Here is a 96048-nt window from a genome sequence, read left to right as displayed (position 1 = left end):
CTTGGCAGAACCAAGTGAATGAGGGGAAACTGTCTTTTTTTGCAGTCGCTCGGCTCTGCCAAACGACTGCAAAATAGATTTTCTCTTCTCTGGCATCTCGAACGAAGAGAGAGAACTTACTGGGCGTTTGGAATTTGCTTGATGAAAAACCGAACCTTTTTTGAACTCTAAGCAAGGTCCTTCGCTTCAATCTGGATGACAGTTGGATAGTTAGCTATTGATTATTGAAAATGAATTTAGTTCAGCAGGTTATTTTGACTTTTCAACTTTGCTCCCTTCATAGCAGGTTTCTCCACCAGCCATTTGCATTCAAAAGCGGTCCATATAATGAGTCAACATTCCCCAACGATCTATTCCTTTTTCATAGTAATTAGCTGAAGACCAGCTATACTCCTCTGGATGCTTCGAGAGGTTCCAATGTGCTTGTAAGGGATTTAAATGAATATACTGAAGCTTTTGTTCACATACAGTCCTACTATACATATTTACAGCTAAAGGATCTCTCTGCCAAAATTGATAACATCTATCTTTTTTTCGACAGAAAATCTTTCTAAAACTAATGGATGATTAATCCTTAGATCTGCCTGAAGTTGATGGGCAGTCCATTTCATAAAACTAGTGTTGGGTAATTCTTTCCCATTCATATCTAACATTTCCCATACTAGATGCACATGATTAGGCATGATTACAAATCCATAAACTTTGATTTTTCTGCGAAGAATTAAATTTGTTAAACTACTAATTATTAATTCTTTATACTTATCTGGCTTTAGAAGATGCTTCCATCCTACAATACTTGCTGTCCAGAAATATACCTCATTTAAGTACATTTTTGATATTCTCTTCTCTGTGACTGAACTGCTACTATTTATGGTCATAATAAGGTTGCACTGATTAACTTCTCAATATATTGACATTATCTATTAGTACTTTTCTCTCAATCTGATAGTTATCAAACGGTACTTACATAAAAATGGCTGGTGAGGACACCAGCCATGGTAAACACGTTAACCTGCCGCCATGGTTGGTGTCCTCACCAACCATCATTCCTTCTCATAACAAGCCTTATTTAACTTCCACTAAAATGGCTGGTGGGGACACCAGCATGGGAAAATACGTTAATCTACCGCCATGGTTGGTGTCCTCACCAACCATCATTCCTTCTCATGAAAAACCCTACCTAACTTCCACAAAAAATGGCTGGTGAGACACCAGCCATGGGAAAAAAGTGAGCTTTCTAACAACTCGTATCCATTAACTCACAACCAACCGCCGTTCCAACTCCTCCAAGTGATCATCATGCAAATCCAAGTGAGTAACCATGCGAACTTTATCTTTTCCGAATACTGCACAGCGAATGCCTTTTTCGTTCAGTTTCTGCACGTAATCAGTGGCCAGTAAACCTTCGGCCAACTGGAAGATAACGATGTTGGTATGAACGGGTAATACCTCAACTACCTCGGGTACGCGGCGGACGATTCCTTCAATAACCTTGGCCCGCTGATGATCTTCTTTCAGTCTACCCACGTGATGATCCAAAGCGTAGATTCCGGCGGCGGCGAGGTAACCTGCCTGTCGCCAGCCACCGCCAAAGCGTTTCCGCACCCGACGAGACTTCTTAATAAACTCTTTGGTTCCCAGTAATAGCGAACCTACCGGACAACCCAGGCCTTTGGACAGACAAACCGAAATCGAATCAAATACTTCACCATACTGAGCCGGACTCTCCCCCGTTTCTACCAAGGCGTTAAAAAGACGAGCACCGTCTAAATGCAGGCTTAAGCCATTTTCTTCACAAACCGTCTTAATCCGCTGAATTTCGGTAAGGTCGTAAAAACATCCTCCACCTTTATTCACCGTATTTTCCAACGAAACTAACCGGGAAATGGGAGCGTGAATATCATCCGCTTTGATACTATCGCGGACTTGTTCGGCATTAATTCTGCCGTAATCGCCCGTCAGTAAAGTTGCCGAAACCAACGAATTACTCATCATTCCACCCCCTTCGTACAGGTAAATGTGCGACAGAGCATCACAGATCACTTCGTCACCCGGCGTGGTATGTACTTTAATAGCAATCTGGTTGGTCATGGTGCCGGAAGGACAGAACAAAGCCGCCTCGTAACCAAAAAGTCGGGCTGCTTTTTCTTCCAAAGCATTCACCGTTGGGTCATCCTGAAAAACATCATCCCCTACCAGAGCCGCAAACATGGCTTCCAGCATCTCTTTCGTAGGACGGGTAAGGGTATCGGAACGCAAATCAATCGTCATGGGAAGTCCTTATTCAAATACAACTGTCTTATTATTCTTCACAAAAACCCGATCCTCGAAGACGAGCTTAAGGGCTTTTGCCAACGCCATTTTCTCCACATCACGGCCCGCTGCGGCCAGTTCCTGCCAGGTTTTGGTGTGATTAACTGGAATCACTTCCTGAGTAATGATGGGGCCTTCATCCAAATGCTCATTAACAAAGTGTGCGGTGGCTCCAATGATTTTAACGCCCCGCTCAAAAGCCTGCCGGTATGGATTGGCTCCTACAAACGCGGGCAAAAACGAATGGTGAATATTAACCATCCGATTCGCAAAGTGCTGCTGGAATTCAGGGGAAAGAATTCGCATGTATTTTGCTAATATCACATAATCAGCCGGATAGGTTCCCAGCACGGATAAGACGGCGGCTTCGTGCTCTTCCCGCGAGAGGCCTTCGTGCGAAATCAGATGGAAAGGTAGGTTGAATTTCTCGACCAGCGGTCGCAACACATCGTGATTGGCCACTACCGCCAGAATGTTGAAATTCAAATCTTTATACGCATTCCGTATTAACAAATCACTTAGACAGTGGTGCTCCTTAGTAGCGAGTATAACCACGTCTTTCGGACGATTGGTATTCAGAGAAATGGTTACCGAATCAGGCAAAATGCCTCCTAAGGCATTCATAATTTTCTCTTCCTGGCACTCACCAGAGAATTCCGTACGCATGTAAAAATGGCCGTGCGTACGATCTACGAATTCGTCGTTACGAATCAAATTCAGCTCGTGGTGGTACAACACCCCGGAAACTTTATGAACCAGTCCTTTTTCGTCAGGACAATCAATGCGAAGAATATACAAGGAACCGTCTTTTTAATAATGACAACTTCTTACAAAAAACGTCAATCCTGACGGTGTGTACAAGTAGTTTGGTCTGAGTAAGTTTGATTTGTTTGAGAAGGATAAGCCTAGTTTGAGCGGTTGGATACAGATTGAATTGTTCGATAGGTAGGACTTATCCAACCTATTCCTTACCTCTCCTGTAGATATGGCTGGCAGCGAAACTTAACGGCATTCCTGAAATCAATGGGTTGCCAAACTTTCTCTACTCCGCTGCCAGCACTACCCTTTTGATAACCTACATGCCCACTAAACACTGCTGCCAGCGAAAAAAGCTGGCAGCGAAACTTAACAGCATTCCTGAGATTAATGGGTTGTCAAACTTTCTCTGCTCCGCTGCCAGCTTTTCCGCTGGCTGCACTACCCTTCTTCAAACCCCAAATCAACTAAACATAACTGGCAGCGGAACAGCGAAAAGATGGCCAAACGTTACGACTCGCTACATGCCTTCACAGTAAGCCCTTAACTCTTTCTGATCTGAATCGAAGGAGAACTGATCGTAAATAATTTCGAAATTAGAACGATCAACTACTGAATCCCAGCCCAGTTTAGCTACTTCCAGCCTCTCTTTTGGAGTATCAAACTGCTTAATGATCTCGGTTAACTGCTGCACATTGAATACCTGTTTTGCCAGCGTTTGCTTCATAAAATCCAGCCGCTTTTCCTTCGCAGTTCGCTGGATCGCTTTGAGGTATTGCTCCAGTTGATCGGCAGTCATTACCTCGTCAGACTTAGCCGGCATTTCCTGGGAACGATTCGGCTTCATAGTTTCTTCCATAGGCTTACTTCCTGGCATTAACCGATTCGCGTTTGGATTCACATTTTCATCCGGTAGCTGCCGCATCTGATCCGGCTCCTGTTGAGGCTGATACTGGTAAGGACGGTTCATTTCACCCGTATGAACGGGTATCGTTTTCTGAATTCGAAAGCCGTACTGCGGGTGTAAAATTGCCATCGTCCGGGTTTCGGGATTCAGCATTATGACCTGCCGAAACATCACGTTTCGGCCCTGATAAACCGTAACCTGAGCTCGTCCGGGATCCAGATCAAAAAAGCGATAGCGTCCCGTTGCGTTGGTAATGGACTGATCATTAACCACAACGGTTAGCCGCCCCCCGATGGGCGTTTCCAGAAAAAATTCCACATCCGCAAAGGCATTGCTGCAACTGAGCATTGCCAGCAAGGCAGAAAACACAATTAATTTCTTCGTTCTCATGGCTGTAAAGGCTTCTTTTCATTTTGACCAAAACTACCCCATTTCGTTCAACCTCTCCCGTTAAAATGACTTAAAATCGATGGGGCTATGCCGTGCCGGGACTCTCCTTACCAGACCCATTCCCGCAACTACGCAAATTTGACTACAGCGAAATTGTAGAATCAATCTGCATTTCATTGATGAAAAAAAGGTCGTGAGAAATGATGAGCATGGCTCCTTTGAAACTCTTTAACGATTCCGTCAGTACTTTCTGACTTTGCACATCCAGATTGTTTGTCGGTTCATCCAGAATTAAAAGATCTGTCGCGTCTGTACTAACCGACAAACAACACAGGCTCAGTTTCATCTTTTCTCCACCGCTTAGGCCCTCACATTTCCGATCCCATGCTTCTTTTGGAAATTGATGTTGGTGCAATAGCATCTTCAGTTCATGCTCGGGTACATGGCGACTGTTATATTTTTCTATTTGTTCAATAATCGTCAAGCCGTTGTCAATCATAGCATATTCCTGATCAAGGTAAAGAAACTTAGAATCGACTTTAAAAATTTCACCTTCACCAGGTACTAAATCACCCATCAACAGCTTCAGTAAAGTAGTCTTGCCAGAACCATTGTTCCCCGAAATTCGAATTCGTTCCCCCGAACGAATCTGAATAGTTAAAGGCTTCTGCCAAAGCATTTGATCCTGATAACTGAAATTGATACTTTTGGCCTCAATCAGTAGCTTACCCGGGTGCAAATCGGAACTTCCCAAATCTATCCTTAAGGTTTGGTAATGCTGAATTTGAGTTCTGATCGTTCTCAGATGATCCGTCAATTCATTCATTTTCTCCTGATGTACTTCCTTCAGTTTAGCCGTACTTTGTTCCGCCTGACTTTTTCTTCTATTTGCAAGTATTTTAGGCAAGGCTAGTTTTTGTCCGTGAGCTTTCCCACGGGCTTCTTTTTTATTGCGTTGTTCGGCTACTTCGCGGGCTTTTTGCTGGGTTTGTTTTAGCGTTTTTTCATTTTCTTCTAACTTCGATTGAAGAGCATTTAATTTCCCTTCTTTCTGAGCTTCATAAAAAGCATAGTTCCCTCCATACACTTCGATTCCGTTTGCACTTAATTCTAGCGTCTGATCGAGCAGATTTAACAACGTTCGATCGTGACTAACTACCAGCATAGTGGATTTACTCTGGTTAACAAACTCATAAAGCAGCTCCCGGCTTTGTGAATCCAGATGGTTAGTGGGCTCATCAAGTAGCATAACTTTGGGGCTAGCCAGAGAAGCTCCCGCAAGAAAAACCTTGGTTTTCTCACCTCCACTCAGGTTTTTAACTTTCTCAGAAAGAGCCAGATACTCTATCTGCCAATACGCCATTGCTTCCTGAACCCGTTCTTCGATCTCCCAGTCATCTCCTAACTCCGTGAAATTTTCTGCTTCGACATTGCCTGCTAAAATCGCGTAAAGAGCCTTTAATTTTTGGTCAATGCCTAATAATTCCGCAACGGTATATGCATCGTACTGCCCTAGTTGCTGTGGTACGTAATAGGGTTTTTCCAGAAAAATGCTTTCGCCTGCCGAAGCCTTTAAATAGCCCGCAATGGTTTGTAATAAAGTAGATTTTCCCGACCCATTATTCCCTACTAAAGCGGCTTTTTCTCCCGTTTGCAGCGAGAAATGAAGGTTATGAAATAGAGGTTGGTAATCGGGATGTATATAGGAAAGAGCATTCACGATCATACTCATGATGTGAGAAATTTAAAGCCTGAACAATAAAGAAAGTATATTGATTAATTCTCAGGAATTAACCTAGAAACGACACCAAGGGGTGTTTCGAAAAGGAGGAATATCACATGGATCTAAGTATTAGCCACGCCAGATTAAGAGGCGTCGGCGAATTGGTATTGTTACCAAAACATTCTGTTCTTCAGAATTAAAGACGGCAGGCACCATCTATTTACTTAGATCTCACATACAAAAAGAAAAGTTGGATATAATGCTGCAAAAGTAATACAAAAGGCCTTCTATTAAAATAACAGAGCCAAATTTCATTTATAATGGGCTCATGCTCAGGGCAAGACTAATTAAACTACCTTTACTTCAAACGAAAGGAATAGTTTGAATCCATTTTTATGATATTTTTGCCTGTACCCTTATTGTAAAACAAATTACGGTTAGTCCACCGAGTTGAACCCTTTTGAGAGTCTTAAACCATTCTCAAAAAACCACCTAATTTAATCTCTTTCATGAAAAAATTTCTAGTACCTCTTCTAGTGCTCAGCATTAGCCTAACCAACTGTACTACAATTATCAATGGATCCAAGCAATCCGTTAGCGTTCTTAGTCGCCCTACGGGTGCAGACGTGTATGTAGATGGGCAACTGGCCGGGAAAACGCCCATGTATGCGAATGTGAAACGGAAAAATGGTCATGCAATCCGAGTAGTGATGGATGGTTATGAGCCTTACGAAGTGGGCCTTACCCGTAAACTGGATGGTTGGGTGTTTGGTAACATCATTTTCGGAGGAATTATTGGCTTAATTATCGATGCTTCTACGGGTTCCATGTATAAGCTTACGCCAAATGAAATCAAAGCCCGATTAGCAGGAGGAGATACGCAAACTACTTCGGTTGAGCACCAAAAAGACGGCGTTTATATTCTGGTAACTATGAATCCCGATCCTTCCTGGGAAAAAATTGGAACGCTGGAAAAAGCGAAGTAACTCATCCGTATTTTCGTTAGTGCAGGTCATTAACTAAAAATGAGCGGGGTATGACCCCGCTCATTCACTGAAAGCTGTAAACCCACAACGAAAAACTAATTTACGTCAAACCAAAGTTTGGTCGTCAGTAGATCCGTTCCCTGATTGGCTACAGCGGCTTTATAACTGGCATTATTCAAGGCCTGTTCTCCCGTCGGATACGTTAGACGAACGGGCATCTTTCCATTCAGAACACCCGCATACGCTGGTGTTAACTGCGGATAATCCAGACGACGCCATTCCGCAAAAGCTTCCTGACTTTCGCCGAACAAAGCCAGCCATTTCTGCTCGCCAATTGACTTCTTATAATTTGCCGCATTATACGCCACCGAAGGCTGAGCCAGATACGTAGTAATAGCCGTAGAAGCTACATTGTATTGCTGCAAAGATGCTGTAACAGCCTGCTGGTATAAAGTTGCCGCGTTGTCCTGAATGAGGCCACGCTGGGCGGCTTCGGCCAGGTTAAATAATACTTCGGCATAATTCAGAAATACCGCCGGAGCCGAAGGAGCTGTGAAGTAATCGCCCAGCTTTGACGTTCGGGTAAAGCCTAATCGGGCGGCTGAGTCAGCGGGTAAGCCGTTCGTTACGCCTACATAACCTAGTGGTGTAGCATCTACCGTGCGGTTTACGTAAATGCTCAATCGAGGGTCATTCAACTGCAATAGCTTATCAACGATGCTTTTACTCACCCGGTAATCATCCCGCGTTTCCCGATCCCGGCTCACGGGGTTTTGGTTCGGAGAAGTCAGATACGTGAACTTCGCGTTTTCGTCATTACTGGCAATCAAGTCACTTTTCGCTAAGCCTGCAATAACCGTCCGGGCTGCCGTAGCATCCCGATCCGCCAGACGCAGGGCAATCCGCAGACGCAGGGAATTTGCAAATTTCTTCCAGCGAGTCATGTTACCATTATACACCACATCCCCCGAAATCGTATTCGCTCCGCTAACGTCAATCAACGAAATGGCTTTCTGTAAATCATTCAATAAGCCAGCATACACGTCTTTTTGAGCATCGTATTTCGGCGTCAGGTAGTCGTTTATATTCAAAGCCTGGCTGTAAGGAATATCTCCGTATAAATCCGTTAGCATCTGAAATGACCATGACTTCATGATGATACCAACGGCCTGATAATTCGGATTATTTGCCCGTTCTCCCAGCTTGATGACCTCCGCAAAGTCATTGATCCCCTGGGTATACGTATTCGTCCAGATGTTCTGAATATTTGTTGGACTCGTCGTATATTTATCTACGTCAGTATACTGAATCTTCGCCCAATATTGTACAAACAGCGTCGTCGTTTCCATCGAAGCATCCGAACCCATTACTAAATCGGCACTGGATTTCAGAGCATTCGTTAATAGGTAATCGGGCTGAGCCACCGTGGCTTCGTTGGGATTTCGATTAATATCTTCCAGTTCCTTCTGGCAGGCCGTTAACCCGGCTACCAGCGTCAGCGGAAGGATCAGTTTCGTGAAACTCTTGATTTTCATAACAATGAATATGTTGAAGTAAGGCTGAGCTTACGTATGATTTTCCCTAGAAATTGATGTTCAGATTAACGCCGTAACTTCTCGTTGAAGGCAACTGTAATGATTCCAGCCCCTGAGCATTGCCCGTATTGAAAGCTGTTTCAGGGTCGATGTTGGGAGCATTCTTCTGGAGGAAAGCCAGGTTACGACCAATCAGCGATACCGAAGCTCCCTGCAAATGCAGACGACGCACAAAATCCTGAGGAATGGCGTACGTCAGGCGTACTTCGCGAAGCTTAATGAATGAAGCATCGAACACACTGGCCTCATTTACCCCAGCACTGTTGCTGTACAGATATTTGTAATAACGCTCGGCGGGAACGATCACTTTGTTAGCCGAACCATCGGCCGCTACGCCATTGAAAATAATTCCGTCTGAATACACGCGTTCGCCACCCGGAGCCGTCGAACCCGTCACTGGAATCGGCGTAGAGGAGGTGTTATTTCCGGCGTAGTAATACGAAAGTCCACCGTGCTCAGCATCCCGACCGGGTAAGGTCGATTCCAACACACCCGTATAACGTCCGGTAGCATTGGTGGCCGAGTAAATCTGACCGCCCTGTTTGGTATCAATCAGAACACTTAGATTCCAACCTTTGTAGCTGAATGCATTAGTAATACCGCCAATCCACTTCGGCGTGAAATATCCCAGCGTTTTCTGGTTTGGATCTTTCTGAGGTAACCCATTCGCTCCTACGACCACTTCACCGCGTTCGTTACGTTGATAGGCGGTACCATATAAAGCTCCGTAACGCTGACCCACGCTGGCTAATACCCGCGTAGTACCGTTGCTACCCAATACATATTGCTTCAGTAAACCCGCTTTATCCAGCTCCACCACTTTACTTACGTTCCGTGAAAAGTTAACCGTCACATTCCATTTAAAGCCACCAGAAGTTTGTACGGGCGTGCCACTTAACTGCACTTCAAAGCCACGGTTATTGATCTTACCCGCATTGATTAACTGTTGCTTGAAACCCGTGGCCGGGCTAATATCGGCCTGCAAAATCTGATTGAAACTGTCCGTATTGTAGTAACTTACATCAAAACGAGCCCGATTTTTCAGAAACGCCATTTCCAGACCAATTTCGCTCGACTGCGTAATCTCTGGTTTCAGGTTTGGATTCAGGAATACGTCCGATACCGTCAGTAACGGATTACTTCCAAAAGGCTGATTGAAAGGATAGGTATTCACGATTTGATAAGGATCGGTATCCTTACCTACCTGGGCCCAACCTCCGCGAATTTTCGCAAATGACAGCCAATTAGTTCTGATGTTCAGGGCTTCCGTTAAGACCACACTCGCATTTACCGAAGGATAGAAATACGAGTTATTGGCCGCAGGTAACGTCGATGACCAGTCATTCCGGGCCGTTAAGTTTAAGAAGGCATAATTACGGAAACCGAGCTGAGCCGAAGCGTATAAACTATACACCCGACGACGCGTAAACTGGTTGCTGGAAACCAGCGGATCGCGTGAGTTCATCAGCGTATACAAATCGCTAACCGCCAGACGTGGAGCCTGCTGATAGTTTCGCTCGAAGAAATTACTGCGAACGTTACCCCCCACCAGACCTTCCAGATCAAAATCATCGCTGAGTTTACGATTAAAATTCAGTGCAAAATCTGTGTTATTCTCGTTTACGATGTAGGCATCTTCCGCATAAGAGCCGAAAGGCGTACCATTCGTGCCATAGGAAATTTTGGATTTACGTTTATCAACGTAAAAATCATTACCCGTCCGCACCAGTGCTGAAAGCCAGTCGTTGATTTTATAAGTAACGTTCACATTTCCGAAGAAACGGTCCCGACGCTGTCCGTTGGTGTTTTCGTAAAGTAACAAATACGGGTTACTGTAATAACTGTGGTTCCAGTTAAAATCACGCTCTCCATTGGCCCGGTAATCTTTGAGTAACTCTGTATCAACCTGACGACCGAACCACAGGAATTGCAGCATTACGCTGGAGCCACGTCCACCCAAAGCCGAAAGGTTATCCGATTCTGAGCGAATGAAGTTCGCACTGGTATTAATGGTAAGTCGATCATTTAACCGATAGGACGCATTAACCGCGAAGTTATTCTTGGTAATATCCGTGTTTGGAATCACCCCGGTTTGACGGGTATTATTGAACGAAAAGCGGTAATCAAACTTCTCATCAGATCCCGCTACGGATACGCCTAAGTTCGTCGTATGCCCTTTCACGAAGAAGTTCTTTACGTTATCGGGTTGAGCGACGAAGGGTACTGCCTGCCCTTTCGAAAAGAACTGCGGTAATAAACGACCATCCATTTTGGGCCCCCAGCTTTCGTCGGTACCGTCATTCAGCCCGCCGCCTTTTCCGTCTTTATAAGAGAACAAACCGCCCGTTCCCTGTCCGTATACGTTCTGGTAATCAGGCAATACTAATAAACTTTCTACCGTATGACCAGCGTTCAGGGTAACTCCTAAGCCTTTTTGCTGACCACTGCGACCGATTTTAGTTTTGATCAGAATCACACCGTTAGCCGCCCGCGAACCATACAGAGCCGCCGCGTTGGGGCCTTTCAGTACGCTGATGCTTTCAATGTTATCAGGGTTAATATCCGCGATAGCGTTGGCATAATCGCGGTTCGTGCCAGTGCTTCCAAACTGTGAGTTATCAACCGGAATTCCATCGACAATGAACAGGGGCTGGTTATTGCCTGCAATAGACGTTTCTCCACGAATGACGATCCGGGAAGAACCCATGTTACCCTGGCTATTGGTGATGTTAACCCCGGCAATTTTACCAGATAAAGCATTGACCAGGTTAGGTTCGCGAGCCTGAGCTACGTCGTTACTTTTTAATTCCTGAACGGAATAACCCAGTGATTTTTTCTCTTTGGCAATCCCCAAAGCGGTAACCACGACTTCTTTCAAGGCCGATTCTTCTGCGTCCAGCGTAACGTTCAATACACCAGAAGCCGGTACCGCCAGTTCGACGGCTTTATAGCCAATAAATGAAAAACGAAGGGTTTCTCCCGATTGAGCAGTAACGGTATAGTTTCCTTCTTCGTTGGAAACTGTTCCGCGGGTTGTGCCTTTCACCTGCACAGTGACTCCCGTTAAAGGCTGATTATCAGCTTGCGACCGTATTGTGCCCGTTATTTGTTGGGCTAAAGCAGCCTGTACCTGTACCCATAAGAGTACTGGCAACAGCACTTTTAAAAGTTGTTGCATAAAAAGTAATAAAGTATAGAATGAAGAAAGGAGTTAATAAACGCGAAAGCTCAAAAGGCCAGTCAATTAACTAACGGTTAGTCAGACTTTTAATAACAAAGTCCCCTAACACCAGTACGAAAGAATTACTTTTTTTAGTAGACTCGATCGGGATACGGAAAGCAAAAAAGGTACACAGTAATTCATGGCTTCAAATAGACTATTATTTCTATAGACAAAATAAATATTTATTAATCTATCAAACAAGTAGATCAATAAATATTTATAAAAATTTACGATTACCTACGCAATCCATAATCATTAAGTATCTGTAAATCAATACTCTATGATTAGTTCAGATTAATTACTGTGCAATTTTCAAAGTAATAAGCGGTAATCTATACGTATGATTTTAAGGATAAGTAATCATTCCATTTTATATTTGATTATTCTTATTTAGAAAGAGTTTAGTTTCCAGTCAGGATTGTTGTTGAAAAACGGGCCGTTTGCTGCGGCGAAGCTTCAATTAAAATTCCTGACACCCAACTCATCTCAACTTTCATTCTACTGAAATCATAATCGTTTATGAGAAGACTTTTCTCTATTTCGTACACACTCTCTTCCATCAACTGGGCTACGCTGATTCTTCGCATAGGATTTTCTCTGGCCATGCTACCGCACGGGTATCAAAAGCTGTCGAATTATGACCAGATGAGCCAAAAATTTATGAATTTCCTGGGTCTTGGAGCTCCTACGTCAGCAGCTCTGGCCATTTTTGCTGAATTTTTCTGCTCGATCTTGCTTGCTCTGGGCCTTTTTACTCGGATAGCTACTATTCCTCTGATTATTACCATGCTGGTAGCAGCTTTCATGGTCCACGGGGGTGATATTTTCGGTGAAGCAGAGATGGCCTTTCATTACCTGATTGCCTATGTTGTCATCCTGATTCTTGGTCCTGGCGATTTTAGCCTGGATAAAGTACTGAATAAGAAAATCTAGGAATTACCCGCAAAAAGCCCCTGAGTAATCATGCACTCAGGGGCTTTTTGTTTGCAATGGTCGGTCATTTAAATCACAAGAAAAGTCACCTCTGCTCAAGAAAAACAGCCTCTTACCCAGACGCGACTTTATCGCGTCTCTACTGGATCGTTGGATTGCTAGGCTTTTTCGGATTGGCAATCTTCCGCCGAGGGGGGTGTCCTTACCGACCACTAGGCTTTTTTCTCAGGATCAGACCATGTCAATCCGTAGGTAACCCCGGATTGTCATCCGGGGCTATTCATGTTGAGCCCCTCTGGGGTTAGGGTTCCCTTTTCAATCAACTCCCCTACCTCCACCGTGGCTGGTGAGGACACTAGCCACGGTGGGAGATTGGCGTACGGGCCCTTCCAACGTTTACCCCGGATTACATCCGGGGCTATTCAGGTTAAACCCCTCCGGGGTTATGATTCTCATTTACAAACCTCTTCCCTAGCTTTACAGATTTTTCTTCCCAAACTGAAAACTCAAAACTCAAAACTGAAAACCGTAGCGACGGTCGCTCAAAACTCAAAACGCTAAACTTCGAACCCTCTAAATTCCCGATTCATCCGACTCAACTCGTCATTCGTCGGTTATGATTTTCAAATACATCTGCTGTATCTGATTTTTGTAGGGGAGTAAGGTCGGGCTTCCTCTGATCTCCCAAAACTTTGAAAGCAACCCCATGGCGAATCGTTTGACATCCATCCAAAAGTGGCAGCTATCGCTGAGTCTCGCGTTAATCTATACCTTAACCGTGATTTACGCGACTACGACCGACCCGCTGTTAACCATGGATCGGTTCTATCATGAACTACGGTTCGCTCTTCCTTTTTTCACGATCTCTTTCGGTCTCTTCTATATTTGGCTGAGCATTACCGATTGGCTTCAGCTCAAATTTTTTAATTATTTTGGTGAAAATTATCTGCTGGAATTTAAGCTTCAGCCCCAAATCATTTCGCTGCTGGTGTCGCTGGTGCTAGCCTTCCTTTTTAATTTTTTCCTCCATAAAAGTCTTCGCATCGCGATGGAAGCCATTTTTCATGTCTTCCCTCCACAAAACACACCCATGCCCAAACGTTCTGCCGAAATGTGGGCCTTGGTAGTTCGGGCAAACAACGGGCTTTCGGTGATGATTATGCTTACTGCTTTTTACCTTATCGCGGCAGTGCGGGCTACTCAGCGGGTGCAGGAAATACAGCTTCGTTCCGAGAGATTGGAAAAAGAACACGTGCAGGCTCAGTTTGCAGCTCTGAAAAATCAGGTTAATCCTCACTTTCTCTTCAATAGCCTGAGTATTCTGTCTTCAGTGGTACACATTGATGCCAACTTATCGGAGAAATTCATCGCCCAGCTCTCCAAATCGTACCGTTATATTCTGGAGCAGAAGGATAACGATCTGGTGTCTTTGAAGACCGAACTTGAGTTCATTCAGTCGTATGCTTTCTTACTGGAAATCCGTTTTCGGGAGAAGTTTAGCGTCCAGATTGACGTGCCGGAATCCGCTCAGCAACTCTATAAAATTGCTCCCTTGACCTTGCAATTACTGATTGAAAATGCCGTCAAGCATACTCGCATGTCCAGCAAAGAGCCGTTAACGGTTTCTATCAAAATTGAAAATCAGGAGTTGATCGTTGAAAATGGCTATCGCCCTCGCCTACAGCCGGAAGTATCTACCGGGTTAGGGCTAAAAAACATTACGGCTCGTTATAGCCTGCTAACAACCCACGCGGTCTGGTACGGACATATTGGAGATTCATTTGTCGTTAAAATTCCCTTATTAGCATGAACGTAGTCATTATTGAAGACGAGTATCTGACCGCTGATCGGCTGGAAAATCTCATCCATAAATACGATTCGTCGATTCAAATTATCACGAAACTTCCTTCGGTTTCAGAGGCGGTAGAGTGGTTTAGTGAAAACCCTGCTCCCGATCTGGCTTTCATGGATATTCACCTAGAAGATGGGCTAGCTTTTGCCATTTTTGATCAGATTTCGCTGAAAGTCCCGGTCATTTTTACCACGGCTTACGACGAATATACCATTCAGGCTTTTAAGGTAAACAGTGTAGATTATTTATTAAAACCTATTGATTTTGAGGAGCTAAGAGCGGCTTTGGATAAGTTTAAATCGCTACGCCAGCCCGCCCCCGATCTGAAGAACATTCTCCAACTGATTCAGAAACCCCAGGAAACGGAATATAAAACCCGCTTCATGGTGTCCATCGGTACGAAAATTCATAGTATTGAGATCAATCAGATTGCTTACTTTTTTTCAGAAGAAAAAATCACGTTTCTGGTTACCCACGACGGACAAAAGTTACCGCTGGAACTGAGTCTCGACAAACTGACACAGGTAACGGACCCGTCTCGTTTTTTTCGGGTGAATCGGCAGTTTTTGGTAGCCTTTCAATCCATTGACTCCATTCATACCTACTCAGCGGGCAAACTAAAACTGGAGTTAAAACCCGAAGCACGGGCGGAAGTATTTGTGAGCGGTGACCGCATTACTGATTTTAAGAATTGGCTGGGGCGATAAAACACCTCCATTCAAGTAATTAATCAGGCACGTCCTATCAGACAGAATAGTGTACAACAGCTATGTATGTTATAAAAGATCACTTATCAATCCATTCATAATCTGTTGATTACTTAGCAGACAAGGCCAGAAAACAGTAGATTTTGCTAGTAATCATTCGTAACACGAAAGCTTTTACAGCAAAGCAATTTTTCAAATTTGAAATCCCCTTACCTAATTTTTCATTCAAATTTAGGATTGGTCCACCCCATTACGATGTCACATTCAAAAGTATTAGTGTCTATCCTTATTCTGTTTCTCAAACGTCCTTCCCTGACAAACCCTATTTTCGTATAGATATCAATAGCTTTCGAGTTAGACTCTCTGGCAAATAGTTCTACTCTTAGTATATCTCGTTTATAGTTAGATACAAACTCCAATAAGGTTTCAAATAGCTTTTTACCTAACCCCATACCCTGATAATCAGGATCTATCGCAATTGTGAGATCACTTAAAATGTGTTTAAATACCTTAGGTTCTGGCTTGTAACAATGAATTTCTCCAACCACCCGGTTTTCTTTCGATTGGTCTATCACCACAAATTGTAACCCATCTTCAATCGATTTCCTCGTAAAATTTTCTACGTAAGCTTGCGTTATTTCATCTTCTTCTCGAGCTAATCCTCCTTTATTTCGTGCTACATTTTTGTATAGGCTTACTATTTCCATACTATCCTCCAGACATGATTTCCTTATGATAAAGGTTAATTTTTGATCTGTCTTTGCCATAATCTGCTACGTCTTATTCGTTCAATAGACAAACACCTTTTACCGTATTTGATACTTAACAAGTATAGCGATTACTTCCAATATTTGTTACATTGAGACGTTATCGTAACTTTTTATTTTACATTCTTTTTTCATTTTTGAAAACACTATCGATGATTCTTCAAATTAATCAAGACCTTACCCTTGAGTCACTCGATAGGGTTCATAGCTCATCTATTTTTCAACTGGTAACGGAAAACAAAAACTATCTCAGTCCCTGGTTACCCTGGGTCGGCTTGGTCCGGGCTCCTTCCTTTTTTGATAACTACGCAGACGCTTCCCAGCTACGAAGCAAACACGGAGGAGAATTTGCCTTTGTTATTAAAGAAAACGATACAGTAGTCGGAAGAATCGGGATTTATAAGATTGATACACAAAACCATAGTGGAGAAATCGGGTACTGGATTGCCCCCTCCAGCCAGGGTAAGGGCCTCATTACTCAGGCTACCCAACGTTTGTTGAAGTTCGGTTTTGAGGAGTTACCATTAAATAGAATCGAGATTAAGTGTGCGATAGGGAACACTAAAAGTCAGGCCGTTCCTGAGCGTTTAGGGTTCACCAAAGAAGGCATTTCCCGACAAGCAGAATTTCTCCACGGGCAATACGTGGATATTGTGGTTTACTCGAAGCTGAAAAGTGAATGGGTTTAACCGTAGGATGCTGGAGACGTCGCAGACGCTTTTCTCAGGATCCGCGTTGGAAACGTGGACTAACTAATCACGAACTGCCCATAATTAGCAAAACTGTTTGCTGCCCAGACGCGATGAATCGCATCTCTACCTTATTGTTATTAGGCCTTTTCAACAAAAAAGTCCGGCGGAAAACCACCAGACTTTTTAACTATACACCTATAAAACTAATAGTTCTATTTCCAGCCACCGCCCAGTGCCCGATATAGTGACACTACTGATTGCAATTGCTGTAGCCGATCACTGACGCTACTCAATTCTGCCGACAGCAGGCTTTGCTGAGCTACCAGAACTTCGGTATAGTTGGCTGAGCTGTATTTTAATAACTCTTTCGTATAATCCACCGACTTTTGCAGGGAGTTCAACTGACGACCGCGAATCATGGCACGCTCCGTAGCCGTTTGATAGGCAAATAATGCATTAGATACTTCCTGACCTGCGGTTAATAAGGTTCCCTGAAAGTTGAGCAAAGCGTTTTCCTGATCGGCCTTGGCTGTACGTAAACGCACTTTGTTGGTTCCCCGGGCAAAAATAGGCTGAGCTATACCCGCCGCGAGGTTACCAAAGATGGATGTCGTTGAAAATAAACCGCCCAGTGAAAGAGCCGAAAGACCTCCGTTGGCTGTCAGGGTTAATGATGGATAGAAGTATGTCCGGGCTACGTTCGTTATTTCAAAGGCACTCCGATACGAATATTCCGCCGCCTGTACATCCGGACGATTACCCAGCAACTGAGCCGAAACGCCCGTATTTAACGTTTCCATGGGTACCTGAGCTTCCAGCGTGGTGCGGGTAATGGCACCGGGAGCACGAGCCAGCAATACGCTCAATGCATTTTCAGTTTCCCGAATGGTTTGCTTCAGGGTAGGAATCGTTACTTCCGCCGCATATTGACTGGCTTCACTCTGCACGACGGCTGCTCCGGTTACTACGGCGGCCTCTTTCAAATCCTTCATCGTCTCTACGTTCGATACCCAGATGTCCACGTTTCTCTGCGTAATGGCGAGCTGGGCATCCAGGGCCAAAAGCGAATAATAGGCGTTGGCAATGTCTGCAATTAACTGTGTCTGCACCGCACGTTTCGTAGCCTCGCTTTGCAGTAATAAAGCCAGGTTTGAACGTTTGGCACTTCTCAATTTACCCCAGGCGTCTGCTTCCCAACTAGCGTTGGTATACAACTGAAACTGGCGTCTGGCAAAACCCGTCGCTGCACTGGGTACGTTAGGTACCTTGGCAAAAACCCCCGTTCCATTCCCCGTCACGTTCGGGAAAAAATTCATCCGGCTTTGGTACAGGTTTGCTTCCGCTACTTCAATCCGGGTAATTGCTGACTTTAAGTTCAGGTTATTATTCAAACCTTCCTGAATCAGGTTTTGTAACGTAGTATCGGAAAACATGTTTCGCCAGGGCATATTTGCCATACTGGTGGTATCCGTGCCCCCGTCCCGATACAGGCCCTCTGTACTTACATTAGGCCGGTTATAATTCTGCGTTATTTTGCAGGCAGCAAGTCCTTGCAGAAGAATGAACACCGCGAACGACTGCCACAAAAGTTTCCTATTCATATCTATTAAAATGTCAATGGTTGACCGAAAAAGCAGGTTACTTTTTCACGTATCGCCTCGCCTGCTTTTTCATTCCTATTAACGTCCCTGACCGGCCATCAGATCCGCGTGTGATTTTTCCTCGGTTTGCAGCTGCTTGGGAGAACCGCTGATTTTCTCCTGCAAGGTCTGGAAGATGATAAACAGCACCGGGATAATAAATACCCCGAGCAAGGTACCAATTAACATCCCGCCAACGGCTCCTGTACCAATGGAACGGTTCCCCAGGGCACCCGCACCAGACGCCAGCATCAACGGCACCAGACCCAGAATAAAGGCAAACGAAGTCATCAAAATAGGTCGGAGACGAGCTTCGGCCCCATCCACGGCGGCCTTCACAATGTCCATCCCGTGTCGTCGGCGTTCAACGGCGTATTCTACGATCAGAATGGCATTTTTCGCCAGCAGACCAATCAACATGATGATTGTAATCTGAAGGTAAATGTTGTTATCAATGCCAAAAATGCGGGCAAAGATGAACGTTCCGGCCAGACCGACGGGCAGTGAAAGCAATACCGCCCAGGGCAGAATATAACTCTCGTACTGAGCACTCAACAGGAAGTAAACGAAGGCCAGACAAAGCATAAAGATGTAAATTGTCTGTCCGCCACTCTGAATTTCTTCCCGCGTCATACCCGAGAATTCGTAGCCATAACCGGCGGGTAACTTCTCAGCCGCCACTTCCTGAATGGCTTTAATCGCATCCCCGGAACTGAAACCAGCTTTGGGCGTACCCGTGATGGAAACCGAAGTAAAGAGGTTAAATCGCGTAATTGTTTCTGGACCATAAACCCGATCCATCGTTACGAATTCCGAGATGGGAGCCATCGTTCCATTCGCATTCCGAATGTAAACGGAGTTCAGACTGGACGGGCTAGCCCGGTACGCAGGATCGGCCTGAATCATGACCCGATATTGCTTGCCAAACTGGTTAAAGTTAGACGCATACACCCCACCGAAATATCCCTGCAAGGCACTCAATACTGCGTTCACCGTCAGTCCGGCTTCTTTCGTCCGGGCCACGTTTACATTCACCATGTATTGCGGGAATGTTGGGTTGAAAGTCGTGGTAGCAAACTGAATTTCAGGGCGTTTCAAGAGGGCCGCCATGAAGTCTTTTTCCACTTCAAAAAGTCGGTCAATGGTTCCACCGGCCCGATCCTGTAACTGTAACTCAAAACCGTTACTGGTACCAAAACCCTGAATGGTTGGGGGCGAGAAGAATACGATTTCGGCCCCACGGATATGGCTGGTTTTGGCAAAAAGATCCCGGATTACGGCGTTAATATCCTGATCGGGACGTTCTTTCCAGTCCTTCAAACCGATGATTACCATCCCGTACGAACTCCCGTTACCACTGATGATACTCCGACCAGCCAGACGCGTCGTGAATCGAACGGCGGGCATTTCCCGGGCAATCTTATCTACTTCATTAGCAATGGCCGTTGTCCGTTCTACGGAAGAAGCAGGGGGTAAAGTGATGTTAGCAAAGATGGTTCCCTGATCTTCGTTCGGAACGAAACCGGAAGGCGTGGTGCGAAGTAACCAGAAGAAAATTCCGGCAAACACTGCAATAGCACCCAGAGCCACCCATTTCTTACCGGAAAGGAAAGTGACCGAACGGGCATATTTTGTAGTTACAGCATCAAAACCCGTGTTGAAGGCCGTATAAAACCGCTGCATGAATCCTTTTTTGTGCTCCTTATCGTGCGGTTTGAGGAACATAGCACAAAGAGCCGGACTCAGCGTCAGGGCGTTAATGGCCGAAAGGATGATGGAAATTGCCAGCGTCAGACCAAACTGTTTATAAAACACCCCGGTTGAACCACTGATGAAACTTACCGGAACGAATACTGCCGCCATTACCAACGTAATCGAAACGATGGCACCACTGATTTCACTCATCGCATCAATGGATGCTTTGCGAGCGGAAGTATAACCCTCATCCAGCTTGGCGTGCACCGCCTCTACTACTACGATGGCATCATCCACTACGATACCAATCGCTAATACTAATGCGAATAGCGTCAGCAGGTTAATTGTAAATCCGAACAGGTTCAGGAAGAAAAATGTACCGACAATCGCTACCGGCACCGCAATAGCGGGAATCAGCGTCGAACGGAAGTCCTGAAGGAAGATAAATACGACAATAAATACCAGAATAAAGGCTTCGATCAGCGTGTGAATTACTTTCTCAATCGAGGCATCCAGGAAGTTATTGGCATTCAGCAGCTCGGCGTAATGTACCCCGGGAGGAAATGACTTTTCTGCTTCCTTGATTACTTTCAGTGAGTTTTCGATTACCTCCTGAGCATTTGAACCCGCCGTTTGGTTAATCGCCAACGCTACCGATGGATACCCCTGTGACGTTGAAATACTGGCGTAACTCTGAGCACCGAGTTCAACCCGGGCGATGTCCCGTAAACGCAAGACCTGGCCGCCGGGCGTTGAACGGATAATCATATTCTCAAACTGAGCCGGATCTTTCAAACGACCGGGATATTTGATAATATACTGGAAAGACTGATCGCTGCTTTCGCCAAACTGCCCCGGAGCTGCTTCCACGTTTTGTTCCGCCAGAGCCGCCGAAACGTCGTCAGGAATCAGACCATACGTTGCCATCACATCAGGTTTCAGCCAGATCCGCATGGCGTAATCGCGTAAACCAAATGCACTGGCATCCCCTACCCCGGTTACCCGTTTGAGTTGAGGCACAATGTTAATGTTGGCGTAGTTTTGCAGGAACGTCTGTTCGTAGGCTTTGTTCTCGCTGTAAAGTGTAAAAATCAACACGTTACTACTTTGACGCTTACTGGTGATAACCCCCGCCCGGGTTACTTCCTGAGGTAGCAAACTCGTTGCCCGCGACACCCGGTTCTGCACGTTTACTGCCGCCAGGTCAGGGTTCGTTCCTAGTTTGAAGAAGATGGTAATCGTAGCGGTACCGTCGTTGGCAGCCGTAGAAGTCATGTAAGTCATGTCTTCTACCCCGTTGATCTGCTCTTCGAGCGGTACAATCACACTACTTAATACTACACTCGCGTTAGCCCCAGTGTAGGTTGCCTGCACCTGAACCGTTGGGGGAGCAATTTCAGGATATTGAGAAACGGGTAAGGTTACCAGCCCCAATATCCCCAGCATGACAATAATGATGGATATAACGGTGGATAATACCGGCCGTTCAATAAATCTCTTAAGCATAAAAATGTTGATTTTGGGCTTGTTAGCCAGGGAATCCCTTTACCTCCTAACCTACTGAGCGTTGGCAGTGGTGTCTGCCTTCACTGCTCCCGGCTTAATTTCCATGTCATCCCGGAGAGCCGTAATTCCTTCTACTACGATCTTGTCGCCCGCTTTCACTCCTTGCGTAACAATGAATGACTTCCCGTCGGTGGTTGGTTTCACCTGAACCTCCACGCTCTTCACTTTGTTACCCTCCGCTACCAGATAGGCCAGACGTTTACCCTGTAACTCGTAGGTAGCCTTCTGAGGAATAATCAAGGCGTTTTCAATGTGGGAAGTAACCCGAACCTGACCCGTGCTCCCACTCCGTAGAAAACCATCTGTATTAGGGAACGTTGCCCGGAAATTGGCCGAACCCGTTTCAGTACTGATCAAACCACTGGCCGTTTCTACGCGACCTGGCTTTGAGTATACCGAACCATCGGAAAGCACGAGTGACACACTAGGTAAAGTCGCCAGTTTCTGCTGAAGCGTGTTGCCTTTGGTATCCCGGAAAAAGTCAAGTAATTGTTTTTCGTTAAGCGAGAAATAAGCGTAAACGTTACCAATGTTGGCTACAGTCGTTAAGGGCGTTGTGGTAGACTGGCTTACCAAACTTCCTAACTTCAGGGGTAACAGACCAATTACGCCATTGACAGGGCTGGTTACCCGCGTGTAGCCAAGGTTAATTCTAGCATTAGCGAGTGTAGCTTTTGCCTGAGCCAGTGCAGCCTGTCTGGATTGAAGGGTATACTCCGCCGATTCCAGTTCGTAATGGCTGATGATGTCTTTTTCTACCAGCGGCTTTACTTTATTTACCTGCATCTGAGCGGCGTTTACGTCAGCTTCGGCAATTTTGATGCTGGCCTGAGCCGTACGCAAATCTTGTTCATATTGGGGAGCACTGATCTGAAACAGCACCTGACCTTTTCGAACTAATGCTCCTTCATCTACGAAAATACGTTCAATATATCCGTCAATTCTGGGACGAATTTCTACGTTCTCCTGGCCTTGCAAGGTGGCCGGATAATCTGTATAAATATCCGTGGCACGAGCCTCAATGGTCATGACCGGGTATTCTTTAGGAGCGGCTGGCTGTTGAGCCGCTTGCTGTTTTTCATCTTTTTTCCCACAGGAAAAAGCAAAAATCAACATAAACAGACCCATGCCTGCGGCAATCCTACGGTTTGCAAATGGCGATCGAAATGGGATAAAATGCATTACTCTTCGGCTATTAAACTTGTATTATTCTGTGACTTACAACCGAGCGTCTTTAAAATTTGTTTCGTCAGGTCGGCTAAAACTAGTTTTCACTGATTTCAGCGTTCAAATAAAAAAACAAAATCTGTCGAGATTCTGACGGATTTTGCCGCTTCTCGACAGATTTTGCTTACTTATTAATTTTCAGGAGACTATAATTTTATTATCCCCAACTAATACGGATGCAATGCTGCAAATGCCGATATTCATAAACACAGGAAAACTCCAGTGTTTCGCAAATGGCCTCGACAATAGCCAGTCCCAGACCCAGTCGGCCATCATCGGTAGATTTTGTATGATATCTGGAAAAAATGTCTTCCCCCATAGGTTGGTTGACTACGCCTGTATTACTGATTTCGAAGCCCTGTTTCTGATGGGTAATTGAAATTTTCCCTTCATTCACATTATGCTGAATGGCATTTCGGATCAGGTTATCAACCATGATTCGCACCAGTTCTTCATTGGAGGAAATTCGGTTTTGGATGCCGTTGTTGTGCTGGACTTCGAGGTTTCTGTATTCAATTAACTCTTCGTAAGTTTCCAGACTCTCGCTGATGATGTCATTGACCTCCAGGTCCGTTTTGGCAATTTTTCCGGCATACTGAATGCTGCGAATGCGGGAAAGCAGGTTCAATCCTTTATGAATGCCCGAAAGCCGGACGATGGTTTTCTTAATGTCCAGTAACTCTTTTCTTTCTTCGGATTTCAGCTCGGTTTGCTTCAAAATCAATTCTACCTTAGCCAGCAATATGCTTAACGGCGTTTGCAGTTCGTGGGCCGTATTTTCGGTAAATTCCCGTAGCTGATTATAAGCAGATTGCGTTTTATTCGTAAAATCAAGCACGGCCTGATTGAATAATTCAAACTCGCGAACGCTGGTTTTTTGTAAAAGCAGAGGTTCTTTATTACGAATATTGTAGGACTTGATCCGGCGTAAATTATTATAAAACGGTCGCCAGAGGTTATACGAAACGCGATTCAGGTTGATCTGAAAAAAGGCCCAGTTCAGAATAAAAAACAGCACTAAGCTAAAGACCACCGCAAAAATTACGGCCTCACTCTCTGGCCCTCCCGGCTCATTCATGGTTACTTCCGTAACCGTTACTTCATACAGTCGGTTTTTGACCGGAACAGTGCGGATGTATTCTTTTATCCGTTTATTATTCAGGTGTTGATTCAGCGAAAAAATCGTCCAGAAATTAAACGAACTGTTTACGTCTTCCAGGTCGTAAAACTGATAGGTAAAGTAGGAATACGGCTTGGCATCCGGGGGTAATAACTGATACGCAACGCCATCCCGAATGGGTAGTTCCCGGTTTTCTTAACCGCAGAAGCAATTTCTTCGACCTGATTTTTAAACCGAATTCGATAAAAAACCCGGTAATAAACATCGATAACGTAGTTGTTAAACAAGATGGTTAATACCAGCAGAATGGGTAAGGCTACGATGTAAACCTTTTTGATTTTCGTGATAAAACGCTTGCTATACTGACTGGTTGCCATCTGCTTTCTTTAAGGTATAACCCATTCCGTACATTGTGACGATACTGACTTCGCAGCCTTCTTTCTTCAGTTTTTGCCGGAGATTTTTAATGTGGGTATAAATGAAATCGAAGGAATCAACCATGTCGATATTATCCTTTAATACATAGTCAGACAGCGATTCTTTGGAAACCGTGCGGTTTTTGTTCATCAGTAAGTAATACAGAATCCGAAGCTGGCTGTGGGTTAATTTCAATTCCTGCCCATTGACTTTCACCTGGTTATTCATCAGATCGTAGGACAGGTTGTAGTACATCATTTCCTCTTCTTCCTGCGGATGCCGACGACGAATGATGCTTCGAATTCGGGCGATTAATTCATCCAGATGAAAGGGTTTCACGAGGTAATCATCCGCCCCCAGATTGAGTCCTTTGAGTTTATCATCAAGACTGTTACGCACCGAAATAATGAGCACGCCGGGGTGCGAATCCATGCTCTGAATATCGGCGAAGAGGTCGAAGCCCAGGCCACCGGGCAGGTTGATATCCAGGACGACTACGTCATAAATCTTATCCGTGAGTTTTTCACGGGCCTCCAAGAAGGACAAAGCCGTTTCGCAGGAAAAACCTTCCTGAACCAAAGCCGAGCGAATGCTGTCGGAAAGCAACTTTTCGTCCTCAACCAGTAGAATTTTCATAATCATTCAATTTCTAAAGGACGAAGTAAAAAAACAATTCTGTCTAAATTCTGTCAGTTTGATTTTCGGTTTTTAGTTGGCTGTTTTCAATGATTCTGTAAAGCCGCTTCCGCCGTGGTCGGTGTTTTCATGCAACACATTCTTTTACAATCGGCTGGTGAGACACCAGCCAGGGAGTGGCTACACCCAGAGGGGTTATTGTTTTCTTTTCAAACTACGCTCTTTCGGATTTGTAATCCGAAAGCCGTCTGTAAGGGATTTATAATCCCTAAAGCAACGCTAACCGCCTATTACCCAGACGCGATGAAGTCGCGTCTCTACTTCATAGTTGACCCCGGATTTTTCCACCGTGTTGGTGAAGACCCCAACCACATTCTTTTACAATCAGCTGGTGAGACACTAGCCGGGGCGGAGGTCTTCACCAACCTACGCTCTTTCGGATTTACAATCCCTAGTTTCAGCCATCTCCGATTTTCCGCCGTGGATGGACGTCTTCACTCCCTGGCTGGTGAAGACACCAGCCAGGGAGTGAAGACGTCCATCCATTCAGATCAGAGTGAATGGTAAACCATTCGGGTAGCTAAAGGTAAAAAGGATAGAATGGTAACCTTATCAGAAGGCCTTTTAGGCTTCTTCGAAAGTATTACTGCACCTATCAACCCAAAGAATGGCTTTTGAAGGACAATATGGGAACCAACCCTATAGTACTCGAAGTTTGCAACAGATTTTTCATCGAGCGAAGACAATAGCTGCAATTCGACAAGGGGTCACCTTTCACAGTCTTAAGCATAGTTATGCGACCCATCTACACGAAAGAGAAACTGATATTAAGCTCATTCAGGAGTTATTGGGTCACAACAACTTAAAGACAACCCTACCATATACCGACGTGAGCCGTCGCTCTTTAGAATAAGTCAAAAGCCCTTTTAATGATTTAAGCATAAAACAGATCAAGGAATAATATGCATATAAGACTGCCCCCTAAGGATAGTAATTATCTATATTGGAATAAAAAAATCAAGACAAAACTTGCGTATATTTGGGAGTTAGCAGTAACTGTAAAACGACCCGATGACGAAAGAAGGTTTTCAAAAATTATGGACTTTAAATTACCCAGACACTGTACCGATTTCGTATCTGTTTAAACACGACTATTCTGAAAGATGGTTTAGAATTCATAGTTTGCCCAATTCTAAACGTTATGCAGAAGACGAAAGCGAATGGCAAATTCTACTTTCACGACAAAACGAAATAATTACAGATTTCTTTGGTCTTGAAACGCCATTTTTAATTGTAGCAGAAGAATATAATTGGGGCGACAACAGACAAATACACATTACTGACGAAGAAGACATATTCAAACCGTTTTCTTTTGTACGGCTTGACAATATTGAATTGAATAAAATCGACTCTGAAGAATATAACGAGCCAGACATTTACAGACCTGCCTTTGCACTGACAATTTGGAAACCAAAGTATCATGACAACCTTTTAAGAGAAATCGCCAATGACAATATCAGGGCGTACTTCATTTCGTTTGACAAGAATGTAATTGTTGCACCGTATGATGGTGGCGTTGACTTTATCCTTAAAGATATTACAACAAAAGAGAATTATAAGAACAAGTATAGACAATGGCTATCAGAACGAGAAGATGGACTTTAAAAATGAAATAGAAATAACTACTCTACTGCCAACAAGGTATGGTCAAAAGCGAGGCTGAACGGCTTCGATTGGGCATTTGTACCAAGTTCAACATTCGTTCTTCGATTCTACTTTTGTACTAAAAATCCCCGCCTTCGGGAATATTTAAACCGTTACCTACTATTATAGAGCGACATATTTCAAATGACAATGGGATTATTTGACATAAATATTTAAACGAAAAACAAATACCAAAATGAATGAAGAAAATTTGCCTTCATTTTGGGAAGACGATTATTGTCAAATTGAAATAGTTCCAAGAAAGAATATTGAAAATATTATAAGCTCAATTAAACAAATAGGCAATTTCACTGAAAAGGCAAGAACTGAATATGGATTTACTGACATTTTTATAAGAGAAGACTTACCTTTTCCAACGATAAATGAAGAATTAAGAATTGACTTTTTTGAAAATTTTCTAACGGAAAAAAGATTTGAAAAAGCTAAACAAATTTATTATGATGGATATACGATAATTAGCTGTTCTTCTACTACTTTTAATGCGTTCAGTTTGCCTTGCTTCAATTTTTTTTACGACTGCAAAGACGAGTTTGTAAAAAATATTTGGATTTCTACTTCTCTAATTACTTCAGCAGATTGGTTTAGCAAAATTGAAGAAGCACTTTACGAATTAGGTGAAAGTTGTGAAATGGTTCTGATTAATTGGAACAGTTCTGAATTAATAGACTTAACAGACAAAACCCAAATTAAAGACTATTTAATGAACTATTGGAAATAATAATTAGCGATAAACAACTACGCTCTTTCGGATTTATAATCTCTAAAGCAACGCTAACCGCCTCTTACCCAGACGCGATGAAGTCGCGTCTCTACCTGAATGCTTTATTGCTATGCTTTTTCGGATTGACAATCATTCGCCCAGGTTGGTGTCCTCTCCAACCACTATGCTTTATATGAATGGCTGGTGAAGACACCAGCCAGGGCAGGAGATTAGCATATGGGCCCGTCCAACGTTTACCCCGGATTAGCATCCAGGGCTATCCAGCCTGGGGCTATTCAGGTTCAGCCCCTCCGGGGTTATATCTTCCATTTCAAAACGTCTTCTCTATCTTTACGGGTTTTCTCTTTTCCAAACTCCAAACTCCAAACTCCAAACTCCAAACTCCAAACTCCAAACTCCAAACTCCAAACTCCAAACTCCAAACTCCAAACTCCAAACCGTAGCGACGGTCGCTCCAAACTCCAAACCGCAGCGGCGGCCGCTCCAAACCCAAAACCCGTCATTCGTCGCTAGTTATTGGGCACTCGGTAAGTTTCATTTCGTCAGTATCCGGCTTCGTGGCACCTTTGTATCGTTCTATTTCCCGTACGACAAAAGCGATGAAACGATACTATATTTCTTCAATCTTACTTTCGGCTCTGCTTGGACTTGCCAGTTTCAGTCAGAGTTCCGCTCAGGTGGTGACCCCAGCCCCTGATTCGTTGAAAACCACTGCTCAGGATTCGGCACAAACGGCAACACCCGCTCCACTAGTTACGACAAACCCTACGGTAACGGGTTCTCTCGTAGATTCTACTTCTGGCAAACCCGTTGAATTCGCCAGCATAGCTCTGTATAACAGACAAACCAATCAACTTATTACCGGAACTGTAGCCGATGGCAAAGGCCAGTTTGCCATTGGTAACGTTACTCCCGGACGGTATCGCTTAGAAGTAACCTTTGTAGGATACGAAAGCAGACGGATTGACCCAGTTACCGTAAGCGGTCCACTGGCACTGGGAGTTATCAGGTTAAAATCTGATTCGAAGACTTTACAGGAAGTAACCGTTACCGGGCAAAAAGCTCTGATTGAAGAGAAGGTAGACCGTCTCGTTTATAACGCTGAAAAAGATATTACTTCCAAAGGTGGCGATGCTTCCGACATTCTGCGGAAAGTCCCTATGCTATCCGTCGATCTGGATGGGAATGTTTCAATGCGTGGAAGTAGTAACATTCGGGTGTTGATTAACAATAAGCCTTCCACCATCGTGGCTGGTAGCGTAGCCGACGCTCTCAAGCAAATTCCTTCCGACGAAATTGCTACGGTGGAAGTGATTACTTCTCCCTCCGCCAAATACGATGCCGAAGGTTCTGGCGGGATTATTAACATCATTACCAAGAAAAATAACCTTCAGGGCTTTAACCTGAACCTCGATACGGGCGTGGGTAACCGGGGCTCCATGCTGGGTTTACGCGGAAATTATCGAACGGGCAAAATGGGCTTTACACTCGGTGGTTTTGGTCGGGCAGAATATAATGTAAAAACCCGCTCTTCGTTGGATCAGACTAGCATCATTGATAATAATTCAATCCTTACCCGTCAGACGGGTGATGGTATGAACCGGGGGTTAATGGGCCGTTATAGTCTGGGCTGGGATTTTGATATCTCGAAAAACCAGAGCCTTTCGGCGGGCATTAATTACGGCGTTCGCAACCGGACGACTGACCAGGATTATATGACTCAAATCTTTACCAACGGTGTAGCTGGAACCGTAAAGAATCGAGACGTAACTTCTAAAAATAACTCCGGCACGATTGATATGAACCTGGATTACATCCATACGTTCAAGCCTCAACAGGAATGGAGTATTTCTGCTCTGTATAGCCGTAATGACCTGATTAATAACTTCGATGCTAATTTATTAAATGTCAATGAATTAACGGGTCGTCAACGAAACCTGAACGATAACCTGAACCAGGAGTTTACTCTGCAAACGGATTACCAGACGCCAATTAAGAAAAATCAGATGCTGGAATTTGGGTTGAAAGGCATCATGCGGAAGGTGAACAGTAACTATGAATACCTCCTGGCGGGCCCAACGGGTGGTTATTATCAACAGGAAAATAATCCCTCTGGCTTCCTTGATTATAGTCAGAATATCGCTGCTGGTTACGCCTCTTACACGTATACGACAAAGAATAAAATCACGATTAAAGCGGGTACCCGTTTCGAGCATACCGTCATTGACGCTCAGTCGAATACCAGTTCCAGCATTGCTATTCCCAACTACAGTAACTTCGTACCGAGTTTGAATCTTTCGAAAATGCTGAAAGATAACTCGATGATTAAACTGGCTTACAACCGCCGGATTCAGCGTCCAGGTATTCAGCAGCTGAACCCTAACTTCAACGCAGCAAACCCCCAGAATATCACGATGGGTAACCCTTTGCTCCGTCCTGAATTAACGGATAACGTGGAGTTAGCTTTAAGTAAAACCATTCACAAAGCTTACATTAATGCAGCCCTGTTTGGACGGATAACGAACAACTCCATTACCCAGGTTCGGACGCCACTGGATACACTTGCCGGTGCCATCCTGACGACGTATCAGAATATTGGTTCGGAACACGCTGCCGGAATCAACCTTTTCGCCAAATACGACGTGAGCTCCAGCTTCAGCTTTGACTTATTCACTAATACGTTCTATACTCAACTGAAAGGTACTACCACAGGCGTAGACGGATTATCCCTTGACGTGAAGAATTCAGGAGTTAACTTCGACGTGGGAGGTCGTATTCAGAGTACCTTCAAAAATGGCTGGGGCCTACAGGCCTTCGGGATGATGAAAGGTCCTCAGGTACAGCTACAAGGTCGAATGGCTGGTTTTGGATTTTACTCTTTAGGTGTGAAAAAAGACTTCGCGAACAAGAAAGGAAGTATTGGTATTGCAGCCGAGAACTTCCTGACCTCCAACATTCGGATGCGTACGGAACTTACATCGCCTCAGTTTACTCAGGTTAGCGATATGTACATGTACAATCGTGGCGTTCGCTTAACCTTCAGTTATAAAATTGGAAAAATGAATATCCAGGCTCCCCGTAAGAAAACGAAGTCGATTCAAAACGATGACATTAAAAGTGACGGCGGTGGTGCCGACATGAACAATACTCAGGGCTCAGGCAGTAGCGGAGCAGCTTCTGCGGGCGGTGCTCCCGCGGGTAACAAACCTCCCGTTTCTACCCCTAAACAATAGTCGTTTTTTTATACATAGAGTTTGACGTCAAACGCCTCCGGCTGTGCTGGGGGCGTTTACTGTTGGTACTAAGTTCTGGAAAAGTAATACCTTATCTACCTGGCATTTAGTAGGCCAGAGCGTTTTTTTTCTTGCTACTATTCTGCCATTCAGAGCGAACGAAGAATTTCATACGACTTTGCGAACTTCTAGCGGTCATAAGGAAAATTTACTAACCTTGGCACTATCTCATTCGACAGAAGCTCTCTCCCTTCGGTCGAGATGACAGGCCAGGGGGTGTTACTTTCCTTTTTACCTGTCCATTGATTCTTCCACTATCATTCAACCCTGCCAAAGACTGTTCTCTGAGTTTAATCTGATAGCTTCCTAAATTCATAGATTACCAATCTATACATAAAAACCTCCCCAAAGTTATTAACTTTGGGGAAGCTAACGGAGATGAAAACATCAGTTCTGATGGTCATCACTCACTACTTCATAATCTTCAATCGACTCTGTACCGAAACATTCCAGACGTCAAGTTCACCTTCCAGTTTTCGGACTAACTCTTCGGGAAATTTATTTTCTTTGATTAACTCGACCATTTGATTTCGCTGGAAGTTGATCACCTCCAGTTCTCCAAAAATATACTTTTTGAATTTCTCCCGTTTTTCTTTCAGCGAAGGTTCTACGCCATCCGTCGGAATGGACCCGTATAAATAACGAATCTGCTGTTCAAAACGATTCCGTAGTCCAGCACCAATTTCCTCCTGATCAATGAGTTTTGGCAGCTCCTGCTCAATAAATTGGATGGACGAGCGAGCCATATACAGACGAAGTTTTCGCTCCAGAGCAGCTTCCTTATCAGGGTCTTCACTGACTTTCAGTCGCTTCACAAAATAAGGCAAGGTAAGTCCCTGTAAAACGAGCGTTACCAGAATTACGATGAAGGTAATGAAGAGAATAATATTACGATTGGGAAAGGGCTCCCCATTTGCCAGGGTTAACGGCAAAGCCAGGGCCGTTGCTAAAGAAACCACGCCCCGCATGCCAGCCCAGCCAATGATGAATAACTCGCCCTTGCTTTGCTTGGCTCCGTTTCGATAACCAAACTCAAAGGGAAATTTGGCGATAACAAACAGCCAGGCCATACGAATAAAAATGGCCGCAGCACTTACTAATAAGCCATAAAGAATCAGGGTACCTAGCGATTGATTGGGAATATCTTGTAAAATCCAGGGGAGCTGTAGCCCAATTAAAATGAAAACGAATCCATTGAGCAGAAAGCCCAGCAATTCCCAGAAGTTATTACTCAGAATACGTCCCTGAAAAGAGAACACTTCCGACGAACGCCAGGAAACAAACAAGCCCGTCGCCACAACAGATAATACGCCTGATACCTTAATGTGTTCGGCAAAAAGGTAGGATACAAAGGGAATCATGATGTTCAGGCTGGCCTCAACTGTGGCGTTGCCCTGTACTTTCCGAAAAACCCAGACGAAGGCGTAACCAATGGCCAAACCGGCCAGAACGCCACCAATGGCTAGTATAAAAAACTGAATACTGGCCTGCCAGAGCACGAAGGTTCCACTAGCAACAGCCACTACGGCATACCTATACGCAATTAGGGCAGACGCGTCGTTCACCAGACTTTCGCCTTCCAGAATTGTTGTAGTTCGGCGGGGTAATCCTAATCCCTTGGTGGCACTGGTAGCGGCTACCGCATCGGGTGGCGAGACGATGGCTCCGAGCACAAAAGCCAGCGGCCAGCTAAAGCCGGGAATGCAGTAATGAGCCACAACGGCAATAACCGAGGTTGTTAAAAAAACTAACCCGATGGCTAATCTGGAAACGGGTTTTCGGTGGGTTTTCAGTTCCTGCCAGGAAATTTTCCAGCTGGCTTCGTATAGTAAAGGTGGCAGGAAGATTAGAAAGACGACGTCCGGCTCGAGGCGAACGTTAGGTAAACTAGGCGTAATTCCGACTAATAGTCCACCAATAACCAGCACAATTGGGTAAGGGACTTTCAGTTTGGGAGCCAGAGCTGACAGACCTGCCAGGATAGCCATTAAGATTAAGATAGGTTCAAGTATCTCCATGGAAACAAAAGGTAATCTGAAGGTATAAACTATTGGAAGGGTATTTATACAAGACCTGTCGTCACCTGAAAGTTCCGCATGTTTTTTACTTTACTACTTTTTATTGTGGTCTAAAGAAACAGACCTAAATGCTGGCAGAGTAACCTTAGTATAAATTGATACAATTATCAAAGCTGGCCTGCATTGTTAATGTAAACTGGTGAGAATAATTGGGTTGATGAGGTATGCTTTTCAGATTGATAACCTCCATTTGCAGATTATAGAGAAATGTAAGTAGGCATATTGTTGAAAAGGAAGCCTTACCCCTAAAGAGGTCTACGCTCTTTCGGATTTGTAATCCGAAAGCCCTCTGTAAGGGATTTATAATCCCTACGGTAACACTAACCGTCTCTTAACCCAGATGCGACTTCATCGCATCTCTACATGAATAATCGCCTGTTATTGGGGATTGTAAACTCAAAAACTTCGTCATGGTTGGTGTCTTCACCAACTACCAGGCTTTTAGTAATGGCTGGTGAGGACACCAGCCAAGGCGGAAGATTGGCGTATGGGCCCTTCCAACGTTTACCCCGGGTTTTACCCGGGGCTACCCCTATTGAACCCCTCCGGGGTTAGGGTCTCGATATCCAAACGTCTTGCCTACCTTTATAAGTTTTTCCTTCCCAAACTGAAAACTGAAAACTGAAAACTGAAAACTGAAAACTGAAAACTGAAAACTCAAAACTCAAAACTCAAAACTGAAAACCGTAGCGACGGTCGCTCAAAACTCTAAAGCGTAACCGTTCCAGCCACTACCTGATGATACGGCAGGCTCATTTTCCAGGTTTTGTTTTTATAACGACACAGGATGTTCTGGACTTTCCCTTCTTCCAGACCAGGACGATGGGCGGCTACTACTACTAACTTATTATCCAGCACTGCGGCTCGAACACCCATCGGATTGGGATCTTTATACATATAATCAAACCAACTGATGCCTAGTTTCTGAGCTTTCGCCTGCCAGTTTTCAATATCGTTGGTCCAGGTTTCGCCGTTGTCCAGTGAAAATTCGATGTGTAGGTTATACTCTGTTTTCGGATTTTCCCAGAACTTGTTAAACTGCGAAGCCCGCCACTTTCCTGCTTCCAGAGCATAATCAGCAGCATTTAAGTCTACGCCCGGATTCCAGTTACATAGCCCTCCACCCGAGCGGGCAGCTCCGCTTACTAGCATCAATAATGGTAAAGATTCACAGATGTGGGGAGCAATCATTTCCAATCCTCCCCCTTCGTAACGCGTCATTACCCAGCTGAAACCCCGGTAATTTTTATCAGCAGCATAAGGAGCTCTGGGATCAAGCCATTCCAGACATTTCTTTATGTGCAAACTGCTGCGTTTAGCGTAATCCTGAAAATTAGCATAGGGTTTTCCCTGCCCAATTAATACTTCCTCGTAATGGGCATAAGGCATCATCTCGAAGTAGGTAAATCCATTTTGCTTATACAGATTATAACGGGAAGTGCCGCCGATCTGGCCGTAAGGATTAGCAGGGTCGCCATTCCCTTCCGGGTACAGATTACCCATCCCTGAAGCATACATTCCAAATTCAACGTTAGGATGTTCCTGACGTAATAGCTTCACTCCTTCCGCCAAAACCTGATTGTTTTTCCAGGCTGCTGGAAAACCCTCTAAATCAAGATCGAACATGATTCTGGCGTTTCCCCACCCATAATTTTCCGCCCTTGAATACCACCAGCCCATGAGGTAGTTTTTCACATCAACGGGCGTCACCGTTACTGGATTCGTCCATAACCCGTGTAAGGCCCCCTGGCTTTTGCATAAATCATCATCACCTAGCATTTCATACAATCCAGTTCCCGGTGGGAGGGTCTTCAGAAACGCTCTGCCCTGAGCATTCGTAATCTGCTGATACGCCTCTTTTTCAACCAGTGTCCGAATGGGAAAAAAGGTATTTCCTTTTAATACAAACGCCCTTTGTTGGTCGATTTTATCCGGCGAGAGTTTCATGGCAGCCCAGAAAGAACCTTTGGGCATTTCGAAATCAGGAATTTCGGACAAACTTAGTTTCGTCAACCGCAGGGCATTGACGGGCTGAAAAGTAGCCGCTGTATACTGCGTAGTTTGCTCGGAAGAATTCGTACAGGTATCAACGCGGGGAGTTACTCCTAATAAAATAAATAAGGCTAATGAATGTATTTTCATGTAGTCAAGGAAGGTATGTTCGGTATAAGTTCAACGTACGAAACTTGCGATTTGTTGGTTCAACTCGCTTTTTCTGAATTTCCTTATCCGTTTTCATGCCAGACGACATCTTTAACCAGTGGAGAGGTCTGAATCTGACGAATCAACCCAAACATTTCCTGACCGGAAGCCAAGGTTTTGATTTTCAAATAAATAATTACCTCTTTCGACTTTCTCTCAGTGCTTAGGTAAGAAATCGTAACTCCCTGATCCGTTAGAACCTGTTGCAGTTGATCTAGTACTGCTGGCCCAGCTTCTGCTTTTATTTTGATCACCTGCTGGTGATGTTTGGTGAAGAATAGTTTTTGCAGAGGCTTTAATCCCAATAAAATAAACAGTATGGTAATAGTAGTTAGAAAAGCCGCGAAATACATGCCTCCTCCCGCAGCTAACCCTACCGCCGAAACGGTCCATAAGCCAGCCGCAGTAGTTAGCCCCCGTATAATTTCGTTTCTTAAAAACAGAATTGTACCTGCCCCAATGAAGCCAATCCCACTCACGACCTGAGCCGCCACCCGCGAAGGGTCCAGCGAAACGTGTTCAACACCCCGAACATCCTCAAAACCATACGTAGATACCATCATCGCCAGACAGGAACCTACGCAAACCATCATATGGGTGCGTAGGCCAGCAGTCCATTCTTTGCGTTCGCGTTCCATTCCTACCAATCCACCACACAAAGCTGCCACGGCAATGCGTGTAACTACGGTTGTCCATTCGATCATAATAGCTCTGATTTTACAGAAAGAACGGAAAAGATCAGACCAGTAATGGCTTAGCTTTACTGGATTATCCCAATTGAGTAAAAAAGGTTCATGTTTCCCAGACGCTAGTGCTGCCAGTGAAAAAACTGGCCGGGCTACGCTTGTCTTTTTAATGTAACCCCACTTAAGATACCTATGACAATGAATGAAATGTTAACCAAGTTCAACTCCCTTAGAAACTAGTGCTGCCAGCGAAAAAGCTGGCAGTGGGCATAGGGAAACTATTAACCTTAAGATTACTTTCTGACTTCAAAAAAGTCGCCCTTATTCCAGGTTGGTCGGACTGGGTTTTGAGCAATTTGGTAACTAACCAGAAAATTAACCTGCACGTATGTAACTCCGGCTGACCATACAAACGAATCGTTTAGATTGTCAGAAACTTTGTGGTAATGGGCATCCCGCCAGATTCTCACCTTCTCAGCCAGATTCAAAGCCGGATTTGCTTTCGCATAACCGTATTTAATGTGTAAAGCCGGAATACCTGCTTTCACGAAATTATACTGATCACTCCGCACAAAGCGACCCTCGCTGGGATCAGGATCGGTTTCTACCTGTAAATGCAGAGCCTGGGCGGCGTTTTCTACAGTTGTTAACAGGCTACTATGTTCAGCTCCCAACGGAGCAACCGATTCCAGTGGAGCTAATAGCGTAGGCATATCGGTGTTAATATCTGCTACGATTTGTTTTTGGGGAACAGTTGGAAAAGCCGTAAAATACCCCGAGCCCAGCAAGCCCATTTCTTCGGCGGTTACCATCAAAAACAACAATGAACGCTTGGGCTTTTCCTTCAGATTCGCATACATTCGGGCAATTTCCAGGGCACAGGCTACGCCCGAAGCATTGTCGTGAGCCCCATTGTAAATGGAATCGCCGTTAACGGGTTTTCCTACCCCAAGGTGATCCAGGTGGGCAGAATGAATGACATATTCTTTCTTCAACTTCGCGTCAGAACCTTCAATTTTCCCGATGACATTGTAACTCAGCAGATTAGTAAATTTGCTCTCATAATGCCCTTTCACTTTACTTTTTAGCGGTCGACTTACGTATTCGCCCCGTTCCAATTTTAGCCAGAGTTCATCCAGAGCAATGTTTTCGGCCTGCATGAGTTGCTGCAAAGCCTGCACGGAAAGGCCCCCTGCTACCTGAATTTTTCCTCCCAAAGCAGCCGCCGAACTTACCCGTTCGCCGGATTTTGAAACCGATGCATTGATGCCATTCAGGCTATAATTCGTTGCTGACGTTTTAAAAACGACCGGGTTGTTCGTGTAGTTACAAACCAGCACACCAATAGCTCCGTGTTTGGCTGCAAAGGCCTGAGCCGTAGCCGGATAATTCAGGTGAAGTTTCACGTTGGCCGCCGCATCTTCCGGAATTTTACGCAAAACGACGACGATTTTTCCTTTCACATCAATATTCCGGTAATCTTCAAAATTGATTTGTGGTGTATCAAAACCCGCCCCAACGAAAACCAGTGGAGCATTGAAGTCTACGGATTCTTTTTCGGGATGTGGCGTGAACACATAATCAACGCCCCATTGCCATTGTTTCTCCTCGCCCGAAGGCAAAGTCAGGGTTAAGGCCGCCGTGGCAGGGTTAATTTTTGAGTTTCGCAGGTACACTTCCTGAAGATATCCGCCTTTCTCTCCAGCGGGCTGTAAACCCATCTTTTTATACTGCTCTACGACATAATCAACGGCCATTTTATACCCAGGCGAACCGGCCTTCCGGCCCAGCAATTGATCGTCAGCTAAGTAGGCGACATGAGCTTTAATCCGGTTGGAATCAACACTGGAAAGATCATTTAAAATAGGTTCAGGAATCTGGGCGGAAGCCGTCAGCGAAAGAACGCAGCTGAACAGCCCAACGATTTTTTTAATCATGCGTGATAAAGTGCTTGAGTGGAAATCTAAACAAAGCGGAAAAGGCAAGATACAAAAAGCCCCGCATATAGCCGAAGCACTGGGTTTGGGGCATAAAAAAGCCGCCCGTCGTTCGTGACGACGGGCGGCTTTGCCTGTATAGGAGATCAACCCTTCTTTCTAGTTCATCAACTCCGTATAGAGTGAATAAAACTTGTCTGACATTTCTTCCTGTTCTTCGGGTAACTCTACCTTCTTCTCAGGATTATCGTTCAGGATTTGATTAACGCTTTCGCTGTAATCTTCAACGGCTTTAATTACTACATCAGCGTATTGAACTCCGATTTTAATAAAGCCATCGTAATCTAAAGAACTAAGACTTAAAAGCATGTCGTCATTAATGTCGAGTGCTTTTACTTTGTCGAGTAATTCTTCGGTAAATTTATAATTGAATGAATTATTATAAACCGAGAACACTGACTTGGTATCTTTGAACATCGGATCTTTCCGATACGTTGTTTTCAGATACAGGGGAATCAGAGCCGTCATCCAGTCATTACAGTGAACAATATCGGGTGACCAGCCTAATTTACGAACCGTTTCAATGACGCCTTTGCAAAAGAAAATGGCACGTTCGTCGTTATCTTCGTAGAATTTCTCATCTTTATCGAAGAACACTGATTTCCGGTGGAAATAGTCTTCGTTATCAATAAAGTAGACCTGCAACTTGGCACTTGGTACGGACGCTACTTTGATCACCAGTGGTTTTTCATCGTCGCCTACCGAAATATTGATCCCGGAGAGACGAACGACTTCATGAAGGCGATTTTTACGCTCATTGATCAGTCCAAAACGAGGAACCAGTATTCGGATTTCCATGCCCCGCTCCTGCATAGCCTGGGGAAGTTTTCGCACGTATTCGGCAACGTCTGTGATTTGAAGAAAGGGATTGATCTCACTGGCAACGTACAAAATCCGGAGTTTACTCATGGGGCTTCAAGAGTTTACGAAATGGGTAAGGATATTCCAAATTCGCTTGCAAAAATATAAAAAAAACGCCTAAAATCCATGAATTAATTTATAAAAAACTATACTTGCAAGTTTTTGACGAGCTGAACTTTTGTACCCTGTTCATGAGTTCACTTCTTCATTAAACCTGACTCTCAGGACTTCAGGCATACGCACTTTTGAAATTTATTGCAGTCCATGCATCTTTTTACTACTATTGCCGAGTTACGTTCCTTTCTCGCCCAGCAGCCCCAATCCATCGGATTTGTGCCCACCATGGGAGCTCTACACGAAGGACATTTACAATTAATCCGAAAAGCCCGAGCGGAAAATGAACGGGTGGTTTGTAGCATTTTTGTAAACCCCATTCAGTTTAATAACGCTGACGATTTAGCCCGTTACCCCCGCACTCTGGAGCAGGATTCTGCCTTGCTGGAAGCCGCCGGATGCGATGTCATTTTCGCTCCCTCAGCCGAGGAAATGTATCCCTCCGCTCCAGTTATGACTTTTGACTTTGGTCCGCTGGAACGAGTGCTGGAAGGGGCCTTTCGCCCCGGTCACTTCAATGGCGTAGGCATTGTGGTTTCCAAACTTTTCCACCTGGTGCAACCTACGCGGGCGTATTTTGGGCAGAAGGATTTGCAGCAATGTCTCATCGTTCGTCGGCTGATTAATGACCTGAGTTTCCCGATTGAGTTAATCATTGCTCCTACCGTTCGGGAAGCTGACGGATTGGCCATGTCTTCCCGCAACCGCAACTTAACGCAAGAAGAAAGGGCTTTGGCTCCGTTCATTCAGGCGGAATTACAAAACGCCAAACGTGCCCTGGAGGCCGGACTGAGCGTATCCCAGGTAAAAGCAGCCTTACTTCACGCTTTTACCGAGCAGCCCGCATTTAGTCTGGAATATTTTGAAGTAGCCAATATCGAAAACTTACTTCCGCTGGAAGTTTATACTCCTGGACAACCCGCTGCGTTGTGTCTGGCAGCACACTTGGGGAAAGTTCGACTGATTGATAATGTATTAGTAAATGCCTAATACGAAGTAAGCCCGGCACTTTTGTGGAGTGCCGGGCTTTGATTTTTAAACAGAACTCTTTTTAAAATTACTTCGCAAACCAGAGTTTAAGTTGCATGGTATTACCTCCTCCCATGCTAGCTAAAGCCGCTTTCATATTGGCACCGTTTAGGTTCTCTTCCGAAGAAGGATAAGGTAAACGTGTAGGGATCATGTTGCTGTTGTAATTAATGGCAGGAGCCTTGAGAGCTGGAACGCCCGTTCGACGAAATTCCGTCCAGGCTTCTATACCCTGACCGAACAAAGCAATCCACTTTTGCTCTAAAACCTGATTGATTGCCTGATTAGTATCAGAGCTCAAGGTAGTAGTATAGGTGGAAGGGATGCTCAACCCATACTGATCCATAGAGGCTTTGATTCCCGCCGCATAGTTTGTTTCAGCAGTTCCGGCAGCCGTCACACCCCGTAGAGCTGCTTCGGCCTTAATGAAATTCAATTCAGCAAAGGTCATGAGAACCGAAGGCGAAGTGGCCGCTACAAAATAATCCCCTACTTTAGAAGTCTTGGCTAACCCAAGTGCCCCGGCTTCCGTATTAGATAAGCCATTGGGAACGCCCACATAAGCTCCGTTGACTTTATTGGCGTAAACCGCCAGACGAGGATCATTCAGAGCTTGCAGTTTATCCGTGAGTGTTTTCGAAACCCGATGATCATCTCTGGTTTTACGGTTCTGATTGATCGGGTTGTTGTTGGGAGCATCCGTTAGATACACCAGTTTCGCATTATCACTCACCGCAGTCATCACCGGATACTTCGTGGGGTCACTCAAGATGCGGGTCATTTCAGCTTTTACATCAATAGGAGCATCCGACTTGGCAAGCATCCGGTTCAATAAACGCAAGCTCAGGGAGTTGGCAAATTTTTTCCATTTGGTCATGTCTCCTCCGTAGATTAAATCTGCGGCGGTGTTCACCGTTTTGGTATTAATTAACTCACTGGCGGTTTTTAAATCTTTCACTAATCCCGCGTAGACATCTTTCTGAGCGTCGTATTTAGGGTAAGTGGTACCCTTGGTGCCTTTCAATGCTTCCGAGTAAGGAATGTCGCCGTAAATATCCGTTAACTGGGAAAAGAAATATGACCGCATGATTAAACCAATGGCCTGATAATTTTCATTCCCACCCGCTTTACCCAAGTCAATAATCTTCTCGAAATCAGCATTCGCTTCAATATACAGGTTTTGCCAGGGCGTGTCTTGTACATCCGTAGTGAAGTTGTACTGATCAATTTCCGTATACTGAATACGAGCCCAGTGCTGAGACCATCCCGATCCTACGTCCTGTCCGAGTGATCCACCCCAAATCGTATTCACGCCTACGCGAATCCCGTGTGGCATCAACAATTCGGGTGGTAAAGAAGTAGGATCATTAGGGTTGGTATTGATTAGATCAAAGTTTTTTTCGCAACCGCTTGCCAGAAATAACCCTGCTATTAAGGCCGCTGAGTACGAAAGTCTATGGAAAAATTTCATATAAATACGATGTTTCGAGTACTGTTAATTCGAATAAGTTCCCAGTATTTCCTGATTTTGAAATACGTTTTCTCCCTTTTACAAACCGAATCCGACATTGAATCCAATGCTCCGGGCTGAAGGCAGGTTACCATTCTCGAAGCCCTGAACGTTTCCGTCTCCGTAATAGCTGGTTTCAGGATCAATGTGTGGTACGTTACTGTACAACAGAGCGAGATTTCGTCCTACTGCCGATACTGTAATGTTACGGAAGGGTGTTTTGCTAACCCAACGGCTAGGAATGGTGTAGCTTATCCGCAGTTCACGCCACTTTACGTAACTGGCGTCAAACATGTAGTTCTCGTTATTATTGCGATTATAGAAATTGTGGTAATAGTTTTCGGGAAGTACGACTGCCTTCGTATTCTTGGTATAAGTGGTTGAGCCGTCTGCATTCTTGGTTTCAGTAACCCCAGGAGCTACGATATTACCTGTTTCTCTGCCGGGTAAGGTTTCTTTCAGCACACCTGTGTAACGACCAATGTTAATCCCCTGCGAGAAAATCTGACCGCCGAAACGCATGTCGAACAGGGTGCTAACCGAGAAGTTTTTGTAAGTAATGGCCGTTTGAAGACCTCCCGTCCATTTAGGCATAATGTTGCCAATTACTTTGCGGTCGGAAGACATAACAGGATAACCACTAGCATCGATAATGGCCTGTCCGTCAGGAGCACGACGTGTATAGGTACCGTAGAAATTTCCGTATGCATACCCAGGACGAGCTTCCAGAATGACATTACGCAACAAAGATCCGGTGTTGATTTGGTAGCTGCTAAGCCCCCCTAAATCCACTACTTCAGAGCGGTTACGGGCATAGTTCACGGTTACATCCCAGCGAAAACCGTTGTCCAGCTTAATCGGTGAAGCAGAGAGTTCAACTTCAATACCTGAGTTACGAATCTTTCCACCGTTAATTACCGTGTTGTAGTAGCCAGAGCTTTGAGGAACGTTCGCCCGTAAAATCTGGTCAGACGTAGACTTATCGTAATAGGTAATTTCTAGGTTGATTAAGTTCTTAAACAAACGGGTTTCAATCCCAGCCTCAAAAGCCTTCGTCATTTCTGGCTTAAGATTACTGTTATAGATTAAGTTGTTTTCTGAGAAAGTAGTAACTGAACCCCAGGCGTCTTCAGCCTGGTATACCTGCTGGGTTGCATAAGGATCCGTGTCGTTTCCTACTTGAGCCCAACCGGCACGAGCCTTCAGATAAGACAACACTGGAGACTGCAAATTGAGAGCATCCGTCAGGACCGCACTTCCAGAAATGGAAGGATAGAAATAGCTAGGATTGGCGGGTAATGTGGAAGACCAGTCATTACGGGCCGTCAGATCCATAAACAGGTAATCGCGGAAGGAGAAACTAGCTTGTCCGTAGACAGAGTTAACCACTTTCTTCGTGTTACGATTGTAAACGTTTGGACGTACCGCAGAGTTGGCAATGTTGTACAGGTTAGGAATTCTTAACTCAGGAGCCTGTAAATAATCCCGCTGGAAATAATTGTAACGATGGTTCCCTCCGACACTGACCGTAGCCTGAAAATCACCGAATTTACGATCACCCGTCACTAAGAAATCCGTGTTCGTTTCCTGAACGTATACATTATCCTCCGCAAATTCACCGTTAACCAGTCCTACTCCCTTCGCACGTTTAGTGATGCGTCGATCCATCCCGAAATCAGTACCCGAACGACCCATTACTTTAAGCCAGGGTAATAACTGATACGTTAACTGCACGTTCCCTACCACTCGATCCTTATCGTTGGCATACGTCTGACGATTTAAAACGTAATAGGGGTTATTCCAGTAATTGGAGTTCCAGTTTCGTTGTACAGGCCATTGGCTGGGATCTGTTCCCGGCACCACATCCTGCTTCAGGTCTTCCAGATCTACCTGACGGCCAAACCAGATCCAGTAGAGATTGAGGTTCTGACGGTTATCCGACCCGTCTTTGATGTAGTTTACGGCAGCTCTGGCGTGTAGTTTCGGAGTCAGATTATAGCCCGCGTTAAATGACAGGTTTTTCCGCTTGTAATTGGTGTTGGGGTACATCCCCTTTTGATACAAATTGGTAAAAGATAAGCGAAAATCCCCTTTATCACTGCCACCTGTGATGGCTACGTTATTGGTTGTGGTTAAACCCGTTTCATGGAAATTCTTTACGTTATCAGGATGAGCTACCCAGGGAGTTGGAATACGTTTACCCGTTGCCGGATCAATAGGTGAATTAAACTGAGCAATGAGTCGCCCGTCCATTTTAGGACCCCAGCTTTCATCTACGCCATCATTTATTCCACCACCTTTGCCGTCTACATATTCAAAAACGCCGCCGCCGTAGGTTCCATCGGAATTTAATTTACCAAATCCCTGTCCATACTCATTTTGCCAGTCCGGGAGGCGAAACGGACGATCAAATGTCACGTTGGAATTTACTGAGATACCAATTCCTTTGGAGCCTTTTCCTGATTTGGTAGTAATCAAAATAACTCCATTCGCAGCCCGCGATCCATACAAAGCCGCCGCATTTGCTCCTTTCAGTACAGAAATATTATCAATGTCATCAGGGTTAATGGCAGAAGCTCCGTTTCCGTAGTCTACCGTTACGTTATTCGTATTAGTAGCTGAAGCATTAGCGGCTGTATTGTAGCTTCCATTATCAATGGGAATACCATCCACCACAAACAAAGGCTGGTTATTACCACCAATGGAGTTCGCTCCGCGTATCATAATCCGGGAAGAGGCTCCAGGCTGGCCATTCGAGTTTGTAACCTGAATACCCGCAATTTTCCCCGAAAGAGCATTGACCAGGTTGGTAGGCCGGGCCTGCGTAATTTCTGAGTTCTTTAAATCCTGAACATTATAGCCTAAGGCCTTTTTATCTCGCTCAATACCCAAAGCGGTTACCACTACCTCGCTTAAACTGCTGGCACTCATTTGCAGCGAGACATTTAGCTCACTTTCGTTACCCAGATTAACTTCTTTCGTAACAAAACCTACATAACTAAAAACTAGAACACTACCAGATCCCACGTTGAGCTGATAGGCCCCGTTTCCATTGGTCGTGGTGCCTTTGTTCGTTCCTTTCACCGAGATGGAAACTCCGGGCAACGGCTGACCATCTTCTATCGAAGTAACCAGCCCGGTCAGTTGCCGATCCTGAGCGGATACTTGCAACCAGAGATTAGTCAGCAGAAATAATAAAAAAGATAAACGTTTCTTCATAAGTATATGCTACTCGTTTATAAGTGGAAAATAAGGAGTCAGCCCACTTCTCACCTGAGAAGCAGAATCAGAAAATCAAAGCAGAAAAAGAGAAGAAGCCTAACTTAGAAGAGGCAGAGAATTAATATAAAATTGTTGCATAATTTTGGTTAAAACTAAATGGAAGAAAGACGTTGCGACTACAAACACATCCGAATGCAAGTCAATATTACAACAACATCATCTATTTTCAAATAATATTTCAGTAAATATTGATTTTCATTACATATAACACAGAATAAATACGTTTACACAGAATAAAAATCTAAAATGAACATATATAGTTACACATTATTCTAATCCATTAATTTATATTTTTAAACCTCTTTTTAGAATAATTGTATAATTATTTAAACATATGCATCATTTAAAAACCAATCTAAAGGCATTTTTTAAATTAAAAGCAATAATACAGACCTATAGAAACCTAACAACCAAAACGCATAAACAACAAAAAAAGCCTTTCTGGCTTAGAAAGGCTTTCCACTTAGTAAATAGTTATTGTATCATACAGTTAATTCACGGAACAGTGCTTCCAGCGATTTTCCCGTTTGTTTCAACGATTCAATGGTATCGTTCGCCACTAGTTTTCCGCGTTTCAGGATAATGGCCCGGTCACAGATGGCTTCTACTTCCTGCATGATATGCGTTGAAAATAATACCGTTTTTTCCTGACCAATAGCCTTGATAACCGACCTGATCTCCACGAGCTGATTCGGGTCTAGCCCCGTCGTGGGCTCATCCAGAATCAATACCTGCGGATTGTGTACCAGAGCCTGAGCCAGCCCTACCCGTTGTCGATAGCCTTTCGAGAGCTGCCCGATGCGTTTATGCTGCTCCTGCCCCAGGCCTACCTGCTCAATTACGTCTTTTACCCGGTGCGTCAGTACCTCCCCTTTCAATCCGTACATTTCGCCAACAAATCGCAGAAACTCTTTTACGTACATGTCCAGGTACAGCGGATTATGCTCGGGCAGGTATCCCAAATGCTTCCGAACGTCCATTGAATGCTGCGTAACGTCATAGCCCGCCACTTCCACCGTTCCACTGGTAGGGTGCAGATAACCCGTAGCAATTTTCATAGTTGTGGATTTTCCAGCTCCGTTAGGGCCCAGAAAACCGACGATTTCGCCCGGCTTCACTTCAAAACTGAGCTGATCCACTGCTTTTTGCGGACCGTATATTTTGGTTAGATCTTTGACAAGAATAGACACGCGAGAAGGCTCTAGTAAATGGAATGTTCTCTAAATCAATTAAGGATGCAAAGTAAAACGCGAAGCCTGGAAAAACTGATATATCTTTCCACAATTCCCAGAATCTCGGCATTTCGTCGACCTCCAGTCTTGAATGCTTAACGGGATTACCTATTTTTACCTGAATATTCACTTCGTCGCGAGCAATTTTCTACTTTTTCTGGAAAGAATAGGTTCATTTTCAGACCCTAAGGCATTGAAACAGTCGAGTGCTCCCATATACCTTATCACGAAACACCTTTAGCAGCCGTGGCCAACGACTCCCTTTTTCGTAAAAAATCAATTCAACAAGTTCTGAACAACGACGCCACGGGCGAGTCACACGGCTTGACCAAAATCCTCGGTGTTCGGGATTTAACCTCGCTGGGAATTGCGGCTATTATCGGAGCCGGGATTTTCAGTACCATCGGTCGAGCCAGTTTTGACGGCGGCCCTGCCGTTTCCTTACTTTTCGTCTTTACCGCGATTGCCTGCGTTTTTACGGCTTTAAGTTACGCTCAGTTTGCCTCGACCGTTCCGGTTTCGGGCAGTGCTTATACGTACGCTTATGTGTCTTTCGGTGAAATTTTCGCCTGGATTATCGGCTGGGCGTTGATTCTGGAATACGCCGTTTCCAACATGGTAGTTGCCATTTCCTGGTCGGAATATTTTACTTCCATGCTGGCGGGCTTCGGTCTTCATCTTCCTGACTGGTTGACCTCCAATCCCTTCTCGGCCAGCGAGGCAGCTCAGGCTTCGGCCCCTACCCTGGGCGGCATAAAGCTGATTCTGGACCTTCCCGCTGGTCTGATTACCGTCTTGGTTACCGCTCTGGTTTACATCGGTATTAAGGAATCCAAGAACGTGAGTAATATGCTTGTAGCTCTGAAAATGGCGGTTATTCTACTGGTCATCGGAGCCGGAGCTTTTTATGTAAAACCCGAAAACTGGTCGCCCTTTGCCCCGAACGGCGTGGGTGGTGTGCTTAGCGGAGTAGCCGCCGTTTTCTTCGCTTTCATCGGATTTGACTCGATCTCAACCACCGCCGAAGAATGTAAAAATCCCCAACGCGACATGCCGCGGGCGATGATCTACTGTCTGATTATCTGTACGATTATGTACGTCTTGATCACGCTGGTGTTAACGGGAATGGTGCATTATAAAGAATTGAACGTTGACGATCCACTGGCGTATGTTTTCCATAAAGTAGGTTTTGATTTCATCGCCGGGGTTATCTCCGTATCAGCAGTAATTGCCATTACCAGTGCATTATTAGTGTATCAGTTAGGTCAGCCCCGTATCTGGATGACGATGAGCCGCGATGGACTGTTATGGCCCATGTTCTCCAGAATTCACCCCAAATTTCATACGCCTTCGTTTGCTACGATTGTAACCGGTTTTGTGGTTGCCATTCCTTCCATGTTTTTCGACATGGGTTTCTTCATTGACCTGACCAGCGTGGGTACGTTCTTCGCGTTTATCCTGGTTTGTGGCGGGGTATTGTACATGGATTATCAGGGCTTAAGCACATATTCCAAGTTTCGAGTGCCTTACGTGAACGGGAAATTTATCGTAGGAATTGGCTTTGTAATTGCCCTGGCCTTTGCCATTTACTCGGGTCATTTTGTACTGGCGATGGAAGAGAAACCGCTGTTATTCGTATTCTGGCTGGTTTTTGCTACGCTTTCGGTGATGAGTTACCGTTATAACTTTTCATTACTTCCCGTTTTAGGCATTCTTACCAACCTCTACCTGATGACCGAACTCGGCATTCTGAACTGGGGGGCGTTTGTGGCCTGGCTTATTATTGGTCTGGTGATTTACTTTAGTTATGGCCGTCAGCATTCAAAACTGGCGAAGTAATTTTTATTCTTTCCCTATAACGCTGAACGTATGATTCGTCGCTTGCTTCTGATTACGTCTATTCTTGGGTATTCCAGCTTTGCCTGGGCTCAAAAGAAAATTCATCATTCAGAAATGGCCCCTGCCCCCATCGGTCCTTACAGCCAGGCTGTGGAAGCCAATGGTCTAGTGTTCGTTGCCGGACAAATCGGAATTCACCCGAACACTAAAAAGCTGGTAACGGGTGGCGTAGAAGCCGAAGTTCCTCAGATTATGGAGAACATTTTAGCCATTCTCAAAGCCGCCCACCTGGATTATACAACATTGTTAATACGACCATCTACGTCAAGGATTTGTCCGATTTTCAACGAATCAACACACTTTACGGAAAGTACTTCCAAAGTAATTATCCCGCTCGTACCACCGTCGGTGTGTCTGATTTACCTGCCGGAGCAAATGTAGAAATTACGGTTATCGCTGCCCGAATGAAATAAAAGAGGTCACAAAAAAAGACGGCTGGGATCTAGCCAGTCGTCTTTTTTATAATTTATAAGTTTCTTTCTTTCGGCTAAGGCCAAAAGCCTTTCCTAACCGTTAAGAAGTTTCCAATCGTTAAAGAACTTATCTCCCGAAACACTCATCGGTAAGCTAGGCTTACGAAGAACTTTGGTGTTTCGAACTGGTTTAAAAACTAAACCAAGTTTGATAAATAAGCGACGAGTAGCGAAGGAATAATTCATGGCTTTTACGGTATTGAATGGTTATAATATCAATGAACGTCTTTAGCTCGTCTGATAGTATTCTTCACATAACTAAAATACTATGCCAAAGCTCTTTTTATCGACGAAAAACCATAAAAAAAGTCTGACCCTCACGAGTCAGACTTTTTTATGGTAGCTCCCTCAGGGATTAATCATTACGGCGACCACCCATTAACAAGCTAACATAGTACAGTAAAGTGGCCAAAGAACCAATGGCAGCTACTACATAGGTGCGAGCCGCCCATTTCAGGGCATCCGCCGCCATCGTGTGTTCCCGAGGAGTTACTGTCCCGGTGCGTTCAATCCAGGCCAAAGCCCGGTTCGATGCATCGTACTCAACGGGAAGAGTAATGAAGCTAAACAGCGTGGTGGCTGCGAATAAAGCTACCCCAATAGCTAACGGAATGGGTGTGGTATTGAGTAAAAAAATACCCGCCAAAATGATCCATTGCATCCAACTGGAAGCAATACTCAGGAAAGGTACCATTGAACTTCGGAATTGAAGCCAACTATAAGCCGTTGCGTGCTGTACAGCGTGACCGCATTCGTGAGCAGCTACGGCGGCGGCAGAAACGCTTCTTCCGTAATAAACGTCATTACTCAAATTTACCGTTTTATCGGCGGGGTTGTAGTGATCCGTCAACTGTCCTTCTACGGATAACACCCGAACATCGTAAATGCCGTTATCATGCAGCATTTTTTCAGCAATTTCTTTTCCTGAAAGGCCATTAGCCAATCCTACCTGAGAGTATTCCGTGAATTTACTTCGCAGTCGCCAACTCACTAACGAACTGACAATCATCACGACTATACCAATTAAATATGCTCCTGCCATAGTTATAGTGATTTATTAACTTGCTTTGCTTGAGTTTGAGGGTTTGATTTTGGTTGAAGTTTGAGTGGTTTGATTCTAATGTAACAACGTTTGAATCAATCACAGAAAGTTAGCCAACTAGATTATACTTTCTCCAACTATATCCAACCCGGGATTCTATCAAACTTCTTCAAACTCATCAAAAGTTATTCTTGATTTTCTCAATTAACGAAGAAGTCGAAAAACCTTGTACTAGGGGTATCGTTTTCACTTCTCCTCCATTACTTAACACAAAATCCGAACCAACGATAGTTTCTACGCTGTAATCGTCGCCTTTGACCAAAATGTCAGGATTAATGGCCTCAATCAGCTCTTTTGGCGTGGGTTCATCAAACAAAATGACAGTATCCACAAAAGCCAGAGAAGCAATCAACCGGGCACGGGCATACTCATTAACTACTGGACGAAGTGGTCCCTTGATTCGGGAAACCGATGCATCGGTGTTTAATCCCAGTACCAGACGATCCCCCAGATTGCGGGCTTTTTCCAGGTAATCCACATGGCCCAAATGAACGATATCGAAGCAACCGTTAGTAAAGACAATTTTCTGGCCGCTCGTTTTCCACTCTACTAACTGGGGAATGGCTTCGGCAACGGTTTTAATCTTGGAAGCGGTATTCATAAGGCTTGCTTTCTATGGACAATACTCGTGGATTAAATCACGATTCTGATTCCTTAATTAACTCTATAATAACTATTCCTCAGCAATTGTTTTCGGGCTAGACCGCGTTAAAAGCGATACAACCAGGAACACTAAGCCAATCGCCAGGGTGCTGATCATTTGCGAACTTTGGATAAAGGTAGCCAGAGTACCGCTGTCAGCTTCGGGTATTTGATAGATGGAATGCAAGGCAAAAGCTACAAACGCATTAAACGAACCCACGCCGCCGGGTGTAGGCAAAATCATGGCTAAGGCTCCGGTCGTTAACGTAGTTAGGGCGACCAGCGGCGACAGATCAGCAAACTTGGGAATGGCGAAAAACAAAACGTAACCCATCAGCCAGTACATGCCCCAGATCATGCAGGTATAAAACAGAAACCAGCCCGGCTGACGGAGATTGCGGATGCTTAATAACCCCGATAACAGCCCTTGGCCTGCCTTGGCAAGTTTCTGAACAACAGCCAGTTGAAGCAGACGTTCCCAAAGAAAGAAGACGGCTATTCCTCCCATCACAACGATTCCTAATACAATCCAGATCAACACCGGCACGCCCGAATCCGATTCTGGAGTAGACGAAGTTGCCCCCTGAATGAATGTCAGTAATCGGTTAAAGTCCAGCAGGAGATTCAGGCCTAGTAATAAAAAGAGAGAAACCACGTCGAAAATCCGTTCGGTAACGACCGTTCCCAAAGACTTTTCAATGGGAATACCATCGCTTTTGTAGAGCGAACTGCAACGGGTTACTTCACCCAGACGAGGGACGAGGTTATTCGCAAAATACCCCAGCCAGACAGCCGTATTGGTGTGAAAGAACGAAGGTGTATACCCCATGGGTTCCAGCAGAATACGCCAACGGGCAGCCCGGCTACCGTGGGCCACAAAGGTTAGTAGAATCATTAATCCAACCCAGCGAAAATCGGCCTGCGAAACATCCGCCCAAAGCTGCTGCGGGTTAATGGTGCCGGAGTGAATGGCAAACCAGATCAAGCCCACAGCCAGGCCTACAAATACTAAATATTGAAGTGCTTTCTTCATTGTTCTTAATTACTATCGACAGGTTCCGGCAAAAATAAACGAGGTGACCCGTTTCCGAATCACCTCGCCCTAAAACTCTTGCGGTCTTTTCATGATCAGAAGAAAAGATTCTTCGCTGAAAAGCTCCTTTTTATTTAACCAAACGATTGTTAGCATCTGGGAATACCACCGTTGGCTTATGCACTTTTGCTTCTTCGGGCGTCATCAGAGCATAAGCCATGATGATAATAATATCTCCCACCTGGGCCCGTCGAGCAGCGGCTCCGTTGAGACAAATGGTCCCACTTCCTCGTTCGCCAACAATGACGTATGTCTCAAAACGCTCGCCATTGTTGTTATTAACAATCTGTACTTTTTCGTTTTCCAGCAGGTTAGCAGCCTCCATTAAATCCTGGTCAATGGTAATGCTACCTACGTAATTCAGCTCCGCCTGCGTTACCCGAACGCGGTGAAGCTTTGATTTCATAATAGTCAGGAACATTCGTGTGTATTGTTTCCAAACCCCCAAACGCGTCAGGGGCCGGCAAAGTTCGGTAAAGTTTTTCAGGAATAGTCATTCGCCTAAAGAAAAGACCTTATCCACTTTGATTCAGTCAAATTAATATCAAATAGAACCTATTTATAAAAAGTCCATTCATTAACCCTTCTAAAACCTATTTTAAATCACTGATACCAAATATTATTCTGCATTATCTTCTTAAAACAGATCTATTATTTCAGGAAGTTCTTAAACAGCCAGATTATAACCAAATCCTACTTCGTACTTAGCGTAGGCATAGAAAAATTATTATTATTTGTGCAAACGGTTGTTCATCCCATAACAAACGTTTGCACATTCATAGAAGCTGCTTTTCGCCGTTTCTGAGCTCTCAGAGCCTATTGCATTCCGTCTTTTGCTTCGTAATTTCATAGCAGAAACACCTGACAATTGCCATTCATTTGCTTTGTTATTAATAAAACTAATGCGGGAAATTACTCTACTCTAAACCTTATTTAATTAGTACCGGAGATACACATAGAACTTTGCTCTGATGGGTATCTCCGCTTTCACCCTGGTGCTGACTGTCTGCAGCATTCACGCCTCCGTACTTGAAATGTACCATTACCAAGCCCATCCAGAAGTGTGCTTAAGGGGAAGATTATATCCCAATTTTTCTGATTGTTCTATTCACTGATCTACTTAAAACCATGAAACAATTCTCCCTTGTTTTACTTGGGCTGATGATAAGTCTGTGCAGTTACGCTCAGCAGTTATCACTCTCAGGAACCGTTCGTGACGATACCGGACAGCCTTTACCGGGTGTAAATATTCTGGTTCGGGGCACCACGCAGGGTACAACGACTAACGCCAACGGTCAGTTTACGCTTCAGGTCAGTTCGGCAGCTACGCTGGAATTCAGCTCGGTGGGTTACCAGACGTTGTCTGTAGCAGTCGAAAATCGCACTTCGCTGGACATTTCCCTGCAAAAATCAGATACGCAACTGAATGAAGTTGTGGTAATGGGGTATAGCTCCACGACGCAGAAAAACATGACGGGTTCGGCTCAGGCGATCACGCCCAAGAACCTGAAAGATGTAACGGCCAACAGCGTTTCACAGATGCTACAGGGAAAAGCCGCGGGAGTGCAGGTGGGAACTAACTCGGGGGATCCACGAAGTGCTCCCAAGATCATCATCCGCGGGGTGGGGACGCTTACGGCCAGCTCTGACCCCTTATACGTGGTAGACGGCGTTATCGGTGGCATTCCGAACCCGAGTGATATTGAATCCATTACGGTCCTGAAAGATGCTTCCGCCACCGCTTTGTACGGAGCAAGAGCTTCCAATGGCGTCATTGTTGTAACTACCCGTCGCGGGGCAGCGGGAAAAACAAAAGTAACCGCCCGCTTCAATAAAGGCGTGGGTCAGTTGAGTCTGGGAAATTTCCGGTTGATGAATGGCCCGGAATTATATGCTCTGCAAAAACAGGCTTTTGAACGCGACCGCCCCGGTCAGAATGTGAATGACTTCTTGCCTACTCCCGAAGCCAATGCGAATACCAACTGGTTTGATCAGGCTTTTCGGACGGCTTCTAATACGTTAGCCGAACTCAACGCCTCGGGCGGATCAGAAAAGAGTCGATTTTTTGTGAGTGGTAACTATTATCAGGAAGAAGGTATTCTGAAAGAAACGGGTCTGGATCGTTTCGGAGCACGGCTGAACTTCAACCATGACGTAACCCATAAACTGCATTTCACCGTTAATGCCGCCGGAACGTATACCCGTGGGTACGACAACAGCGGTGGTTCGCTGTACGGAGCATACACGTATTTGCCTTACGACGATCCTTATTACGAAGGTCAGCCTTATAATCCTATAACCGGGGCCAAACGCTGGTACGGACGCGACAACGCTAACTTCATTTATAACCAGCAGTTTGAAAAATTCAATGAAAACACCCTGGCAGGCGATCTGCTTTTCAAAGCTGAATATGAATTATTACCCTGGCTAACGCTTTCTACAACCAATCGGGCCCAGACCAGCATTTATTACAGTGAAAGTAGCCAGGATGCCCGTGGCAATAGTGCTGCCGACGTGCAGGGCCGTCTGAGTCAGTTCAATAGTCGGAATTACACGTTATTAACCTCCAATTTATTACGCTTCAAACATGAGTTTGCGGGTGGTCACAGCCTCGACGGACTGGCGGGTTATGAATACCAAACCTATTATTACCAATCGCTCGGAGCAACGGGTAAGGGTATTTACTCGGGTCTCGACATTCTGGATGCGACCTCCCAGCCCGAAAGCATCGAAGGAACTAAGACCGATAACGCCTTTTCCTCCTATCTTTTTCAGGCTAATTACGGGTACAACGACAAATATATCGTAACGACCTCTTTCCGGCGGGACGGTTCTTCCAAGTTTGGCCGAAGTAAGAAATTCGGGAATTTCTACGCCGTCGGCTTAACCTGGAACGCCAGTAACGAGGCTTTTCTAAGTAATAATCAAACCATTAGCTTACTGAAATTTCGGGCAAGTTATGGAACCACGGGTAACGCCGACGGTATCAGTGACTATGCCGCTCAGGGTTTATATGATCTGACGGATCAATACGCGGGCGTTCCTTCAGCTTATCCTATTCGCATCGAAAATCCGAATCTTTCCTGGGAAGTCTCCAATAACGCTAACCTGGGGGTAGATCTAACGCTATGGAAACTCCTTTCGATCACCGCCGATGTCTATAACCGACTGACCAATAATCTTTTATTTAATCGGCCTTTGCAGGGAACCAGTGGTTATGCCTACATCACCGAAAACATCGGAGCCGTTCGTAACCGGGGTCTGGAGCTCGTTCTTTCGGGCGACATTATCCAGAAAAAGGATTTTAAATGGCTCATGGAAGTAAACGCAGGCATGAATCGCAATGAGTTAACAGAGCTTTACGGCGATCGCACGTTCGTTGCGAATGGCTTACGCCCCTTTGCTCTGCATCAGCCGCTGAATAGCTGGTACACCCGTCGCTGGCTCGGCGTGGATTCACAAACGGGTAGCCCCACCTGGGAAAAACGAAATACGGACGGTAGTACCAGCTCTACCACAAACTATAACGAAGCCACCCTGCAATTCATCGGCACGAATGCGAACCCCAAACTATTTGGCGGGATTCGGGAAGTTCTTACCTGGAAAAATCTGGAGCTGAACGTCTTCTTTACTTACTCAACCGGAGCCATGATTTACAACGGCGACCGCCAGTTATTCGACAGTGACGGAGCTTATGATCGGTACAGCCTGATGGCTTTATCGAACGGATGGTCCCGCTGGCAACAACCGGGCGATGTCGCTACGCATCCTAAATACGTGCTGGGTGGTAATAATAACTCGCAGCGACCTTCTTCGCGGTTTATTGAAAGTGGTAATTACCTGCGGTTACGTAACATTAGCCTGAGTTACGATTTCCCGTCAGAACTCATGCAGAAGGCCAAACTGGCGGGTCTTCGCCTGACGGCCTCGGCGGATAACTTATTTACCCTCACGAAATTTTCAGGAATTGATCCTGACGTTCCCGGCATGGGCGAAGTAGGGACGAAATATCCCTTCAGCAAAAAGTTTGTCTTTGGTGTTCAACTTAGTTTCTAATTCAGCGATGAAGACTTTTCATACCTTACGAATCTTCCCTCTTTGTCTGGTCCTGCTGAGTTCGTGCAGCATTGACAAAAAGCCTTACGACGGCCTTTCAGAGTCGGAGTTATTAACCAACACCCAAGGCTTGCGGGCCGCTACGGATGGTAACTATTCCATCATCAAGCAACAGGACTATACCCGAAACCTGTACATTATGAATGAGTATCAGGGGGATAATATTACGCTCAGCGGAACAACGACGGATCCTTTATTTCTGACTTACACGTATCGGCATACTTCTGATCAGGCGAATGCCTTACAAATTTACCGGAAAGCCTATGCCGCCATTATTGGCTGCAATAAAGTTATCACAGCGGTTCGCGAAGGGCAATCGACGGAAACGGATCAAATTCTTGGGGAGAATCTTTTTCTGCGGGCCATGATTCATTTCGACCTGGTACGGCTTTTCGGAAGACCTTATACCCAAAGTCCCGAAAGTAATCCCGGAGTTATTATTAAAACGGATTTAACGCCGGATGATAACGCCAGCCGGGCTACGGTAAAGGAAGTATACGACTTCATTGTAACGGACCTCAAGAAAGCGGCAACGCTAATGACGGTTGATAAAACCAGTAGTTATGCTTCGGCAGCAGTAGCTCACGCCTTATTATCAAGGGTTTATTTGTATCAAAACCAAAACGATCTGGCTATTCAGGAAGCGGATTTAGTCATTAACAGCGGACGATATACCTTGGCTACGCCCACGCAGGTTCCTGATTATTATACCCTTGAAAATCAGCAAAATCCAGAAACTATTTTTGCGATTACGCATACGCTGAAGGATGATCGAACCTGGAGTGCCATCGGTTCGATGTATTATACCTCCCCGGGCGGCGTAGGCTGGGGAGAGGTATATGCCTCACAGGCGTATCAGGATTTGATTAATCAATTTTCTAATGATAAACGTCGTTCGTTTCTGGTTCGGAAGTTAACTTCTACGGGTGCTCAGGAAAAGCGAAATGGGATTGATAAGGTTTACATTACCAAGTTTTCCAATCAGGGCGGCATTCCGACTTTAAGTTCTCCCGTAGTGTTACGTTTATCGGAAATGTATCTCAATCGAGCCGAAGCGTACGCAAAAAAGGGCAGAATGAACAGGCCATTGCAGACGTTAATAAAATCCGCACGCGGGCGGGGCTGACGGGTAATGAGCTTTTTACGACTGGTAATCTGAAAGGCTTAGCTACCGTTCTGGACGTCGTATTGCAGGAACGTCGGTTAGAACTTGCTTTTGAAGGACATCGGGCTTTTGATTTGTATCGCAATAACCGAAGTTTGGTGCGGAATTATCCAGGGTATCACAACACCCAAACCGGCCAGCAAACGATTCCTCCCACGGATAAACAGGTAGTGCATTTAATTCCTGAATCAGAAATCGTATTGAACCCGAATCTGAAGCAAAATCCATTATAGTTGTTAGTCTTCGGTTGTTAGTTTTCCGTTTTCTTTACCCTTAACAATCGACCTGGCCGCTGGCAGTATAAGCAGGATGACACTAAGTAACTGCTGCCAGCAAAAAAAGCTGGCAGCGGCAGCGAAGAGATAGACTTGATTTTAAGATCATTTTCTACTGTTCTCTATTTCTTTGCCATAAACTCTCGGTCTATCCGCTGCCAACGTGGCCCGGCCAGCTTTTCGCTGGCAGCATAAGCTGGAAGGTAAGCAAGTCATTGCTGCCAGCAAAAAAGCTGGCAGCGGCAGCGAAGAGAAAGAGACTTGATGTTAAGCTCGTTTCCTGTTTGTCTGTTCTCGATTTCTTTGCTATAACCTCTCGGCCTAGCCGCTGCCAACGTGGCCGCTGCCAGCTTTTCGCTGGCAGCATAAGCTAGAAGGTAACCAAGTCATTGCTGCCAGCAAAAAGGCTGCCAGCGGCATTAAAGAGAGAGGCTCGGTTCAAGAACCGAGCCTCTCTCTTATTCAACTCAAAGCAAAAACTCAAAACATTAACACTCTATTACCATACTTTAAACACTACGCCTGATAAAGGAGGGATGTTGATACCGATGGAATAAGCTTTACCCTGCCAAGCGATTTCTTCGGCCATATACGTTCCATTTTCATACTGACCCGTACCCCAGAAACGAACTGAATCTGAGTTGAAGATTTCGGTATACATTCCTTGCATGGGTACACCCACCCGATAGTTCGTACGCGGAACGGGCGTCATGTTGAGGGCTATTACCAGCGTTTCTTTCGGGCTATTCCCTTTACGCGAATAGACTACTACTGTGTTTTCTTTATCCTGCGTATCTATCCATTCGAAGCCGTCGGCAGTAAAGCTTTTTTCGTATAAGGCTGGCTCTTTTTTGTAGAGAGCATTAATTTCCGAAATCAGGTTTTTCATGCCCTGATGCGGAGCATATTGCAATAAATGCCAGTCAAGCGATTGCGTGAAATTCCATTCGCTGGTTTGCCCGAATTCACCACCCATGAAAATCAGCTTCGTGCCAGAGTGCGTGAACATGTACGTATACAGCAACCGAAGGTTTGCAAAACGCTGCCATTCATCGCCGGGCATTTTAGAAACCAGGGCTTTTTTCCCATACACCACTTCATCGTGCGAAAGCGGTAACATGAAGTTTTCTGTAAAGCCATACACCGTGCTGAACGTAAACTGATCCTGGTGGTACTTCCGGTAAGCGGGATCTTTTTCGAAGTACTTGAGGGTATCGTTCATCCAGCCCATCATCCATTTCATTCCAAAACCTAACCCGCCGGTATACGTGGGACGTGAAACCCCAGGGAAAGCAGTTGATTCTTCAGCAATGGTTTGAGTGTCAGGATACTCCCGGTAGATGATAGTATTTAGTTCCTTGAATAACGAAATCGCTTCCAGGTTTTCTCTTCCACCAAAGACATTGGGAATCCACTCGCCCGCATTCCGTGAGTAATCCAGGTATAACATCGAAGCTACTGCATCAACCCGCAAGCCATCGACATGGTAACGGTCCAGCCAGAAAATAGCGTTTGAAAGCAGGAAACTTCGAATTTCGTTTCTTCCATAGTTGAAAATATACGATTTCCAGTCGGGATGATACCCCTGACGAGGATCTGCGTGCTCGTACAAGTGTGACCCATCAAATCGATAAAGACCCGTCAAATCGCCGGGGAAGTGACTCGGTACCCAGTCAAGCAATACGCCGATTCCGTTCTGATGCAGTTTTTCAATCAGCATCATGATTTCCTGCGGAGAACCGTATTTGGTATTTGCTGCGTAATACCCCGTAATCTGGTAACCCCACGAAGGTTCGTAGGGGTGTTGCATGATGGGCATGAACTCCACGTGCGTGAATCCACATTCCTTGACATGCTCCACCAGACGATCGGCAAATTCAGGAATGCGTAAACGGCGATCGGGTTCATTCGGGTCCCGAAGCCAGGAACCTAAATGCACCTCATACACGGACATCGGGGCATTCAGTTTATTCTTTTCTCCCCGTTCTTCCAGCCATTGGTAGTCCTTCCATTCATACCAGGTATCCCAAACCACACTGGCAGTAGAGGGTGGCTCTTCCCAACGCAGGGCGTAGGGATCGCCTTTTTCCATTTCTTCGCCCGAGTTGGCTACAATGAAATACTTATATACTTCGCCATTGCCTACGTTTGGAATCCATCCCTCCCAAATTCCTGAGCTATCAAGACGAACATATAACCGATGCGTTCCGCGATCCCAGTAATTGAAATTCCCAATGACTGATACGTAACGGGCGTTGGGTGCCCAAACGGCGAAATACGTTCCCGTTACGCCCTCATGCTCCATTACGTGTGAGCCGAATTTTTCGTAGAGTTTAAAGTGTTTGCCTGAAGCAAACAGGTGAATATCAAATTCCGTAAACCGACTGATGGGTTCTACTGGTTTGAAAGTTACAGGTATTTCTGCCGAAACTTCGGGAATAATCTCCTGAGGTTGAGGTTTAGTGTTTGACTTCGCCATAAGGATGGGCTGCAAATGAATAAACGAATCTTTGGGATGAAAAAGATAGCATTACCGACCGGCGTAGGTTCTACTTCCAGTGTAAGTAACTAAAATGAATCGCTTTGGTTAAAAATGCATCATTCTCTTTGTATGATCGTCTGGTTACTTAAAAACGCTGAACCAGTATTTCCACTTGTAAAGCTGCAAAATAGCACTTTCCTGTGAATCTTCTGGGTTGTGCCAAATAAAAGGGGGCGAAGTTATTTCTGAGTCGAAATAACCCCGCCCTCTCTTAAACAAGTGGCCCTAGTTTTACCCAGAGTTGGCTAACCAGTTAACTGCTTCGAGGTGGTTAGCCAAACAAGCCTGCGTAACTATTGTCATTACAATTTTGTCCTTGTAATGACCTTCTTACTTCATTTCAACAATGGTAACCCCTGCTCCACCCCGATCCGGGTGCTCGTCGGTCATGCGGCCTACCTGCGAATACGTACGCAAGTGATTGCGGATGAGCTGGCGTAAAATACCATCTCCTTTTCCGTGAACGATTCGTAACTCAGGATAACCCAGCATGATGGCATCATCCATGAAATTATCAACTTCAACCATGGCCTCTTCGCCACGTCGTCCGCGAATGTCCAGATTAAACGAGAAGTTTACTGCTTTTTCATTAAGGTCAACGCCGGTCAGCTTGGCCCGGGGTTTTTCCTCACCCGTAGCGGCCTTAAATTCTTTACGACTCACTTTTTCGAGGCGATTAACCTTGAGCGTAGTTCGTAAATCACCAATCGCTACGACGGCATCTTTGCCTTTCAGCTCCAGTACTTCACCCACGGTATTCTGGCCTTTCACTCGAACCAGCGAACCCGTCGTAATGACTCCGCCCACTACTTCCACTTCATTCACCGGAGCCGCTTTCGGGGGAACGATCACTTCTTCCTTGAGCTGTTTGCTGGAGAAATCCGTTAACTGCTGACGAATTTCTTTCGTAGCCAGTTTTTCGGCTCCCTGTTCCCGAATTTCACGAATCGTGTTTTCGATCTTCGCATTAGCTTCCCGCAGCAACTCCTTCGCCTGAGCCTTAGCCTCGTTGAGTAAACGTTTTTTCTCGGTATCGAGGTAATTTTTCAGCGTCTGGTATTGTTCGGTTAACTTATCCAGTTCGTTTTGCCGCTGTAAATTCTGAGCATTTCGATCCTGAAATACCTTTTTCTCGATCTCCAGCTCTTTCGAAAGTTTTTCGAAATTAACCTGATGCCGATCCAGCTTCTGGCGGGCCGCATCAAGTACAGGCTTGGGTAATCCAATTTTCCGACCAATTTCAAAGGCAAACGAACTGCCGGGCTTGCCCGTCTCCAGTTGATAAAGAGGTTCCAGGTGTTCGGCATCAAAACGCATGGCTCCATTCACTAGGCCATCCGTCCGGTCTGCGAAGGTTTTCAGGTTGGAATAGTGCGTGTTAATCACGCCATAGGCTCCCGAACGATTGATTTCGTTTAGAATACTTTCAGCAATGGCTCCGCCCAGGCTCGGCTCGGTTCCCGTTCCAAATTCATCGATCAGGAACAACGTTTTCTTATCCGAATGAAGCAGAAAATGCTTCATATTGGTTAAGTGTGACGAATACGTCGAGAGGTCATTTTCCAGACTCTGCTCATCACCGATGTCCATGAATAGATTGCGGAAGAGTCCAATCGTAGAGAAATCATCTACGGGAACCAATAATCCGCATTGGAACATGTATTGAATCAGACCGATGGTTTTCAGCATTACTGATTTACCCCCGGCATTGGGGCCGGAAACCAGCAAAATCCGTTCTTCGTGATCCAGTTTTACGTGCAAAGGCACTACGTTCCGGCCCTGTTTCTGATAACTCATCAGTAGCAAAGGATGCCGGGCTCCGTGCCAGTCAACCAGCGGTTTCTGCACGAAATGCGGGGCATTCGCGTCCATTTCCAAAGCCAGTTTTGCTTTGGCCCGTATAAAATCAACAATCCCAAGGAAGGTGTAGGCTCGCTTGAGTTCTTCGGTATAGGGCCGGACTTTAGAAGTTAACTCCATTAAAATCCGCACAATTTCCCGACGCTCCCGCGATTCCAGTTCCCGGATTTCGTTATTCGATTCTAAGGCATCGGCAGGTTCCAGAAAGACCGTTTTTCCTGAATCGGATTCATCCTGCACGAAACCACGAATTTTGCGTTTATGCTCCGCCACCAGTGGAATTACCATCCGGCCATTCCGCACCGTCATAGTAGCCCCTTCGGGCACCCAGCCGTTTTGCTGAGCTGTCCGAAGCATGGAGTCGAGCGTTCGCCGCAGACGGCTCTGTTCGGCAATTAACTCCCGGCGAATGTGCTGCAACTCCGCCGAAGCATTATCCCGCAGCGACCGCGATCATCGATAATCCGGTCAATCTCTTTCAGTAACTGCGACAATTCATCGCTTTTGCTGCGACGGGGTTTGTCGTCATCGTCTGTTTTACGCTCCTGAAAAGCCTGCGTGGTCAGCTCCCGTAAGTGCGGAAAACTGGGTTCTTCTTTAGTCTCAAAAAATCGCTGAATGCTCTGAATCGTTCGCAGCGATAATTTAAGATCAAAGAATTCTTCTTCGGTTAAAAAAGCCCCTTCAATACGAGCTTTGGCAATTTGCTGGTTAACATCAATGTAATTTGACTGCGGAAAATCGGGCTCGTGAGCCACGACTTCCTTCATTTCTGCTACCTGCCCGACCATCTTCTGAATCTGGTCAAAGCGGTCAGAAAAGCGTATTTTCTCCACAAACGACCGCCCCAGCGAAGACAGACAAGCCTCGCTAAGCATCTGACGAATCCGGTCGAATCCGAGTTTTTCTTCTATGTTTTTAGGATAAAGCAACGTAGTTGAGTTGTTTGTTACTGGTTGTTTGTTGTTGGATTAAAAAGGGCGTTTAGCCAGGTTACAAAACGAATGGCTAATTCGTGGTTGTGATTCAGATACGATTTGGTAATAGCCAAACCCATTGGCGTTCCGGGATCTTCCTGCCAGGCTAACCAGGTATGTATTAAAGCCTTTGCTTTGTGAACATCTTTATAGATAGCTTTTCGGGGAATTGCTTCTATTTCAGATAATACTCTTTCTACTTCCACTAATAATTGATCCTGTTCAGGTATTAATACTTTAGCGAAATCTTCCAGCATCCCCGAACTTTGTAAGTTATCAGGCATCAGCCATATACCTAAACGTGGATAGTAACTGGAAGATTCAATGATAGTACCTTCACTATTAGGTTTCTCAGGCAAATCATAATCTAATTTTTTCAGTTGATCTTGTAAACTTCTCCAACGCCCAGTCAAATCAGTATCCGCATCAAGAATTATCCCTACTATTAAGTTTGATTCAAATCGTAAACGTGTAGGAAGTTGATCTTGCAATTTCTCAATACCTTCACAATCTATTACTTCAAATGTTTTAGCAACAGAATGCTTTTTACAAAGCGTCCAAACTACATGTTGATCATCATTACCCTCTACCAATAATTTTGCCTTGAGCTCTTCTTTTATCTTCATTAGCGTGGGTCAATATCATTTTCAACAATTATTTCCAAATCTTCTGCATCGGCGGTTTCCTGTTTGATATCTCCATCTACATTTATTAGCTTAATCAACTGGCTGTCTTTATAGCTTTCATTACTGTTTACAATAGATTCAAATGCTTTAATTGTATCATTACTATGCGTAGTAGCAAAAACCTGAATATTTAATTTATCGGCTAATTGAAAAATAATCTCCCACAGTTTTTCCTGAACGGAATAATGTAAACCATTTTCAAATTCGTCGATTATAAATGTTCCATTCTCACAGACGACCATTGAAAGAATGATTTTCAATACTCTATTAATACCATCTCCCATACTCCGAAGTGGTACTGGCATTGATTCATTTTTTAATCTAACATAGGGTTTTCCAAGATTGTCACCTGCATATGATAGTTGTTCTATTCTTGGTTCTACTATTTTTAATGCATCAATTACATACTTCTCTTTTTCAGTTAAAACAATTGCTCCCCAATGTATTCTGTCTGAAGACTCAGATAACGGATTAAAACTGGATGACACAAACCCGCATGTATTATTTAACTTTTTATTAATTTCTGATCTTTGCCCATAATTAGTATTACCACTGATAGGTAGAGCCATATAATCTATATCTTTCCCTACTCTCAATCCAGCAAATACCTCAGTTGAAAATGATAGTCCTGGAATTTCGTCTTTTTTTGAGGCTATTTTAAATTCATTATTTTCGTTAAAATACGATTCAACTATATGTAATTCAAAAATACCTCTATTTGAACTAATAAATATACTTTTCCCATCTTTCAAATATTTATCTATTTCTCTGTTATAAAACAAAGACAAAAAATGAATTTCATTAAGTTTGTTAAATACTATTTGAGGATTGTTACTAGCTTCATTAATAATTTTCAAATCAGAAGAAAAATCAATTTCTCCTCTAATCATTTGGAAATTAATAAGTCTAATAAAAAAATTATTACTTCCGAAAATAATATATATCGCTACCGCCTCCAACAAACTACTCTTCCCCGTATTATTCTTTCCAATCACCAGATTAACCCGACCTAATTTCGGGATAACCAGATGACGTAGGTTTCGGTAGTTTTTAATTTCTAAGGAATGAAGCATCGCTTAAGTAGTTATTTTATTCAATCATTCTCTCACTCAATTATTCAAAACTGAATCAGCAATTTGCTGTACCAGCACTTCGTTGATTCTCACGTAACTTTCATGTGTCCATCCGGCTACGTGGGGGGTAAAAATAACGTTGGGTAACTGGACTAAGGTATCAAAAACTTCATCCGGTCCGGCAGGTAACTGGTGCAGTTTTTCATTTTCCAGCACATCCAGACACGCCCCTAACACCGCTCCTGATTGTAAACCTTTCAAAACCGCCGCCAGTTTCACAATTTCGCCCCGCGAGCAGTTGATCAAGTAAAATGGCTTTTTGAATTGAGCAATGAATTCTTCCTTCACCAGATAATTCGTCTCTTCCGTCAGCGGGATGTGCAGACTCAATACGTCGGCTTCTTCAAAAATCTGCTCCATCGTAGCCTGCTCGGCGTAGGCATCGGAATAGTTGTCGCGGTATTTGTCATACGCCAGCACCTTCACATTAAAGCTACTCAGGCGTTTGGCAAAGGCCGAACCGTTATGTCCATAGCCAATCAATCCCACCGTTTTACCGCCCAGCTCGGTCCCACGATTGGCTTCACGTAACCAGATTTTCTGACGTACTTCCCGGTCAGCCGTGTGAATGTGGTTCATCAGAGCCAGTAACATGCCCATGGCATGCTCGCCAACAGCATCCATATTACCCGCATTGGCAGCAAAGAGACGAACCTGATGCCGGTCACACGCTTCTTTGTCAATCAAATCCAGCCCAGCTCCGGCTCTGCCAATGAATTCCAGTCTGGAAGCAGCCTGCAAAAAGGCTTCGTCCACCCGCGTTTTATTACGGATCATCAGTCCTTCGTAGGAGCCAATCTGCTCCAGAATCTCTTCGCGTTTGGCTTTAGGTTGATAGCTATAGTCAAACCCCGCCGTTTCGAGCATTTCAAACAGACTGGGGTGCATTTCATCACAAATGAAAATTTTCTTCATGGTAAAGGGGGCTCAGTCGTTGAGCTGAGCTTTCATAACATTCAAAAAGTAACGGTGCCTGCTTAGGATAACCTCAATAGCAATCTCCAAAGTTCGCTCGATTTTATAAAAAAACCAGCAATCGGGGTTGGGTTTGAATGGTTTGATCTAGTTTGAAGGTTTGAGTATTGTTTGAGGTGGTTTGATCTAGTTTTGAGTAAAGTTTGAATGTTTGATCATTGTTTGAGTGATTTGATTGGCTTTTGAACGTCAGATAAGTGAGCGTTGTGTCCTCTAGCTATTGATTGGATACTCAGTGAAACCTGGTCCTCAGTAGCTTTCAAACCTTTTCAATCAGTTATCAAACGCTCAGTCAAACTTCCTCAAACTTTCAAACTACCTCAAACGTTTAAACCTTTTCAAACTACATCAATCTCCCTTTATTCGGCTTAGAATTTCCGAAAAATCCGCGAACTGGTCTAATTCTTAGGTGGATGGTGTAACTTCGCTTTACGAACTGCTTATTTACGTCAGAAAATGGAATAATCTGACCGGATGAAATGATATGAGCGAGCAAGCACAAAAGCCGATAATCGGCATCAGTATGGGTGATTATAACGGCATTGGCCCCGAGGTAATTCTCAAGGCCTTGCATGGAAACCACCTTAATAAACACTTCACGCCCGTGATTTACGGATCGATGCGGGTTCTGAATCGTTACAAGCACTTGTACGATATGAAAGACTGGCAACTGAACCCGGCTCCTACAGCCGATCAGTTGAATCATAAAATGGTAAACGTGATTACCTGCTTTGATGACAGTCAGACCAATGTCGAACCGGGTAAAGTGCAGCCGGAGGCCGGACAGGCAGCCTTTCAAAGTTTGTCCAAAGCGGTAGAAGACCTCAAAGCTGGTCTGATTTCGGCTCTGGTCACGGCTCCGATCAACAAGTATAACATTCAGTCTGAGGAGTTTAAGTTCCCCGGCCATACGGAGTATCTGGCGGAAGCTTTTCAGTCCTCTGAATACCTGATGTTCATGGTTTCAGAACGTCTGAAAATTGGTGTAGTTACGGGTCACGTTCCACTGGGACGGGTTCGTTCCAACATTAGTCAGGAGGCCGTTTCCAAGAAACTCAATCAGATTATCAAGTCTTTACATAAAGATTTTGGAATCAACAAACCTCGTATTGCCGTCCTGGGCCTGAACCCACACGCAGGAGAAGACGGACTGCTGGGGAATGAAGAAAAAGAAGTCATTATTCCGGTTATTGAACAATACCGTAAAAATAACCATCTGGTGTACGGACCTTTCCCCGCCGATGGCTTCTTTGGAGCGAGTAACTGGAAGAAATTCGATGCCATTCTGGCCATGTATCACGATCAGGGGCTCATGCCTTTCAAGATGCTGGCCTTTGAAGATGGCGTTAACTTTACTTCGGGTTTATCCATCGTTCGCACCAGCCCTGACCACGGCACGGCTTATGACATTGCCGGAAAAAATCTGGCGGATCACAGCTCGATGTTACATGCCATTTATACGGCCCTTGACATCGTGCGTAACCGGAAACAGTGGGATGAAATTGAAGCAGATAAGGCCGAACGGGCTAATGCGACTCCTCCCCTAATCGAAATCCCGACCCAAGAAGAACGCGATCCCAAATTGGACGATGAGATCCCTCGCGAGCGTCCGCAAAGTCGGGAAGAGCGTCCGCAGCGGGAGGAGCGGAAACGAGATAATCGCCCTGCCCGCGAAGAGCGTCAAAAACGGGAAGATCGTCAGCCTCGCGAAGAACAGGTAATCGTTGCTTCAGAAGAAGTGATTATCGAAGTAACTCAGCCTACCACTGATGAGGTAATCGAAACTACCTTACCTACCCTAGCGGAAACGCCCGTTACGGAACAACCTTCGCAGGCTCAACAGCCGCGTCGGGAGGAACGTCAGAATGATCGCCCCCGCCGGGAAGATCGTCAGAACCGTAACAATCGTTTCCAGCGTAATACGAATCAGGAACGGCAAAACGATCGTCAGAATCGTTCGGAGCAACCCACGCCACCAGCGGCTACGAATTCGGAAGATTCTCAACAACCCCGCGAGCGTCCCCGTCGGGAAGATCGTCAGAACCAGAACCGTGCAAATCGCTTCCAGCGTAATACGAATAACCAGGAAAAACGGGAAGAACCGCAAAACCGTCAGGAACGCCGGGAAACTCCTCGTCAACCCAAACCGGGTTACCAGCGAAATCAGGAAACACCCGAAGAAACCCAGCGAAAACTGCTGGAAATCTCGCAGTCGTTACTATTTGCAAAAACGCCCTCTAAACCTAAAACAGACGAGAACCCTGAAGCATAAGCCGTTCCCGTTATTATCCGTTTTGTTATGTTAAAATCCATGACCGGCTTTGGTCGGGGCGTGCTTGAAGCAGATGGCTTACAGGTTACTGCCGAAATTAAAACTCTAAATTCCAAAGGTTTAGATATTTTTTGTCGATTACCCCGTAGCTTATCCAGTCGGGAAATTGAATTACGTAACCTGTTATCTACGGAACTGGAACGCGGTAAAATTGAACTTTCCGTACAGGTCGTCAAGACGGCTCAGGCAGAAGCTTCGGTTTCGGTGAACCGCCCTCTGGTCAAGACTTACTTTCAGGATTTGCGAGAAAGTTTTTACCACGTAACGGAGTCGTTCGATGATCTGGAAATGTTCAAAATTGCCATGACCTGGCCCAATGCGTTAAATACGGAAACCGTGACGGAATCCTCTGATGACGAGTGGCAGACGGTTTTACAGGCCGTTCGCGTTGCTCTGACTGAATGCCAGGAATTTAGAAACCGGGAAGGTCAGGTATTAACAACCATTTTTGGAGATTGCATCAACGGCATTGAAAATGGTTTGAAGCAGGTAGCTGAGCAGGATAGCCTGCGAATTCCGGCTGTTCGGGAGCGGTTACTTAAGAGTATTACCGACTTGCTCGGCGAAGATGGTTTCGATAAAAATCGCTTTGAACAGGAATTGGTGTATTACGTTGAAAAATACGACATCGCCGAAGAAAAAGTTCGCCTTCAGACCCACCTCAATTACTTCCGGGAAGTACTGAAAGAAGGTAACGGTAAAAAGCTTGGCTTCATGGCTCAGGAGATTGGCCGGGAGATTAATACCATCGGTTCAAAGGCCAACGACGCTACGATTCAGCATTTAGTAGTGGGGATGAAAGATGATCTCGAAAAGATAAAAGAACAGACGGCAAACGTATTATAAGCCGATTTACCGAAACGCGGGGTACGGAATTTTATTCCTTACTCCGCGTTTTCTTTTAGCCTTTTTAAAGTACTTCTTATGCCTCTGTCAACCGAATTTTATGAACAACCCTCGCTGGATTTAGCCCGAAATTTATTGGGATGTGTGCTGGTCCATGAAAGTCCAGAGGGCCGTACGGCGGGTATTATTGTTGAAACAGAAGCTTATCTTACGGGTGATCCAGCCTGCCACGCCTATCGTAACAAAACCACCCGGAATGCTCCTATGTTTGGTCCCGTGGGCATGATTTACGTTTATCAGATTTACGGTCAGTATTATTGCGTAAATATTTCCAGTGGTGGAGAAGGCATAGGCGAAGCGGTATTGATTCGGGCTTTGCAACCTACCGAAGGACTGGAGTTGATGGCTCATCGCCGCATTGCTGCCCAGCAGCGTATTCAACAATTTTTCGGAAAAACTTACGCCGAACGAACGTTGAAACCCACGCAGTTATGCAAAGGCCCGGCCAGTCTGGTACACGCCATGGGCATACATAAAGAAATGAATTACTGGATGATTCAGGACAGTCCACTTCGTATCGAACCAGCGATTCTTCATGATTTTGAAGTCGTGCAAACGACCCGTATCGGTATTAAGGTTGGCGTAGAGTTGCCCTATCGGTTTTACATCAGAAATAATGCTTTCGTTAGTAAAAAAGGATAGCTTGTTTTTATCTTGCTACCATGAATTCCACCTACTCCATTCATGTATATCCATTTCCAGAAACCGTTTCGCAACCACTCTTCGAACGATTTCTTTTTAACGAAACATCCCACCTGAAAACTCAGGCCCAACCCGGCGATCAGGTGCTTACTTTTTTATTAGAAGGAGACGGCTTTACACACGCCCGACTAGTCATTTTCATAGTTAATGACAAGGGCATGAGCCCCCGACGAGCTACTTTCGGCGGGATTGAAAGTTACCCGGAAATTCCTTCGGAAACGCTTCTATTTTTTATTCAGGGAGTTCTCGATCATTTAAAAAAACAAGGCCTTACTCGTCTATTGATCAGGTCTTTACCCGATGGATTAAATCCTGAATTAGCCGCTCTCTTACACCGTAACTACCTTCAGGCGGGTTTTACGGTCATCACAACTGAGCTAAATCAGCATCTTCCCGTTAACGAACCATCTATTGACCACCTTCTACACAATTCTACGCATCGTCGTTTGAAGAAAAGCCTTCGGGAAGGGTTGCATTTTGAAGAATGGCTGAACCCGGACTGGGCCATCGTTCACGCTTTTATTACCGCCGCCCGCGAACGGAAGCAGCGTCCCATGACCATGTCGCTGGAAACTTTGTTCGCATCTGTAACTCAGTTACCAAACGTTTTTCAGGTTTTTACGGCTCGCTTTCAGGGAAAACTTGCTGCCCTGGTGGTCACCGTTCAGATTAATGAAAGAATTCTTTACACCTTATACCCAGCCGACGCTGCTGAATTTCTGGACTTAAGTCCTTTGATTTTGGTCAACGTCGGACTTTATCAGTATTGCCTTACTAATCAGTATCAGATTCTGGATTTGGGTATTTCTACAGAAAATGGTGTTCGTAACGAAGGATTAATCCGATTCAAGAAAAACTTAGGAGCGATTACTTCGGAAAAACATAGTTACCAGTTTTTGTTTGAATAGCTATCTCCTTTTCTAGGCCAGACACGATGAATTGCGTCTCTGCCTTAGGAACTGTATAAAATTCTACGTTTTGCGGTTATTCATCCCTTTTTGCTGCGTCTCTATCTACTCTCTTTAGCCACAAGTATTACTTCGTGCCTTTCTACGCGTTCTTACTACAGTTTGCACAGCATTCGTTTCGGGTGCAGATACACGTATTCGTTTTGCGTGAAGTATAGAAAAAGGTTGAAGGTTCATCGGAATGCCACTTGTCCATGACAAGTGGCATTTTCATTACTCGAAAAATTCAACCAAACACACGAAAAACCCTATTTCCCTGACAGTACGGGATGGTGAAAACCCCGGAACTTCCCTAGCTTTGAGCATTAAGTATACCTCTACATCTTAATTTATGCAGGCTCTCTTAGGTGTTATTTTTCACTTCATTGGCGGTTTCGCTTCCGGTAGTTTTTATATTCCTTTCAAACGGGTGAAAGCTTGGGCCTGGGAAAGTTACTGGATTATTGGCGGTTTATTTTCCTGGTTAATCGCTCCTTACGTAGCTGCCTGGCTGACTATCCCAGATTTCATGTCTATTATTAAAAGTACTGATTCGGATACGCTTTTATGGACGTATGTGATGGGGTTACTCTGGGGAATTGGCGGACTTACTTTTGGGTTATCTGTTCGTTACCTGGGTTTATCCTTGGGGCAGTCCGTAGTATTAGGCTTCTGTTCCGTTTTCGGGGCTTTGATTCCTCCCGTTTACCGTGACCTGTTCACTTCCACTACCGAGGGCACTATTACTCAAATGATGAACGCTACGGGTGGCCAGGTGGTATTATTGGGCGTGGTAGTTTGCGTAATCGGTATTGTGATTTGTGGCAAAGCGGGGGTGATGAAAGAAAGTGAACTTTCTGAGGAAGAAAAGAAAGCCAGTATTCAGGAATTCAACCTCTGGACGGGCCTCGTCGTTGCTACCTTCTCTGGTATCCTAAGTGCCTGTTTTAACTTCGGGATTGAAGCCGGAAAACCCATGGCTGTCAAAGCCGTTGCGGCGGGCTGTAATCCTTTATTTCAAAATAACGTCATTTTCGTTGTCGTACTCTGGGGCGGTCTGACGACTAACCTCATCTGGTCTGTTTTGCTGAATATTCGCAACAAAACGTACGGTAACTATACTGATTCAAAAACGCCTTTACTAAACAACTATATCTTCTCAGCTCTGGCTGGTATCACCTGGTTTTTACAGTTCTTCTTCTATGGAATGGGGGAAAGTAAACTGGGTAACGGAGCCAGTTCCTGGATTTTGCATACGGCCAGTATCATCATTATCTCTAATCTTTGGGGCCTATACCTAAAAGAATGGAAAGGCGTTCGTCCGGCTACGTTCCGCACCATTCTGACGGGCATTGGCGTTATTATTCTTTCCGTCATGATTGTAGGTTATGGTAATTACCTGAGCGAATAGTCCTGTCCAAAACAAAAAGCCCCCGGTTATTTGAAGTAACCGGGGGCTTTTTATGAAACGGTAAGGATCATGATTCACCTACTGCGGGCAAATCGCTGGTATCTGATAATTCGGGCGGGGCAATGATTTTGCCCGTTTGCCGGCCATACCAGATAAGTCCGCCAGACATGATAACGTTTGTGGCTATGATCGTAAATAATAATACGCCGCTGAAATCCGGTAACACCATTGTTGCCGGGATACCGAAGAATATTAATACCGTAATCAAACCCCGGGGTGCAATGAATACTTCTGGTAACAGAGGAATATTAAGTATCCACTTCAGATACATGGCCCGCATGGCGTACAAACACACTACCATAATACCGCCAATCAGCCAGACTTTGGGGTTGGTCAGCGAAGCCAGATCAATAGAGAAGCCAAAGAGAACGAAAAAATAAGTTCGAATCAGAAAGGCACTTTCCGCCGTAATGGATTTAAAAATGGGTAACTCTTCCTCCAGTTTTTCCTGAGCCAGGTATTTCTGCAGGAACGATGGAATCACCAGATTTATATTGTTCATCATCAGACCAAAAGCCAAAATCAGTAACAATGGCGAAAGGTGAAAGAGCTTGGCCAATGAATAAACCAGAATTAACAGAGCAATAATCAAAAAGAATTTAACGTGCTGAGTAATGCGACTCGTGAGGTACACCAGAACAATGCAGCCCAGCGTACACATGACCAGAATTAAAACGACCTCACCCAAAAAGTGTCCTAAAGACCCCCAGGTGAAATCGTCGTTAACCAAGACAAAATTGAACAGCATGATCCCCAGAATATCCGAGAAAGAACTTTCATAGGTAATAAACTCCTTCTTATGCGGATCTGCCAAATGAGCTACACTGGGAATGGCAATGGCACTGCTGATTACGGCCAGTGGCACGGCATTGAGTAAGCCCCGATGAAAATCCCCGTAGGCTATGGCCAGCGGAGTGGCCATGGTAAAAGCGGTAGCCAGCAAAATGCCCAAAGCCGCCGCCAGCGACTGCCAGATTAACTTACTTTTTTTCCGGTCGAGTTCTAGCTCCATGGCTCCTTCGAGCACAATCAGAATCAGTCCAACTGTTCCCAACACGGGTAAAATATCATTGATTCGGCCTAGCGTAAACCCTTTGCTATCGGCAAACAAACGCATGCCTATTCCCAGGCCAATCAGCAATAATACCGACGGAATATTAGTTTTCTTTGTAATAAAATTGAACAGATAAGAAATCAATATCAGACTACTACTGATGATCAAAACCCAATTGGAATTCATTCGCTGAAACTTTTATGAGGACAATGTGATTGTAGCTATATCCCTGGTTGCATACATAAAAAATCATACAGAGCGGTCGGTCTCTTCCGCCCGCTTCACGGCCCTAGTTATTGATCTAACAAAGTACTTTTGCCGGTATCGCCAGTATTAATTTGAGTAAAAATAATCTTTTCTCAACGTGACGGAAGAAAAAGTTAGTGGTAAGATCGTAGACTGGGACATCATCAAACGATTGTTTCAGTTTATCAAGCCTTACCAAAGGAGATTTATCAGCCTGGTGGCTCTGATATTATTGGGAGCAATTCTGGCTCCTTTAACCCCACTATTGATTCGTTATACCATTGATCATCACATCACTACAGACGATCACGCGGGCTTAACTACCATGATGGCCCTCATGATTGCTGTATTGGTGGTTCAGGGTATTACTCAGTTTGCCAACAGTTATTTATCCGGCTGGTTAGGCCAGACCATTATTCGAGACATTCGGGTACAACTTTATGAAAAAATCCTTTACCTGCGTTTAAAGTTCTTTGACGATACCCCCATTGGTCGGCTCGTCACCCGCACCATTTCTGATATTGAAACCCTGGCCGACGTTTTCTCGGAAGGCCTGGCCAATATTGCCGGTGATATTCTTCAGTTGATCCTGATTATCAGCGTTATGTTCTACACCGATTGGCGGCTTTCGTTGATCAGTTTGAGTACCGTTCCTCTGATGCTGGTATCCACTTATATCTTCAAAGAAAAAGTCAAGAAGTCCTTCAATATTGTTCGGACAGCCGTTTCTAATCTAAACTCGTTTGTTCAGGAGCACATTACGGGCATGAGTATCGTGCAGATTTTCAGTGCTGAGCCCATTGAACACCAGAAGTTTGAAGCTCTCAACAAAGAGCATAAAGATGCCAACATTAAGTCCATTCTTTATTACTCGGTGTATTACCCGGTTGCAGAAGTCATCTCGGCCATGGCGACGGGTTTAATTGTCTGGTACGGAGCGAAAGAGGTTATTGGCCTGACAACAAGTTACGGTACGATTACGGCCTTCATCATGTTCATTAACCTGTTCTTTCGCCCCATTCGCATGCTGGCCGATCGCTTCAACACCCTTCAAATGGGCGTAGTCAGTACCGACCGGATTCTGAAACTGCTGGATTCGGATGAGTATACCCAGAACGAAGGTACCTATACACCCGAAGAACTGCACGGTAGAGTAGAATTCCGAAACGTATGGTTTGCTTATAATGAACCGGAATTTGTTTTGAAAGACATTAGTTTTACCGTTGAAGCGGGTAAAACCATCGCTTTAGTCGGGGCTACGGGAGCGGGTAAGTCTTCAACGATTAACCTCTTAAGCCGTTTTTACGAAATTCAGAAGGGGCAGATTCTCATTGATAATGTCGATCTGAAAAATTATGAACTAGGCTGGCTCAGAAGCCGGATTGGCGTGGTCTTGCAGGACGTTTTCCTGTTTTCGGATACCATTGAACGTAACATTACCCTCGGCGATCCGAGCATTACCCGGGAACAGGTGATTGAGGCTGCCAAGCTGGTCGGAGCTGATGAATTTATTCAGAAGTTACCCGGTACCTACAGCTATAACGTTATGGAACGCGGAGCCACGCTTTCGGTGGGTCAGCGTCAACTCATTTCGTTCGTTCGGGCACTGGTTCGTAACCCCCGCATCCTGATTCTGGACGAAGCCACTGCTTCTGTCGATACCGAAACCGAAGAACTGATTCAGAATGCCATCACGAAATTGATGAAAGGCCGAACGGCTATTGTTATTGCCCACCGACTGAGTACGATTCAAAACGCTGATCAGATTCTGGTGTTGGAAAAAGGTAAGATCGTCGAGGCAGGTAATCACGAAGAGTTACTGGAAAAAGAGGGGCATTATGCGAATTTGCACCGGATGCAGTATAAGGAATTAGTGTAGGGTTTTGAGTTAGGGGTTTATATTAGGGCTGGTGAATACACCAGCCCTAGCTTTTTGTAAACGTTTCTGTCGCCATGGTTGGTGTCACCACCAACCATTACTCCTTCTCATAACAAGCCTTACCTAACTACAAAATGGCTGGTGAAGACACCAGCCATGGCTTTGAAAATAACCCCAGCGGGGTTAAATACGAATAGCCCCGGATGCTAATCCGGGGTAACTGTAGATAGGACAAAACGTTAGTTTTTTCGCCATGGTTGGTGTCACCACCAACCATCACTCCTTCTCATAACAATCCTTACCTAACTACAAAAATGGCTGGTGTCTTCACCAGCCATGGCTTTGAAAACAACCCTAGCGGGGTTAAATACAAATAGCCTCGGATGCTAATCCAGGGTAACTGTAAATAGGACAAAACGTTAGTTTTTACACAAGTAGATTATTACTACCCCTGCCTTTCTGCATTATCACTCGGATGTATCCAGAACAGAGCTACCAATAAATCAACCCTGCCGGGGTTAGCGTTTTACACTGAAAACTCCAAACTCTATCGTATTTTTGCGTTCGTGAGTAAGAAAACCAAATATTACGTAGTCTGGCAGGGACGGCATCCGGGGATTTTTGATAACTGGGAAGACGCTAAAGCTCAGATTGAGGGCTTTAATGGAGCTCAGTATAAATCCTTTGAAGACAAACAACAGGCCGTTATGGCCTTTCGGGAAAATCCCCGGAAGTACATCGGTACGGCTAAAAAAGTCGAGTCAACTCCCAAGAATTCGGCCCTGGTCGGAAAGCCCATTACCCCTTCCCTAGCCGTCGATGCAGCCTGGAATACGGCTACTGGCGTTATGGAATATCAGGGCGTTGAATACCCTTCCGGCACGCTGATTTTTAGAATGGGACCTTTTGCCGACGGCACGAATAATGTCGGCGAATTTCTGGCGATTGTCCACGGATTGGCTTACCTCAAAAAAGTAAACAGTCAGCTGCCGATATACTCCGACTCCAGAACGGCCATTAGCTGGGTTCGTAACAAAGTCGCCAATACCAAACTTCCCGAAACGGAAGCCAACAAAATCCTGTTTGAATTAATTGATCGGGCTGAAACCTGGTTGAAAAATAATACGTATTCAACCAGAGTACTCAAATGGGAAACCGAATACTGGGGTGAAAATCCCGCCGATTTCGGACGTAAATAATTCCCCTTTTCATTGTACGCACTTACGTCATGGCCCGTAACTCTTTCTTTACATTCAAGCAATTTACCATTCATCAGGACCAGACTTCGATGAAAGTCTGTACGGATGCCTGCGTGCTGGGAGCCTGGACAAAAGTTACGAACACACATTCCATTCTGGATATTGGTACCGGCACCGGCCTTTTACCGCTCATGCTGGCTCAACGCATTCATGAAGCAGAATATCGGATTGATGCCGTAGAAATTGATGCAAACTCAGCCGAACAGGCTCGACAAAATATTGCTCTGAGTCCCTTTGCCTCGCAGATTACTGTCATTGAATCGGCAATTCAGACACTAGAAGTAGACCGGAAGTATGAATTAATCATTTCAAATCCTCCTTTTTTTCAAAATTCCTTACGCTCACCGAAAGAAGGACGTAATCGAGCCGCTCACGACGAACGTTTAAGTTTTGCGGAATTAGCTCAGGCGGTTCATCGGCATTTATTACCCTCAGGAAGATTTACGGTTTTATTACCCGTTTTCGAAACTGAATTGTTAAGTAAAGAATTAGCCCCTTTGAATTTTTATCTACAGGAACAGCTAGTTTTGAAAAATTCCCCGGCTAAAGCTCCCTTCCGACTGGTCTCAACCTTTAGCAAAAGTCAAAATCGGAAGGAAATTCCAACAGAAACGCTTTGTATCCGCAATGAAGCGGACGAGTACACGCCGGAATTCGTAAATTTGCTAAAAGATTATTACCTGATTTTCTAAATAAACCCTCAGAGTAGATCAAATTTGTACCTGTTCACGTTACTCTACATCTGAATTTTCGCTGAGTTTATTTAGAAAACTTTCATTCACAGGATATTACGAGAATGCCACCATACCTTTATCAGTTATCCATTGTCATCCCCCTGTACAATGAAGAGGAATCACTTCCTGAACTTTGTGCCTGGATTGAGCGGGTAATGAATGAACATCAGTTTACGTATGAAATCATTCTGGTGGATGACGGTAGTAACGATCACTCCTGGCGGGTGATTCGCCAGCTTTCTCTCCAGAATCCGCACATTCGGGGCATGCGTTTTAGCCGCAATTATGGGAAATCAGCCGCTTTATATACGGGTTTTCAGGCCGCTTTAGGTCAGGTAATTATTACGATGGATGCTGACCTACAGGACAGTCCCGAGGAAATTCCTGAACTGTATCGCCTCATTACTGTCGAAGAATACGATCTTATCTCGGGCTGGAAGCAGAAGCGTTACGATCCACTTTCCAAGACGCTTCCAACTAAATTATTCAATGCCGTTTCCCGCTGGGTTTCGGGTGTTCAGTTGCATGACTTCAATTGTGGACTGAAAGCCTATGACGCTCCTGTGGCGAAATCCGTACGTTTGTACGGCGAAATGCACCGCAATATTCCCATTCTGGCCAAATGGAATGGCTTTTCAAAAATTGGAGAAAAGGTAGTACAGCACCGGGCCCGGAAATATGGCAAAACCAAATTCGGGTTAGAGCGTTTTATATACGGATTGCTGGATATGCTCACGATTGTGTTCGTCAATCGTTTTGGGAAGCGACCCATGCATTTATTTGGTACTTTTGGAGTAATTTCGTTTTTACTTGGATTTGTCGCTACGACTTGGCTGGGTATTGATAAGATTTACAGCGTTGCTGCAGGGCATAAATTTCGCAACCTGACTGACGATCCGAAGTTTTTCCTGGCCTTAACAGCTATTATTGTAGGCTCACAATTATTTCTGGCCGGTTTTCTCGGTGAGTTAATGGCTTCCAATGCTGAACGAACTACCGAATACAAGATTCGGGAAAAAGTAGGAATGGAAGAAAAAGTATAAGTGTTCTAGTGCTGAGTTATTTATAAAACATATTTGATTATTTTTAGCGACTATTGTCTGTCAAACCGCATTAAATCGGTTATTATCCTATGAGTTTTTCGACCCAAATTGCACACCCCTGGCACGGGGTTCCCATCGGGGAAAATGCCCCTGAAGTTGTTACCGCCTTCATTGAGATTGTACCCACGGATACGGTTAAATATGAAATTGACAAAGAAACGGGCTTTTTGAAAATTGACCGTCCTCAGCTTTTCTCTAACTATATGCCTTGTTTGTATGGCTTCCTGCCCCAAACCTACTGCGGCGATGCCATCGCTCAGTACGCTACAGAGCAGTCAGGTCGTAACATTCCTGAAGGTGATGGAGATCCGCTGGACATTTGTGTATGGGCAGAAAAAACCATCCCTCACGGTAATATCATCCTTCAGGCCATCCCCATCGGCGGTATTCGTCTGATCGACAAAGGTGAAGCGGATGATAAAATCATCGCCGTTCTGAAAAATGATGCCGTTTATGGTAGCTGGACTGACCTGAACGATTGCCCTAAAAGCGTATTAAACCGTCTGGTTCACTACTTCCTGACGTACAAAAATATTCCGGGCGAAGCCAAAGCTGTAATCGAAATTGATACGGTATATGGTCGTGATGTGGCTCACGAAGTAATTCGCAAGAGCCGTCAGGATTACCAAACCCTGACTTCGAAAACGGCCCTTATTTAAGGATAACCGTTCTCACGTCCTTTCATCCGCGGGAAATCCCGCTCAGACTTATTTCAAGCCCGTTGCAAGACGGGCTTGTTATTTTTATAGAATAACAATAGCTCATTACTACTTTTCCAAAACATTCTATAACACACCTTATGCTACAATTTCTGAAATATGTACTTGCTACCATTGTGGGCCTGTTACTCTTTTCGGTCGTTGCGTTTTTCTTAATTATTGGCATTGCCTCGGTTGTTGGCTCGGCTAGCGAAAGCGTAACGCTGGATGATAATTCTGTTTTAAAACTAGACCTGAACAAAAGCTTTACCGAACACGATAACGTATCGAATCCCTTATCTGATTTTAGTGGCCCTTTCATTAGCAACAAAAGTCAGGTGGGCGTAGTCCAATTAAAGCAAGCCTTAGCCTACGCTAAAACGGATTCAAAAATCAAGGGTATTTACCTGAAGGCCAACTCCCCCAGCACAGGATGGGCCGTTCTTGAAGAAGTTCGTAATGCCTTAATTGACTTCAAGAAATCCGGAAAATTTGTTTACTCCTACGGCGAAACATACACCGAGCAGGGTTATTACCTTTCTTCCGTAGCCGACAAAATTTACCTGAATCCATCCGGGGGAATTGATTTTAACGGATTGAATGCCGAATACGAATTCTACAAAGGCACCTTCGATAAGCTTGATATTAAACCTGTAGTCTTCCGTGTGGGTAACTACAAAAGTGCCGTGGAGCCTTTCCTTCGTGAAAACATGAGTGAAGAAAACCGCGAGCAGACCAAGTCTTTCCTGAACTCCATTTACAATCAGGTTTTGGATGAAGTGTCCAAAAGTCGTGGCGTGTCCGTGGCAGAATTGAAAACCATTGCTGATTCTCTGAAAGCTTACGAACCAACGGACGCTCTGAAGAACAAGATCGTCACTAACGTAGGTTACTACGATGAGTTTGATACCGCCATTCGTAAAGCCCTGAAAATTAACGAAGACCAGAAGGTTAATTACGTTAATCTGGACAAATACCAGAAAACGATTTCTGCGGATAAAGACGCTCCGAATACAGATAATAAAATTGCCGTTATCGTTGCCGAAGGTAGCATCGTGGACGGGAGCGACGACAGCGACGGACAAATTGCTTCCGAGAAAACAGCCGCTGAAATCCGTAAGGCTCGTAAGGATAAAAACGTGAAAGCCATTGTTTTACGAATCAATTCCCCTGGTGGTTCTGGTCTGGCGTCAGAAGTAATGTGGCGGGAGATTCAACTGGCTCGTGAGAAAAAACCAGTCATTGCGTCGATGTCTAATTATGCAGCTTCCGGTGGTTATTACCTGGCCATGGGTTGTAACAAAATCGTAGCTCAGCCCACGACGATTACGGGTTCCATCGGCGTATTCTCGCTATTTTTCCGCGTGGACGAATTCACGAAGAATAAGTTAGGAATCACTTTCGACCGCGTTAATACGAACGCTCACTCGGATTACCCTACGCTGACTCGCGAAATGGACGATTTCGAGAAAGCTCATTTCCAGCGTTCAACGGATCGCTTTTACGAGGTATTCACCAACAAAGCAGCTCAAGGCCGTAAAATGCCCGTTGAAAAACTCAGAGCTCTTGCGGGTGGCCGCGTGTGGTCTGGTTTGGAAGGCAAACAAAACGGATTGGTTGATGAATTAGGAGGTCTGGACAAAGCTATCTCACTAGCAGCTTCGGAGGCAAAACTGAAATCGGGTGAATACCGGGTTCGTTACCCTGCTAAAAAAGAATTCTTCGAAACCTTATTTGATACCGTAGATGCCGAGCAGGAAGCCCGCCTTCTGAATTCAACTTTTGGTGATCTAGTTCCTTACGTTCAGAAACTGAAAAAATTACAGACCATGAATGGTTTACAGGCTCGTTTGCCTTACGAAATCAATATTCGTTAAGACTAAAAATTTTCACCAATCAAAAGGGTCGTGCATTCCTCATGCACGACCCTTTTGATTTGAGTAATCCTATTCAATTATTAAAAACAGATTAAAAACCAGCAGTTAATAAGCCAACTTATCTTTAGTAGAAATGAGCTGATATACCTTTGTTTTTAATTAATCTAAATTAATTAAACTCTATGGTCAAAAAAATATATCTCCCATTTGTCTACTTCAGCTTATTATTAGTGCTTCTGACTCAAGCTGCCTTTTCGCAGCAAAAGCAAATGGACTTGGCTCCCGGAACGATTCACGGAGTCATTAAAACCGTCGCTGGCGAAGGTTTGGAAGGCGTTCATGTCATAGTTTCTCCTTCTAAAGCAGGAACGATTACCGACGAAACGGGTCATTTTCAGTTATCGCTGGAACCCGGAAAATCGTATACGCTACATCTTTCCATCGTAGGGTATGAATCTGCTGTTCATCACATTAAAACCTCAACTTCAGGCGGCGTAGCATATACGTTCACACTGAATTCTGGCAGTACTGCTTTGCAACAGGTAGAAATCATTGGTCGGAAAGAGACGACGTACAAAACTTCGACCACCTTCATTGGTAGTAAATCCGCTACCAACCTCAAGGATCTGCCTCAATCGGTTTCCTACGCCAGTAAAGAACTCATCGCTGATCAGGGGGCGATACGAGTGGGTGAAGTGGTCAAGAACTTTAGCGGCGTTACTCAATTTACCTTTTATGACGACTTAACCATTCGTGGTTTTCGAATCAATGGACAATCTAATACTCAGTTAATCAACGGTCTACGCACCAGCACGGGATTTTGGAAACAACCCCTGGTCAATTACCTGGAACGTGTAGAGGTACTGAAAGGCCCTTCTTCTGCTCTATTTGGAAACGCCAGCCCCGGCGGTACGGTCAACCGGGTCACTAAAAAGCCATTAGATGAAAATCGTAAATCACTGAGTCTATCCTTAGGAAGTTTTAATAATTTCCGGGCTTTAGCCGACTTTACCGGCCCCGCCAGCAAGGATAGTACCTTGTTGTATCGTCTGAATTTGGGATATGAGAATGCCCAATCTTTCCGTGATTTACAGTTTGACAAAAACCTGATCATTGCCCCATCCTTCTCTTTCCTGCCCAATGATAAGACCCGTATCAATTTTGATCTGGTCTATAATGATTCAAGAAGTCGTCTGGATCGCGGGCAGTCGGTGTTTGGTAACAGTGATCTATATTCTACGCCAACGTCCCTCTCACTGAATACCGGTAACGACTATCTGAATGAACAGACTTATAACGTCTCACTATCGCTCAGTCGGAAGCTGACCAACTGGCTTAGTTTCAACGCGGCCTACATGAAGACTGGCTATTCGGAAGACTTGTACGAACACCGTTCAGCCAATGGATATGGCGTAGATGCGACAGGGGCTGCGATACCTGACAAAGTCGCCATGCAGGTATTCATGCGGAAACGAAACCGATTCATTGACAACTTTTCTGGATACTTCAATGTGGAAGGCTCAACGGGCCCTTTGGAACACCGTCTGATCCTTGGGTATGATTACGGTAGTGAAAAACTGCCCGTAGGGGGTTCGCAATTGCAAGCCGTTGGTTACCGCAATGCTGCGAATAACGGATTTATTGCTAGCTACAATCCGGCTAATAAGTCTCGCTATTTACTTGATGGCAGCGGTAATCCGGTGCCGAATGTTCCCCACTTTGATCTGAGCAATATTCTGAATTCACAACGCATTCAGGATGATAGCAAGCTGTTCTACACCCAACGTTCATTTGATCCCACGTACTATTACCTCAATGCCGCATACCTTCAGGAACAACTTAAAATAGGCCGTTTCCAGGCTCTACTGGGGGTTCGTTATGAAAACTATACGGACTTTGATAAGTATAAAACTTCCAGCCAGAAGAAGACCAACCAGTCGGTATGGTTACCTCGTTTTGGTTTAGTGTTTACCGCAAATGCAAACGTTAACCTGTATGCTACTTACGTTCAGGGATATAATCCACAGACTGCTTCATCCATTGCCAATCCGAACGCGGGTGGACCGTTTAAACCCATGGAAAGTAATATGATCGAAGCCGGAGCAAAGTCCAGTTGGCTTGAAGATCGTCTGACGGCTTCTTTCGCGGTTTATCAGATCAGACAAACGAATACGCTTTACAACGCTAATGACGCTCAGAACCCCGATTTATTACGCCAAGTGGGAGCAGAAGTGTCTCGCGGAATTGAATTTGACGTAATCGGACGAATTCTGCCGAACTGGAGTGTCATTGCTTCGTATGCCTATAACAAAGCCCAAATTACAGAGACATTAATCGAAGCCGAACGTAATATTCAGAAGCCAAATGCTCCCCGCAATCTGGCTAACTTCTGGACGCGTTATTCCATCGCAAACGGTGACTTCAAAGGCTTGGGGGTTGGTTTAGGAGCCAATTTTGTAGACAAGCGTAATCTTTCCATTAACCTCACGCAGACGATTCCTTCGTATCTGTTGTTCAACGCAGCCGTGTATTACAATGTGGGTAGGGTTCAGCTTCAGTACAACCTGAATAATATTACCAATAAGACGTATTGGGTAGGTGGTTACGACTACATTCGCCTCTTCCCCGGTGCTCCGTCCAATTCGCTGTTAACGATTAACTATACGTTCTGATTTCATAAAACTAAAAGGACGATTAGCTTTTGCCAATCGTCCTTTTATATGAACATTACTTGGCCGCAACCCGCCAGACTTTACCACCCCCATCGTCAGTTACCAACATAGAACCGTCTTTCAAGTAGAACGTTCCTACCGGACGACCGTACACTTCTCCTGATTCAGGATTAGCAATAAATCCGGTTAGGAAATCCTGGGGTTTTCCAGCAGGCTTTCCATTCTTAAAGGGTACAAATACCACCTTATAGCCCACCAGTTCCGAGCGATTCCAGGAACCATGTTGCCCTACATAGGCTCCCTGACGGAAGGCCGCCGGGAATTTATCTCCTTTATAGAACGCCAGGCCCAGCGAGGCCGTGTGCGAACCCAAATCTACGTCGGGCACAACCGTTTTCTTCACAGCTTCGGGATTTTCACCTTTGCGGCGGGGATCTTCGTGCGGGCCCCAATAGGCAAAAGGCCAACCGTAGAAAGCACCTTCTTTTACCTGAGTCAAGTAATCAGGCACGAGTTCGTCGCCCAGTTCATCCCGCTCATTTACTGCCGACCAGAGTTTTTTCGTGTTAGGTTCCCAATCCATGCCAACGGGGTTACGAATGCCGCTCACGTATATTTTTTCGCCTGAACCATCGGGATTAATTTCCAGGATACTAGCCCGACGCACTTCGTTTTCCATGCCGTGTTCAGCTACGTTACTTCCTGAACCTACAGAAACATAGATTTTCGAGCCGTCACTATTAGCTAGCAGGTTACGCGTCCAGTGGTTGTTATAACCACCCGCGGGCAAATCCAGGATTTTTTGCCCTTTAGCTGTAATCTTGGTATCTCCTTCTTTGTAAGGAAACTTCAGAATGCCGTCGGTATTAGCTACATAGAAATCATTTTTGATTAACAACATCCCAAAAGGCTGATTGAGGTCTTTCAGGAAAATTTCACGCACATCCGGTTTGCCGTCTTTATTAGTATCGCGGAGCAGGGTAATGCGGTTGGCACTAAGTCCGTCATCCGAACGGGATTTAATCTTGCCGGAAACCTGCTCCTGTACGCGTTTGGCACCTTTGGTTTCGGTATTAGATTCTACAATCAGTACATCTCCGTTGGGTAACTGATAGGCCCAGCGTGGGCTTTTGAGGTTACCAGCGTATTCAGTTACCACAAAGCCTTCGGGAGCTTTGGGCATCTGCCCATCAGACCAGCCAATGATATTACTGTATTTATTTTTAGGCTTGGATGGCTCCGGTAAATTTACTTTTTGCGGCACCTCTTCCGTTGCCACCGTCTGGGTAGAATCGGCTTCGGCCTTTTCGTTCGAAGATTTCTGAGCACACTGCACACAGGTAATAATGAAGAAACCCGTGACTATTATCGTTAAGGCTGAAAAGCTGGAATGAAATCGGTTTATCATGGATGTTTTGATTAATTCAAAACATCCCCAAAAAATAAATGTGCCAGTATGGAAGTGAAGGGGTTGATAGGGTTGGATGTGTTTGAGTTAGTTTGAAAGTTTGATTGTCGTTTGAGCCTTTGAAAACGTTTGAGCCAATTAGAGAGTATTACCCTACTAGATCATACTTGCTCAAACTAATTCAAACCTAACTCAAACCCTGACTACTGGAGCGAGATTCCATCTCGTTCCTACCCCAACGGCAGGCAAAACCTGCCGTTCCCACTCCAAGTCTGTCATCCAGAGCAAAGGAACTTATCTACTTTTGAAAGCTTACCCGGCTTTGGAAAAACTTTACTCCCCTAATCTACTGAAGTTCTCTCTGCCTTCGAAAGAACAGGTGAGGGTTGTTTATTGATGACCAGATCACACTTTTTCAAACCGATTCAAACCTGATCTAACTCCTCAAACCAAAGCCTTCCGCATGGTATAATGCTGAATTTCGTTGAAAAGCAGGTAACTCGTTTTTGTGATTTCGTAACCGATGGATTGGTAGAAAGGCACGGCATTTTCGCGGGCTTCCAGAATGATCTCGGTTAACCCCTGCCCTAAAGCCAATGCCTCCAGGTAACTCATTAGCTTTTTTCCAACCCCTTTACCCTGGGCAGCCGTTGACACCGCTACACAGCGTACCTGCCCTACACCGGGTTCGTTGGTTTGTAAGCGGGCTACACCTAGTATTTTTCCGCCTTCATCAAAAGCAGCGGCGTGAATGACCTGATCTTCGTCGGCTAACCTTTCACTACCCGGCGGCTGATTCCAGGGATCGCGAAGGACGTCAAATCGCAGTTGGTAATAAGCTTTCCACTCTTCGGGAGTCTGAGGAGAACGAACGATAATCATAGCTACTGAAAATGTAAATAATTGAGCAATTTCTGAGGAAGGTACGGCCTGAGTCAACGTAAATCCAGCCTTTTCAAACACTTGCTTTAGTTCTGATGCGGTAAACAAGGGCTTACCACAGCCTTCATGCCGTTCGCCCGAAAACTGAGCGATTTGTTCCTCGACAAAAACAGAACCATTTTCCTTCATAACCCGTCTGATTTCCTGAAGCATCGCTGCCTGTTCGGAGAACTCATGAAAGGCATTACTCAGGATGAGTTTATCTAAACTTTGGTCGGGTAATGGAATTTTCTGCGGGGTGTTGATTATAACCTGAAAGCGACTCGTATTGAATTTCGAGTAATGCTTTTCCCAATAACCAACCGCCGCCTGCACTTCTTCTTCATTAAGAATTTCAGGATTAATATCCACCAAACGAAGTTCAGGTTCCCTAGCAGTACTCCCAAGCCAATTTCCCAGATTCCCCCACTGCAACCTAAGCTACCTATTTTTTCGTTCGGCTGAAGGTTAAATGTTTCGAGAAACTGATGCATAGAAAGGATATTAAACAGCGAAGGCCGGTCAAAACCAGCCTTCTACGTATCATAATCAATCAGGGATTATAGAAGTAATCCGGCGATGGTTGCACTCATGTAACTGGCCAGCGTTCCGCAAATCAGAGCTTTAAAGCCTAATTTAGCTAAATCCGAACGACGGGTGGGAGCTAACTCTCCAATTCCCCCTACCTGAATAGCAATGGAACTGAAGTTTGCAAATCCACACAAAGCGAAACTGGTAATTGCAATCGTTTTGGGGTCCAGCTCGCCTTTCATTTTAATCAGATCCAGGTAAGCCACGAATTCATTCACTACCATTTTAGTACCCATCAACGCACCCGCTTGTTCAATATCCTGACTCGGCACCCCCATACACCAGGCAAAAACGGAGAAGATTTTTCCTAAAAACCAGTTCAGGCTCAAGTCACCCATGCCAAAGATATAGTAACCAATTCTCCAGAAAATCGAATCGACCAGAGCAATCAGAGCAATGAAACCGATCAGCATCGCCACCACGTTGAAAGCCACTTTCAGACCCTCGCCCGCACCCGCCGCAATGGCATCCAGCAAGTTGGCGTGGTGCTTTTTCACTTCCAGCTTTACTACACCTTTGGTAGCGGATTCTTCCGTTTCAGGAAATACGATTTTTGAGATCACCAAAGCTCCGGGAGCCGCCATTAAGCTAGCGGCCAGTAAGTACGAAGCTTCTACGCCCAACTTGATATACGTTGCCATAACGCCCCCGGCAATACAGGCAAAACTACCCGTCATGGAAGCCATTAACTCCGACTTGGTCATGTCTTTCAGGTAAGGCTTCACCATGATCTGAGCCTCAACCTGACCTACGAAAGCACTGGAAACGTTCGAAAGAGCCTCGGCTCCACTCACGCCCATTAGCCAGTACATTCCCCGGGCTAATACCGAAATAATCCGCTGCATCAGTCCAAGGTGATAAAGCATGTTTACCAGTACTGCCACAAAAATGATGGTGGGGACAATCTGAAAAAAGAAAATGAAATTATTGGACGCACCAAAAACGCTCGTCAATAAGGGAGAATTGACTAAAGGGCCAAACACGAAAGTGGCTCCTTCGCTGGCTTTATCCAGTAATTTTTTAACCAGTTCACCTACGAATCCAAAAACTTGCTGACCCAAAGATGTCTTCAAAATGAAAACGGCCAGACCAATTTGTAGAGCCAGACCCACGCCTACAGTTCGGTAATTAATGGCTTTACGGTTATTGGAAAGGGCAAAGGCAAGGCCTAAAATTACGGCAATGCCAATCAAGCCGGTGAATCGATCCATGTGGTAAGGGGAAAAATATAATGCTTAAGTGTGATGAAACCCTGCGAAAATAACCGATTCTGGCTCTGATACCAAACGAATTAGTGAGTTAACCGCTTCTTTAATTTTCCTTACGTTTCAGAATTTTCCAAGGGCACAGGCAACTTTTCTGCCCTTCTCTACGAGTAAGGAGTCGGTACTATTTCAAACTTCAAGACTCCTTTTTGTATGCTATTCAGAAAAATTATGCTCTCTGTGCTGTTCCTGGCTGGAATGGGGGGAATGTCAGCTTGTAAAAAATCATCGGAAGAAACGCCTCGTATGGACGTTTCCATCCAGCAAACCAGTCTGGGGGACGTGCTGGTGGATAAACAGGGAAAAACGCTTTACCTCTTTGCCAAAGATGTAGCCGGGCCTTCTACCTGTACCGGCGGCTGTCTGACCGCCTGGCCCGCTTTCTACCAGGAAAACCCTACGCTGGGAAATGGATTAGCCGCTGCTGATTTCGCCACTATTACCCGCTCGGATGGGGCTAAACAAACGACGTATAAAGGCTGGCCCTTGTATTACTTCCAGGGCGATGCAGCCAGCGGAGATACCAAGGGCGATAAAGTAGAATCGGTTTGGTTTGTGGCCAAGCCGCATTTCAGCCTCATGATTGGGGCCGGGCAATTACTAGGTAATGACGGGAAGAATTATACTAGTGCCTACGCCGAAGGAACAGGCCAGACCATCTATCTGGTTGATAGCGTAGGACACACCTTATATGCCTTTGCCCCCGATAAAAACGGAAAAAACACCTACACTAAATCAGACTTTAGTAATAACGCCACCTGGCCACTGGCTGAGTTTTCGGCTAAAAATGTTCCTTCTTTGGTAAGTGCAGATGATTTTAAAACGATTACTGTCTTTGGTCGTACGCAATTAACTTACAAGGGCTGGCCCCTTTATTACTTCGGACCAGACAATAGCCAACGCGGGAGCACAAAAGGCGTGAGCGTTCCCCGGCCCGGCGTTTGGCCCATTGTTAATCAGAACTCTAGCGTAGCTCCGAACTAGTGCGTTTTTTTCGCAGAAAGAAGAATAAAATCCAGGAAAGGACGAGCAGGGCAATAGTTATCTGCAAAGGTAAATTGTGCTGCTCGTCCAGTTCTTTAACCCGTTTCCGGTAATTTTCCAGATCACGCCGCAGCAATTTATTTTCTTCCATTAAGGCTCCGCTTTCGCCTAAATAAGAGTTCGCTTTCTGAGCTACATCGGAATTCCGGCGACGTAACTCGGCGACCTCCCCCTGCTTCATCCGATTCAGTTCTGCCAGAATTTCGTTGTCTTTCGCCAGAATATTCTCCAGTGTTTCAATGATGTTGCGTAAATCTTTCTTCGACTGTCCGCCGAAAAAAGCATTACGTTCCTGTTGATCCTGAGCCCATTTTTTATACAAAGTTCCGCGTTGTCCTACCAATACATTAAGCACCGAATCAGGATGAGCCACGTAGCTGTATCGCATATTTTGCGAGTAGCTGGTGAGAGAGAATAGTAGAAGGCCGAGAGCAAATATTAATCGCATAGGTCGTTTAATTTTGGATTATCTATACTTACTAAAAAGCGATTAGGATTGTTTAAGCCCTTCTGAAGATCTGCTTAAACAATCCTAATCGCTCGTATGCTATACTTGAGGGGTACCTAAAAAAGCAATTGATCCGACAGACTTGCTTCCGTTACCTCGTAAAACTTCTGGTGAATATTGAAAGGTTCTTCATCCGCTTTCCGGGGACATTTTTTATAACTGCCATCCTCTTTCAAGGTGTAGGCATTTACATTGTCCTTCAGGTTATAATCCAGAATCAGAACGGCCTGCTGCTGAACTTTCGGATCAATTAAGCGGAATAAAGATTCAATCCGTTTGTCAAAACTCCGAACCATCAAGTCTGCACTGCCACCGTAAATTTTAGGCTGGCCATCATTATGGAAATAGAAGAGACGGGTATGTTCCAGGTATTCTCCGACAATCGAACGAACCGTAATGTTTTCCGATAACCCTTCCCGACTGGGCCGCAAACAGCAAATACCCCGAACGATTAATTTGATAGGAACACCCGCTTGCGAAGCCAGGTATAACTCATCAATGGTTTCCCGATCTTCCAGCGAGTTAATTTTTAAACAGATCCCTGCCGTTTTTCCTTCCTTAGCGTTCGCCGCCTCGGCTCGAATTAACTCAATGAGGTTATTCCGCATATCGCCAGGAGCCGTAATCAGGTTTTGATAACTACTGGGCAGTGAATGCCCGGTGATCACGTTAAAGAATTCGGCTACATCGCTTGTATACTTTTCGTTGGAAGTTAATAACCCCACGTCAGTATACAATTTAGCAGTGTCTTCATTGTAGTTACCACTCGACAAGTGAGCATAACGTTTCACGCCATCCCCTTCAGCCCGTACGATGAGTAATAGTTTCGTGTGGGTTTTGTAACGGCCAATGCCGTGAATCACGAAGCAGCCAGCTTTTTGCAGACGCTCAGCTTCACGGATGTTATTCTCCTCGTCGAAACGAGCCTTTACTTCAAATAATACGGCTACGTTTTTGCCATTTTCAGCGGCTTTCAGTAAGGCTGCCGTTACCCGGGAATTTTTTGCAACCCGGTAAATCGTCAGCTTAATACTAAGCACATTGGGATCTTCTGCCGCCTGTTCGAGTAACTGAAGAACGGGTTCGAAATTATTATAGGGGTGATGCAAAAACACATCACGGTCTTTCAGCGATGAGAAGATTCCGTCCACCCCTCCCCGAGGCATACCCAACGGAGCCACGGGCATGGGCGATTTCGGTAACTCGTCGCGGAACTCGGGATGGCGGATGATTTGCCACATGGACGAAAAGTCAATAAGCCGATCCGCGTAGAAAATGTTCAGGTCATCAATTTCCCATTTCTTCTTGAAGATATTAATAACCCATTCGGAACAGTTTGGCTCAACGGCAATTTTCACCACCCGACCTAACCGACGGTTTTTTACTTTCTGACGAATTTCATCAATGATATCGTCTTCCACGTCGTCAATATCTTCTACTGAAAAATCGCCGTTACGAATGATTCGTAATAAGCTGACATTCAGAATTTCAATATTGCGGTAAAGCTTATAAATTTCGTGACGAACGATTTCTTCCATCGGTAAGAAAACCACTTCTTCACCCCGGTCAATGACATAAAAACGGGGTAGATTTTGTGGAATCTGGATGAAAGAAAGTTTCTTCTCGGCCTGATCTTTCTTGGTAACGTTCTGGTTTTTGGTAACAACCGTAAACGTCAGCGTCTTGGGAATAAGACTGGGAAAGGTGTGCGTCTGGTCATACACCATTGGCGTCAGCATCGGAAAAATCGTCCGATCAAAGTGACGGATGGCTGATTCGGCTTCTTCTTCGGTTAAATCTTCCCACTGGGCTAATCGTAATTCATGCTCTGGGAACTGAGGTAATAACTCGTCCCGGAAAATGCGGCTACGTTCTTCGTGAAAACGCTGAATAGCCGAAAGTAGCGTCTGACGGAAAGGCCATTCCCGAAGACCCGAGTAATCTACCCGTTCTTTCTTATAATCCAGATAGTTATATAAACTTCCTACCCGGATGGAAAAGAATTCATCCAGGTTTGAAGCGGTAATAGCCAGAAATTTCAATCGGTCAAATAAGGTACGCTGCGAATCACGAACCTGGTCAAGTACGCGTTCATTAAAAGCCAGCCAGCTTAAATCCCGGCTTATATAGGCGGATTGCCCGATAGTAGAACTTACTTTTTCCTGACTACGAGCCAGACGTTTTTGGTCTTCCATAAAATTACGAAAACGGATCAGTCGCCGAAAAAACGACAAAAGGCCCGAAGATCGCGAGCCTTTCGATAAACGGTGCACTATGGTGTTTCTTCTAGACACAAAACAAACCTATTTTATCGCTGAGCTTATTTTAAACAATATTATCCTTTTGTTAACAAATAAGCGATTCGCATGATCAGAATACTTACTTATCAGAAACGGAGTTTTTTACTCAGTTATTATTATGCAACTGAGACTTGACTGCGGCATATTCTGAGCCAATTGTCGCCATTTCCTTAACCAGAAAAGTCTGCAATTGTTCGTTAAAAACGGCCTTTTCTTCCACCGAAAGCGAGGCATATAAATCCTTCAATTCCTGATTAATAACGGCTCTTTCGGCCTCATTTTCAGCCTTAATGGAACGAATATGGTAGGATTTAAAATCGTAGGTCATGCTTGTATAAGGTTTGATGGTTCGAGTCGTTTAAGTTTTCATCTTCATTTGACACATACGCTGTTGCGTACGTCGATCCGACTGCTGGAATATAAATTCAAAAGCACTTTCCCACGTAGAGACGCAGCTTCATCGCGTCTGGCTTTCCCTGCCATGGCTGGTGTCTTACCAGCCATTTGTACGCAAACCTTGGTTGCGTAGTTGGTGTCTCACCAGCCACGGCGTACTTTTCAAGTAACAAAAATACCTTTTACCCAGACGCAATAAATCGACGTCTCTACGAAAAGAATAAAAAAAGTGGTGGATGTTTTCATCACCCACCACCCTTATGAATCATCCGTTTATGGACTAGATATCAATCTTCGCGTACTTCGCATTGCGTTCGATGAATTCCCGACGGGGAGCAACTTCATCACCCATCAGCATCGAGAACACGTGATCAGCATCAGCCGCACTTTCAATCGTTACCTGCTTCAGCGTACGGGTGTCAGGGTTCATGGTTGTTTCCCACAACTGTTCAGCGTTCATTTCACCCAAACCTTTATAGCGTTGCACGCTTACTGAATCCGGGCGATCTCCACCAATTTCCAGCGTAGCCCGCTCGCGTTGTTGCTCCGTCCAGCAATAACGGAATTGCTGACCTTTTTTCACCTGATACAGCGGCGGCTGAGCAATGTACACGTATCCCTGATCGACCAGATCTTTCATATAACGGAAGAAGAAGGTCAGAATCAGTGTACGAATGTGACTCCCATCGACGTCGGCATCGGTCATGATTACGATCTTGTGGTAACGCAGCTTGTCCAGATTGAGGGCTCTTTCATCGCCTTCTTTTCCAAACTGTACGCCCAGGGCGGTAATCATGTTTTTAATCTCTTCGTTTTCGTAGATTTTATATTCCTGAGCTTTTTCTACGTTCAGGATTTTACCACGTAATGGAAGAATGGCCTGGAAATTCCGGTTACGACCCTGCTTAGCCGTTCCCCCTGCCGAGTCCCCCTCAACGAGGAATAACTCACACAGTTCCGCATCCGATTCTGAGCAGTCGGCCAGCTTACCAGGTAAGCCACCGCCCCCAAGAACCGTTTTACGCTGAACGGCTTCACGAGCTTTGCGAGCGGCAATCCGGGCCTTGGCCGCAATGATTACTTTATCAACAATGACTTTGGCTTCTTTCGGATGTTCTTCCAGCCAGGTTTGTAACATATCCGCTACCACCTGAGAAACCGCACCCGCTACCTCGCCATTCCCTAATTTCGTTTTTGTCTGGCCTTCAAACTGAGGCTCGGCTACTTTCACTGAAATAACTGCCGTCAGACCTTCGCGGAAATCTTCGCCGGAAATTTCAATTTTTTCCTTCGCCAGCATTCCGTTCTTATCCGCGTAGTTTTTCAGTGTACGCGTTAACGCACCCCGGAAACCAGCTACGTGAGTACCGCCTTCAATTGTGTTAATGTTGTTTACATAACTGAATACGTTCTCTGAATAAGAGGTATTGTAAACCATGGATACCTGAACCGGAATCGAAGCTTTCTCTGATGATTCCATGTAAATAGGATCAGCTAACAGAGCTTCACGCGTTCCATCCAGGTATTTAACGAATTCGATCAGACCACCTTCTGAGTAAAACTCCTCGGTCAGGGGTTCTTCGGCTTCGTTTTTATCCCGCATATCCGTCAGGTAAATGCGGATCCCTTTATTGAGGTACGCTAATTCCCGCAGACGTTGGGCAACGGTTTCAAATTTGTATTCCGTAACCGTAAAAATGGTAGCATCTGGCTGGAAACGAACCGTAGTACCGGTGCGATCCCCAGCTTCACCTATCACGCGAACGGGATATTGAGGAACCCCGATTTTATACTCCTGCTCGAAGATTTTACCTTCGCGGTAGACGTTCACTTTCAGGTCCGTTGACAGGGCGTTCACGCAGGAAACCCCCACCCCGTGCAAACCACCGGATACTTTGTAAGAACCTTTATCGAACTTACCACCGGCGTGCAAAACGGTCATTACTACCTCAAGAGCCGACTTTTTCTCTTTCGAGTGCATTCCCGTAGGAATACCCCGGCCATTATCTTCAACGGTAATCGAATTGTCTTCGTTGATGGTAACCCGAATGGTATCACAATGACCCGCCAGAGCTTCGTCAATCGAGTTATCTACTACTTCCCAGATTAAGTGGTGAAGCCCTTTTGCCCCTACATCTCCAATGTACATGGAAGGACGTTTCCGCACGGCTTCGAGCCCTTCCAACACCTGAATATTATCGGCACCATAGTCATTGCGGGCCGTTACGACCTTATCTTCTTCCAAAACTTCGTTGGTCATAAATACTTGGTTTTTAGACTATTAGGCAAACTATTATAATCGCCCCTCCATTCGAAATAAACTTGGTAAAAATACAATTTTTTAGCCAGAAAATGGCCTTTTTTTCAAAGAAAATCACAAAAAAACAAAGACTTTTAGGTGAATTTGAAAAGACCAGAACTGAAACTCGAAATTCATGTACCTTTCGCCCAGTTTATTACGGATTACCCGGTACGGATAACGTAGAAAACCTGAAAATCGTGTTCAATTATATTTCTGCTGTCTTTCGAATGTCTTTCGAAACGCCAAGCGAAGACAGCCTGTTTTGGGGAGATCTAACGCCCGGTAACTCCTTATTAATCAACCATAAAAAACCTTTAATAATTCCCCTTTTGCCGATGTTCACCAGTCAGAAGCATTTGTTCTCACTGGACGACTCCGTTCATTACCTGAATGGAGCCTCCATGTCGCCCTTGTTGAAAAGTGTAGAAGAAGCGGGCATTAAAGGCTTGCTCCGAAAATCGCAGCCCCAATCCATTGTTCAGGATGATTATTTCACGGATGTAGAAACCGTTCGAAGGCTCTTTGGGCAACTCATCCAGGCCCCTATGGAACGCATTGCCATTATCCCTTCCGTCTCCTACGGAATGGCGAACGTAGCCAAGAACCTGAAAGCCCAGCCGGGTCAGCATATCCTGCTTGTGGAAGGGGAATTCCCCTCCGATGTATACGCATGGGAGGAAGTTTGCGAAACGCAGCAACTGGAACTGATTACCATTGATCGAACCGAAGATGGTCCTAGCTGGAACGAAGCGATTCTGAAGGGCATATCCGAACGTACTGCTTTGGTATTATTAGCTCCGTTACACTGGTCGGATGGCCTGTTATTTGATCTGAAAAACATTGCTCAGCGTTGCCGGGAAACGGGCACGCTTCTAGTGATCGATGGCACACAGGCCGTTGGGGCCATACCTTTTGATTTAGGTGAGATTCAGGCAGATGCCGTGATTGTGGCGGGTTATAAATGGCTGCTGGGCACCTATGGAATGGGGCTGGCCTATTACGGCCCGGCCTTTGATGAAGGACGTTCCATCGAACAGAGTTGGATTAATCGCAAAGGCAGCGATAATTTCCGGTCGCTGATGAGTTATACGCAGGAATTTCGTCCGGGAGCAAGCCGGTATTCCATGGGCGAACAGAGTAACTTCATTCAGATTCCTATGCAGAAAGTCGCGTTACAGCAACTTCTGGACTGGACTCCTCAAGCTGTACAGCATTACTCCCGTACCCTGGTTAATCCTTTTGTAGAACGCTGGCAGGAACTTGGTTTTCAACTCGCCGAGGAGTCTCAACGAGCTTCGCATTTGTTTGGTCTCCGTCACAACGCCCTGAATCACGAACGATTGAAGCAGGAATTAAGTCAGCGAAAGGTATTCATTTCAACCCGGGGAACAATCCTGAGAATTGCAGTCCACGTCTATAACGAACCGCAGGATCTGGAAGCCTTAACGGAAGCCCTGGAAGCGAGTTTAGGAAAGTAGTTTGATGAGGTTTGATGCGGTTTGGTTTTGTTGAAAGGTTTGAACGAATGTATACTAATCCTAGACCATCTTTTCAAACCTCAAACTTTTTGCTCAAACCCATCAAACCTCAAACGATAGTATTAATCTTCAGGATAAGGAATGAAGATAAACTTGGTAAATTCTTGGTCGATGATGAAAAGACAAGCGAATTCGGCGGGGTCTTTGTAATTCTCCTTGAAAAGCTCTTCTCCGTCTTCGCCAATGATTTCACGCTGTAAGAACTCTTCCAGAAACGTGGCATAATAATACCATTCGTTCCCATTCATTTCGCCACGACCAATCAAAGCCGAGCCAATGGGTTGCGTTTGTTGACAGGCTACAAAAATGGGGTAATTTGAAAAGCCCCGCTGACGAATCTGGTGGGCGGCTTCCTGAATGAATTCAGAAACTTTCACGAAATCAGCGGTGATACTTCCCAGGTATTTCCCGCTCAACTCAGGCGAGTTAGGGGCATTCGATAATGCTTCGGGTTCGTCGATCATTTTACTCCGTTTTCAGTGGCTTGTTTTCAGTTTTCAGTTAATGCTCACCTCTAGAGAATAACACTTTCCAATCGCTAAAAACTTGCCCTATTTTTAATTTCATTAGTGAAGTTTTCGTTGCTGCATGATCAAATAACTGAAAACCGTAAACAGACAACTGAAAACTAAACTTATCTTCTCGCGGCTAGTAGTAGCCCTAGGTCTTTGTATCTTAAATTAAAAAGTCTTGCGATGTGGGCGTTGGTTACCGATCCATTATGTACGTATACGCCCCGCATAAACCATTTGTTAGCAAACATCATTTCTTCGATGCCACCTAGTGTTCCGGTCTTTAGCAGAAAAGGCAGAAATACATTACTCAGAGCCATACTCGCCGTGCGGGCTACGCGACTGGGAATATTCGGCACACAGTAATGAATGACCCCGTGTTTCTTATACGTCGGATTTTTATGACTGGTCATTTCTGACGTCTCAAAATTACCGCCCTGATCAATCGATACATCAATAACGACAGAATTTGGTCGCATCCGGGCAACCATTTCTTCGGTTACCACCATCGGGCTACGGCCTTCTTCGCTCCGAATCGCTCCGATCACGACGTCCGCTCGCTGAATAGCA

General features: G+C 44.9%; 70 protein-coding genes and 2 pseudogenes (1 of these 72 cut by a window edge). 30 read left to right on the top strand and 42 right to left on the bottom strand.

Going from position 1 to position 96048, the window contains the following annotated elements; translation table 11 throughout:
• Positions 1–491: 491 nt before the first annotated feature.
• From BWI96_RS09370 to BWI96_RS09345, 5 genes are all read right to left on the bottom strand, one after another.
• Positions 492–878: a hypothetical protein gene (locus BWI96_RS09370; RefSeq protein ID WP_232793659.1), complete on the bottom strand. Its 387-nt coding sequence runs from the start codon at positions 876–878 to the stop codon at positions 492–494.
• 376 nt (positions 879–1254) lie between these two features.
• Positions 1255–2271: a low specificity L-threonine aldolase gene (locus BWI96_RS09360; protein ID WP_106636375.1), complete on the bottom strand. Its 1017-nt coding sequence runs from the start codon at positions 2269–2271 to the stop codon at positions 1255–1257.
• A 9-nt stretch (positions 2272–2280) separates the two neighbouring features.
• Complete coding sequence (gene purU, locus BWI96_RS09355; RefSeq protein ID WP_106636374.1) at positions 2281–3111, bottom strand: formyltetrahydrofolate deformylase; 831 nt, start codon at positions 3109–3111, stop codon at positions 2281–2283.
• Positions 3112–3589: 478 nt separating this feature from the next.
• Positions 3590–4366, bottom strand: coding sequence for a DUF4476 domain-containing protein (locus tag BWI96_RS09350; protein ID WP_106636373.1), 777 nt, complete (start codon positions 4364–4366; stop codon positions 3590–3592).
• Between the two features lie 142 nt (positions 4367–4508).
• Positions 4509–6098: an ABC-F family ATP-binding cassette domain-containing protein gene (locus BWI96_RS09345; RefSeq protein ID WP_106636372.1), complete on the bottom strand. Its 1590-nt coding sequence runs from the start codon at positions 6096–6098 to the stop codon at positions 4509–4511.
• A gap of 500 nt (positions 6099–6598) precedes the next feature.
• Between BWI96_RS09345 and BWI96_RS09340 the strand changes: the two genes are divergently transcribed.
• The gene (locus BWI96_RS09340) at positions 6599–7075 is read left to right on the top strand and encodes a PEGA domain-containing protein (RefSeq protein ID WP_106636371.1); all 477 of its coding nucleotides are present in this window, start codon (positions 6599–6601) and stop codon (positions 7073–7075) included.
• Between the two features lie 95 nt (positions 7076–7170).
• Here the strand turns inward: BWI96_RS09340 and BWI96_RS09335 are convergent, their stop codons facing one another.
• Together BWI96_RS09335 and BWI96_RS09330 are read right to left on the bottom strand one after the other, a co-directional pair.
• Positions 7171–8610 (bottom strand): SusD/RagB family nutrient-binding outer membrane lipoprotein, encoded by a 1440-nt coding sequence (locus BWI96_RS09335; RefSeq protein WP_106636370.1) that lies wholly within the window; start codon positions 8608–8610, stop codon positions 7171–7173.
• A gap of 46 nt (positions 8611–8656) precedes the next feature.
• Positions 8657–11848 carry a SusC/RagA family TonB-linked outer membrane protein gene (locus tag BWI96_RS09330; RefSeq protein ID WP_106636369.1) on the bottom strand — a complete coding sequence of 1064 codons (3192 nt, stop codon included), beginning with the start codon at positions 11846–11848 and terminating at the stop codon, positions 8657–8659.
• A gap of 564 nt (positions 11849–12412) precedes the next feature.
• Between BWI96_RS09330 and BWI96_RS09325 the strand changes: the two genes are divergently transcribed.
• The 4 genes from BWI96_RS09325 (at position 12413) to BWI96_RS09310 (ending at position 15385) form a co-directional block, all read left to right on the top strand.
• Complete coding sequence (locus tag BWI96_RS09325; RefSeq protein ID WP_106636368.1) at positions 12413–12826, top strand: DoxX family protein; 414 nt, start codon at positions 12413–12415, stop codon at positions 12824–12826.
• Positions 12827–13108: 282 nt separating this feature from the next.
• Positions 13109–13387 carry a hypothetical protein gene (locus BWI96_RS09320; RefSeq protein WP_157830285.1) on the top strand — a complete coding sequence of 93 codons (279 nt, stop codon included), beginning with the start codon at positions 13109–13111 and terminating at the stop codon, positions 13385–13387.
• A gap of 145 nt (positions 13388–13532) precedes the next feature.
• Positions 13533–14636 (top strand): sensor histidine kinase, encoded by a 1104-nt coding sequence (locus tag BWI96_RS09315; RefSeq protein ID WP_106636366.1) that lies wholly within the window; start codon positions 13533–13535, stop codon positions 14634–14636.
• Positions 14633–15385, top strand: a complete 753-nt coding sequence (locus tag BWI96_RS09310) for a LytTR family DNA-binding domain-containing protein (protein ID WP_106636365.1) — start codon at positions 14633–14635, stop codon at positions 15383–15385. The genes BWI96_RS09315 and BWI96_RS09310 overlap by 4 nt, the downstream gene beginning before the upstream one ends.
• Positions 15386–15606: 221 nt before the next feature.
• On the opposite strand, the gene BWI96_RS09305 is transcribed toward BWI96_RS09310, so the two are convergent.
• Positions 15607–16152, bottom strand: coding sequence for a GNAT family N-acetyltransferase (locus BWI96_RS09305; RefSeq protein ID WP_106636364.1), 546 nt, complete (start codon positions 16150–16152; stop codon positions 15607–15609).
• Between the two features lie 152 nt (positions 16153–16304).
• Here BWI96_RS09305 and BWI96_RS09300 point away from each other — a divergent pair, with 152 nt between their 5' ends.
• A complete protein-coding gene (locus BWI96_RS09300; RefSeq protein WP_106636363.1) occupies positions 16305–16841 on the top strand; it encodes a GNAT family N-acetyltransferase in 537 nt (178 codons plus the stop codon).
• A gap of 215 nt (positions 16842–17056) precedes the next feature.
• Here the strand turns inward: BWI96_RS09300 and BWI96_RS09295 are convergent, their stop codons facing one another.
• From BWI96_RS09295 to BWI96_RS09270, 6 genes are all read right to left on the bottom strand, one after another.
• Entirely contained in the window at positions 17057–18445 is a 1389-nt protein-coding gene (locus BWI96_RS09295) for an efflux transporter outer membrane subunit (RefSeq protein WP_106636362.1), read from the bottom strand.
• A 78-nt stretch (positions 18446–18523) separates the two neighbouring features.
• On the bottom strand, positions 18524–21685 hold the full coding sequence (locus tag BWI96_RS09290) for an efflux RND transporter permease subunit (protein WP_106636361.1): 3162 nt from the start codon (positions 21683–21685) through the stop codon (positions 18524–18526).
• A gap of 51 nt (positions 21686–21736) precedes the next feature.
• Positions 21737–22927 carry an efflux RND transporter periplasmic adaptor subunit gene (locus BWI96_RS09285; protein WP_198555207.1) on the bottom strand — a complete coding sequence of 397 codons (1191 nt, stop codon included), beginning with the start codon at positions 22925–22927 and terminating at the stop codon, positions 21737–21739.
• Between the two features lie 202 nt (positions 22928–23129).
• Positions 23130–24050: a HAMP domain-containing sensor histidine kinase gene (locus tag BWI96_RS09280; protein WP_106636359.1), complete on the bottom strand. Its 921-nt coding sequence runs from the start codon at positions 24048–24050 to the stop codon at positions 23130–23132.
• A 128-nt stretch (positions 24051–24178) separates the two neighbouring features.
• Positions 24179–24469: a hypothetical protein gene (locus BWI96_RS09275; RefSeq protein WP_106636358.1), complete on the bottom strand. Its 291-nt coding sequence runs from the start codon at positions 24467–24469 to the stop codon at positions 24179–24181.
• Positions 24450–25145, bottom strand: a complete 696-nt coding sequence (locus BWI96_RS09270) for a response regulator transcription factor (RefSeq protein ID WP_198555206.1) — start codon at positions 25143–25145, stop codon at positions 24450–24452. Before BWI96_RS09270 ends, BWI96_RS09275 begins: the two co-directional genes overlap by 20 nt.
• 198 nt (positions 25146–25343) lie before the next feature.
• Here BWI96_RS09270 and BWI96_RS09265 point away from each other — a divergent pair, with 198 nt between their 5' ends.
• The 5 genes from BWI96_RS09265 (at position 25344) to BWI96_RS09240 (ending at position 30824) form a co-directional block, all read left to right on the top strand.
• Positions 25344–25712 carry a hypothetical protein gene (locus BWI96_RS09265; RefSeq protein ID WP_198555205.1) on the top strand — a complete coding sequence of 123 codons (369 nt, stop codon included), beginning with the start codon at positions 25344–25346 and terminating at the stop codon, positions 25710–25712.
• 100 nt (positions 25713–25812) lie between these two features.
• Positions 25813–26058 (top strand): tyrosine-type recombinase/integrase, encoded by a 246-nt coding sequence (locus BWI96_RS09260; RefSeq protein WP_232793658.1) that lies wholly within the window; start codon positions 25813–25815, stop codon positions 26056–26058.
• 158 nt (positions 26059–26216) lie between these two features.
• Positions 26217–26810, top strand: coding sequence for a hypothetical protein (locus tag BWI96_RS09255; RefSeq protein WP_106636355.1), 594 nt, complete (start codon positions 26217–26219; stop codon positions 26808–26810).
• Positions 26811–27045: 235 nt separating this feature from the next.
• Positions 27046–27588 carry a hypothetical protein gene (locus tag BWI96_RS09250; RefSeq protein WP_106636354.1) on the top strand — a complete coding sequence of 181 codons (543 nt, stop codon included), beginning with the start codon at positions 27046–27048 and terminating at the stop codon, positions 27586–27588.
• 602 nt (positions 27589–28190) lie between these two features.
• A complete protein-coding gene (locus BWI96_RS09240) occupies positions 28191–30824 on the top strand; it encodes a TonB-dependent receptor domain-containing protein (protein WP_106636353.1) in 2634 nt (877 codons plus the stop codon).
• A gap of 470 nt (positions 30825–31294) precedes the next feature.
• On the opposite strand, the gene BWI96_RS09235 is transcribed toward BWI96_RS09240, so the two are convergent.
• The 5 genes from BWI96_RS09235 to BWI96_RS09215 form a co-directional block, all read right to left on the bottom strand.
• Complete coding sequence (locus BWI96_RS09235) at positions 31295–32902, bottom strand: Na+/H+ antiporter (protein ID WP_106636352.1); 1608 nt, start codon at positions 32900–32902, stop codon at positions 31295–31297.
• Between the two features lie 768 nt (positions 32903–33670).
• Positions 33671–35104 (bottom strand): hypothetical protein, encoded by a 1434-nt coding sequence (locus BWI96_RS09230; RefSeq protein WP_106636351.1) that lies wholly within the window; start codon positions 35102–35104, stop codon positions 33671–33673.
• An 83-nt stretch (positions 35105–35187) separates the two neighbouring features.
• A complete protein-coding gene (locus BWI96_RS09225) occupies positions 35188–35868 on the bottom strand; it encodes an MgtC/SapB family protein (protein ID WP_106636350.1) in 681 nt (226 codons plus the stop codon).
• Between the two features lie 275 nt (positions 35869–36143).
• Positions 36144–37787 carry a M20/M25/M40 family metallo-hydrolase gene (locus BWI96_RS09220; protein ID WP_106636349.1) on the bottom strand — a complete coding sequence of 548 codons (1644 nt, stop codon included), beginning with the start codon at positions 37785–37787 and terminating at the stop codon, positions 36144–36146.
• A gap of 159 nt (positions 37788–37946) precedes the next feature.
• Positions 37947–38756, bottom strand: coding sequence for a glycogen/starch synthase (locus BWI96_RS09215; protein WP_106636348.1), 810 nt, complete (start codon positions 38754–38756; stop codon positions 37947–37949).
• Positions 38757–38972: 216 nt separating this feature from the next.
• Between BWI96_RS09215 and panC the strand changes: the two genes are divergently transcribed.
• Positions 38973–39812, top strand: coding sequence for a pantoate--beta-alanine ligase (gene panC / locus BWI96_RS09210; RefSeq protein WP_106636347.1), 840 nt, complete (start codon positions 38973–38975; stop codon positions 39810–39812).
• Between the two features lie 67 nt (positions 39813–39879).
• Here panC and BWI96_RS09205 read toward each other — a convergent pair whose 3' ends face one another.
• From BWI96_RS09205 to gldA, 3 genes are all read right to left on the bottom strand, one after another.
• The gene (locus BWI96_RS09205; RefSeq protein ID WP_106636346.1) at positions 39880–41322 is read right to left on the bottom strand and encodes a SusD/RagB family nutrient-binding outer membrane lipoprotein; all 1443 of its coding nucleotides are present in this window, start codon (positions 41320–41322) and stop codon (positions 39880–39882) included.
• A gap of 78 nt (positions 41323–41400) precedes the next feature.
• Positions 41401–44580 carry a SusC/RagA family TonB-linked outer membrane protein gene (locus BWI96_RS09200; RefSeq protein ID WP_106636345.1) on the bottom strand — a complete coding sequence of 1060 codons (3180 nt, stop codon included), beginning with the start codon at positions 44578–44580 and terminating at the stop codon, positions 41401–41403.
• A 545-nt stretch (positions 44581–45125) separates the two neighbouring features.
• Positions 45126–45833, bottom strand: a complete 708-nt coding sequence (gene gldA, locus BWI96_RS09195; protein ID WP_106636344.1) for a gliding motility-associated ABC transporter ATP-binding subunit GldA — start codon at positions 45831–45833, stop codon at positions 45126–45128.
• A 288-nt stretch (positions 45834–46121) separates the two neighbouring features.
• Between gldA and BWI96_RS09190 the strand changes: the two genes are divergently transcribed.
• Together BWI96_RS09190 and BWI96_RS09185 are read left to right on the top strand one after the other, a co-directional pair.
• Complete coding sequence (locus BWI96_RS09190; RefSeq protein ID WP_106636343.1) at positions 46122–47714, top strand: amino acid permease; 1593 nt, start codon at positions 46122–46124, stop codon at positions 47712–47714.
• 30 nt (positions 47715–47744) lie between these two features.
• A pseudogene (locus BWI96_RS09185) lies at positions 47745–48187 on the top strand (Rid family detoxifying hydrolase).
• A 415-nt stretch (positions 48188–48602) separates the two neighbouring features.
• Here BWI96_RS09185 and BWI96_RS09180 read toward each other — a convergent pair.
• The 4 genes from BWI96_RS09180 to panD form a co-directional block, all read right to left on the bottom strand.
• Complete coding sequence (locus BWI96_RS09180) at positions 48603–49289, bottom strand: zinc metallopeptidase (RefSeq protein WP_106636342.1); 687 nt, start codon at positions 49287–49289, stop codon at positions 48603–48605.
• Positions 49290–49467: 178 nt separating this feature from the next.
• Entirely contained in the window at positions 49468–49950 is a 483-nt protein-coding gene (gene rfaE2 / locus BWI96_RS09175) for a D-glycero-beta-D-manno-heptose 1-phosphate adenylyltransferase (protein ID WP_106636341.1), read from the bottom strand.
• Between the two features lie 72 nt (positions 49951–50022).
• Positions 50023–51024, bottom strand: coding sequence for a lysylphosphatidylglycerol synthase transmembrane domain-containing protein (locus tag BWI96_RS09170; RefSeq protein WP_106636340.1), 1002 nt, complete (start codon positions 51022–51024; stop codon positions 50023–50025).
• A 130-nt stretch (positions 51025–51154) separates the two neighbouring features.
• Positions 51155–51505 carry an aspartate 1-decarboxylase gene (gene panD, locus BWI96_RS09165; RefSeq protein ID WP_106636339.1) on the bottom strand — a complete coding sequence of 117 codons (351 nt, stop codon included), beginning with the start codon at positions 51503–51505 and terminating at the stop codon, positions 51155–51157.
• A gap of 707 nt (positions 51506–52212) precedes the next feature.
• Here panD and BWI96_RS09160 point away from each other — a divergent pair.
• Both BWI96_RS09160 and BWI96_RS09155 read left to right on the top strand, forming a co-directional pair.
• Complete coding sequence (locus BWI96_RS09160) at positions 52213–55140, top strand: TonB-dependent receptor (RefSeq protein WP_106636338.1); 2928 nt, start codon at positions 52213–52215, stop codon at positions 55138–55140.
• Between the two features lie 7 nt (positions 55141–55147).
• Positions 55148–56598 (top strand): annotated as a pseudogene (locus BWI96_RS09155) (RagB/SusD family nutrient uptake outer membrane protein).
• A 541-nt stretch (positions 56599–57139) separates the two neighbouring features.
• Here the strand turns inward: BWI96_RS09155 and glgB are convergent.
• The 6 genes from glgB to BWI96_RS09130 all read right to left on the bottom strand — a co-directional run bounded on the left by glgB (position 57140) and on the right by BWI96_RS09130 (position 64753).
• The gene (gene glgB / locus BWI96_RS09150) at positions 57140–59119 is read right to left on the bottom strand and encodes a 1,4-alpha-glucan branching protein GlgB (RefSeq protein ID WP_106636337.1); all 1980 of its coding nucleotides are present in this window, start codon (positions 59117–59119) and stop codon (positions 57140–57142) included.
• A gap of 393 nt (positions 59120–59512) precedes the next feature.
• Positions 59513–61462 (bottom strand): endonuclease MutS2, encoded by a 1950-nt coding sequence (locus BWI96_RS09145; RefSeq protein ID WP_369804124.1) that lies wholly within the window; start codon positions 61460–61462, stop codon positions 59513–59515.
• On the bottom strand, positions 61438–61974 hold the full coding sequence (locus BWI96_RS23250) for a hypothetical protein (RefSeq protein WP_369804123.1): 537 nt from the start codon (positions 61972–61974) through the stop codon (positions 61438–61440). Before BWI96_RS23250 ends, BWI96_RS09145 begins: the two co-directional genes overlap by 25 nt.
• A 17-nt stretch (positions 61975–61991) precedes the next feature.
• Complete coding sequence (locus BWI96_RS09140; protein WP_106636336.1) at positions 61992–62645, bottom strand: DUF3226 domain-containing protein; 654 nt, start codon at positions 62643–62645, stop codon at positions 61992–61994.
• Complete coding sequence (locus BWI96_RS09135) at positions 62645–63778, bottom strand: ATP/GTP-binding protein (protein ID WP_106636335.1); 1134 nt, start codon at positions 63776–63778, stop codon at positions 62645–62647. Before BWI96_RS09135 ends, BWI96_RS09140 begins: the two co-directional genes overlap by 1 nt.
• Before the next feature lie 36 nt (positions 63779–63814).
• Positions 63815–64753 (bottom strand): NAD(P)-dependent oxidoreductase, encoded by a 939-nt coding sequence (locus tag BWI96_RS09130; protein ID WP_106636334.1) that lies wholly within the window; start codon positions 64751–64753, stop codon positions 63815–63817.
• A gap of 544 nt (positions 64754–65297) precedes the next feature.
• Here BWI96_RS09130 and pdxA point away from each other — a divergent pair.
• The 5 genes from pdxA (at position 65298) to rhaT (ending at position 71111) form a co-directional block, all read left to right on the top strand.
• Entirely contained in the window at positions 65298–67085 is a 1788-nt protein-coding gene (gene pdxA / locus BWI96_RS09125) for a 4-hydroxythreonine-4-phosphate dehydrogenase PdxA (RefSeq protein ID WP_106636333.1), read from the top strand.
• A 27-nt stretch (positions 67086–67112) separates the two neighbouring features.
• Positions 67113–67991, top strand: coding sequence for a YicC/YloC family endoribonuclease (locus tag BWI96_RS09120; RefSeq protein ID WP_106636332.1), 879 nt, complete (start codon positions 67113–67115; stop codon positions 67989–67991).
• Between the two features lie 78 nt (positions 67992–68069).
• Positions 68070–68693 carry a DNA-3-methyladenine glycosylase gene (locus BWI96_RS09115; protein ID WP_106636331.1) on the top strand — a complete coding sequence of 208 codons (624 nt, stop codon included), beginning with the start codon at positions 68070–68072 and terminating at the stop codon, positions 68691–68693.
• A gap of 20 nt (positions 68694–68713) precedes the next feature.
• Positions 68714–69661 carry a hypothetical protein gene (locus BWI96_RS09110; RefSeq protein ID WP_106636330.1) on the top strand — a complete coding sequence of 316 codons (948 nt, stop codon included), beginning with the start codon at positions 68714–68716 and terminating at the stop codon, positions 69659–69661.
• A gap of 391 nt (positions 69662–70052) precedes the next feature.
• The gene (gene rhaT / locus BWI96_RS09105; RefSeq protein ID WP_106636329.1) at positions 70053–71111 is read left to right on the top strand and encodes an L-rhamnose/proton symporter RhaT; all 1059 of its coding nucleotides are present in this window, start codon (positions 70053–70055) and stop codon (positions 71109–71111) included.
• A 67-nt stretch (positions 71112–71178) separates the two neighbouring features.
• On the opposite strand, the gene BWI96_RS09100 is transcribed toward rhaT, so the two are convergent.
• Positions 71179–72411 (bottom strand): cation:proton antiporter, encoded by a 1233-nt coding sequence (locus tag BWI96_RS09100; protein WP_106636328.1) that lies wholly within the window; start codon positions 72409–72411, stop codon positions 71179–71181.
• Between the two features lie 178 nt (positions 72412–72589).
• Between BWI96_RS09100 and BWI96_RS09095 the strand changes: the two genes are divergently transcribed.
• From BWI96_RS09095 to BWI96_RS09065, 7 genes are all read left to right on the top strand, one after another.
• Positions 72590–74350, top strand: a complete 1761-nt coding sequence (locus BWI96_RS09095; protein WP_106636327.1) for an ABC transporter ATP-binding protein — start codon at positions 72590–72592, stop codon at positions 74348–74350.
• Between the two features lie 566 nt (positions 74351–74916).
• Complete coding sequence (locus BWI96_RS09090; RefSeq protein ID WP_106636326.1) at positions 74917–75549, top strand: viroplasmin family protein; 633 nt, start codon at positions 74917–74919, stop codon at positions 75547–75549.
• 29 nt (positions 75550–75578) lie between these two features.
• Positions 75579–76301, top strand: a complete 723-nt coding sequence (locus tag BWI96_RS09085) for a tRNA1(Val) (adenine(37)-N6)-methyltransferase (RefSeq protein WP_106636325.1) — start codon at positions 75579–75581, stop codon at positions 76299–76301.
• Positions 76302–76405: 104 nt separating this feature from the next.
• Positions 76406–77386: a glycosyltransferase family 2 protein gene (locus BWI96_RS09080; RefSeq protein ID WP_106636324.1), complete on the top strand. Its 981-nt coding sequence runs from the start codon at positions 76406–76408 to the stop codon at positions 77384–77386.
• A gap of 89 nt (positions 77387–77475) precedes the next feature.
• A complete protein-coding gene (locus tag BWI96_RS09075; RefSeq protein ID WP_106636323.1) occupies positions 77476–78105 on the top strand; it encodes an inorganic pyrophosphatase in 630 nt (209 codons plus the stop codon).
• A gap of 140 nt (positions 78106–78245) precedes the next feature.
• On the top strand, positions 78246–80021 hold the full coding sequence (sppA, locus tag BWI96_RS09070; RefSeq protein ID WP_106636322.1) for a signal peptide peptidase SppA: 1776 nt from the start codon (positions 78246–78248) through the stop codon (positions 80019–80021).
• A gap of 182 nt (positions 80022–80203) precedes the next feature.
• Positions 80204–82693 (top strand): TonB-dependent siderophore receptor, encoded by a 2490-nt coding sequence (locus BWI96_RS09065; protein WP_198555204.1) that lies wholly within the window; start codon positions 80204–80206, stop codon positions 82691–82693.
• A gap of 55 nt (positions 82694–82748) precedes the next feature.
• Here the strand turns inward: BWI96_RS09065 and BWI96_RS09060 are convergent, their stop codons facing one another.
• The 3 genes from BWI96_RS09060 to BWI96_RS09050 all read right to left on the bottom strand — a co-directional run bounded on the left by BWI96_RS09060 (position 82749) and on the right by BWI96_RS09050 (position 86824).
• The gene (locus BWI96_RS09060; protein WP_106636321.1) at positions 82749–84101 is read right to left on the bottom strand and encodes a sorbosone dehydrogenase family protein; all 1353 of its coding nucleotides are present in this window, start codon (positions 84099–84101) and stop codon (positions 82749–82751) included.
• Between the two features lie 444 nt (positions 84102–84545).
• Positions 84546–85394 carry a bifunctional class I SAM-dependent methyltransferase/GNAT family N-acetyltransferase gene (locus tag BWI96_RS09055; RefSeq protein WP_232793661.1) on the bottom strand — a complete coding sequence of 283 codons (849 nt, stop codon included), beginning with the start codon at positions 85392–85394 and terminating at the stop codon, positions 84546–84548.
• Positions 85395–85582: 188 nt separating this feature from the next.
• Positions 85583–86824, bottom strand: coding sequence for a NupC/NupG family nucleoside CNT transporter (locus tag BWI96_RS09050; protein WP_106636319.1), 1242 nt, complete (start codon positions 86822–86824; stop codon positions 85583–85585).
• Between the two features lie 207 nt (positions 86825–87031).
• Here BWI96_RS09050 and BWI96_RS09045 point away from each other — a divergent pair, with 207 nt between their 5' ends.
• The gene (locus BWI96_RS09045) at positions 87032–87862 is read left to right on the top strand and encodes a hypothetical protein (protein WP_106636318.1); all 831 of its coding nucleotides are present in this window, start codon (positions 87032–87034) and stop codon (positions 87860–87862) included.
• Here BWI96_RS09045 and BWI96_RS09040 read toward each other — a convergent pair.
• The 4 genes from BWI96_RS09040 to gyrB form a co-directional block, all read right to left on the bottom strand.
• Positions 87843–88310 (bottom strand): hypothetical protein, encoded by a 468-nt coding sequence (locus tag BWI96_RS09040; RefSeq protein ID WP_106636317.1) that lies wholly within the window; start codon positions 88308–88310, stop codon positions 87843–87845. The two genes, BWI96_RS09045 and BWI96_RS09040, sit on opposite strands and share 20 nt — an antisense overlap.
• A 176-nt stretch (positions 88311–88486) precedes the next feature.
• Positions 88487–90625, bottom strand: coding sequence for a polyphosphate kinase 1 (gene ppk1 / locus BWI96_RS09035; RefSeq protein WP_106636394.1), 2139 nt, complete (start codon positions 90623–90625; stop codon positions 88487–88489).
• Positions 90626–90836: 211 nt separating this feature from the next.
• The gene (locus BWI96_RS09030) at positions 90837–91058 is read right to left on the bottom strand and encodes a hypothetical protein (protein ID WP_106636316.1); all 222 of its coding nucleotides are present in this window, start codon (positions 91056–91058) and stop codon (positions 90837–90839) included.
• A gap of 348 nt (positions 91059–91406) precedes the next feature.
• Positions 91407–93386, bottom strand: a complete 1980-nt coding sequence (gene gyrB / locus BWI96_RS09025) for a DNA topoisomerase (ATP-hydrolyzing) subunit B (RefSeq protein ID WP_106636315.1) — start codon at positions 93384–93386, stop codon at positions 91407–91409.
• A 239-nt stretch (positions 93387–93625) separates the two neighbouring features.
• Between gyrB and BWI96_RS09020 the strand changes: the two genes are divergently transcribed.
• Positions 93626–94906: an aminotransferase class V-fold PLP-dependent enzyme gene (locus BWI96_RS09020; RefSeq protein WP_232793656.1), complete on the top strand. Its 1281-nt coding sequence runs from the start codon at positions 93626–93628 to the stop codon at positions 94904–94906.
• Positions 94907–95028: 122 nt separating this feature from the next.
• On the opposite strand, the gene BWI96_RS09015 is transcribed toward BWI96_RS09020, so the two are convergent.
• Both BWI96_RS09015 and BWI96_RS09010 read right to left on the bottom strand, forming a co-directional pair.
• Positions 95029–95430, bottom strand: a complete 402-nt coding sequence (locus BWI96_RS09015; protein WP_106636314.1) for a hypothetical protein — start codon at positions 95428–95430, stop codon at positions 95029–95031.
• Positions 95431–95600: 170 nt separating this feature from the next.
• Positions 95601–96048: the end of an alanine dehydrogenase gene (locus BWI96_RS09010; RefSeq protein ID WP_106636313.1), read on the bottom strand. 785 nt of this gene lie beyond the right edge of the window; 448 of the gene's 1233 nt are visible here — the last part of the coding sequence; its start codon lies beyond the right edge, outside the window — the gene reads right to left on this strand; its stop codon occupies positions 95601–95603.

This window comes from Siphonobacter sp. SORGH_AS_0500, from assembly GCF_002838835.1.
Lineage (GTDB): Bacteria > Bacteroidota > Bacteroidia > Cytophagales > Spirosomataceae > Siphonobacter.
This window is presented reverse-complemented; position numbering and strand designations above follow the sequence as displayed.

Coding starts and splice junctions, on each gene's coding strand:
- BWI96_RS09080 (WP_106636324.1), top strand. CDS start 76,406: ATGCCACCATACCTTTATCAGTTATCCATTGTCATCCCCCTGTACAAT.
- BWI96_RS09045 (WP_106636318.1), top strand. CDS start 87,032: ATGCTATTCAGAAAAATTATGCTCTCTGTGCTGTTCCTGGCTGGAATG.
- BWI96_RS09050 (WP_106636319.1), bottom strand. CDS start 86,824: ATGGATCGATTCACCGGCTTGATTGGCATTGCCGTAATTTTAGGCCTT.
- BWI96_RS09030 (WP_106636316.1), bottom strand. CDS start 91,058: ATGACCTACGATTTTAAATCCTACCATATTCGTTCCATTAAGGCTGAA.
- BWI96_RS09115 (WP_106636331.1), top strand. CDS start 68,070: ATGCCTCTGTCAACCGAATTTTATGAACAACCCTCGCTGGATTTAGCC.
- BWI96_RS09240 (WP_106636353.1), top strand. CDS start 28,191: ATGAAACGATACTATATTTCTTCAATCTTACTTTCGGCTCTGCTTGGA.
- BWI96_RS09350 (WP_106636373.1), bottom strand. CDS start 4,366: ATGAGAACGAAGAAATTAATTGTGTTTTCTGCCTTGCTGGCAATGCTC.
- BWI96_RS09300 (WP_106636363.1), top strand. CDS start 16,305: ATGATTCTTCAAATTAATCAAGACCTTACCCTTGAGTCACTCGATAGG.
- panC (WP_106636347.1), top strand. CDS start 38,973: ATGCATCTTTTTACTACTATTGCCGAGTTACGTTCCTTTCTCGCCCAG.
- BWI96_RS09370 (WP_232793659.1), bottom strand. CDS start 878: ATGACCATAAATAGTAGCAGTTCAGTCACAGAGAAGAGAATATCAAAA.
- BWI96_RS09040 (WP_106636317.1), bottom strand. CDS start 88,310: ATGCGATACAGCTACGTGGCTCATCCTGATTCGGTGCTTAATGTATTG.
- BWI96_RS09330 (WP_106636369.1), bottom strand. CDS start 11,848: ATGCAACAACTTTTAAAAGTGCTGTTGCCAGTACTCTTATGGGTACAG.
- BWI96_RS09270 (WP_198555206.1), bottom strand. CDS start 25,145: ATGAAAATTCTACTGGTTGAGGACGAAAAGTTGCTTTCCGACAGCATT.
- BWI96_RS09285 (WP_198555207.1), bottom strand. CDS start 22,927: ATGCATTTTATCCCATTTCGATCGCCATTTGCAAACCGTAGGATTGCC.
- BWI96_RS09225 (WP_106636350.1), bottom strand. CDS start 35,868: ATGATCGAATGGACAACCGTAGTTACACGCATTGCCGTGGCAGCTTTG.
- BWI96_RS09205 (WP_106636346.1), bottom strand. CDS start 41,322: ATGAAATTTTTCCATAGACTTTCGTACTCAGCGGCCTTAATAGCAGGG.
- BWI96_RS09360 (WP_106636375.1), bottom strand. CDS start 2,271: ATGACGATTGATTTGCGTTCCGATACCCTTACCCGTCCTACGAAAGAG.
- BWI96_RS09320 (WP_157830285.1), top strand. CDS start 13,109: ATGTTGAGCCCCTCTGGGGTTAGGGTTCCCTTTTCAATCAACTCCCCT.
- BWI96_RS09335 (WP_106636370.1), bottom strand. CDS start 8,610: ATGAAAATCAAGAGTTTCACGAAACTGATCCTTCCGCTGACGCTGGTA.
- BWI96_RS09310 (WP_106636365.1), top strand. CDS start 14,633: ATGAACGTAGTCATTATTGAAGACGAGTATCTGACCGCTGATCGGCTG.
- rhaT (WP_106636329.1), top strand. CDS start 70,053: ATGCAGGCTCTCTTAGGTGTTATTTTTCACTTCATTGGCGGTTTCGCT.
- BWI96_RS09170 (WP_106636340.1), bottom strand. CDS start 51,024: ATGAAGAAAGCACTTCAATATTTAGTATTTGTAGGCCTGGCTGTGGGC.
- BWI96_RS09015 (WP_106636314.1), bottom strand. CDS start 95,430: ATGATCGACGAACCCGAAGCATTATCGAATGCCCCTAACTCGCCTGAG.
- panD (WP_106636339.1), bottom strand. CDS start 51,505: ATGTTCCTGACTATTATGAAATCAAAGCTTCACCGCGTTCGGGTAACG.
- BWI96_RS09200 (WP_106636345.1), bottom strand. CDS start 44,580: ATGAAGAAACGTTTATCTTTTTTATTATTTCTGCTGACTAATCTCTGG.
- BWI96_RS09290 (WP_106636361.1), bottom strand. CDS start 21,685: ATGCTTAAGAGATTTATTGAACGGCCGGTATTATCCACCGTTATATCC.
- BWI96_RS09235 (WP_106636352.1), bottom strand. CDS start 32,902: ATGGAGATACTTGAACCTATCTTAATCTTAATGGCTATCCTGGCAGGT.
- BWI96_RS09110 (WP_106636330.1), top strand. CDS start 68,714: ATGAATTCCACCTACTCCATTCATGTATATCCATTTCCAGAAACCGTT.
- BWI96_RS09140 (WP_106636336.1), bottom strand. CDS start 62,645: ATGAAGATAAAAGAAGAGCTCAAGGCAAAATTATTGGTAGAGGGTAAT.
- BWI96_RS09255 (WP_106636355.1), top strand. CDS start 26,217: ATGACGAAAGAAGGTTTTCAAAAATTATGGACTTTAAATTACCCAGAC.
- BWI96_RS09065 (WP_198555204.1), top strand. CDS start 80,204: ATGGTCAAAAAAATATATCTCCCATTTGTCTACTTCAGCTTATTATTA.
- BWI96_RS09260 (WP_232793658.1), top strand. CDS start 25,813: ATGGCTTTTGAAGGACAATATGGGAACCAACCCTATAGTACTCGAAGT.
- BWI96_RS09325 (WP_106636368.1), top strand. CDS start 12,413: ATGAGAAGACTTTTCTCTATTTCGTACACACTCTCTTCCATCAACTGG.
- BWI96_RS09315 (WP_106636366.1), top strand. CDS start 13,533: ATGGCGAATCGTTTGACATCCATCCAAAAGTGGCAGCTATCGCTGAGT.
- BWI96_RS09340 (WP_106636371.1), top strand. CDS start 6,599: ATGAAAAAATTTCTAGTACCTCTTCTAGTGCTCAGCATTAGCCTAACC.
- BWI96_RS09085 (WP_106636325.1), top strand. CDS start 75,579: ATGGCCCGTAACTCTTTCTTTACATTCAAGCAATTTACCATTCATCAG.
- BWI96_RS09100 (WP_106636328.1), bottom strand. CDS start 72,411: ATGAATTCCAATTGGGTTTTGATCATCAGTAGTAGTCTGATATTGATT.
- gyrB (WP_106636315.1), bottom strand. CDS start 93,386: ATGACCAACGAAGTTTTGGAAGAAGATAAGGTCGTAACGGCCCGCAAT.
- BWI96_RS09280 (WP_106636359.1), bottom strand. CDS start 24,050: ATGAATGAGCCGGGAGGGCCAGAGAGTGAGGCCGTAATTTTTGCGGTG.
- BWI96_RS09250 (WP_106636354.1), top strand. CDS start 27,046: ATGAATGAAGAAAATTTGCCTTCATTTTGGGAAGACGATTATTGTCAA.
- BWI96_RS09120 (WP_106636332.1), top strand. CDS start 67,113: ATGTTAAAATCCATGACCGGCTTTGGTCGGGGCGTGCTTGAAGCAGAT.
- glgB (WP_106636337.1), bottom strand. CDS start 59,119: ATGGCGAAGTCAAACACTAAACCTCAACCTCAGGAGATTATTCCCGAA.
- BWI96_RS09060 (WP_106636321.1), bottom strand. CDS start 84,101: ATGATAAACCGATTTCATTCCAGCTTTTCAGCCTTAACGATAATAGTC.
- BWI96_RS09275 (WP_106636358.1), bottom strand. CDS start 24,469: ATGGCAACCAGTCAGTATAGCAAGCGTTTTATCACGAAAATCAAAAAG.
- BWI96_RS09180 (WP_106636342.1), bottom strand. CDS start 49,289: ATGGCAGGAGCATATTTAATTGGTATAGTCGTGATGATTGTCAGTTCG.
- BWI96_RS09295 (WP_106636362.1), bottom strand. CDS start 18,445: ATGAATAGGAAACTTTTGTGGCAGTCGTTCGCGGTGTTCATTCTTCTG.
- ppk1 (WP_106636394.1), bottom strand. CDS start 90,625: ATGGAAGACCAAAAACGTCTGGCTCGTAGTCAGGAAAAAGTAAGTTCT.
- BWI96_RS09130 (WP_106636334.1), bottom strand. CDS start 64,753: ATGAAGAAAATTTTCATTTGTGATGAAATGCACCCCAGTCTGTTTGAA.
- BWI96_RS09135 (WP_106636335.1), bottom strand. CDS start 63,778: ATGCTTCATTCCTTAGAAATTAAAAACTACCGAAACCTACGTCATCTG.
- sppA (WP_106636322.1), top strand. CDS start 78,246: ATGCTACAATTTCTGAAATATGTACTTGCTACCATTGTGGGCCTGTTA.
- BWI96_RS09345 (WP_106636372.1), bottom strand. CDS start 6,098: ATGAGTATGATCGTGAATGCTCTTTCCTATATACATCCCGATTACCAA.
- pdxA (WP_106636333.1), top strand. CDS start 65,298: ATGAGCGAGCAAGCACAAAAGCCGATAATCGGCATCAGTATGGGTGAT.
- BWI96_RS09075 (WP_106636323.1), top strand. CDS start 77,476: ATGAGTTTTTCGACCCAAATTGCACACCCCTGGCACGGGGTTCCCATC.
- BWI96_RS09305 (WP_106636364.1), bottom strand. CDS start 16,152: ATGGCAAAGACAGATCAAAAATTAACCTTTATCATAAGGAAATCATGT.
- BWI96_RS09160 (WP_106636338.1), top strand. CDS start 52,213: ATGAAACAATTCTCCCTTGTTTTACTTGGGCTGATGATAAGTCTGTGC.
- BWI96_RS09220 (WP_106636349.1), bottom strand. CDS start 37,787: ATGATTAAAAAAATCGTTGGGCTGTTCAGCTGCGTTCTTTCGCTGACG.
- BWI96_RS09230 (WP_106636351.1), bottom strand. CDS start 35,104: ATGAAAATACATTCATTAGCCTTATTTATTTTATTAGGAGTAACTCCC.
- rfaE2 (WP_106636341.1), bottom strand. CDS start 49,950: ATGAATACCGCTTCCAAGATTAAAACCGTTGCCGAAGCCATTCCCCAG.
- BWI96_RS09215 (WP_106636348.1), bottom strand. CDS start 38,756: ATGAGTAAACTCCGGATTTTGTACGTTGCCAGTGAGATCAATCCCTTT.